Raw genomic sequence first — 111,593 nt, 5'->3', positions numbered from 1 at the left:
TGGGAGCTGGAGGGCCAGTTGGTCCGTCATTGGGGTGAGCAGCGCCACTATGAGTTCAATGCCCTCTGGGTCGCGCGCTGGCAGCGCTTTCCCTGGGACCGGTGGGTGGATACCCGTATTGCCGGCGGCCACGGGCTGTCCTATGCCACCGAGCGCCCGCCCCTCGAGCCCCGAGCCTCGAGGGAAGACCGTGATTCCATGCGGCTGCTCACCTACCTGATGGCGGAGATGGAGGTCACAGCACCGGGGGCGCAACACTGGAGCGGGTTCCTGCGCATCCACCACCGCTCCGGGGTTTTCGGGGTGCACTCGGGCGTGCGGGGCGGCTCCAACTTTGTCGGCCTGGGCATCCGTTACCGCTTCCCTGGGCCCTAAAGACGAGGTCCCAACAGCGGAAAGGTCGCCCTGGCCGTGGGTGCTGGCCAGGGCGACATCGAGAGAACCGCTCACTCAGTCCAGCGGCTGCAGTTCGATGATTTCGTAGTCGGTCTCCCCCACCTGCTCCAGGGTGAAACGCACGGCATCGCCAGCATGGAAGCCGCTCGCCATTTCCGCTTCCCGCAGGGGCAGGTCCATTTCCATGGCCGGCCAGCGTAGCTCGGGGATCGGCTCGTGGCTCAGCGTCACAGTGCGGGCCTCGGTGTTGATCGCCTGCAGCACTCCCTGGCCTTCAGCGGTCACGGCGCTGCTGCCATGATGGCTGTCATGCGCCAGTGCCGGCACGGCCGCCAGCATGAGGCCGAATGTCAGGAAAAGTACGTAAGTATTGGTCTTCAGGTTCATTTCAGTCTTTCCTCAATGGATTCAAAGGAAGTGCTGGGTGCGCGCTCAAGCGCCCGCCCCCTCCTGATGGGTCTCAGGAAGCCGGTGACGCTGCCAGAGCCAGTAGAGCACCGGGATCAGCAGCAGTGAGACCAGCGGGGCGGTGATCATCCCGCCGATCATGGGAGCGGCGATGCGTTGCATCGCCTCGGAGCCGGGGCCGCTGTCCATCAGCAACGGGGAGAGTCCCAGCACCACGGTCAACGAGGTCATCGCCTTGGGCCGGACGCGCATGACCGCGCCCTCGATAATCGCCTCCTTGAGCTCGCGGCGGTCCCGTGGCCGGTGTTGGTGCACAGCGTTGCGCACGTACATCAGCATCACCACCGCAAACTCCGTGGCCAGCCCGATGAGCAGGATGAAGCCTGCCGCCACCGCCACGGACACCTCATAGCCCAACCCGTAGAGCAGCCACACCCCACCCACGGCGGCGAAGGGCAGCGCCCCCATGAGCATCAGGGCCTCGGGACCGCTACGGAAACAGAGGTAAAGCAGCATGAAGATCAGCACCACGGTGACCGGCACCACGTAGGCAAGCCGCTCCTTTGCCCGCTCCATATGCTCATACTGGCCCGACCAGTGGATGGAGTAACCCGGCGGCAGGTCCACCTGCTCGGCCACCGCCTGGCGGGCATCCGCCACATAGGAGCCGAGATCCCGGCCGCGGATGTCCACCACCACCCAGCCGTTGAGGCGCGCGTTTTCCGTGCGGATCATGGCCGGCCCGTCGACTATCTCCACCGACGCCAGCGATTCCAGCGGAAGATGGGCGCCGTTGGGAGTGACCACCGGCAGTTCGCGCAGTCGCTCCAGGGAATCGCGCCAGTCCTGGGGATAGCGCAGGTTCACCGGATAGCGTTCCAGCCCTTCGACGGTGTCAGTGACCTTCATGCCGCCCACTGCCGCCTGGATGACCGTTTGGAGTTCCGTCACGCTGACCCCGTGGCGCGCCGCGCGCGCGCGGTGGATGTCCACCTCCACGTAACGACCGGTGGCGGTCCGATCGGCGTAGGCCGATGCCGTACCCGGGACGTGCTCCAGTGCCGCTTCCACCTGCTGGCCGATGCGTTCGATCTCGCCCAAATCGGGCCCGGCAATCTTGACCCCCACAGGGGAGCGGATGCCGGTGGCCAGCATGTCGATGCGGGTCTTGATGGGCGGCACCCAGACGTTGGCCACGCCCGGGAACTGCACCGCCTGGTCCAGTTCGCGGATAATGTCCTGCTTGGTCATCCCCTCGCGCCACTCCTCCTGCGGCTTGAAGCGAATGACGGTCTCCAGCATCCCCAGGGGCGCCGGATCGGTGGCGGTATCGGCACGGCCGGCCTTGCCGAACACTTGCTCCACCTCCGGCACCGAGGCGATCAGCCGGTCGGTCTGCTGCAGGAACGCCCGCACCTTGTCGATGGAGGCCCCGGGCTCCAGTGAGGGCATGTACATCAGATCGCCCTCGTCCAGTTCGGGCATGAACTCAGTGCCCAGCTTGGAGGCCGGAATGACCATGGTGGCGGCCACCAGCACCGCGCCCCCCACGGTCGCCCAGGGATAGCGCAGCAGCCCCCGTAACACCGGCCGGTAGCCGGCAATCAGCAGGCGGCTGATCGGATGGCGGGCCTCCGGTCGGATCCGTCCGCGCACCAGGTAGCCCATCAGCACCGGCACCAAGGTGATGCCCAGACCGGCGGCAGCCGCCATGGCGTAGGTGCCAGTAAAGGCCAGAGGCTTGAACATCCGCCCCTCCTGCCCCTCCAGCGCAAAGAGCGGCAGGAAGCTCACGGTGATGATCAGCAGTGCAAAGAAGAGCGGCCGGCCGGTCTCCTTGGCGGCCAGGGCTACCGTCTCCCAGCGGTCGGCATTGGGCGGTGCCCGCTCCAGCCGTTTGTGCAGGTTCTCCACCATGACGATGGCCGCGTCCACCATGGCCCCGATGGTGACGGCGATACCGCCCAGGGACATGATGTTGGCGTTGATCCCCTGCTGCTGCATGATCAGCAGTGCAGCCAGGATGCCGATGGGCAGACTGACAATGGCCACCAGCGCCGAGCGCAGGTGCAGCAGGAACACCAGGGAGACCGCCGCGATGATCAGGAACTCCTGGACCAGCTTCACGGAGAGGTTCTGCACCGACGCCTCGATGAGCGTGGAGCGGTCGTAGGTTTCCACGATCTCCACACCCTCGGGCAGGCTGCCCCTGAGTTCGTCCACCCGCTCCTTGACCCGCTCGATTGTGGCCAGGGCATTCTCACCGTGGCGCATGACCACCAGGGCGCCAACCACCTCGCCCTCGCCGTCCAGCTCGGCCAGCCCGCGCCGGGCCTCGGGGCCGTTGCGGATCTCCGCCACGTCCTCCAGTAGCACCGGGGTGCCCTCTTCGCTGGCCCCCACGGGGATGTGTCCCAGGTCGTTCAAGCCGGTGAGGTAGCCGCGGGAGCGCACCATGTACTCGGCCTCGGCCATCTCCACCACTGAACCGCCCGCCTCGCGGTTGCCGTCCTGAATGGCCTGTCGGATTTGGCCCAGAGTCAGGCCATAGGCGCGCGCCCGGTTAGGGTCCAGCACCACCTGGTACTGGTTGACCATGCCGCCCAGGGTGGCCACCTCGGAGACACCGGTGACAGACTGGAGCTCGAACTTCAGAAACCAGTCCTGAAGGGAGCGCAATTGGGCCAGATCATGCGTCCCAGTGCGGTCGACCAGGGCATATTGGTACACCCAACCCACCCCCGTGGCGTCCGGCCCCAGCGCCGGACGGGCCTCGTCGGGCAGGTCGGGCGCCACCTGGCTGAGGTACTCCAGCACCCGTGAGCGCGCCCAGTAGGGATCGGTGCCATCCTCGAACAGGACATAGACGTAGGAGTCGCCGAACATGGAGAACCCGCGCACGTCCCGCGCCCCCGGCACGGCCAGCATGGCGGTGGAGAGCGGATAGGTGACTTGGTCCTCCACCACCTGGGGCGCCTGCCCGGCATACTCGGTGTGTACGATCACCTGCACATCCGACAAATCGGGAATGGCGTCCAACGGCGTTTGTCGGGCGGAGAACACCCCCCAGGCCACGAAGACGCCGGTGAGCAGCAGCACCAGCAGGCGGTTGTCCAGCGACCACTGAATGATCCGTTCAATCATGCCGGCCCTCCTCAGTGGTCATGGCCCGTGTGGGCGTCGTGATCGGGGGCGTCATCGGTCTCGCCGGTCGGATCGGCCAGCCGCTCGATGTGGGTCAGCTCGTAGACATACTCTTCGTCCTCACGCTCGCGGATGTGGATGATCACCGGATCACCGGGCTCAAGATCCGTCAGCGCCACGTCCTCGGCCACCTCGAAATCCATGGTCATCGCCGGCCAACCCAGTTCCGCGATCGGCTCATGGTCCAGATTGACCTGGCGGGCCTCCGGATCCACGTGGTTGATGCGGCCCTCGGCGGCGACGCTGCCATCATCGGCTTCCGCCGCGGCCTGCAGGCGCGCCAGGCTGACCGTCACCGAGGACTCGGAGTCGATCAGGAACTGGCCGGAGGTGACGATGCGCGCCCCGACCTGCAGCCCCTCGAGGATCTCCAACCGGTCGCCGGCGCGCCGCCCTACCCGCACCTCGTGCACGCGGAAGCGGCCTTCCTCCTCCATCGTCACCACGCGGTCCTGACGGCCTGTGCGGATCACGGCCTCCGCGGGCACATGCAACACCGGTTCGGTGGATTCGCCGTCGATATGCACATCGGTCCACATGCCAGGCTTGAGTCGCCCGTCCGGGTTATCCAGGGTGATCCGGGCCCGGATGGTACGGGTCGGTGAGGCCAGGGTCGGGTAGATGTAGCCCACGCTGCCGACCAACGTCTCGCCGGGCCGGAAAGGGAAGTGGACCTCGGCATCCAGGCCCTCGCGCACCGCGTCCGATTGGTGCTCGAACAGATCGGCGATGACCCAGATGCGCGACAGATCGGCGATGCTCATCACCTCGGTGCCCGGCTGCACGAACATCCCCTCGGCCACATTGAGTGCCTGGACGACGCCGTCCTGGGGCGCCTTCACGGGCACCAGGTTCAGGGCCCGGCCCTGCTGTTCGACCTGACGGATCGCATCGGCGGGCATACCCAGCGCCCGCAGCCGCTCCCGGGCCGGACCGGCGTTACCGTTGCGACGCAGGGTCTGCAGCAACTCATCCTGGGCGCTGACCAGCGCCGGCGAATAGAGCCGGAAAAGCACCTCACCGGCGGTCACCCGCTCGCCGGTGGTGCGTACGCGCAGGTCCTCAATCCAGCCTTCGGTGCGCAGGTGGACATGGGATTGTGCCGCCTCGTCTACCTCGACGAAGCCCACGGTGCTGATTTGCCGGTGGAGCGCACCGCGCTCCACTTCGGCCGTGCGCACCCCCATGTTCTGGACGACCACCGGGCTGATTCTCAGCACGTCCGGGTCATCGTCCCGGCCCTCGTCACCGGCGTAGATGGGGATGTAGTCCATGCCCATCTCATCCTTGCGCGGCTCGTCCGAGCGGATCGTGGGGTTGTGCGGATGCTGGTAGTAAAGGACCTCCCGTTCGCTGCTGCCGCCTCCCTGCCCCGCGGTGCCCCCCTGGTGGAACCACAATGCGCCCGCGCCAAGGCCGAAACCGATCAATAACGCAATGAATAGGCTCACAAACTTCATCGCCGGGTCGCTCCTGAGAGATAGAGGAGTTCCGCCTGGGCCATCCGGCGGTCGGTGGCCACTTGAACGGCATCCAGGTGGGTTTCCAGATAGGTGATGCGGGCCTGCATCAGTGCGGTGAACGCCAGGGTGCCCGCCCGGTAGGCCTGTTCCGCTGCCTCCACATTGTCGGCGGCGTGGATCAGCAGCCGCTCCTCGAAGCGCCGCTCTCGCTCCCGCAGGCGCTGCCAGCGGGCCGCCTGGCTGGCCAGGGCTTGAGTAAGGGTGCGGTGCTGCACCTCGCGGTCGTGCTTGGCGGCATACACCTCGCGCCGGCTGGCGGCCACATCCCGGTCCTGGCGATTGCGGGTGAACAGCGGCAGGTCCAGCACCACCATGGCGGACAGGCGATCCGGGGCATCCATGTCATTGCCGGTGGCCATCCCGTAGGTCAGCTCCACCGACCACTCGGGCCGGTAGCCCTGCCGGGCCAGATCCACTCCCCGGCGCTGGTCGGCCACGGCCAAGTCCTGGGCCTGCAACAGGGGGTGATGGTCAATGCCGTTGTCATCCGGTAGCGCTAGCTCCGGCAGCGCATCCGGCAACGGCCGCCGCGCGGCCTGGGGACCAATCCAGCGGGCTAAGGCCGACTCGGCGTCGGCCTCTGCCGCCCGGGCGGCGCTCAGGCGGTCCTCCAGCCGCTCCAGCTCCAGCTCGGCGCGGATCACATCCTGGCGGGAGACACGACCCGCGGCCAGCGCCCGCTCCGTGATTTCCAGCAATTCTTCGAAGTGACTGCGGTTGCCCTCCAGCAATGCCACGGCCCGGCGCTGGTTGTAGAGCCGCAAGTAGGCTTGACGCACCGCGTTGAGCGCCGCCCGTTCGGCGTCGTCGCCCCGGGCATGGGCCTGGCTCGCCCGCAGACCCCCTCGCTCCTGGCGGAGAGTGCGGGTCTGGCCCCGCGGGAAGGCCTGCCGCAGCCCCACCTTGAACTGGGTCATCTCGTCCCCGTCCAGCCGCGGCCGGTCCGCGGGCACGTCCATCAGCTCGGTGATCAGCAGGGGGTCCGGCAGGGCGCCCGCCGCCACAGCGGCCTCCTCCCGGGCAGCGGCCCGCTCCCGGTAACGGGCGATGGTCGGTTCCTCCTGAAGGGCCATGTTCTCGGCCGCTTCCAGGGTCAGGGCGGGCTGGGCCGGTGCCAGGACGGGCACGGCGGCCAGCAGCACACCAAACAGCAGGCCTTTTGGCCTGCCCGGACTCAAGAAATGCATACGGGTATCCCTCGCCTCAGGGCCCTTCCCGGGCCCGCCTTTATCGGGTGGGTTCGTAGGCGTCCTGCCACCGCCACGGGGTTCGGCAGGACAAGGCGGCGCATGGGCTGGGCACGGTGCACTGATGCACCGCGCTCAAACGGCGTGGCGCCGCCCTACGTTCAGGCGAGAGGCAGTCTGGGAGGTCGGGGCTCTGGGGCAGGAGCCCGGGATGGCGACTGCCCGATGGACAGCGCGGTCAACAGCGGCAGGGGTGGGATGGGCTCGGCCGAGTCGGCGGCCAGTACCGATACACAGGTGGCACAGAAGACACAGTCACCCGCCTGGCCGTTCGGTGCTGCCTGCCCACAGCCGTCGTCCGCCGCACTGGATGCCATAGGCACGGCATCGGCATACGCGGTATCGGCCCCGCCATGGTCATGGTGTGCTGCGCCCCAGGCATGGTGCAGGGGTAGCAGCAGAAACGCCACGGCGAGCAGCGGAACAAGAATGTGGGCAAAGGTGGATCGAGCCATGATCGGGAGTCTTACACGGCACAGCCGGCGAAAACTTGATTGAGATCAAAACAACAAGCAGCACCCCCAGGAAAGGCGCAGGGAGGGGGTGACCATGGTGCCCACCCGGCGGGCCACCAAGTGCTTGCCCCGTTTCGCTGCTATGGTAGGTGTAGGGCCGACGGATATCCATCATGCAAGTGCAGCAACCCACTGAAACGGTCGCGGGAGGAGCGCCAGCCAGGCCCTTCGGGCGGCTGGTGTTGCTGATCCTGCTGGCCTTGCTGCCGATGGGCCTGGCTTTGGCATGCCCTGAGCCAGCCCCCTTCGTTGCCCCCGAAACGGCCGAACACGACCCGAGCGTGCGTGCCCACGGTCCTTTCGAGATACCGCTCTGCCATCATGAAGGGCCGCTTGCGAAGGGACCGGCCCTGCTAGGTGACCCACGTGAAGCGGCGTCGGTGGAACCCGCCGATAATGGCGTTGCCATCCCGCGGCTGGGCCCGGCACATGCCCGCTTGCCAGACCCTGGTGCAAAACGCCACGGGTCGCCTGCCACCTCCGCACTACCCGCTGTCCCGGTCTATCTATTGACCCAGCGCCTACGCGTCTGATTTTCCCGCATTCCGGCCAGTGCGTACCTGTTGCTGTCAGCACTCCCCGGCCGCCGACAGTATTGCCACTCAACCAGGACGTAACGACGCCCTTCGGCGTCCACACCACCCGTTGAAGCGCACGCTTCAGGAGAGCTCAAAATGACGATGAATCGCGGTTACAAGGCAGCACTCGGTCTGGTCCTGCTCGTTGGGGCAGGCGTTGTCGGCATCGCCGGCGCTCAGGGCATGCAAGGCATGATGGGCGGCGGCCACGGCGCTCAAGGCATACAGGGCGGTGGCATGGGCATGATGCAGGACTGCCCGATGATGGGCGGCGCGTCCGGCGGCATGCAGGGCACGATGAGTCGCGGTATGCATGGCGGTGGCCAGGGTGGTATGGGCATGCACGGCGGTGTGGGCATGATGCGCGGGTTGGATCTGGATGAAGACCAGCAAGCTCAACTGCGCGAGCGCCGCAGCGAGCACCGTCACAAGCAGTTCCGCCGCATGGCCGAGATGATGGACCTGCGCGAAGAGATGCAGGCCCTCCTGGGTGCAGAGCGCCCTGACCCCGATGCCGTCCGTGAACTGCACGACCGCATGGCGGACCTCCACGGCGACATGATGGTCGACCGCATCCGCCTGCGGAACGACATGCAGGACATACTCACCGACGAGCAGCGAGAGCGGATGCGTGAAGGCATGGGCGAACGGCGGGGCGACATGTACCGCCACGGAGGCCATGGTGGGAGGCAACACTAAGGACCACCGGCTGAACGCCACTGGCCTGGCGGACCGCATCACGCGGCAGCCGGAGTTGAATGTGCTGCTGTTCGCCTTTCTGCTGAACTACCCATGGGAGTTTCTGCAGGTTCCATTTTTCCAATCGATGGCGGAGGCGAATCACTGGGATGCGATCCTCTTCTGCACGCGAGCGACTGGCGGCGACGCGCTGATCGCGTTGTCCAGCTTCTGGCTGGTCGCAGCAGTATGGCGCAACCGCTGGTGGGTTTGCCGCCCGGCAGCACGACAACTCACTGTGTTCATCGCTGCGGGGCTGCTCGTTACCTTTGTATTGGAATGGCACGCCACGGAGATCGCACAGCGGTGGGCTTATGCTGACCACATGCCTGTGTTGCCGATACTGGGGACCGGAGTCCTGCCGGTGATGCAATGGATCCTGCTCCCGCCGCTGATTGTATGGCTGGTCCGCCGGCAAATTGCTCACTGACAGGAGGAAGTGGGATGAAACACCGCATGATCGCACTCATCGCATTTCTGGCGACCGCGCCGATGGCATCCCCCGCGCTCGCTCAACGATTCGTGGACCACCCTGGCTTCTGGCATCCCGCATCGGGCTGGGGTCACATGCTGTTCGGCGGTCTGATGATGATCATCTTCTGGGGTGGGGTTATCGCCCTAATCGTGCTGCTGATCCGCTGGCTGGGCGGCCCTGGCGACTCGCGGTCGGACAAGCCGCAGGCGTCTGATGCCCCGGACATCCTCAAGCAACGTTACGCGCGCGGCGAGATCGACAGAGAGGAGTACCTGCAGCGAAAGCAGGATCTGGGGGAATGAGCGCGGTCTACCCGAACACCGTTGAACAGGCGATTACACCATGGATAACAGCGAGCTTCGAGTGACGGTCCCCGGCATGGGCAGCGACCACTGCGCAGGAATCATTGCCACGTCCCTGCGGAAGCTCGACGGGGTGGTGGACGTCACCACCAACATCGCCGCGCACCGTGTGCAGGTCCGCTACGAGACCGACAAGCTGGACAGCAGCCGCATCCGCCGGGCAGTAGAGGACGCCGGCTACGACGTCGCCTCGGTCAGCGAGGAGGGCAGCAGCGATGCCGCGGACGATGCGGAAATCGAGGAAGCCTACCTGAGCCAGGCATGGAAGCGACTGTGGATTGCCGCCGTACCCACCACCCTCATCATGACTCTGATGATGCCCCACATGTTCTGGCAACCCATCCCGGGGTATCTCGTCCTCATCGCGGTGCTGGCTTTCCCCGTGGTTTTTCTGGCCGGCGGGGCGGCCACCCACCGCTCGGCGTGGCGGTCGCTGAAGTCCGGGCAACTGAACATGGACGTGCTCATCTCCATGGGCAGTCTGCCGCCCTACTTCATCGGTCTGGTGGGGTTTGTCTACCCGATGACCTCGTTCATCGAGATGGCGGCCACGATCATGGCCTTCCACATGCTGGGGCGCTATCTGGAGTACCGCGCCAAGGGGCAGGCCTCCTCGGCCATACGGAAGTTGCTGGACATGGGCGCGAAGACCGCCCGCGTGGAGCGCGATGGCGAGGAAGTGGAGGTGCCGGTCAAGCAGCTCAATGCGGGCGATGTGATGATTGTGCGCCCTGGCGAGAAAGTACCCACAGACGGTGTGGTGCTCGAGGGTGAGAGCACCGTGGACGAGTCCATTGCCACCGGCGAATCCGTGCCGGTGGAGAAGGCGGCCGGGGCCACCGTGCTCGGTGCCACCATCAACCAGCAGGGGTTGCTCAAGGTGCGTGCCACCCGGGTGGGCAAGGACACCTTCCTGGCGCAAGTCATCCGGCTCGTGGAAGAGGCCCAGGGCTCGCGGGTACCGGTGCAGGAACTGGCCGACCGCATCACCGCCCGCTTCGTGCCGGCAGTGCTGGTGATCGCGGGGGGCGCGTTCATCGCCTGGCTGTTTTTCAGCGGCCCGCTCTCCCCCATTCTCGTCTGGGGCGAGGGCTTCCTGCCCTGGGTGGATTCGGGCCAACCGCCGATCATCCTGGCCATGCTCGCCGCCATTGCGGTGCTGGTCATCGCCTGCCCCTGCGCCCTGGGCTTGGCGACCCCCACGGCGCTGATGGTGGGCTCGGGGATGGGGGCCGAAAGGGGGGTGTTGATCCGCTCCGGCTCGGCGATCCAGAGCCTCAAGGACATCAAGGCCATTGTCTTGGACAAGACCGGCACCATCACCAAAGGCGAGCCGGCCCTGACCGATGCCCTGCCGGCGCAGGGGTTCACTGAGAAACAGGTGCTCGTTGCGGCGGCGGCCGTGGAAGCGGGCTCCGCCCACCCGCTGGCGGACGCAATCGTCCAGGGCGCGAAGGCGCGCGGGCTGTCCATTGGCAGCGCTACCGGCTTCAATTCCCACACCGCCCGCGGTGTGGAGGCGCAGCTTGACGGCGAGCGGGTGCTGGTCGGCAGCCGCCGCCTGCTCACCGAGCACGGCGTGGCGATCAGCGCGTTAGAGGAGCCGCTCACCGCACTCGAGGGCGCGGGCAAGACCGCAATGCTGGTGGCCATCGGCGATCGGCCGGCCGGCGTCGTGGCGGTGGCCGACACCATCAAGGACGACTCAGCCGCAGCGATTGAGGCCCTGCATGGGCTCGGCATTGTCTGCGTCATGGTCACCGGCGACAACGAGCGCACGGCCCAAGCGGTCGCCGAGCAGGTGGGGCTGGACGAGGTGCAGGCCGGTGTGCTGCCCGAGGGCAAGGTGGATGCCATCCGGCAACTCCAGGCACGCTACGGCGAACACGTGGCCATGGTGGGCGACGGCATCAACGACGCCCCGGCGCTCAAGCAGGCCAACGTGGGCATCGCCATCGGCGCCGGGGCGGATGTCGCCATCGAAGCGGCCGACGTTACGCTGGTCAGCGGCGAACTCACCAAGGTGGTCGAGGCCGTGGAACTCTCCCGGCTGACCTTCCGCAAGATCGTGCAGAACCTATTCTGGGCCTGGGGTTACAACCTCGCCGCCATCCCTATCGCCGCCATCGGCCTGCTCCACCCGATGATCGGCGTCATTGCCATGACGGCGAGTTCACTCTCGGTGATCGGTAACTCGGTGCTGCTCAAGCGGAGCAGACCCGCGGGAAAATCGGCTGCAGGATCTCGGGCCTGACCCCCACCTCAAGCGCCTTGCGGAGGTTCCGTTCGCTTGTACGAACCGGGTGCTGTCCCAAGACTGACACCCGCGTTAGAGTTCTGTAATCTGCCCGAAACCCGGCGCCGGGCCGCAAGATGACGCCCGCGTACCCGCCACGCTGGCCTGAAGGGGGCCGGCCTTTGTATGATGGCCCGCTATGACTGGAGCCGAGCGCCCGTTCTGGGAGCATCTCCCTTTGGAGGAAATGAGCCAGGCACAGTGGGAAGCGCTGTGCGATGGCTGCGGGCGTTGCTGCCTGCACAGTTTCGAGGACGAGGACACCGGGGCAGTCATCGCCACCCCCGTGGCCTGTAAGCTGCTGGACACCCAAAGCTGCCGCTGTACCCGTTACCCGGATCGTCGACAGTTCGTTCCGGACTGCACCCAGCTGACGCCGGAGGGGGCGCGAAGCTGGAAATGGTTGCCAGAGACCTGTGCGTACCGGCGCCTGGCCGAGGGGCGGGGCCTGGCCGACTGGCATCCGCTGGTCTCCGGCGATCCGGAGAGCGTCCACCGCGCGGGGATTTCCGTGCGTGGCCGGGTGGTCTCCGAACAGGACCCGCGGGCCGCCCGGCAGATCCACCAGGTATTCGCCCGACTACACCCGGGAAATAACGACAAATGAGCGTTTCCATAGACGACTACCCGCTGCTGGCCCAGGTACCCGACCCTGAGGCCCTGCGCACCCTGCCGGCCCACCGCCTGCCGGCGCTGGCCAAAGAGTTGCGCCACTACCTGCTGCACAGCGTGGCCCGTAGCGGCGGGCACTTGGCGGCCGGACTCGGTGCCGTGGAGCTGACCCTGGCCCTGCACTACGTCTTCAATACCCCCGAGGACCGTCTGGTCTGGGATGTGGGCCACCAGTGCTACCCGCACAAGATCCTCACCGGGCGCCGCGAGCGCCTGGGCACCATCCGCAAATACGGCGGCCTGGCGGGTTTCCCCAAGCGCGCCGAGAGCCCCTACGACACCTTCGGGGTCGGCCACTCCAGCACCTCGATCAGCGCCGCCCTGGGCATGGCGCTGGCCGCGCGGCAGGCCGGGGAGCAGCGCAAGGCGGTGGCCATCATCGGTGACGGCGGGATGACCGCCGGCGAGGCCTTCGAGGCGATGAACCACGCCGGCGATGCGGGCGCGGACCTGCTAGTGGTGCTCAACGACAACGAGATGTCCATTTCCGAGAACGTGGGCGCCCTCTCCCAGCACCTGACTCGGATCCTGTCGGGCCGCTGGTACCACCAGTTGCGCTCCGGCAGTAAGGAGGTGCTGCGCCGCCTGCCGCCGCCGGTCCATGAACTGGCCCGGCGCACCGAGGAGCACCTCAAAGGGATGGTGGTCCCCGGCACGCTGTTCGAGGAGTTAGGGTTTCAGTATTTCGGGCCGGTGGACGGCCACAACGTGGACGCCCTGGTGGAGGTGCTCGGCAACCTGGCCCATCAACGGGGGCCGCGCCTGTTGCATGTGGTCACCTGCAAGGGCAAGGGTTACCGGCCGGCGGAGCAGGACCCCATCGCCTACCACGGGGTCGGGCAGTTCGATCCCGAGCAGGGGCTGCCGAAGAAATCCGGGGGCTCGCTGGCCTACAACCAGGTCTTCGGACGTTGGCTCTGCGCCATGGCGGAACAGGACCCGCGGCTGGTGGCCATCACCCCCGCCATGCGCGAGGGCTCCGGCATGGTCGAGTACGCCCGGCGCTTTCCCGAGCGCTACCACGACGTGGGCATCGCCGAGCAGCACGCGGTCACGCTGGCGGCAGGCCTGGCCTGCGAGTCGGTGAAACCGGTGTTGGCGATCTACTCCACCTTCCTGCAGCGGGGTTACGACCAGTTGGTCCACGACGTGGCCCTGCAGAACCTGCCGGTGCTGTTCGCGGTGGACCGGGCCGGCCTGGTGGGCGCCGACGGCCCCACCCACCACGGCAGCTTCGACCTCTCTTACCTGCGCTGCGTGCCCAATATGACCATTGCCGCCCCCTCCGACGAGGCGGAGTGCTGGCGGTTGCTGAGCACCGGCTACCACCACGACGGTCCCTTCGCGGTGCGCTACCCCCGCGGGTCCGGCCCCGGCGCGGCACTCCCGGAAGCGGACCTGGACCCGCTGGCCATTGGCAAGGGTGTTTGTCGTCGCCGCGGGCGGCGGATCGCGGTGCTGGCCTTCGGCACCCTCGTGGTACCGGCATTGGCGGTGGCCGAGGCCCTGGACCTCACCGTGGCCGATATGCGCTTCGTACGGCCCCTTGACGAGGCCCTGATCCGTGAGCTGGCGGACACCCACGACCTGCTGGTGACCGTGGAGGAGAACGCGGTGGCGGGTGGTGCCGGCAGCGGGGTGAGCGAGTACCTGGCCCGGGCCGGTCTGGACGTCCCGGTGCGCCACCTCGGCCTGCCGGACCGTTTCGTTGACCACGGCACTCCGGCGGAACTGCTCGCCGAGGTGGGCCTGGACGAGGCCGGCCTTCAGCGCAGTCTACAGGGGTGGCTCGACACCCTCCCGGGCGCGTCACGCTGACGCCCGCGCAACCGGGAGCATCCTGATGGACGTTGGCTACATCTATTGGCTGGACCTGTTCGGCACGGCCGTGTTTGCCATCTCCGGCGCCTTGGCGGCGGGTCGCAAGAACCTGGACCTGTTCGGGGTCATCGTCCTCGGACTGGTCACCGCCGTGGGCGGCGGCACCCTACGTGACGCCACCCTGGGTGCCACCCCGGTGTTCTGGGTGGTCGACCCGGTCTACATCATCGTCGCCAGCACCGCCGCGCTGATCACCGTGGTCTTGGCACGGCTGGAGCGGATCCCCCATGGGCTGTTGGTGAAGGCCGATGCCCTGGGTCTGGCCACGTTCACCGTGATCGGCGCCGAAAAGGCCCTCAGCCTCGGCTTCTCACCGGTGATCGCCCTGGTCACCGGGGTGATGACCGGCTGTTTCGGCGGCATGATCCGCGACCTGCTGTGCGGCGAGATACCGCTGATCCTGCAAAAGGAGATCTATGCCACCGCCGCACTGTTTGGCGCCGGGGTCTATGTCGGGGTGGGGCTGACGCCCGCGCCAACCGCCCTGGCCATCTGGTCCGGCCTGCTCGCGGCCCTGCTGCTGCGCCTGGCGGCCATCCGCTGGCACCTGCAACTGCCGGTGTTCACCCACCAATAAGACGATACCGCACCAGCCTATGAGAGCGATTCACACGCGCTACAGGGCGCCGTTTCGGGGCACCGTCGCCGCCGGCCTGCTGGCCGCGGCCCTGATCTTTGTCAGCGGAGACGCCACCGCCCAGACGGCCGATCCCGGGGAACTGGGTGTGCGCGCGGGTGGCGGGCTTGGGGGGGCATCCGGCGCCCGCTATTTCGGCCTGCACTGGCGACCCTGGCAACGGTCGTTGATGGAGACGGCCTCCGGGTGGACCGTTCTGGCTTACGGCGGGGTGCAGTTGGCCAGGGTCAGTTACCAGGGCGACCGCCTTTACAAGCTCAGTGCCGGACCCGGCCTCTGGATCGGCCACCGGGACCTGCCGCTGGCCCTGGGGCTGGGCACTGCACCCACGCTGATCTCCGGGCGCCGGCTCGGCTCGCGGGCCCTCGGCGGCCCCTTCCAGTTCACCTCCCACTTGGCACTGAGGTGGCAGGCCAGCCCCGGCTTCAGTCTCACCTACCGTCTCCAGCACACCTCCAACGCCGGTCTACATAGCGACAACGACGGCTTTGACATCCAGATGCTAGAGGCGGCCTACGCCTACTGAGCCGGTGCCGGCGATCCCCGCAACGATCAGGCGCTCGGTCCTCACCCTTCGTCGTCGAGTTCCGCAAACAGCGCCCCACCACGCATCATGCTGGCAACCCGTACCGGCTCCCGGCCCAGTTGCCAGGAGAAGATACTGGTCCAGGCCAGCACATCCTTGACGTAGCCGCGGGTCTCCCGGAAGGTGATCCGCTCCACCCAGACATCGGGACTGGCGTCCGGTGCAGCCTCGAACCAGCGGTCCACGTGGCGCGGACCGGCGTTGTAAGCCGCCGCCGCCAGCACCGGGTTGCCGTCATAACGCGCCAGCATCTCTGCCAGATAGGCGGTACCCACCCTCAGGCTCACCTCCGGGTCGAGCAGGCTATAGGTGGACGGCAAGGCCCGCCCCTGGCGCCGGGATACGGCGCGCCCGGTGGCCGGCATCACCTGCATCAGGCCCAGGGCGCCGGCGTGCGACCGGGCATCCTGCATGAAGGCGCTCTCCTTGCGGATGATGGCGAAGACAAAGGCGGGGTCGAGGCCGGCCTCGCGCGCGTGGTACTCGACCCGATCCCGGAACGGGGTGGGGAAACGCAGGTCGACCGCATCGTGCAGCCCGGCCTGGTGGGCGGTGAAAATGGCCCGGTCGTGCCACCCCCAGCGGTGGGCCAGCTCGGCAGCCGCCTCCTGCTCCGGGGGCGGGAGCCGGGTCAGCGCCTCGCGCCACTCCCGGCGCGCCTCCGGCCACATACCCAGCCGGAAGAACTCGTGGGCACGCTTCAGGCCCGGGTGGTCGGCCAGCGCCTCAATGGCCGCCAGGCTGGCCGCCGGCTGCCTCGTGCCCCGGCGCGGTAGGGGGTAGTCGTGCAGGCCGTGGTCAGCGGCGAGAAAACCGTAATAGCTGCGACGTTCGGCAAGTTCAGCGAGGGCCTGTTGGCCTTCCTGCAGCCGTCCCAGGGCGAGGTCCGCCCGCGCATCCCAGTAGCGCCACGTGTCCCGCGCCCCTTCCTCGGCGGGGAGATCGGCGATCGCCCGTTGCAGGCCCCGCCAATCCTCCCGGCCCAAGGCCACCCGCGCCCGCCAGAGGCGGACCTCATCGTCGACGGCGGCCGCTGGCAAGCGATCCAGGTAGTCGGCAGCGGAGTCCCGGTGGCCGTAGGCGGCGCGCAGCGCGATATGCCGGGCCAGCTCATGCACCCGCTCCTGGCTCAGGGGGCCCTCCTCCGCCACCTGCTGCAGCGCCGCCCAACCCTCGTCGGGGTCACGGATCCCCAGGCGGGTCAGGGCATGGGCGAGGATGGTCCGGCCGCGTTCGCCGCCCGATGGGATCGTCGGGTCGTCGAGCAGCCGTTCCGGCTGCTCGTGAAGCCGCGCCCAGGCGTCGAACAGGGCCCGCTCATCGCCCGACAATAGCCGTCGGGCGATGAAGCGGGCGAGCCCGAGCTCGCCATTCTCCATGGCTTTGTCGATCCGCGCCCAGGCGTCGTCCGAGCGCAGCACGCCCCGCTCGTAGAGGCGGTCAAAGACCGGGTCACAGGTATCGGGCTGGGAATGGCCCACGGTCCATAATGCCCGGGCCTCGTCCAGCCAATGGGTGTCCAGGCCGATGGTTCGGGCCTGGGCCTCGAGATAGTGGCATTCGAGGGCGGTATCGGTCTGGCCGGGGTCGTAGGCGGCAATAAAGCCCTGCCAGTCACCGGCGTCGGCACGCTGATGGAGCCAGGCCCGGCGCAGGAAGCCGTTGACCGGGAGATCGTAACGGTCCAGGTACGCCTGTACCTCCGCCGCCCGGGCGTTGTCGAGCCGATTACGCAAATCGCGGTAATGCAGGTAGGGTACCAGCGGGTAGTCACCCAGCCGGGATGTCACCGCCGCCAGGTCCACCTCCCGGCCGCTGACCAAACGCTTCCAGGCCTCCTGGAAGCGTTCGCGCTGCTCCCTATACTCCGCCTCGTCGTCCGCGGCAGCCGGCGCCGGCCCCGCGATGACGGCGCCTATCGCCAGCAACAGACTGCACAGTAGCCCTTTATACCAGGTGGCGGCCATTCCCTCTCCCCGATGAGCCAGCGCCTTACGCCGAGCATACACCCGGTGCGAAACACTGCAAACGGCTTTAATCCCCGGTCTCCAGCCGCCGGTACAGGGTGCGGCGACCGATGTCCAGGATGGCCGCGGCACGCCGTTTATTGCCATCCACCTGCGCCAGGACGTAGTCGATGTACCGGCGCTCCAACTCCTGCAGCGTGGGCAGGACCGGTCCTCCTGAAACCAGTTGCTGCAGGATGTGCTCCCCGGTGACGCCCGGCGCGCCATCACCCTCGCCGGTCCGCACGCCGGCGGGCCCCGCCGCCCGCATCCGGGCGGGCAGGTGCTCGGTGCGGATTTCACTGCCGTCGCAGAAGGTGACGGCACGCTCCACGGCGTTTTCCAGCTCCCGGATGTTGCCCGGATAATCGTAGGCGCGCAGTCGCTGGAGCGCCTCGCCGCTGAAACCGGTGATCTCCTCGCGCCCCAAACGGGCAGCGAAGCGGCTGAGAAAGCGCATGGCCAACAACTCCGCATCGCCTTCACGGTCGCGCAACGGGGGCACTTGAAGGGTAAAGGTCTCCAGGCGGTAAAAGAGGTCCTCGCGGAAGCTGCCCTCCGCCACCCGCTCCTCGATATCCCGGTGGGTGGCGCAGACCACCCGCACGTCCACCGCATAGTCCCTTTGCCCCCCAACCGGCCGGATCACCCCATCCTGCAGCACCCGGAGGAGCTTGGCCTGCAACGCCAGGGGCATCTCGCCGATCTCATCCAGGAACAGGGTGCCGCCGTCCGCCTGTCGGAACAGCCCCTTGTGTGCCCGCTGGGCACCGGTGAAGGCACCGGCCTCGTGGCCGAAGAACTCGCTCTCGAGCAACTCCGAGGGGATACCCGCACAGTTTACGGCCTGGAAGGGGGCGGCTGCGCGCTCGCTCTCCTGATGGATCGCCCGCGCGACCAATTCCTTGCCGGAGCCGCTCTCGCCCAGGATGAGCACCGGTCCCGTGCCCCGGGCCAGCCGCTTGATCTGGTCACAGAGCACCCGCATTGCGCGACTGTTCCCAACCATGCCGTGGAACTCCGGCTCATCCAGAAGCTTCCGGAAGCGCTGCACTTCGCCCCGTAGCCGCCGGGTGTCCAGGAGTCGGTTGACACAGAGCATCAGGTGCTCCAGGTCGAGGGGTTTGGTGAGAAACTCGTCGGCCCCCGCCTTTAGCGCCTCCACCGCCTGGTCGATGCTGCCAAACGCGGTAATGATCAGGAACGCCGGCGGCACGTGCAGCTCGCGTGCCTGAGCCAGCAGTGCCATGCCATCCGCACCGGGCAGGCGCAGGTCGCTGACCACCAGATCCGGTTCCCAAGCAAGCAGCAGGGGTGCGGCCTGCTCAGCGGCGGCGACCGCCTGCACCTGCGCCCCGCTGTCTTCGAACTCCTCGTGCAGCAGATCCCGAAGCCCCTGGTCATCCTCGACTAACAGGATCCTCTGGGAGGCAATATCCGTTCGACTCATGATGACCCTTCATCCTTCTGTTGCTCATCTGCCGCTGGCAGGGACAGACGGAAACAGGCCCCTCCCAGCTCACTGTCGGGGAGCAGCCTCACGTCGCCACCGTGCTCCTGTGCAATACCATGGACCACCGCCAAACCCAGCCCCGTCCCCTCGCCAACCGGCTTGGTGGTGAAAAAAGGCTCGAACAGCCGCGCCCGATCCCCCTCGGGTACGCCCGGCCCGTCGTCCTCGACCCACAGGGCCACCCGGTCTCCGACCCGCCCCCAACGGATGCGCACGCAGCCCCCATTGGCCGCGTGAATCGCGTTCTGAACCAAGTTGGTCAGGGCCTGCTCCAGGCGCATCGGGTGCCCGCGGACCATCAACCCGTCCTCGGCCGGCGGGACCCAATCGATGCGGGCCCCGCGCGCCCGATCCGACTCCATCTGGGTGTGCGCGACGCGTTGGACCAGATCGCGCACGGTCAGCATCCGCCACTCGCCGTTCGATGGCCGGCCAAAGTCCAGGAGCTGCTGCACGATTTGACTCATGCGATCCACTTCGCTGCGAATGCGGCGGAAGGCCTTGGACGCTGGCGGCGATAGATCAGGATCCCGCAAACCGCGCTGGCTCTGACCGTCGATCACACTCAGGGGCGTGCCCAGCTCGTGGGCCACACCGGCTGATAACCGCCCCAGCGCTGCCAGCCGCTTCGAGCTTGCCAGCGCCCGCTCAAGCTCCGCCTCCCGCCGTTGCCGCTCCAGCAATTCCTGTTCGGCTCTTTGGATGCTGTCGAGCATTTGATTGTAAGCCCCGGAGAGTTGGCGCAGTTCCCGGGGGCCCTGCTCCCGGGCCCGGTGGCCTCGATTGCCGGCCTCCACTTGCGCCATGCTGTGGCTGAGCTGCGCCATATGGCGCCCTATGGCGGTACGGTGCCCCACGAGCACCAGGGCGCCGATGATCAGGGTGGTCAGTAGTGCGGCCAGACCGGCCTGGCGCTGGATGCCACTGACGTAATCGGCAAAGTCGCTCTGCCGCCGCGTGACCTGCAGCAGCCCGCTGATTCGGCCGCCGGTATCCACCAGGGGGATGAAGTAGGAGTAAACCTGGCGGCCCTCAATCAACTCGTACTCCCCGGTATCCCGCCCCTCCTCGGCCAGGGCCTGAAGCCGATTGCGTTCGGCCGCTGAGGGCTTCACGGCGCCGACCGCCGCCACCTGCTCACCTCGTCGGTCATAGACGTAGGCCCCATAGACACGGCCGATGGTGAAGACCGATTCCAGCGCCTGGCGCACGGCTTCCTCCTCCTCCCGCTCGAGGCTATGACTCACCGGCAGCCGTATTGCCCGTGCGATCAGCTGGACGTCCTCCTCCAAGCGTTCCTCCAGGCTCGACTCCAATGCCTTCATGCCCACCCAGGTGGCAGCCGCCAGCAGGAGCGCCAGGGGCACCAGAACCTGGAGGATGAGCGCCAGTCGCAAGCTGTAGGCCCGTCTGACGAACCGGGTCAGCGTCATGGGTGCTGTCCTTTCTGACACATGTGCCTATACGACACACCCTCCCCGTTCTGGGTTCCTAGCCGCCAGGGCGGCGCCCCGACGAGACCCTGAAAACGCGTCCCTTTATGTTCAGTCACTTACCCTCCCGTTCCGTTTTCATCACCTGGTTGGCAGGAAGCTTGCAAAACTCAGGCCGAATTCATTGTCAATCGCAAGCCTCAGGAGGCCCACATGACGATTCGTAAGCTCGCACCGACGTTGACCCTCTTCTCCTCCCTGCTGCTCGCCTCCGGCATGGCCATCGGCCAAACCGGCATGCAGGACGATCCCCAAGGCATGGACCGGCAGCAAGGGATGGAGCAGCAGCAACAGCAACAGGGCGGGATGGATCAGCAGCGCCAGGGCGGCATGGATCAGCAGCAGCAAGGCGGCATGCAGGAGCAGCCTGGCATGGGCGCAGGTGCCCCCCAGCACGACTTCGATGACCAGAGCCTGGAACAGTTCGCCGATGCCTACATCGACATTACGGAGATCCAGGAGGACTACACGCAACGCCTGGAGGGCACCGAGGACCCAGACCAGGCCCGGGACCTGCAACAGCAGGCCAACGATGAGATGGTCGAAGCGATCGAGAACCGCGGCCTGAGCGTACCGGAGTATTCCGAGATCGCCACCGCGCTCGACACCGACCCGGAGCTGCGGGATGAACTGGCGGCCATGATCCAGGAACGCCGCTGATAACCACCCGCCGCCGAGCGGCCAGCCGTGTTCCCCCCTCAGGGGGGGACACGGTTTTTTTGTACGTGTAGTATGGCTTTCTTGCCCGATGACGTACGATATGCACCCAGCCGCCACATGACCACAGGTAGGGAGAATGACGAGGCAAGAAAGCTATAATTTCGATGAACTGCTGTTGAGTGGCCACGGGAGGCTTTTTGGCCCCGGCAACCCACAGCTGCCCGCCCCGCAGATGCTGATGTTTCATCGCATCACCCAAATGAGTGAGGAAGGCGGGGCGTATGATAAGGGGCAAGTGATCGCGGAGTTGGACCTCGACCCGGATCTCTGGTTCTTCCGCTGCCACTTCCCCGGCGATCCCGTCATGCCCGGATGCCTGGGTCTGGATGCCCTCTGGCAACTGGTGGGCTTCTACCTGGGCTGGATCGGCGGCTCCGGTAAGGGCCGGGCGCTGGGCTGCGGCGAGGTTAAGTTCTCTGGGCAGATCCTGCCCGAGCATAAAAAGGTGACTTACGAGATCGCATTTAAACGGGTGATCAACCGTCGGCTGGTGATGGGCATCGCCGATGGCTGGGTGTCCGTGGACGGCGAGCAGATCTACACGGCGAAGGACCTGAAGGTGGGGCTTTTCCAGGATCCGGGTGACCTCAGCAGAAGCCAGGGGTAACCCGCCGCCGGTTTTCGATTTCAATCACCACTGATTCAGTTCGAGGAGTCTACCGTGCGTCGAGTAGTCGTCACTGGAATGGGAGTCGTCTCCTGCATCGGCAACGACCGGGAGACGGTCACCGAGGCCCTGCGGGCCGGTCGGTCGGGCATCAAGTATAAACCCGAATATGAAGAGGTGGGCCTGCGCAGCCAGGTCGCGGGGTCCGTGGACATCGATCTTTCCGATCACATTCCGCGTAAATCCCTGCGGTTCATGGGTGATGCGGCCGCCTTTTCCTACATCGCCATGGAGCAGGCCATGCGCGACGCTGGCCTGAGCGCCGATGAGATATCAAACCCCCGGGTGGGGCTCATTGCCGGCTCCGGCGGAGCCTCCACCGCCAATGTGGTGCAGGCGGCAGAAACCCTGAAAAACCGGGGCGTGCGCAAGATCGGGCCTTATGGGGTCACCCGCACCATGGGCAGCACCGTCTCCGCCTGCCTGGCCACGCCTTTCCGGATCAAGGGCCTGAACTACTCCATCACCTCCGCCTGCGCCACCAGTGCCCATTGCATCGGCTCGGCGATGGAGCAGATCCAGCTGGGCAAGCAGGATCTGATCTTTGCCGGCGGTGGCGAGGAGGAGCACTGGTCGCTGAGCATGCTCTTCGACGGCATGGGGGCGCTGTCCACCAAGTACAACGAGACGCCGGAGAAGGCCTCGCGAACCTACGATGCCGACCGCGACGGCTTTGTGATCGCCGGCGGCGGCGGCATGCTGGTCATTGAGGCGCTGGACCACGCCCTGGCACGCGGCGCAAAGATCTATGCCGAGCTGGTCGGTTACGGCGCCACCTCCGATGGCCACGACATGGTGGCGCCCTCCGGCGAGGGGGCGGCCCGGTGCATGCGCCAAGCCCTGGAGACGGTGGAGGGGCCGGTGGATTACGTCAATGCCCACGGCACCAGCACCCCGGTGGGGGACCTGGCCGAACTCAAGGCCATGCGTGAGGTCTTCGGCGAGCAGGTGCCCCCGGTGAGTGCCACCAAGTCGCTGACCGGCCACTCGCTTGGGGCGGCCGGAGTGCAGGAGGCCATCTACTCGCTGGCGATGCTCGAGGAGGGCTTCATTGCCCCCTCCATCAACATCGAGACCATGGACCCGGAGGCCGAAGGCATGCCGATCGTTACCGAGCCGCGCGAAGGCGTTGAGCTGAACACGGTCATGTCCAACAGCTTCGGCTTCGGCGGCACCAACTCCACGTTGGTCTTCCGCCGGTACGACGGCTGAGCGCCGCCACCCCGTGGGGTGGTGGATCTTGATCGACGGCAGGTATGCCCCCTGGCATACCTGCCGACTTTCGTTTTCGGGCCGTCTCATGACCTGAATCAAGACAAGCCCATGACCGGTCGCTTATTTTGAGCCTAATTTACTAGCACTGGCCCGGCCACCGGATCGGACGTGCCCGTGCCACACATCCCCAATCTCGGCATTGTGCGATTTGTCATGGACCAAACACTGCAATTCGACCCGGCCATCCTGGCCAAGTATGACGTCAGCGGCCCCCGGTACACCTCTTACCCCACGGCTCCGCAGTTCCACGAGGGCTTCGACGACAAGGCCTATGCCGAGGTGGCCGCGCTCAGCAACGAGGATCCCATCCCGCGGCCGCTTTCGCTGTACGTGCACGTCCCCTTCTGCGACACCGTCTGCTTCTACTGTGCGTGCAACAAGATCATCACCGGTAACTACTCCCGCGCCGGTACCTACCTGGACTACCTCGAGAAAGAGGTTGCCCTGCAGAGCCAGCTGTTCGACGCCGACCGGCGGGTGGAGCAACTGCACTTCGGGGGCGGCACCCCGACCTACCTCAGTGACGAGGATCTCATCCGGGTAATGGACATGCTCTCCCGCTATTTCACCCTCGAGCGGGGGCCGCAACGGGAGTTCTCTATCGAGATCGACCCGCGGGCCGTGCGGGAGACCACGATCGAGCTGCTGGCCAAGCTGGGCTTCAACCGCATGAGCGTGGGGGTGCAGGACTTCGATCCCGCGGTGCAAAAGGCCGTGAACCGGATCCAGCCCTACGAGACCACCGCCCGGGTGATCGCAAAGGCGCGTAGCTGCGGATTCCGTTCCACCAACCTCGACCTGATTTATGGGCTGCCGCTGCAGAGCGTAGAGACCTACTCCCGGACCCTGGATCAGACCCTGGAACTGCGCCCCGAGCGCCTGGCGGTCTACAATTACGCCCATCTACCCCACCTGTTCAAAGTCCAGCGCCAGATCCGCGAGGAGCAGCTCCCGGGGCCCGACGAAAAGCTGGCCATCCTGGAGCTGACCATCCGCCGGCTAACCGAGGCCGGCTATGTCTACATCGGCATGGACCACTTCGCCCTGCCGGAGGACGAGCTCGCCCAGGCCCAGCGCGCCGGGACGCTGCACCGCAATTTCCAGGGCTACTCTACCCGTGCGGAGTGCGACTTGGTGGGCCTGGGGGTCACCTCCATTGGCAAGGTGGGCGAGAGCTACAGTCAGAACCTGCGTGATATGGAGGCCTACTACGCCCGCCTGGATGAAGGCCGGTTGCCGGTCTTCCGGGGCGTGGAGCTCAGCGCCGACGATCAACTGCGCCGCGACGTGATCACTGAGATCATGTGCCACTCCCGGGTGGACTTCCGGGAGATGGAGGAGCGTTACCAGATCCACTTCCGGGACTACTTCCGCGACGCCCTGGAACGGCTGCAGGGGATGGAGTCGGATGGTTTGGTCCGAATCGAGAGCGACCGGTTACAGGTCCTCCCCCGAGGGCGTTTGCTGCTGCGCCACGTGGCCATGGCCTTCGACGCCTACCTGAATGCCGACAACGGCAAAACCCGCTACAGTAAGGTCATATAGTGTCCTGAAGCAGGGCTGGGCGGTACGCGGGGGCTCACACAGCGTGCGCGTGACCCCGCGACGCAGCCGATCCGGCAGAGGGGATCCGCAATGGCCACCCGCCACGGGCAATGCTCGCAACGCCGGGGGCGCCGGTGAACCCGCGGGTCTTTCTGCCGGCGGCGGCCGTGGTTCTGGCCCTGGTGATGGGGGGCGCGCTCTGGACCGAGCCCTTGGGCCGGGGCTTCGAATCGTTGCACCAGATGCTGATCCAGCACTTCGGCTGGGTCTACACCACGGTGGTGGCCCTGCTGCTCGGCTTCGTGCTGGCGGTGCTACTGCATCCCCGGTTCCGGCGCCTGCGCCTGGGGCCGCCGGACTCCCGGCCTGAATACACCTACCTGTCCTGGTTCGCCATGCTCTTTTCGGCAGGCATGGGCATCGGACTGCTCTTCTACGGCGTTGCCGAACCGCTGCTGCACTACCTGGAGCCCCCCCACGGCGAGGGCGGGACGGCGGCCGCCGCCGACGAGGCGCTACGGCTGACCTTCTTTCACTGGGGCCTGCACCCCTGGGCCATTTACATCATCGTGGCCCTGGCGCTCGCCTTTTTCTCCTATCGCCACGACCTCCCCCTGTCGATGCGCGCCGCCCTCTACCCGCTGATCGGCCATAGGATCAACGGTCCGGCCGGCGATCTCATGGACAGCCTGGCGGTGGTCGGCACCGTGCTCGGCGTGGCCACCTCGCTGGGTCTGGGCGTGATGCAGGTCAACGCCGGTCTGGCTCACGTAGGGCTCATGGCGGTCTCCGTCCACAATCAGATCCTGCTGATTGTCTTTATCATGGCGATTGCCACCCTCTCCGTGCTCAGTGGCCTCAACAACGGCATCCGGATCATTTCGCGGGCCAACCTCTTTCTCGGCAGCCTGTTGCTATTGTTCGTGTTCGCCGCGGGCCCGACGGTGATGATGCTCTACGGCCTGTTGCAGGCCGTGGGCCACTACGTGCAGGGGCTGGTGGCCCTCACCCTGCGCACCGATGTGTTCCATGGCCAGGGCTGGCAGGCGAGCTGGACCCTGTTCTATTGGGCCTGGTGGATCTCCTGGTGTCCCTTCGTCGGCATGTTCATTGCGCGGGTATCCCGGGGGCGCACGGTGGGCGAGTTCATCCTCGGTACCCTACTGGTGCCCACGGGCTTTACCTTCCTCTGGATGACGGTGTTCGGCGTCTCGGCCCTGGAACAGGAAATGCGGGCCGGCGAGTTGGGCAGCATCGTTCAGGCCGATGTCGCCCAGGCCCTGTTCGCCATGCTCGAGGCCATGCCACTGGCCACCCTGACCGTCCCGCTGGCGACGCTGGTGATCATCGGCTATTTCGTGACCTCCGCCGACTCCGGGGCATTGGTAATGAATATCCTCTCCTCCGGGGGCAATCCGAACCCCCCGCTGCTGCTGAAACTCTTCTGGAGCCTGCTCACCGGCGCGGCGGCGGCGGTGCTGCTGCTGGCCGGCGGCCTGCAGGCCCTGCAAACGGCCACGCTCACCGCTGCCCTGCCCCTGTCCCTGGTCCTGCTCCTGATGGCCTGGGGCCTATGGACCGCGTTCCGAGCCGATGCCGCCCAGGTCGAGGAGATTGGCACCATGCCGGAGCCGGGGCTGGACCGCTTATCCCGCTACCTGCGCGAGCGCCGGGCCCGGGCGCTGCCGCCCGGCGAGGCCGCGGGCTTGCACGCCCCGGGGCGGTGGTTACAGCTCTGGCCGCGCCGGGTCCAGCATTGGCTCCTGCGCCGGGAACGGTTCAAGGACCGTCAACGGGCGGCGGAGGTCCTGGATGAGGCCGAGGAGGCGGTCCGCCGCTGTTTGGACGAGACGGTCTACCCGGCGCTCCAGGCCGTCGCAGAAGAGCTGAATCGGGAGGGGCACCCGATCCACGCCGAGCGTACGCGGGACGGGGCGCAGCTCTGTGTCACCGGCGAGCACGGTATGCACCCGATCTATGTGGCCCAGGGGCGGGTCTACCAACGTCCCCAATTCGCCTTCCCCGCCCTGCACGGCCGGCCGGAACGGCCCCGCCTTGCCACCGTGCATGTCACCAGCGATGGCTTGTCCCGGGAGTGGAGCGTGGACCATTGTGAGCGCGACACGCTCTATGCCGATGCCCTGCGCGAGTGCCGGAAATGGCTCGACTGGTGGCGCTGACTGCGCCTTACCCCACAGGCTGTGCAGCCCCTGGAGACCCTCCATCCGGGTCACTGCCGAACTGCAGGGCCGCCAGGTGCGCGTACAGCGGGCTGTCGCGCAGCAACTGACGGTGGCTGCCCTCCGCCTGGATCCGGCCGGACTGCATCACCACGATACGGTCCGCCGACTGTACCGTGGCCAGGCGGTGGGCAATCACCAGGCTGGTCCGCTCGCGCATCAGATCCTCGAGCGCCGACTGGATGCGCGCCTCGCTGTCGGCGTCCAGGTTACTGGTGGCCTCATCCAGCAGCAGTAACGCCGGGTCGCGCAGGATGGCCCGGGCAATGGCGATGCGCTGGCGCTGACCGCCGGAGAGCTGAACCCCGCCCGGTCCCAGGGGGGTATCGAACCCCTCGGGCAGTTGCTGCAGGAACTCAGTGCAATGGGCCGCCTCCGCGGCCCGGCGGACGTCAGCATCGTCCGCATCCTCCCGGCCATAGCGGATGTTCTCCCACGCCGTCCCGGTAAAGAGGGTGGGCTCCTGGGCCACCAGCCCGATCGCAGCGCGCACTGCCTTCGGATCCATCGCCTTCAGGTCCACGCCATCCAGGCACACCCGGCCCTCAATCGGGTCGTAGAAACGCAGCAGCAACGCGAACACCGTGCTTTTGCCGGCGCCGGAGGGCCCCACCAGGGCGACCCGCTCACCCGCGGCCACCCTCAGGTCCACCCGGTCCAGCACCCGCTGTTGCGGCCGCCCCGGGTAGGCGAAAGCGACACCCTCCAGGCTGATGGCACCGCGCAGCGGTTGTGGCGGCGGCACCGGCCGTGCCGGGGCGCGGATGCGCGGCTGGTTGCGCAACAGTTCCGTCAGCCGTTCCGTCGCCCCGGCGGCCCGGTAAAGCTCCCCGACCACCTCGGAGACCGCACCGGTGGCCCCGGCCGCCAACACGGCATAGAACACGAAGGCGGCCAGTTCACCGGCGCTCATACGCCCGGCGAGAACGTCGTGGCCACCCTGCCAGAGAATGATGCCCACGGCGGTGAAGGCGAGCATCATGGCCATGCCCACCAGCCAGGCCCGCTGGCGCACCCGGCGCACGGCGGTGGCGAAGGCCGCATCCACATGGCGGCGGAAACGCCTGCGGTCGGCAGCCTCATGGCCGAAGGCCTGCACCGTGCGGATGGCGTGCAGGGTCTCACCGGCATAGCTGCCCACATCGGCCACCCGGTCCTGACTCGCGCGGGAGAGCCGCCGCACCCGCCGGCCGAAGTAGAGGATGGGAATCAGGACCAGGGGGAGACTCAACAGCACGAAGGCGGTCAAGCGAGGGCTGGTGATGAAGAGCATGACCACGGCCCCCGCGAGTAGCAGGAGGTTGCGCACCGCGATCGAAAAGGACGAGCCCAGGATGGTCTGCAGCACGCTGGTGTCGGTGGTCAGGCGGGACTGAATCTCGCCCACCCCGTTCAACTCGAAAAAGGCGGGCTCCAGGTGGGTGACGTGATCAAACACGGCCGTGCGTAGGTCCGCCGCCACCCGTTCACCGATCCAGGAGACCAAGTAGTACCGCAGCGCCGAGGCCAGGGCCATGATCAGGATAACGGTCATGGCCAGCAGTAGCAGGCGATTCAGCTCCGCAGGGTCCTCGCCGAGGAAGCCCCGGTCCACCACCAACCGCAGGGCCTGGCCCAAGGTCAGCACGCTGCCGGCAGCCACCAGCAGCGCGGCCACCGCCGCCGTCACCCGGAGCCGGTAGCGGCGCAGGAAGGCCAGCAACGGCCGAAGGGCCTCCAGGCGTTTTGGCCCGGCGACTGTCAATGGCCCTCCTCACAGAACCACCACCTGGTCCCGTCCTGCCAGCTTGGCGGCATATAAGGCCTCATCAACCCGTTTGAGCAGCCCCCATACCGATTCCCCGTTCCGATAACCGGTGACGCCGAGGCTGACGGTCACCTGCCCCGGAACCGGCATCCGGCAGCCGTTGACCGCCACCCGGATCGCCTCGGCCAGGGCCCGGGCACCGGCGATGTCGGTACCGGGTAGCAGCAGCATGAACTCCTCCCCACCCCAGCGCGCCAGCGTATCCGCGGCGCGGATCTTGCCGGTCAGCTCTTCGGCAAACCGCCGCAACACCTTATCACCTTCCAGGTGGCCGTAGGTGTCATTCACCGCCTTGAAGTGGTCAATGTCAAGCATGATCAGCGCGAAGCCGCCACCATAGCGCTGGCCACGCTCGATCTCCCGCGCGAGCAGTTCCTCGAAATGGTAGCGGTTGACCAGCCCGGTCAGTGGATCGTGGTTGGCCTGATGGTGCAGCTGCGCCTCCAGCGCCTTACGCACGCTGAGATCAATCGCGGAGACCATCACCATCCGGGTACCGGCGACGTCCACCGGCACGAGCGCGATCTCCACCGGGATCACCTCACCGCTGCGGTGCAGGGCCTGCAACTCCCGGCCGGCCCCCATCGGCCGCTCCCGGGGCGCGGCCAGGTAAGTCTCCCGCAACTCACCGTGACGCTGGCGATCGCCCTCCGGTACCAGGGTTTCGATGGAGAGTCCCACCATCTCCTCGGCCCCGTAGCCGAACAGGGTGCCGGCCTTGGCATTCGCCTGCCGGATGGCACCGTCGCCGTCCACCAGCAGCACCGCGTAGGGGGAGATATCCCCCATCCAGCGCAATGTGGCCGTATCCGCGAAGCTCGGCACCCCGTCTCCTGAAGCACCCGCTTGTCCCATCGGAAATCGCATTAGTCATACCGATTTAGTCTCTCCCTTGGAGGATAGTCGGAGATTATGAGGCGGGCACAGCGGGCGGTAAGATCGGGGCATGGAGCCGAGGCCGGGAGTGTGATCATGTTCAAATCAGTGCTGGTGCTGGGGTACTACCGGGGCATCCGGCTGGAGGTGCACGTCAGCTGGCTGGTCATCTTTGCCCTGCTTCTGGTCACCATGAGTGCCGGGTTTCACCACCACTACGATCATTGGCCGCTGCCGGTAGCCATACTCACGGCGCTGTTCACGTCGCTCACCTTTTTCGCCTCCATCGTCGCCCACGAACTCGGCCACAGCCTGGTGGCCATCCGTCGTGGGGTCCCGGTCAAGGCCATCACCCTGTTCATCTTCGGCGGGGTGGCCCAGATGAGCCGCGATGCCGACAGCCCCGATGATGAGTTCTGGATCGCCATTGCCGGACCCGCGGTCAGTTTTGCCCTGGCGCTGCTTTTCGCCGCCCTGGCCCAGATCACGGCGGGGATTTTTGAGCCGCTGACCGTGGCCCTGGGCTGGTTGGCGGTGATCAACCTGGTGGTGGCCGTGTTCAACCTCATCCCCGGCTTCCCGCTGGATGGCGGACGGGTCTTCCGCGCCGCGGTCTGGAAGTTCACCGGCAGCGCGCGCAAGGGGATCGAGGCCGCCGTGGCGGGTGGCCGGCTGGTCGCCTACGGGCTGTTTGCCCTGGCCTTGTGGAACATCCTGGTGCTGGGCAACCTAATCGGGGGGTTGTGGATCACCCTGATCGCCTGGTTCCTGTTCAATATGGCCCAGGCCCAGGGGCGAATGTTCGACCTGCGCGAGCGCCTTTCCGGGGTGCGGGCCCGCGATCTGGCGCGGCCCGACATCCCCCAGGTCGAGCCCGGGACAGCCGTCAGTGACTGGGTCCATCACCAGGTGCTGCCGGGGGGGCAGCGCGCCCATATCGTTGGCAATCGCGAGCACGCCCATGGGCTGGTCTCTCTCTCCGATGCCCGGGCGGTGCCACAGGCGCAGTGGGCCACCACCCGCGTCGACGACATCATGACCCCGGCGGAGGCCCTGGTCAGTGCGACGCCGGAGACCGACGCGGCCCAGGTCCTACAACTGATCACCGAGCACAACCTCAATCAGCTCCCGGTGATGGAGGGGCGCCGCGTGTTGGGTTGGATCGACCGCCATCAACTGCTGCATACCATCGATCTGCACATGGAGCTGAGGCGGCCGGAGTGAGCGACCGCGGCGACAGGCGAAGCCACAGGGAGGAATCCATGGACGAGAACAGCGCGATACGGCCGAGCATTCTCATCACCGGCTGCTCCAGCGGCATCGGCCATGCCGCTGCCCACCGATTGGCCCGGCGGGGCTGGCAGGTGGTGGCGAGCGCCCGTCGCGCCGGGGACGTGGCGCGACTGCGCCGCGAGGGCCTGCAGGCGGAGCAACTGGACCTGGACGACGATGACTCAATCCGTAAGGGCCTGGCGGCGGCGCTCGAGCGTACCGGCGGCCGCCTGGATGCCCTGTTCAACAACGGCGCCTATGGCCAGCCGGGCGCCGTTGAGGACCTCAGCCGGGCGGCGCTGCGGGCACAGCTGGAGACCAACGTGCTGGGCACCCACGAGCTGACCCGCCGCGTCATCCCGGTAATGCGGGCCCAGGGCGGCGGACGCATCGTGCAGAACAGTTCCGTGCTGGGCTTTGCCGCCCTCCCCTTCCGGGGCGCCTATGTCTGCTCCAAGTTCGCGCTTGAGGGGCTCACCGACGCCCTGCGACAGGAGCTCCGGGGTAGCGGTATTCACGTCAGTCTGATCGAGCCTGGCCCCATCACCAGCCGCTTCCGCGACAACGCCTATCAGGCCTTCCTACGCCATATCGATACCGAACACAGCGCCCACGCCGAAACCTACCGGGCCGTGGCCGCCCGCCTGGCCGGAGAGGGGGCGGCCACGCCCTTCACCCGGCGGGCCGATGCCGTGGTGGACAAGCTGATCCACGCCCTGGAGGCACGCCGCCCCCGACCGCGCTATTACGTGACCGTGCCCACCCACCTGTTCGGGCTGCTCCGTCGCCTGCTCTCCACCCGCTGGATGGATGCCGTGCTGCTCCGGGCTACCCGTAGTGAACGCACCCCCCTCAGCCCACCAGACCGCTGTCCGCCAGACCGTCGAAAATAAACTGCACGGCCAGGGCGCATAGCAACACGCCGAAGACGCGGGTGACCACATGCGCCCCGGTGGTGCCCAAGAACCGCTGAATCTGCACCGCAACCAGCAGGCACACGAGCATCAGTGCCAGCACCACCAACAGGGCCGCCAGCACCACCCCCTGGGCCCACCAGTCGTCACCAGCGCGTCCGGCCATCAGCACCGCGGCACCCATGGCGCCCGGCCCGGCGATCAACGGGGTGGCCAGTGGAAAGACCGAGATATCGTCCCGGCCCTGGGCCTCACGGGTCTCCTCCTCCGTGGTCGAAATGCCACCGGACATGCGGGCAAAGACCATATCGATGCCAATCAGCAATAGCAGGATGCCGCCCGCGGTCTGCAGCGCCGGAAAGGAGATCCCCAGCCAGGCCAATGCGGCCTCACCAAAGAACAGGACGGGCAACAGGATCAGAGTGGCGATCAATGTGCCCCGCACGGCCATCCGTCGGCGCTGAGCCAGGCTCAGCCGGGTGGTGAGCGCGGCATAGACGAAGGCCACGTCCACCGGACCGATGGTAATGAAAAAGGTGGCGAAGGCGATGGTGGCCAGTTCCAGCACGTTTCCCTCCCCTGACGGCGGCTGCCGACCACCGGTCTCGCGGCCGCGGAAGCCTGGTAGTGCCCGGACGGAATGGGCATTGGGCGATAGCGCCCACGACGCTATGATGCCGGTATCTGCCACAGTATGTGCAATAGCCGCTGACACTTCCCGCCGGAGGCACGGGCACGGTCATGGTACTGGAGGGTGCAGGCATGCCGTCATCCACCATACCCGGGTGGCTGAAGTGGGGTTATCTGGGCTTCGTCGCGGTGCTGGTGCCAGCCTATTTCTGGTGGTACGGCCCTGCCAACTTCCTCTGGTTCTCGAACGCGGCGCTGCTCCTCGGACTGGCTGGGGTTTGGCTGGGGCACCGGCTGATCCTGAGCAGCCTGCTGATCGCCGTTCTGGTCCCGGAGCTGGGCTGGATTATGGGCTTCCTCAGCGGTCTTGTGCTGGGCGGTGAACCGCCGCTGGGCGTCACCGCCTATATGTTTGATCCGGACATCCCACCGTTCATCCGCGCACTCTCGCTCTACCATGCGGTGTTGCCCTTCCTGCTCCTATGGCTGGTGGTGCGCCTTGGCTACGACCGGCGCGCCGTCCTCTGCTGGCCACCGGTGGGCTGGACACTGCTGGTGGCCAGCTATCTGCTGTCCACGCCGGAGCAGAACATCAACTGGGTGTTCGGGATCAGCGAGCCTCAGCAACTAATGCCGCCCTGGCTTTGGTTGGCCGCACTGTTAACCGCCAGCACCCTGCTCTGGGGCGCGACCCACCTGCTGGTGACCTATCTTCTTCGGTGGTCCCATGCGGCCCGCTAGCCGGCCACACCTGCTGCTGGGGCTGTTACTGGCCGTCGGCGCCCTTGCGCTCCTCTGGTTCCTCCTGTCCCCGGGGGAGGGCTGGCACCCCGATCGGGTGCAGGCGCTGGGCCAGCGGTTTGCCGACACCGGCTGGTTCCCCTGGCTGGTCTTCGCCCTGATCGTTGTGGCGCAGCAGCTTGCCCTGCCGCACCTGGTGCTGGTCGCGCTCAGCGTTATCCTGCTCGGGGCCTGGCAGGGCTTCGTGGTCGCCTACACGGCCACGGTCTTCGGCGCATTGCTGGGTTACCTGGCCGGGCGGCTGTTCGGGGAGGGCCTGGTACAGCGCCATGCCGGCCCCCGTATTGAACGCCTGAACCGGGCGCTTGCCCGACACGGCGTCCGCAGCGTGATACTGGTCAATCTCTTCCCGCTGCTGCCCCATATCGTGATCAACCTGGTGGCTGGCACCACGCGTCTGCGTTTCCACGACTTCCTGCTCGGGACGGCGGCGGGGCTGCTGCCCTCCACGCTCGTCATCATGGTGATCACCCAGGTGTTGTTGCATTACGCGCGCATGCCAACCGCCGGCGAGGCCTTTTGGGCGTTACTGGTCACCGCCCTGATGCTACTGGGTGCCTGGGGGCTGGGGCGCTACCTCTGGCGACGCCTGGAGGATGATGGATGAGCGGGTACCGCGGTTGACCCCGGTCGGGGCAGCGGTTGCACGCAGGGGTGGACGGTGCGGGGAAAGGGCGTGGCTGGTGCCCGGAGCCGGACTTGAACCGGCACGGCTTAAAGCCGGGGGATTTTAAGTCCCCTGCGTCTACCAATTCCGCCATCCGGGCGGGATGGTCCTGCGGGAGTCGCCCCTGCCGGGGCAGCCGGGGCGTGGGAGATGGAGGCTAGGCCCGGAATCGAACCGAGGTACACGGCTTTGCAGGCCGCTGCATCACCACTCTGCCACCTAGCCATCGCGCGAGATCTTAACAGCCTGGGCGCAAAATTGCGAGGCCCGACCTGGCCCGGAGGCCGAGCGAGAGGCCCTCCACCCCGGCCGTAACGAGAGAAGCCCCGGACTGGCCGGGGCTTCTGGCTGTTTGGAGCGGGAAACGAGACTCGAACTCGCGACCCCAACCTTGGCAAGGTTGTGCTCTACCAACTGAGCTATTCCCGCTGCGTTGTGGGTGCGTATTTTACAGCCCTCTGAAGGTGTGTCAACCCCTGCTGCGCTGCCGCAGTGGCGGGGGCCGAACCCGGCGGGGCGCTACGCGAGCTGCTCCCAGGCCGCCCTCAGATACAGCGCCATGGAGTATACGGTCAGCACCGCCGCCACGTAAAGGAGCACCACGCCCAGCTCAAAGAGCGGGATCGGGCCCAGCGATTGACCGTATAACAGCATGATGATGGCCGCCATCTGGGCGGTCGTCTTGACCTTGCCGGCCATGCTCACCGCCACGCTGGCCCGGGCCCCGAGGTTCGCCATCCACTCACGCAGGGCGGACACGGCAATCTCACGGCCGATGATGATGCTGGCCGGCACGGCGAGCCAGGGCCCCGGATGCACCGCGACCAGCGCCACCAGGGCGACCGCGACCATTAGCTTGTCGGCCACTGGGTCCAGGAACGCCCCGAAGGCGGAGGTCTGCTGCAGCCGGCGCGCCAGGTAGCCGTCCAGCCAGTCGGTGACGGCCGCCGCGCTGAACACGATCACCGCCAGCACGTTCATCCAGGGTGCCGGGAGCAAGAAGCACAGCCCCAGCACCGGGATCAGCGCAATCCGGAACAGGGTCAGGGCGTTGGGCCAGTTCAACTGCATGGTTTAACCGCTATCTCCGTGGTAATGATCGTAGACCTTCTGCGCCAGGGCCCGACTGATGCCCGGGGTGCGGGCCAGGTCCTCCACCCCGGCCCGGGCGACCGCCTTCAGGCCTCCAAAGTGGCGCAACAGGGCCTGGCGTCGCTTGGGGCCCAGCCCGGGAATGTCCTCCAGCGCCGAGCGGGTCCGCGCCTTGCCCCGCTGTTGCCGGTGGCCGGCAATGGCAAAGCGGTGCGCCTCGTCCCGCACCTGCTGCAACAACTGCAACGCCGGGGCATCCGGTCCCAGGGTTTTCTCGCGTCCGTCCTCATCAGATAGTATCAGGGTCTCCTCGCCGGGGCGCCGCTCCGGGCCCTTGGCGATCCCCACCAGGTAGACATCGTCCACCTGCAACTCCTCCAGGACGGCCTCGGCCTGCGCCACCTGGCCCTTGCCCCCATCGATCAGCAGGATATCCGGCAGCACGCCCTCGCCCTTTTTCAAGCGCTGATAACGCCGACTGAGGGCCTGGCGCATGGCGGCGTAATCGTCCCCCGGGGTGATACCACGGATATTGAACCGGCGGTAGTCGGACTTCAGCGGGCCGTCCTGGTTGAACACCACACAGGCGGCCACGGTAGCCTCGCCCCGGGTGTGGCTGATATCGAAGCACTCAATGCGCTCCGGCAGTGCCGGGAGTTGCAGCGCATCCTGTAAGGCCTCCAGGCGGTGCAGGGCCATCGCCTGAGTGGAGGTACGCGCGGTCAGGGCGTGGCGGGCGTTGGTCAACGCCATCTCAAGCCAGCGGCGGCGCTCCTTGCGCACCGAGTGGGTCACTCTCACCCGATGACCGGATTCGCGGGAGAGCGCCTCCCCGAGGACCTTCTGCTCCGGGATGGTGTGGCTGATCACCAGCTCCGGGGGGGCCTTACGGCCGATGTAGTAGCGGGCCAGGAAGGCGGCAAGGACCTCCGCCTCATCGGCGCCCTCCGGGATGCGCGGATAGAAGACCTTGTTGCCCAGATTCCGGCCCTGGCGAAAGAAAAAGACCGTGACACAGGCCGTGACCCCGTCGGAGACGCAGGCGATGACGTCCAGGTCGCCCTTCTCCCCCACGATGTACTGGCGCTCCTGGACCGCCTGCAGGGCCTGAATCCGGTCCCGGTACTGCGCCGCCGCCTCGAACTCCAGCCGCTCCGACGCCGCCTCCATACGTGCGCCCAGCTCCTCAATCACCTGATTGGAGCGCCCCTCCAGGAAGAGCACGGCGTGGCGCACGTCCTCCTGGTAGGCCTCGCGGCTGATGTAGCCCACGCAGGGGGCCGTGCAGCGTTTGATCTGATGCTGCAGACAGGGGCGGGATCGGTTACTGAAAAAGCTGTCTTGGCACTGCCTTATGCGAAACACCTTCTGCAGGGTGTTAAGCGTTTCCCGCACCGCATGACCGCTGGGAAACGGCCCGAACCAGCGCCCGGGCCCCTTGCGGGCACCGCGGTGAAAGCTCAGCCGCGGGAAGTCCTGGTGCGATGAGAGGTAGATCCAGGGGTAGGACTTATCGTCGCGCAACAGCACATTGTAGCGCGGCCGCAGTTCCTTGATGAGGGTGTTCTCCAGGATCAGCGCCTCCGCCTCGGTATGCGTGACGGTGACCTGGATGTCCTGGACCTGGGTGAGCATCAGCTCGATGCGCGCCGACTTCCGCGAGCGCGTGAAATAGCTGGCGACCCGCTTCTTCAGATTGCGGGCCTTGCCGACATAAAGCACCTCACCGCGCCCATCCACCATCCGGTAGACGCCGGGGCGTTGGGTGAGGCTGCGGACGAAGGCCTTGGGGTCGAAGGGGCTCGGCACGTCGGTCATGAGCGGCTGAGCAGATGGCGCGCGTGCTGGAAAACGGCGGAGAACATTGCCGGGGTCAGGCGCCGGGTCTGGGTGTTGTACCGGCTGCAGTGGTAGCTGTCCAACAGGATGCGCCCGCCCGCGAGGGGGTGCTCCGCGCCATGGGCGAAGGGATGGTGGCTGAGGCGCTCGTCCTCTGCCAGCAGCACCGCCTCATGGGCCACACGCCCCAGCGCCAGCACCACGCCCCCCGGCCCCAGGCTCGACAACTCGTATCGCAGGTAGGGCAGGCAGTTGCGCACCTCCTGGCGGTTGGGCTTGTTGCCCGGTGGCAGGCAGCGCACGGCGTTGGTGATGCGGCAGTCGTGCAGCACCAGCCCGTCCTCCGGGTGGTCGCCATTGGGCTGATTGGCGAAGCCACACGCGTGAAGGGTACGGTAGAGCAGGATGCCGGCATGATCCCCGGTGAAGGGCCGACCGCTGGCGTTGGCGCCGTGCATCCCCGGAGCCAGGCCGACCACCAGCAGGCGCGCCGCCGGGTCACCGAAAGAGGGTACCGGGCGCGCGTGATAAGCCGGATGATCCGCCGCCACCTGGTCCAGGAACGCCGCCAGACGCGGGCAGCGACGGCAATGCAGGTCAAAGGGCGCGATGCAGCTCAAAATAGTTACACGTCTAGGGTTACATTAACCGTGGGTCTGAGAGGCGCCCAGTATACGCTGGATTTCCCGCCGGTATCAGGCCATCATCCCATCACCAACCAGGCCCGTTGCTCACTATGACGCCACCGCTGATCCCCCTGCACCCGCCGGGCAACCACGACCCCATCCCCCTGACCAACCTGTATCGCGACCTGCCGCTGCCGCGCGGGGACGACCGGCTCTACGTCTACGGCAACTTCGTCACCAGCCTGGACGGACGCATCGCCCTGGGCGACGGCTTGCCGGCGCAGACGGTACCGGGCAGCATCGCCAACCGGCGGGACTGGCGGCTGTTCCAGGAGCTGGCCGCGCGGGCGGACATCCTCCTCAGCAGCGGACGCTACTTCCGTGACCTGCAGGCGGGCCGGGCACAGGATATTCTTCCGCTCGGAACGGATTACGGCGACCTGGTTGCCTGGCGGCAGGACCAGGGCCTCCCCGGTCAACCGGACGTGGTGGTGTTGAGTGCGACCCTGGACTTCCCACTTCCCGAGTTGTTGTTCCGTCAGGGTCGGCGGGTCTGGGTGGCCACCGTCACCGGGGCCTCCCCCCGGGCCCGTGATCGCCTGGAACGCCAGGGCGCCACGGTGATCGACTGCGGTGCCGGCCCGCGGGTGGACGCGGCACGGCTAACCCGGCACCTGGCCGCCGAAGGCTACCGGCGGGCCTACTCAGTGACCGGACCGTGGGTCATGCACGAACTGCTGCGCGCCGGGGTCCTGGAGAGCCTGTTCCTGACCCACCGCCTGCGCATCGTCGCCGGTGCCGATTACGCCACCATCACCGAGGGCCCGGTGCTGGCCCCGCCCGCGGATTTCGACCTGGTGCACCTCTATCTGGACCGGGAGGGCGACGGCCGCGCCGGGCAGCTTTTCGCCCGCTACGACCGCCGCAGCGGCCCCGGCCCAGTCACTTCTGAATCCCGCCCCGGGTGAGCGCGGCCGGGTCCAGCAGACGCTGCAGCGCCTCCTCGGACAGATCCGTGTGCTCACGGGCCACCTCCATGATCGGACGGCCCTCTTTGTAGGCGGTCTTGGCGATCTCGGCGCCCTTTTCGTAACCGATCACCGCGTTCAGGGCCGTGACCAGGATGGGGTTGCGGTCCAGGGCCTCGCCGATGCGCCCCTCGTTCACCGTGAAACCGGCGATGGCCTTGTCCCCCAGCAGCCGGCTGGCGTTGGCCAGCAGACCGATGCTCTGCAACAGGTTGTAACCCACCACGGGCAGCATGACATTGAGCTGGAAATTGCCCGACTGGCCGGCGACCGCCAGGGTGGTGTCGTTGCCCATGACCTGGGCGCTGACCATGGCCACCGACTCCGGGATCACCGGGTTGACCTTGCCCGGCATGATCGAGCTGCCCGGTTGCAGGGCCGGGAGTGCGATCTCGCCCAGACCGGCCAGCGGCCCGCTGTTCATCCAGCGCAGATCATTGGCGATCTTCATCAGGCTGACCGCCACGGTGCGGAGCTGACCGTGCATCTCCACCGCCGCATCCTGGCTGGAGAGCGCCTCGAAGCGGTCCGCGCAGGGCGTAAAGGGCACTCCGGTACGCTCCGCGATCAGGCCAGCCACCCGGGCGCCGAAGGAGGGCGGGGCGTTGATCCCGGTGCCGACGGCGGTCCCGCCCTGGGCCAACGCCTCCAGGCGCGGCAGACTGGCGCGGATGCGCTCCGCGCCGTGGCCCACCTGGGTGGCCCACCCCCCAAGCTCTTGGGCAAAGCTCACCGGCATGGCGTCCATCAAATGGGTCCGCCCGGTCTTGACCCGCCCCTCCAACGCCGCGGCCTTGTCGCGGATCTGTTGTTCCAGCCCCTCCAAGGCGGGCAGGAGTTGCTCGTGCAGGGCCAGACAGGCGCTGACATGAATGGCGGTGGGGATCACGTCATTGCTGCTCTGTCCCATGTTGACGTGATCGTTGGGGTGTACGGCCTTGCCCAACCGGTCGCTGGCCAGGCGGGCAATCACCTCGTTGGCATTCATGTTGCTGCTGGTGCCGGAGCCGGTCTGGAAGACGTCCACCGGAAACTGGTCGTCATGGTCGCCCTGCTCCACCTCGCGGGCGGCCTCGGCGATGGCCTCGGCAATCTCCGGGGCGAGGAGCTCCAGCTCATAGTTGGCCCGCGCCGCCGCGCCCTTGATCAGCCCCAGGGCGCGGATGAAGCTGCGCGGCATCCGCAGATCGCTGACCGGAAAATTCTCCACCGCACGCTGGGTCTGCGCCCCCCAGAGGGCGGTTTCCGGCACCTGCAGTTCGCCCATGCTGTCCCGCTCGATGCGGTATCCCTGTCCGTTCATCGTCGACCTCCCGGCCTGTCTCGGTGGTGAGGGGCGGCCACGCCGCCCAGACCCGTCATCCCGTCATTGTAGGCCTCCGGCAACGGCTGTGGACGGGTGCAGCCCGGCGGTTGGCGCAGTACAATCGACCGCTTAATCCCGAGACCACCCAACCGAAGAGGGCACCATGGAGCTGACCCGCCTGACCGCCATTTCCCCCGTTGACGGCCGCTACGGCAACAAGACCAGCGCGTTGCAACCCCTGTTCAGCGAGTTTGGCCTCATCCGGCACCGGGTCATTGTGGAGGTCCGCTGGCTGGAGGCCCTCGCCGCCCACCCGGATATCCGCGAGGTGCCCGCCCTTTCGCCCCAGGCGCGCACCTTCCTGCAGGAGCTGATCGATAATTTCGGCCCCAAGGACGGCGAGCGGATCAAGCGTTACGAGGCCACCACCAATCACGATGTGAAGGCGGTGGAGTACTACCTCAAGGAGCGCCTGGCCGAGCTGCCGGAACTGGCGGCGATCAGCGAGTTCGTCCATTTCGCCTGCACCTCCGAGGACATCAACAACCTGGCCTACGCCCTGATGCTGAAGGCCGGGCGGGACGAGGTGTTGCTGCCGCTGCTGGACGAGGTCATCGAGCAGCTGCGGGGCTTGGCGCACACCCACGCCGATCAACCCATGCTCTCGCGCACCCACGGCCAGACCGCCTCGCCCACCACCCTGGGCAAGGAGATCGCCAACGTGGTCCACCGCCTGCGCCGGCAGCGCGAACAGCTGGCAGCGGTGAGCGTCCTGGGCAAGATCAACGGTGCGGTGGGCAACTTCAACGCCCACCTGTGCACCTATCCGCGGGTGGACTGGCCGGGGCTCGCGCAGCGCTACGTCGAGGGCATGGGCCTGGAGTGGAACCCCTACACGACACAGATCGAACCCCACGACTACATCGCGGAGGCCTTCGATGCCCTGGCCCGGGTCAACACGGTGCTGATCGATTTCAGCCGCGATATCTGGGGCTACATCTCGCTGGGCTACTTTAAGCAGCGCCTGGTGGAGGGCGAGGTGGGCTCCTCCACCATGCCGCACAAGGTCAACCCCATCGACTTCGAAAACGCCGAGGGCAATCTGGGGGTGGCCAATGCCCTGCTCGAGCACCTGGCCCGCAAGCTGCCGGTCTCGCGCTGGCAACGCGACCTGACCGATTCCACCGTGTTGCGCACCCTCGGCACGGGCATCGGCCATACCGTGATCGCGCTGCACAGCCTGCGCAAGGGGGTGGACAAGCTGGAGGCCAACCCCCAGCGCCTGGCCGAGGATCTCGACGCCGCCTGGGAGGTGCTGGCCGAGGCGGTGCAGACGGTGATGCGCCGGCACGGCCTGGAGAAGCCCTACGAACAGCTCAAGGCCTTCACCCGCGGGCGCGCCATCACCGGACCGGCGCTGCAGGCGTTCATCGCCGAGTTGGACATCCCCGCCAGCGCCCGCGCCGAGCTGCAACAGCTCACGCCGGCCGGCTATATTGGTAATGCCGCCGAGCAGGCGCGGCGCATCTGACCAGAACCCATGGCGAGCGGAGCAAGTCCCTATGGACATGGACGAGACGAGGCCGGGCTGGCACCCGCTGGAGACCGCCAGCGAGCACGCGGAGGCGGCGGTGCGGCTGGCACGCCTGGGCCGGCGGCGGGTGGATATTCTGTCCGCCGAGCTGGACCCCAGCGTCTATAATACCGCCGCCCTGGCCGAAGCGTTACGGCAGGTCGCAGTAACGGCGTCCAAACCGCGCATCCGCATCCTGCTGGAGAGCAGTAAGCCACTGGTCCGGCATAAACACCGACTGCTGGCGCTGGCACGCAAACTGCCCACGGCGATCGCCATCCGGGAGCTCGCCCCGGAGGCGGAGCTGCCGGAGACCGTCTGGATGATGGTGGACGGCCGGGGCGCCCTCTGGCGCCGCCGTTCCGAGGGCTACCGGGGGGGCTGGCACCCGGACAACGCCGGCCCCTGCCGCCTGTGGCTCCGCGAATTCAACGCCCTGTGGGATTATTCGGTGGAGTCGCCCGAGGTAAAGGTATTGCCGTTATGACCACCGTCCGGCCCGCGGCCAGGGCCCTACTGCCGGCCCTCCTGGCGTTCGCGATGCTTTGCGCCGGCCCGGTCGCCCTGGGGGCCACCCTGGAAACCCGGGTGATACAGCTTCAGCATCAGCCGGCGGAGGCCCTGATCCCCCTGCTGGAGCCCCAGTTGGACCAGACTCGGCTCAGCGGCCGCCATTTCCAGCTGCTGCTGCGCGGCCCCGGCGCGGAACTCGACGCCGCCGAGCGGATGCTGCGACAACTGGATCAACCGACCCGCGCCGTAACGCTCACCCTGCGCTTCGAGGAGGGACCGGTGCGCCGGGAGGAGCGGGAAGGCACGGTGATCCGCCGCCACGCCACCGGGCGGGTCAGCCGTGAGCAGCGGGTCCTGGCCCAAGAGGGCCGCGAGGTGGTGCTGCGCCTGGAGCAGGCCCTGCCCCGGGAGCAGCGGCGGATCTATCTCAGCCCGCACACCCTCCTGCTGGAGGAGCGGCCCTATTACCTCACCGTGGAGCAGAGCCTGGTGGCGCGACCACTGCTGCACGGCGACGACCGGGTGACCGTGGCGCTCTCCGCCCTCAGCCAGCGCCTGGACCCGCGGGATCCGGACTCGGTGCTCTCCCGAGAGTGGACCGGTCGGCTGACCGGCCGGGTGGGTGAGTGGATCCTATTGGGCGAGACCCGCGTTGACCGCGATCCGCCCCCGGAGGCGGTCCCGGGGACGCGGATCTTCCGCACCCGGCCGGCCGATGCCCGGGAGCTGCGGATCTGGCTCCGGGTGGATCCGGCGCCCTGACACCCGCGGGGGCGGCCTCAATAGCTCTGCCAGGCCTCCCGCAGGCGATCGCGGTGCAGCGCCAGCCACTGCAGGGCGATAATGGGCATGGCAGAATGGATGATACCGGTCTCGACCATGTCCATGGCCTCCTCGAAGGGCACCACGTGGACTTTGATGTCCTCGCCCTCGTGGTCGTGGCCATGGATACCGCCGTCCAGGCCCTCGCTGTCCATCCGCGCGCAATACAGGGCCACCGATTCCGAGGTGCCACCGGGGCTCACCAGGTATTCGCAGATCGGCTCGATCGCCTGCAACCGGCAGTCCGCCTCCTCCACCGCCTCCCGGCGCGCCACATCCGTCGGCCTTTCACCCGGCTCCACGATCCCCGCCACGATCTCCATCAGCCAGGCCCCGCGCGGATGGTCCAAGGCACCGATGCGGAACTGCTCAATGAGCAGCACCTCGTCGCGGTCGGCGTCATAGGGCAGCACGCCCACCGAATGCCCCCGCTCAAAGAGCTCCCGGGTCAGCGGCGCGCTCAGCCCGCCCTGGAACAGGCCGTGGCGCAGGCGGTAGCGGATCATTTTAAAGAACCCATCGTAAACGACGGACTTGTCGAGGATTTCGATACGGTGACTCATCTCAGTCCTGCGCCTCTCTTTGGAACACCGCCATGCTCTCGACATGGGCCGTGTGCGGGAACATGTCCATGACCCCGGCGGCGGTCAGCCGGTAGCCGTGCCGGTGCACCAGCTCGCCGGCATCGCGGGCCAGGGTGGCCGGGCCACAGGAGACGTAGACGATCCGCTTCGGCCCGAGGGCCGCCACCAACCCCAGCACCTCGAAGGCGCCAGACCGCGGCGGATCCAACAGCACCCGGTCGAAGCCGCCGGTCGCCCAGGGTTGATCGGCCGCAGCGAGGGTGAGGTCGGCCCCGTAAAAGCGGACGTTATCCAGGCCGTTGCGCAGGGCGTTCTCCCGGCCGCGTTCCACCAGCGCCTCGGCCCCCTCCACACCGACCACTTCGCTGGCCCGCCGGGCCAGCGGCAGGGTGAAATTACCCAAGCCGCAGAACAGGTCCAGGACCCGCTGCCCCGGCTCCACCGCCAGCAGATCCAGCGCCTGATCCACCATAGCCCGGTTGATCTCGGCATTGACCTGGGTGAAGTCGCCGGGCCGGAAGCCCAGGCGCACGCCATGCCCTGGCAGAGCGTAGTCCAATCGCCGGCCCACCGGGTCGTGCACCAGGGCCATGGTCGCCTCGTTACCCGGCTGCTGATAGACCGCCAGGCCACTGTCGCGGGCGAAACCGGCGAGGCGGTTGAGGTCCGCCGCGGTCAAGGGCGCCAGGTTTCGGAAGACCAGGGCACCGGTCTCGTCGCCCAGGGCCACCTCAATCTGCGGCACCCGGTCGGGGATGGAGAGCCCCTCGATCAGGCGCCCGAGCTCGGTGAGCCGTTCCCCCACCCGTGGGTCGAGCACCGGGCAGCGGTCCATCTCCGCGACAAAGGGGCTGTGCTTCTCCCGGAACCCCACCAGGACCCCCCCCTTGCGGGGCACGTGCTTGACCGCCAGGCGCGCCTTGCGTCGATACCCCCACGGTGCGCCGGTGAGCGGGGCCAGCACGCGCTCCGGTTGCACGCCCCCCATATGGTGGAACTGCTCCATCAGCACCGATTGCTTGAGCTCCACCTGCCGCTCCGGGGTGAGATGCTGCAGGCTGCAGCCGCCACAGACCCCGAAATGGGGACAATGGGGCGCGATGCGCTCCGGGGCGGGCGACACCACCTCCACCACCCGGGCCTCGGCGACGCTGCGCCGACGCTTGGTATAGACCGCCCGCACCCGCTCACCCGGCAGGGCACCGTGCACGAACAGCGTGCGTTCGTCGTGGTGGGCGATGCCGCGCCCCTCGTGGGACAGGCCGGTGATCGCTATCTCGAAGGGCTCCCGCGGGAGGCGCCGCCGCCTACGCCCCATGGTCGTCCCCCTCCCAGGCGGCGAGGAAGGCCTGCAGGTGGGGGCGGCCGTCGCCGCGCAGGGCCTCTTTGACCCGCCCCTCCTCGGCCTGCAGCCCTTCCGGGGTGAGCCGGCCGCGCATGAGCTGATAGCGCAGCCAGACCAGGTAGGTGTTGAGCACATCCGTCTCGCAGTAGTCGCGAACCGCGCCCAGCTCCCCGGCCTGCACCGCCTCCCAGACCTTGCCCCCGCTCATCCCCATCTTGCCCGGATAGCCCAGCAGGGTGGCGATCTCGTCCAGCGGCGCATTGGCCCGGGCCTGGTACCCGGCCAGCACGTCCATCAGGTCAGTATGGCGGTCGTGAAACCGGTTGAGGTAGTTGTTGAAGCGGAAATCGCGGTCCTCCTGGCCGCTGTCCCAGTAGCGGCGGGCGGTGATCCCATGCAGCAGCGCCCGGTAGTGCAGCACGGGCAGGTCGAAACCACCGCCGTTCCAGGAGACGAGCCGGGGCGCATAGCGTTCAACGCCGTCAAAGAAGCGGCGGATCAGCTCTGCCTCGTCATCCTCCGGGTCCCCCAGCGACCAGACCCGAAAGCCGTGCCGGTCCAGGTCGGCGGCGATGGAGATGGCAACGATCCGGTGCAGGTGCAGGCGCTGGAAGTCGGTCCCGGCACTCTGCCGCCGCAGGGCCATCATGGCCTCGGCCACCTCCTGGTCGGAAAGACTCGGGTCCAGCCCGAGGAGGCGACGGCCGCCCACCACATCGGGTACGGTTTCGATATCAAAGACGAGCACATTCATGATCAGCCTTCGAACAGCCCGGTGGAGAGGTAACGGTCGCCCCGGTCACAGATGATGACCACGATGGTGGCGTTCTCCACCTCCCGCTCCAGACGCAGGGCCGCGTGCAGGCAACCACCGGACGACATGCCCGCCATGATCCCCTCCTCCGCCGCCAGCCGGCGGGTGGTGGTGATGGCGTCGTCGCTGCTGACATCGAGGATGCGGTCCACGCGGGCCGGCTCGTAGATCTTCGGCAGGTAGGCCTCCGGCCAGCGCCGGATACCGGGGATGCTGGAGCCGTCCTCCGGCTGCACACCGACGATCTGCACCGCCTCCGACTGCTCCTTAAAGAACCGGGAGCAGCCCATGATGGTGCCGGTGGTCCCCATGGAGCTGACGAAGTGGGTGATCGTGCCCTCGGTGTCGCGCCAGATCTCCGGGCCGGTGCTCTCGTAGTGGGCGGCCGAGTTATCAGGGTTGGCGAACTGGTCCAGGACCAGCCCCCGGCCCTCTTCGGCCATGCGGGCGGCCAGATCCCGTGCGCCCTCCATGCCCTCCTCCTGGCTGACCAGCACCAGCTCCGCGCCGTAGGCGGCCATGGAGGCACGCCGCTCGGTGCTCATGTTCTCCGGCATGATCAGGACCATGCGGTAGCCCTTGATGGCGGCCGCCATGGCCAGCGCGATGCCGGTATTGCCACTGGTGGCTTCGATCAGGGTGTCGCCGGGCCGGATCCGGCCCCGTTCCTCGGCGCGACGGATCATGTGCACAGCTGGCCGGTCCTTCACCGAGCCGGCGGGGTTGTTGCCCTCCAGCTTGGCCAGGATCCGGTTGTTGCGCTCGGGTGGCACCATGCGCTGGAGGCGCACCAGCGGGGTGTTGCCTACAAAGGCCTCGACGGTGGGGTATGACATTTGGGTATCCAATCTGCTTGCCCGACCGGATGCGGCTTAATCGCTGGACTCCAGCACCACAAAGGCCAGGGCATGGGTTTGTTCGTCGCTGATACTCAGGTGATGGCCGGTCGCGCCCAGCGCCTGGGCGTGCTGGCGAGCCTCGCCGTGCAGGTTAAGCAGCGGGCGGCCCCGGTCGTCGTGGCTGACCTGCAGGTCGGCAAAGCGAATGCCGTTCGCGATACCGGTACCCAGGGCCTTGGCCGCGGCCTCCTTGGCCGCAAAGCGGCGGGCGAGGAAGCGGGCCGCCCGATCGGGCGCGCGCGGGCACTCGGCCCGCTCTTGGACATGGAGCAGGCGCGTCAGCGCCCGGTCGCCGTGGCGGGCCAGCAGGCGCTCCATCCGGGCGATCTCCACCAGATCGGTGCCCAGTCCCACGATCATAGCTGACGGGCCTCCCGCATCAGGCGTTTCATCTCCCGCACCGCATCGGGCAGACCGGAGAAGACCGCACGGGCGATGATGGCGTGGCCGATGTTGAGCTCCCGCACGCCGGTGATGGCCGCCACCGGCTGCACATTGTGATAGTGCAGTCCGTGCCCGCCATTCACCTGCAGGCCGCACTGGAGCCCGTGACCCACTGCGGTGCGCAGCCGCTCCAGTTCCACCCGGGCATCCCGCGGGTTGCCCGCCTCGGCCCAGGCGCCGGTGTGCAGCTCCACCACCGGCGCACCGACCCGGGCAGCCGCCTCCACCTGCTCGGGGTCGGGGTCGATAAACAGCGACACCCGTATCCCCGCCTCACCCAGCCGGGCGCAGGCCTCGGCGATCCGGTCCGGTTGGGCCTGGACGTCCAGGCCACCCTCGGTGGTGAGCTCCTCCCGCCGCTCCGGCACCAGGCAGCAGTCCGAGGGCCGCAGTTCGGTGGCGATGCGCAGCATCTCGTCGGTGACCGCCATCTCCAGGTTCATCCGCGTCTGGACGGTCTGCGCCAGCAGCGCCACATCCCGGTCCTGAATGTGGCGCCGGTCCTCGCGCAGATGGACCGTGATCAGATCGGCGCCGGCCTGCTCCGCCGCGAAGGCCGCCTGCACCGGGTCGGGATAGGCGGTGCCGCGGGCCTGGCGCAGCGTGGCCACGTGGTCGATGTTGACCCCCAATAACAGGGGGCGGTCCGCGGGATCGTCCTGGGGCACGATGGCTATGTCCTCCTGGTCAGTGATCATTGGGTGAGGCCGGGGTCGCGGCGCGGGGGGTGCGGGCCAACTGGCGGTACAGGGCACGGCTCTGCAGGGGCCGATCGCCCAGGTAGAGGGACAGCGCCGCACGCATCAGGCGGCGCGCCTCGGGCAGCGATGGGCCGGCCAGTGCCTCCCGGCCCGCCAGCGCCAGCAGGGTCCGCCCGCGAACCAGTAGGCCCTCCCCCGCCTCCGGCACCGCGGCCAGACGCTCCGGGCCATGCTCGAGATGATACCGGTAGTGGGCCTCGCCGTGCACCGGCTCACCCCCCATGTCCTCCAGCAAGAGCAGGCCGTAGCCCAGCGCCTCCAACAGCCGGCACTCGAAGCCCCGCAAGGCCGCCTCGTCGGGAAGACGGTTGAGGGTGTCGCCGTAAAGGGGGTGGAGTTCGGGGTGGGGATCGTCCCGGCGCAGCAGGCGCAGCAGCAGCTCATTGAGGTAAAAGCCGCTGGCCAGGGCCGCCCCGGCGAGCGCCGGGCGTGCCCCGTCGGGTTCCGCGGCCACCAGACTGCGGAGTTCACCGCGGCCCTGCCAACTGGCCAGTACGGGGCTGAAGGGCTCCAGCAAGCCGCGCCAGCGCCGGCTGTTGCGCCCGCCCCGCGCCACCGCACCGATCCGGCCGAAGTCGCGGCTGAACAGCTCCACGATCAGGCTGCTCTCGCTCCAGGGCCGGCGGTGCAGCACCCACGCCGGCTGAACCAGCACCCGGTCCCCGCTCATGGGCTCAGTCGCCCTCGTAACCGAGGCTCTGCAGGGCCCGTTCGTCGTCCGACCAGCCCTCGCGCACCTTGACCCACAATTGCAGGAAGACCCGGCCGCCCAGAAGCTGCTGAATCTCTTGGCGCGCCCGCGAACCGATCACCTTCAGCCGTTGGCCGCCGTCGCCGATGACAATGGCCTTCTGCCCCGGACGTTCCACCCAGATCAGCGCGCTGATGCGGGTCAGTTGCCCCTCCTGGTCCATGGCCTCGACCTCCACGGCGGTGGCATAGGGCAGCTCTTCGCCCAGGTGGCGCATGAGCTGCTCGCGGATCAACTCGGCGATGCGAAAACGCGGCCCGCGATCGGTGATGTAGTCCTCCGGGAACAGGGGCGGCGACTCCGGCAGCTGGCGTAGGATCGCCTCCTCCAGAGGCGCCAGGTTCTCGCCCTTGAGCGCGGACAGCGGTACCACCTCCACGAACGGGTGCTGCTCACTCAACCACTGAATATGTGGCAGCAATTGGGCCTTGTCGCGTAGTCGGTCGACCTTGTTGATGGCCAGGATCACCGGCACATCCCTTCGCTTCAGCCGCTCCAGGACCGCCTCATCCTCGGGCTTGAAGTGCAACCGGTCCACCAGGAAGACCACCAAGTCGACATCGGCCAGGGCATTGGCGGCCGTCCGGTTGAGATAGCGGTTGAGGGCCTTGTCGCGGCGCTGGTGCAGCCCCGGCGTGTCCACGTAGACAATCTGCGCGCCGTCCCGGTGACAGACACCGAGAATACGCTGCCGGGTGGTCTGCGGTTTCCGGGTGACGATGCTAATCTTCTGGCCCAGTAGCTGATTGAGCAGGGTGGATTTGCCCACGTTGGGCCGCCCAACCAGGGCCACGTGCCCGCACCGGATCAAGGGCAGTTCGTCGCTCAGCCCGGCCGGCTGCCCCTCGGCAGGCCTGGGTTCATCGCTCATGCTTGTCCTCCAACCGCTTCAGCATCTGCTCCGCGGCCTGTTGTTCCGCCTTGCGCCGGCTGCCGGCCTCGCCTTCGGCGGTGACCGCCGCGTCCTGCAGTCGGCAGGCCACGCGGAAGGTCTGATCATGGGATTGGCCACTGACCTCCAGCACCTCATAGCGCGGGAGGGGCCGGCGCCCCGCCTGCAGATGCTCCTGCAGACGGGTCTTGGGGTCCTTGAGTTCCGCCTCCGTGGGCAGGGATGCCAGGCGGTCCCGGTAGAGCCGCAGAATGGTCTCCCGGCTCGGGTCGAAACCCCCGTCCAGGTAGATGGCCCCGAACAGCGCCTCCACCGCATCCGCCAGGATGGACTTCCGGCGTTGCCCTCCGCTCTTCATCTCGCCGCCGCCCAGGCGCAGGGCCGTGCCCACGTCCAAGCCCTTGCCGATCTCCGCCAGGGTCCGGCCGTTGACCAGGGTGGCACGCAGCCGGCTCAACACCCCCTCGGTGGCGTCGGGGCGACGGTGGTACAGCTCATCGGCGATGACAAAGTTGAGGATGCCGTCGCCGAGGAACTCCAGCCGTTCGTTGTCGGGGCCGGTGACACTGCGGTGGGTGAGCGCCTCGTCCAACAACTCCGGCCGGCGAAAGCGGTACCCCAACCGGTCCTGCAGGGCGTCCTTGGGCGTTGGCATCAGTCTCCGGGCACCACGGCCGAGGTCTCGAAAGCCGCAACCCCGTCGAGGTTGGCAATGACCGGGAAGCGCACCTCGTAACGGAGCTGTACCGAGGTACCCCCGGCCATCCGCTCGAAGACCAGGTCTTCATCCAGGTCCGGCCCGCTCACGTTGTTGACTTGGAACTGGCGCGCCAGGCGCTGGCGGATCTCCCGGTGGGAGGCCCCCCGCATGGCCGGGTCGTCCTGCATACCCTGGACGATGCCGCGCACGGTATTCGCCTCCAGGTAGATGGGCACCATTCGCACCCCCAGCAGGCCAATGAAACCGACCACGGCCAGCACGGCGATGATGCCGAGGAACCCCATGCCCTCTTGCCGACGGAGACTGCTCGTCATACTTGCGCTCCCTGGTGATGGATGCAGGCGCACCGGGCGCTTATTGGATGCGCTCGCCAATCCGGCCCCAATCAACCCGGTTATTATGCACATCCCAGCTCATCCAGATAAGGAAGGCCCGCCCCACCAGGTAGTCGTCGGGCACGAAACCCCACATCCGACTATCGGCACTCCGATCACGGTTGTCGCCCAGGGTAAAGTACATGTCGTCAGGCACGGTGACCTCGTGGAGTTCCCCGGAGGGCGAGCGCTCGTGCAGCAGCACATGGTACTCCCCGGCATCCAGGCTCTCCTGGTAAAGGGTTGCCAGGCTATCGGCGTGCAGGCTGTCATACTGCCCCAGCGCCTCACGGGCCACCGGCTCGCCGTTCACATACAGCGTCTTGTCCTGGTAGGCGACGGTGTCCCCCGGCAGCCCGACCACCCGTTTGATGTAGTCCTGGCCCGGGTCCACCGGGTACTTGAACACCGCCACCTCGCCCCGCTCCGGCGCCCCGTTGCCCATGATGCGAGTACCGAGCACCGGCCAGCGCAGGCCGTAGGAGGACTTGTTGACCAGGATGAAGTCGCCGGTAAGCAAGGTGGGCACCATGGACCCGGAGGGAATCCGGAAGGGTTCGGCGACGAACCCACGGATCAGCAGGACCGCCAGGATCACCGGGAACAGCGACTTGGGGAAGTCGATATACCAGGGCGGCGGCTGGTCGCGCTCGGCCTCCGGCAGCCGTCGGCGCCGGTAGAACCGGTCCCAGGCCCAGATCACGCCGGTGACCAGGGTCAGCAGCACGAGCAGGAGTTCAAAATCCAGATTCACGGGCGTCTTCCCTATGACTTTTTGTTGTCCACCTGCAGTACGGCCAGGAACGCCTCCTGCGGGATCTCGACCTTACCGACTTGCTTCATGCGCTTCTTGCCCGCCTTCTGTTTCTCCAGCAACTTGCGTTTACGACTGATATCGCCACCGTAGCACTTGGCGGTTACGTTCTTGCGCAGCGCCTTGACGGTGCTGCGGGCAATGACGTGGTTGCCGATGGCGGCCTGGATCGCCACCTCGAACATCTGCCGCGGGATGATCTCCTTGAGCTTGTCGGTCAACTCCCGGCCGCGGCTCTGGGCCTGATCGCGGTGCACGATCACCGCCAGGGCGTCCACCTTGTCACCATTGATCAGCACGTCCACCTTCACCAGATCGGCGGACTGGAAGCGCTTGAATTCATAGTCAAAGGAGGCAAACCCCCGGGAGACCGACTTGAGCCGGTCGAAGAAATCGAGCACCACCTCGCCCATAGGCATCTCATACACCAGCGAGATCTGGTTGCCGACGTACTGCATCTCTTTCTGCACCCCGCGCTTCTCCACGCAGAGCTTGATGACATTGCCCACGTGCTCCTCGGGCACCAGGATGCTGGCCGCGATAATGGGCTCGCGGATGTCCTCGATCTTGTTCGGCGCCGGCAGCTCAGAAGGGTTGTGGATATAAAGCGTCTCGCCGTCGGTGGTGAGCACTTCATGGACCACGGTGGGGGCGGTGGTGATCAGGTCCAGGCCGTACTCGCGTTCCAGACGCTCCTGGACGATCTCCATGTGCAACATGCCGAGGAAGCCGCAACGGAAACCGAAGCCCAAGGCCTGCGAGGTCTCCGGCTCGAAATGCAGGGAGGCATCGTTCAGACGCAACTTCTCCAGTGCGGTCCGGAAGTTCTCGAAGTCGTCCGAGCTGGTGGGAAAGACGCCCGCGAACACCCTTGGCTGCACCTTCTTAAAACCGGGTACCGGGCTGTCCGCCGGCTTCTGCGCCGAAGTCAGGGTGTCGCCCACCGGCGCCCCGTCGATGTCCTTGATCCCGGCCACCACGAAGCCGACCTGGCCGGTGTCCAGCCGGTCACGCAGCACCCGCTTGGGGGTAAAAAAGCCCAGCTCGTCCACCTGGAACTCCCGGCCCGTGGACATGACGCGGATCCGATCGCCCTTTTTCAGCGCGCCGTCGAAGACCCGGACCAAAGCCACCACCCCCAGGTAGTTGTCAAACCAGGAGTCGATGATCAGCGCCTTCAGCGCTGCCTCCGGGTCCCCCTTGGGGGCTGGCACCCGCTGCACCAGCGCCTCCAGCAGCTCTTCGATCCCCTCGCCGGTCTTGGCACTGATCTTCAGCGCCTCCTCGCCGTCTAGCCCGATGATCTCCTCGATCTGCTGGATCACCCGCTGCGGATCCGAAGAGGGCAGATCGATCTTGTTCAGCACCGGGATGATCTCCAGGCCCTGGTCCACCGCCGTGTAGCAGTTGGCCACACTCTGCGCCTCCACCCCCTGGGAGGCATCCACCACCAGCAGCGCGCCCTCACAGGCGAACAGCGAGCGCGACACTTCGTAGGAGAAGTCCACGTGGCCGGGGGTGTCGATAAAGTTAAGCTCGTAGGTCTGCCCGTCCTTTGCCCGGTACTCCAGGGAGACGCTCTGGGCCTTGATGGTGATGCCGCGCTCGCGCTCCAAATCCATGGAGTCGAGCACCTGTTCGGCCATCTCCCGGTTGCTCAACGCGCCACTGTGTTGGATGAAGCGGTCGGCCAAGGTGGATTTGCCGTGGTCGATGTGGGCGATGATCGAGAAGTTGCGAATGCGGTTCATGTACACCCTGCTATGACTGGATGGGCTCCGAAAGCGCGGCCCGGTAACGAGTTTGGGCGCGCCTCCTGACGGAAGCGCGCCCATTCTACCTGTTCCCGAGCCGGTTTTCTGCCGGCTGTGCGGTCAGGGGATACGCAGGGCGAAGAAACGCGCCCCCCCCTCCCGCAGCACCAGCACCGGGACACTGCGCCCGGAGGCCAGGCCTTCGACCAACTCTGCGAATTGCTCCACGCCTTCCACGGACTGCTGATCGATGGAGGTGATCACATCACCGGGGCGGATGCCGGCCTCCCGCGCCGGGCCGCTCTCCACGCGCCGGACCAGCACACCACTGTCGACGCGCAGCTCCTCCAGGCGCTCGGCGGGCACCGGCTCCACCCGCAGCCCCAGTCGCTCCGCGGCGGTATCCGGCGCACGCTCCGGCTCACCCCGGGGCGGGCGCTGGGCCCGCGCCTGCTCCTCGGGCAGCTCGCCGATGGTGACATCAACCATCACCTCGCGGCCCTCGCGCAGCACCTTTACCTGCACCTCCGCACCCACCGGCGTAGCCCCCACCATCGGCGGCAGGCTGCCGGAGGTCTCCACCGCCTCGCCGTCGAACTCGACGATGATATCGCCGGGTTGCAGATCCGCCTCAAGGGCCGGGCTGTCCGAAAGCACCTGGGCCACCAGGGCGCCACGCGGCCGGTCCATATCGAACGACTCGGCCAGGTCCCGGGTGACGTCCTGGATGATCACCCCGAGCCAGCCCCGAGCCACACGCCCGGTCTCCCGCAGCTGGGTGGCCACGTCCATGGCCAGCTCGATGGGGATGGAGAAGGAGACCCCCATGAAACCGCCGGTGCGGCTATAGATCTGGGAGTTGATGCCGACCACCTCACCGTCCAGGTTGAACAGCGGGCCGCCGGAATTGCCGGGATTAATCGCCACATCGGTCTGCAGATAGGGCACATAGTTGCCGCTGGGCAGGCTGCGCCCCTTGGCGCTGACAATCCCGGCGGTGGCCGAGTGCTCAAAACCGAAGGGCGAGCCGATGGCCAACACCCATTCGCCGACGCGCAACGTGTCGGACTGGCCGATGCGCACCGTGGGCAGCCCCTCGGCATCGATCTTGAGCACCGCCACGTCACTGCGCTCATCGCTGCCGATGACCTCGGCCACGAACTCGCGCCGGTCACTCAGCCGGACGTTGACCTCATCCGCACCGTCGATGACGTGGTGATTGGTCAGGACATACCCGTCTTCGGAGATGATGAAACCTGACCCGAGAGAGCGCGGGCGGCGCTGGCCGTGCTCGGGTGGCCGCTCACCCCGCTCGCCAAAGAACCGCTCCATGAAATCACGCAGCGGGTGGTCCTCCGGGATATCGAAATGGTCCGGCAGACGCCCGCTCCCGCCCCGGCTCTCGGGGGTTTGGCGGGTGCTGATATTGACCACTGCCGGGCTGTTCTCCTCAACCAGTTCGGTGAAGTCCGGCAGATGCGACTTGGCGCCGGCGCTGGCGCCAAACGTCAGCAGGGCCAGCGCCAGCAGCGCAGCCAGGTATCCGTAGCTTGACGGTCTATTCATCCCCACACCTCGTCAATGTTCTGCTCGGCAAAGCCCGTGATTCGCCCCGACCGGAAGGCGGCCGGTAACCTCTCAGCACCGCCGCACCAGCACGGGCTGCATGCGGTGGCGGTGGCCCCTGTCGGCCCCGACGCGACGCGCCAGGGCGAACCCCAGTAACAACCCGGATACGCCGCCCATAAGGGCCAGGACATCACCGGTATGACTAAGCCATGCGCTCAGTTGTTCCCCGGCCAGCGCCCCGCCCAGTAGGCCCAGCAATGGCACCAGATAGACCATGACCGACCCACGCAGAACCGCCCCTTCCGCTACCGCGATGACCACCTGCTCGCCGGGCCGGACGCCCAGGGGGTCGGCCACCCGCAGGCGGGTCACCGCACCGGGAAGCCACCGCCCCAGTGCCCCGGTGCCACACCCCGACTGGGCCGCGCAGCCGCTGCAGGTCGATTGCCGGTGCGCCTCGACCCAGACGTGATCCCCATCGCGCGCCATCACTGTGGCCTGTTGTTCGATCACGGTCGAGCCCCCTCATCCCCGGTGGCCGCCAGCCGCTCGGCGAACAGGTGCAGCGTGGCACGCGGCACCTCGCCGACCACGGTGACGGTGAAACCGTCCCGGGGCACGCGCACCGCGCCCATCAACCCCATTCTGGCCGCCCGCTCCCGGACCTTGTCGGCCGCCTGCGGGGAGACATAGACCGATACCGAGGCCAGACCGTCACTGTAGTGGAGGTGCTCCACGGGGGGGTCGTGACCGGCGATCTGCCGTTGGCGGTGCGAGATTAGGCGAAAGCCGGGCGGCACCTCGGCGACCTGCCAACGGCGCTGCTCCGGGGCGGCATCCGCTCGGTCCGCCGGCCTCACCCAGGTGAAGCTCTCACCACTGATCCCCGGCTCCAGCCAGGCATCCGGCACCGCCTCCACCACGGTGACCTCGGTGAACATGACCTGCTCCAGCACCTGCTGGTGCTCGTCCAGCAGATCGGCGCGCAGCAACAGGCCGTAGGCCTCGTCAATCCAGAGCCGGTGGCCGTAGCGCAGGTCGTCGCGGGGCACGATCAGCACCTGTTGCGCATCCCGGTCCGCCACCCGACCCTCGCCGGCCAGGGTGACCTCATAGGCCTCCTGCAGCGCCTCGGTATACCGGGGCAGGGCCTGGGCAATCGGATTGCGCAGCTGTCGCCGGCCCACCACCACGGCTTCGGCGTCGGGCAGGATACAGATGACCTCGTCGGGCTTGCGAATGACCTCGCGGGGGATGCCGGTGAGGGTATAGAAACGCTCGCTGCGCTCGTGCTCAGCGCCGCCCCGGTGGATGATGCGGAGGGTCTCCATGTCGCCGCCATGGCGATAGACCAGGATACCGTGGTAATGCAGTTGAGGGGTTTGCTCGCCGATCCGTTCCAGCAGGCGCAGCCCGGGGTTGTCACCCTGGTCGGCCCAGGCCCCGACCGAGATCAGCGCCAGCATCAGCACCGCGAGTCCGCGGCACCAGTCGCGCGAACCGGGCAGGCTAGTCGCGGGCGCTTTCATTGCCAGTGATACGTACGTAATTCAGAACGCCTCCCATCCGCCCGGTGGAGGCATGCTCCGCATGGTTGATCATGTAACTGCGCAGCGGGTCCTGACTGCCCTCGAGGGTATCCCACTCGCCCTGGGTGATCGCACTGAAACCCTGCCGGGATGGCGCCGGGAGGTCACCATCGGCGGCCGGCGAGAGCAGTGGTCCACCCTGGAATGAACGCCCCGCCAGGGCGGCCTCACCACCACTGGCTGCGGCAGGCCGCTCGGCGGGGGGCGACGGCACGTCGCCGATCAGGTCCGGACTGACGTCGGGCAGTGCGGCCACCTGCGCACCGGCACCGTCCTGCGCCACCGGCACGCCGCCCTCGTCGACACCCGCACCCGGCCAGACCAGGACCCCCACCAGCGCGACCGACGCGGCCAGGGCGAGGCCCGCCGCCGGCCGCAGGTAATGGCTGCCGGGCAGGGGCCGCCGACTCGGCCGGTGCGCCGGCTCGTCGCGCAGGGCATCCCGGACCCGATCGGCAAGGCCCAGGTCGATGCCCTCGCCCGTGGCCCGCTGGAGGCCATCGCGTGCCAGATAGTAGCGGGCCAGACGGGCCCGGCGCTCGGGCGACTCGTCGAGCCGGGCCAGCAGGAGCGGCAGCTCTTCCCGGGAGAGTTCGCCGTCAGCAAGCGCGGAGAGCTGCTCTGAGAGCGGATCGTCTATCGGGTCGCGCATAGCCTTCCACCTTTGCCTTCAGTCAACCAATGGCCTGAGCCGTTTATCGATGGCCTCACGGGCCCGGAAGATACGGGAACGCACCGTACCCACTGGGCAGTCCATTGCCTGGGCAATCTCCTCGTACGTCAGGCCTTCCAGCTCGCGCAAAGTGATCGCGGTGCGCAGATCCTCTGGAAGACTCTCGATGGCATCCACCACCGTGCGTTCGATCTCGTCCCGCCGGGCGTAGCCCTCAGGGGTGTCATGGTCGCGCAGCCCCGAGTCGATGTCGTAGCGTTCTGCGTCTTCGGCATCGACGTCCGAGTCGGGCGGACGGCGACCCTGCGCGACCAGATGGTTCTTGGCGGTGTTGATGGCGATCCGGTACAGCCAGGTGTAGAAGCTGCTGTCGCCCCGGAAACGCGGCAGTGCCCGATAGGCCTTGATGAACGCCTCCTGGGCAATATCCAGCGCGTCACTGGGCTCGCGCACATAGCGCGAGACCAACTTCACCACCTTTTGCTGGTACTTGATCACCAGCGCGTCGAAGGCCCGCTTGTCTCCGGCCTGAGCGCGCTCCACCAGCTCCTGGTCGCCGACGCCCGAACTCACGAGACCTTCCCGTGAGCCTGGGGCGCCCTATGTCTCTTCCGGTAGACAGTGTGCAACATCGATAGTTCGCGCGGCCTGGGGTTACGGGTATAGTGGAAGCCATGATCTGCGGGAAACCCGGGTGTATTATCATCACCCGGCCAGGGACGGACAGGCCCCCCCGAGACGCCTGAGGTTAGCCGATTGGCAATCGGGCACGCAAGCAAGCCCGCCGCCCGGTGAGGGTCGGGGGTTGGTGACGTCCCGGCCTCATCGCCCACTGGAGCCACAAGATTCACACGCCATGCCCAAGTCGTACGACGTATTGATCATCGGCAGCGGCGTCGCCGGTCTGACTGCGGCGTTGCGCCTGCCCCGCCAGCTGCGTATCGCGGTGCTCTCCAAAGACGAACTCCATGAAGGCGCCACCCTGTATGCCCAGGGCGGCGTCTCGGCGGTGCTCGACGCGGCGGACTCGGTGGAGAACCACGTCCGGGACACCCTGGACGCCGGCGCCGGCCTCTCTGACCCCGAGGCGGCCCGCTTCGTGGCCACCCGCGCCGCCGATGCCATCGAGTGGCTACTTGAGCACCAGGTGCCCTTCTCCACCCAGCCGGGTGAGGATGGGGCCCCGGTGCTGCATCTGCACCGCGAGGGCGGGCACAGCCACCGCCGCATCGTGCACGCCGCCGACGCCACCGGCCGGGCCATCGAGACGACCCTGATCGATGCGGTGCGGGCCGCGCCCAATATCACCCTGCTGCCCCACCGGGTGGCGGTGGACCTGATCACCGGGCGCAAGCTGGCCCTGGACCACGACCGCTGCCTGGGCGCTTACGTGCTCTCCGAGGCCAGCGGCCGGGTCGAGGTGGTGCCGGCCCGCTGCGTGGTTCTGGCCACCGGCGGCGCGAGCAAGGCCTATCGGTTTACCACCAACCCGGACGGCTCCACCGGCGATGGCATCGCCATGGCCTGGCGCGCCGGCTGCCGGGTGACCAATATGGAGTTCAATCAGTTCCACCCCACCTGCCTGTACCACCCCAAGGCCAAGTCCTTCCTGATCAGCGAAGCGGTGCGCGGTGAGGGCGGACGGCTCCTTTTACCGGACGGCGAGCCCTTCATGCAGCGCTTTGACGAGCGCGGCGAGCTGGCGCCCCGGGATATCGTGGCCCGGGCGATAGACCACGAAATGAAACGGCTCGGCGCCCCCTGTGTCTATCTGGACATCAGCCACCGGCCGGCGGATTTCATCCGTGAGCACTTCCCCACCATCCACGCCCGCTGTCTCGACTACGGGCTCGACATCACTCGCGAGCCCATCCCGGTGGTGCCGGCCGCCCACTACACCTGCGGCGGTGTCCACGTGGACCACCGGGCGCGGACGGACGTGCCCGGCCTATATGCAGTGGGGGAGACCGCCTACACCGGGTTGCACGGCGCCAACCGCCTGGCCAGCAACTCCCTGCTGGAGTGCCTGGTTTACGCCCGCGCCGCCGCCGAGGACATTGCCGCGCAACTGCCTGAGCTGCCGTCGCCGCCGACCCTGCCCCCCTGGGATGACAGCCAGGTCACCGACTCCGACGAACAGGTCGTGGTCAGCCACAACTGGGCCGAGCTGCGGCGCTTCATGTGGGATTACGTGGGCATCGTGCGCAGCGACAAAAGGCTGGAGCGTGCCGCGCGCCGGGTGGAGCTGCTCAGCCATGAGATACAGGAGTACTACGGCAACTTCCGCGTCAACGCCGATCTCTTGGAGCTGCGCAATCTGGTGGTGGTCGCCGACCTGATCGTGCGCAGTGCCCGCGCCCGCAAGGAGAGCCGCGGCCTGCACTACACCATTGATCACCCGCGCCGGGCCATCGACCCGCCACCCACACCGACGGTGCTGACGCCCCGCCCCCCGGCCCCCTTTGGCCACCTCAAGGCCGGCGCCGTCTGACCAGCCCGCGTATCCGCTCGCCGGCCGATCCGGCAGGCGGCGCCGTCACCGCCCCCGCCCCCTGCCCGTGCTGCAGCCAGCAGCGCAGTCGGCGCCAGCTCCGGTCCGCCACGGCCCGGCGCCGCACGGGTACGAACAACGCCCCGCGCTCACTGTCCAGTGCCAGCAGGCAAGCACCCGGTAGTGTGGCGTCGCAGCGCACCCGCGCCGGCCGCCACGACCGATCGCTGAAGCGGACCTGGAGGCCGCCGTCCGGTCCCAGCGCCAGCGCCGTCACCCGGCGCGGTGCGCGCGGCCGCAGGTAGAGGTGGACGGCCCGCAGGGCCATCGCCGCCAGCCCCAACGCCACAGCGGCGCTGGTCCACCGAGGTAACAGCGTCAGCGCCGCAACGATGCCCACGGTGTAGGGCGCCAATAGCAAAAGGGCCGACCCCGGCGGGGTCGGCCCTTGCAGATCAACGCGGTATGTTCCGTATTCGCTGAACCAATGCATCCAGGGCCCCATCCGTGGGCCGGCGGTCGGTTAAAAGCCACGCCTGAAGCTGGTCATCCTCGCAGTCCAGCAGGCGCTCGAAGGTGACCCGCTCGCTGTCGGTCAGCGCCCCATAGCCCTTAGCAAGGAAACGCTCGAAGAGGATGTCCAGCTCCTTGGTGCCGCGCCGGCAGCGCCAGCGCAACCGTTTCAACTCAGCCGTCACGCCGGTTACCGCCGCATCACCAGCATCTTCTTGATCTCCGCGATGGCCTTACCCGGGTTAAGCCCCTTGGGACAGGTCTTCGCGCAGTTCATGATGGTGTGGCAGCGATAGAGCTTGAAGGGGTCCTCCAGCTCGTCCAGCCGTTCGCCGGTGGCCTCGTCGCGGCTGTCGACGATCCAGCGGTAGGCCTGCAGCAGGATGGCCGGGCCCAGATACCGATCGCTGTTCCACCAGTAGCTCGGGCAGCTGGTGGAGCAGCAGGCGCAGAGGATGCACTCATAGAGCCCGTCCAGCTTGGCCCGGTCCTCCTTGGACTGAAGGCGCTCCTGATCCGGCGGGGCCGGGGTCTGGGTGCGCATCCAGGGCTTGATGGAGGCGTACTGGGCGTAGAAGTGGGTCATGTCCGGCACCAGGTCCTTGACCACCGACATGTGTGGCAGCGGGTAGATCTTGACATCCCCCCGCACCTCGTCAATGGCCTTGGTGCAGGCCAGGGTGTTGGTGCCGTCGATGTTCATGGCACAGGAGCCGCAGATCCCCTCACGGCAGGAGCGCCGGAAGGTCAGCGTTGGGTCCACTTCGTTCTTGATCTTGATCAGGGCGTCCAGCACCATCGGCCCACAGTTATCCAGGTCCACCTCGTAGGTGTCCAGACGCGGGTTCTGACCGGCGTCCGGATCCCACCGGTAGATCTTGAACTGGCGGACGTTGCCGCCGGACTCGGCCTTCCAGGTCTTGCCCTCGCCCACCACGGAGTTGGCGGGAAGCTTGAATTCTGCCATTACCTGTTACCTCCTCGCCTAGTAGACACGCGCCTTGGGCGGAATGACTTCCATCTCATCGGTGAGCGTGTACATGTGCACCGGCCGGTAGTCCAGCTTGACCTTGCCGTCCTGGCCCACCCACGACAGGGTGTGCTTATGCCAGTTGTCGTCGTCACGCTCCGGGAAGTCCTCGCGGGCATGCGCGCCCCGGCTCTCTTCGCGGTTGCGGGCGGACTCAATGGTCGCCACCGCGTTGCCCAGCAGGTTCTCCAGCTCCAGCGTCTCCACCAGATCGGAGTTCCAGATCAGGCTGCGGTCACTCACCGCCACGTCCTCGAAGGAGGCATAGACGGCGGCCATGCGCTCACAGCCCTCCTGCAGGCTCTCGCCGGTGCGGAAGACCGCGGCGAAGTTCTGCATGGTCTCCTGCATGCCGTCGCGGATCTCCGCGGTGGGCTTGCTGCCCTTGGCGTTACGCAGCCGCTCGAGCCGCTCCAACGCCAGGTCGCCGGCGCCCGGCTGCAGCGCCCGCTGCACCGTGTCGCCCTCCTTGATGAGCTCAGCGGCGCGGATGGCTGCGGCGCGGCCGAACACCACCAGGTCGAGCAGCGAGTTGGAACCCAGGCGGTTGGCGCCGTGCACCGAGACGCAGGCCGCCTCACCGATGGCCATCAGCCCCGGCACCACCTGGTCCGGGTTGCCATCCTTCAGGGTGACCACCTCACCCTGATAATTGGTGGGGATCCCACCCATGTTGTAGTGCACCGTCGGGATAACCGGGATCGGCTCCTTGGTGACATCCACGCCGGCGAAGATCCGCGCCGTCTCGGCGATGCCGGGCAGCCGCTCGTGGATAACCTCGGCACCCAGGTGCTCCAGGTGCAGGTGGATATGGTCCTTCTTCGGACCCACGCCCCGGCCCTCGCGGATCTCCACCGTCATCGAGCGGCTGACCACGTCGCGGGAGGCCAGGTCCTTGGCGTTGGGCGCGTAACGCTCCATGAAACGCTCACCCTCGGAGTTGGTCAGGTAACCGCCCTCACCGCGCACGCCCTCGGTGATCAGGCAGCCGGAGCCGTAAACCCCGGTGGGGTGGAACTGCACGAACTCCATGTCCTGCAGCGGCAGGCCGGCCCGCAGCACCATGCCGCTGCCGTCGCCGGTGCAGGTATGGGCCGAGGTGCAGGAGAAGTAGGACCGGCCGTACCCCCCGGTGGCCAGCACAGTGATCTGACCGATAAAGCGGTGGATGGTCCCGTCCGCCAGGTTAAGGGCAACCACCCCGCGGCAACGGTCGTCCTCCATGATCAAATCGATGGCGAAGTACTCGATAAAGAACTCCGCCTGGTGGGCCAGCGCCTGCTGATACAGGGTGTGCAGAATGGCGTGGCCGGTCCGGTCGGCGGCGGCGCAGGTGCGCTGCGCCGTGCCCTCGCCGTAACGCACCGTCATACCGCCGAAGGGCCGCTGGTAGATCTTGCCCTCCTCGGTGCGGGAGAAGGGCACGCCGTAGTGCTCCAGCTCGATAATGGCCGGGATCGCCTCGCGGCACATGTACTCGATGGCGTCCTGGTCGCCCAGCCAGTCCGACCCCTTGATGGTGTCATAGGCGTGATAGCGCCAGTCGTCCTCGCCCATGTTGCCCAGCGCGGCGGACACGCCCCCCTGAGCCGCCACGGTATGGCTACGGGTGGGAAAGACCTTGGTGACGCAGGCCGTCTTCAGGCCCTTCTCGGCCATACCAAAGGTGGCGCGCAGACCGGCACCGCCGGCGCCCACCACCACCACATCGTAATGATGATCGATAATTTTGTAATCGCCCGCCATTGACTCAGCTCCCCAGCGCGACACGCAGCACCGCCAGGATGGCGATGGCGGCCAGCAGCACGGTGATGAATTTCATCGCGATCAGGCTCGCGAACTTGGCTCTCTCGTCGTGCACGTAGTCCTCAATGACCACCTGCAGGCCCAGCTTGATGTGCCAGAACAGCGCCGCCAGGGACAGCACCCAGAGCACCGTGGTCATCGGGTTGGCGACCCAGGCCACGGTGGCCTCATAGCCGGCCCCGCCGTGGCGGGCAAGCCCGAAGGCCAGCCAGAGCATGAGGGGAACCAGGGCCACGGCGGTGAGCCGTTGCAGCCACCAATGGCTGACCCCGTCCTTGGCAGAGCCCAGGCCCTGCGCCTCTTTGATATTCGTCCTCAGGTTCATCAGGCACCTCCCGTGCTCAGGGCGACGATCCAGACCACCACCGTCAGCACGACGCTGGCGATGACCACCAGATACCCGGACCGGTACACCGACTCAAGCTCGAAACCGCGCCCGGTATCCCAGACCAGGTGACGAATGCCGTTACACAGGTGGTAGAAAAGCGCCAGCGTGAACAGGAACAGGATCACCTTGCCGATGAAGCTGCCCACCACGCCGTTGACGGTGGCGAAGGCCTCCGGCCCGGCGGCCAGGGCCGACAGCCACCAGACGAGGATGATGCTGCCCAGCGCCAGGACGACGCCACTGCCCCGGTGGCAAATGGACAACACAGAAGTGAGCTGCGGCTTGTAAACCTGCAGGTGTGGAGAAAGCGGCCTGTTATCCGTCTGCATTATTGTGACACTCCGCTGTAGGGACGGGTGATTCTTTCCGGCGCATAAGCTAGCGCTATGGACCGGATAAAGCAACCTGATGGGTCAATCAGCGCCGGGAGCGTCAGGATGAACCCGGTTATTTATCAACTGATTACAGAAGGTACCGAAAGTGCCTTCCCATATGCCGCAGTGCAACGGCCGGGATCAGAAGTCCGAGCAACGGCCGTTACGCTCCCAATCGCCGTAGCGGGTCGGCTCCGGCCCCTTGGGCCCGCCGATCTCCTTCGGCCGCCCGTCACCGGCAGCGACGGCCCCCGTGGTATCATCCCGGGCATCGTTTTTGGAATCCGCAACAGGCTGTTGCTCGGCGTCGGGTTTGCGCATTTCCCTCTCCTGAGATTATTCGCTGTCAGGGCGACAGCCATTATGCCATAGGCCCGTTGGGTACTGAGGAGGTCTTGATGTCCGCGACCTGGACTGATATTCAGGATACCGCCCCGGTCAGCGGTGACACGCTGCCGGCCACGCTCTTGACCCCCTTGCCCGAGGCGGGGGTGATTGCCGTGGAGGGGCCGGACGCGACCACCTTTCTGCACAGTCAGTTGACCCACGATATCGAAGGCATGCCGGAGGGCAGCTGGCGCCTGGCCGGCTGGTGCAACCCCAAGGGCCGCCTGCTGGCCCTGTTCCGCGTGGTCCGCGACGGCGATCAGAGCTTCCGGCTGCTCTGCCCGGGCGAACTGGTCACGGGCGTGATGCGCCGGTTGCAGATGTTCATCCTCCGGGCCCGGGTCACGCTTGACGACCGCTCCGGGGAGCAGTTGCTGCTGGGGCTTTACGGTGAGGAGGCCCTGGACGCCGCCACCCGGGAGTTGAACACGACCCTCCCGGAGCCGAGCGGGACGACCCATACCCACGGGGCCACCCTGCTGGCGCTGGCCGCAGACCGCGCGCTGCTGATCGCCGGTCCGGACCGCATGAAGCGGCTCTGGCTGGCCCTGCATCACCTGCCGGTGGGCGACCCGCAACACTGGCGCCTGCTGCAGATCCGGGCCGGCGAGCCCGAGATCTTCCAGGACAGCCAGGACCTGTTCATCCCGCAGATGGCCAATCTCGACGTGATCGACGGCCTAAGCTTCCGCAAGGGCTGCTACCCCGGTCAGGAAGTGGTGGCGCGCATGCACTACCTGGGACGGCTGAAGAAACGGATGTTCCCGATCAGCGGGACAGGCCTGCCCCCACGGCCGGGCACCGAGGTGCGGGACCCGGCGGACAAGCGCCTCGGGCAGGTGGTGGTGGCGGAGAGCGATGGCGAGGACAGCTTTGCCGGGCTGGCCGTGCTCCCCCTCGACCACGCCGAGTACGGCGCGGCCCTGATAGAGGGCAAGCCCATCACCGTGGGGCCGTTACCGGAGGCGGCCCACCCGCCAAGCAAGGGTCGCGGATAGGGGGCTAGAGGCGCGGCACCACCCGTGCCAGCAAGGTCCGCACCCGACCCATGCCCTGGACCAGATTCGCCTCAATCTCGTCCATGGTGACGGTGCGCCCCCCGGTGCCTGCGGCCCAGTTCGCCACCACCGCGCAGGTGGCGTAGGCCAGCCCCGCCTCCCGGGCCAGGGCCGCCTCGGGCATCCCGGTCATGCCCACCAGGTGGCAGCCGTCCCGTGCCAGCCGGCGCACCTCGGCCGCCGTCTCCAGCCGCGGCCCCTGGGTGGCACCGTAGGTCCCCCAGGGCACCGCCCCCAGGTCGGCCTCCTCCGCCGCCGCGATCAGCACGTCCCGGAGCGCCTGGTCGTAGGGGTAGGTGAAATCGATATGCACCACATCGGTCAGGTCCTGCTCGAAGAAGGTGTGCCGGCGCCCGTACGTGTAATCGATGATCTGGTCCGGAAAGGCCAGTCGCGCCGGTTCCATCTCCTCGCTGATCCCGCCCACTGCGGCCACCGCGATCAGTTTGCGCACACCCAGGTGACGCATGGCCCAGATGTTGGCCCGGTAGTTGATCTGGTGCGGCGGGATGGTGTGGGCATAGCCATGGCGGGCGAGAAACATCACCTCCCGCCCCTGGAGCACGCCATGAATGACCGGCCCGGACGGCTCGCCAAAGGGGGTGCGAACCACCTCCCGACGGGTGATCTCCAACCCCTCCAGCGTGGTCAGGCCGGTGCCCCCGATGATTGCCAATGTCATTGCGTCGGCTCCTTTGCTTCAGCCCGGTCGCCGGTGGCCGGCGCCGGCTCGCGCACGGCGAAGATTCCCGGGGCGTTACGGCACAGCCCCTTGTAGTCCATACCCACCCCGAAGACGTAGCGGTCAGGCACTTCCAGGCCGACGAAGTCGGCGCGCAGCCCGGGATGCTTGCGTTGGTGGAGCTTGTTCACCAGAACCGCGGTGAGGACCTCCGCAGCGCCCTGCGCCTGCAGGGCCTCGACGATCCCGGCCAGGGTATGGCCCTCGTCCAGGATATCGTCCACCACCAGCACCACCCGGTCCCGTACCGGGGTACCCGGCTCCGCCCGCCACTGCAGGTCGTTCTGCCCACTCAGGCCACCGCGATAGCGGGTGGCATGGACGTAGTCCAGCTGCAGCGGAAACCCCAGGCGGGGCAGCAACATACCCGCTGGCACCATGCCACCGATCATCACCCCGAGAATCAGCGGGCGAGTGTGTTCGAGCCGTTCCGTGATCTGGCTCGCAAGGTCGTCCAGCGCCCGGTCCACGGCCTGTCCGTCGTGGATCAGGTCCGCCTCGCTGAGGATCCGCTCCGCCTCATCCCACGCCATCGGTCCGCCCCCTCCCATTGCTCATCCGCTCAAACCTCCAGTTCGCCTTCCGGAGAGGGATCCTGCCCTCTGACCCGCCGGACCGCCTCCTGCCAGCGCGTCAGACGGTGCAGCTTCCGCCAGTTGTCCACGACCGGTCGGCCATGCAACCGCACCAGGCGCATGTCGGACACCGGATCCGGGTCGGGAAGGTGACGCAGCACCGCCGGCACCGCCTCCGGGTGGTTGCACAGCAGCACCATATCGCAGCCCGCCTCCATGGCCGCCCGCGCGCGTCGGGGCAACGGCCCGGCCTCGGCGGCGGCGGCCATCCCCAGGTCGTCGCTGAACACGGCCCCTTCGTACCCCAGCTCGCCCCGCAACACCTCGCCGATCCAGTACCCGGAGAACGTGGCCGGCAGCGGGTCGATCGCCTGGTAGATCACGTGGGCGGTCATCATCCCGGGCAGACGATCACCCGCGAGCCGCCGGAAGGGCACCAGGTCCGCGCCCTCCAGGGCGCTGCGCGCGCGCGGGTCCCGGGGCAGCTCCAGGTGAGAGTCCGGCGCCACCGAGCCGTGGCCGGGGAAGTGCTTGCCCACCGCCGCCATACCCGCATCGCGCATGCCCGCGACCCAACCACGCGCCAGGTGCACCACCGCCTCCGGACGGGAATGGAAGGCCCTATCGCCGATCACCCGGCTGACCCCCCGACCCAGATCCAGCACCGGCGCAAAACTGAAATCGACCCCGCAGGCCAGCAGTTCCGAGGCCATGAGCCAGCCCATGTCGTGGGACAGTGCGCGCGCCTGGGCCGGATCGCGGTCGTACACCGCGGCGAGCACGCCGGGTGCCGGCAGCCGGGTAAACCCCTCGCGGAAGCGCTGCACCCGCCCACCCTCCTGGTCCACCGCGATCAGCAACGGCGGGCGGCGCAGGGCGTGGATGGCGTCGGTCAACGCCCGCAACTGCTCCGGCGACTGGAAATTGCGGCTGAACAGGATGACCCCGCCGACCCGGGGGTGGCACAACAGCGTCCGCTCCTCCGAGCTCAGCCGGGTCCCCTCAAGCCCCATCATGAGTGGTCCGAGCAGCATCACCCCACCTCCTTGCGGCCCGGTGGCGCCCCGACCCCAAGCCAGACCCGGGTCCCGGGCGTGATCCGGTCGAACAGGGCAATGACATCGGTGTTGCGCATGCGGATGCAGCCGTGGCTCAGAGGGATCCCCATAGGGCATTCGTCCGGACAGCCATGAATGTAAATGTAGCGGCGCTGGGTATCCACCCGGCCACCCCGGTTGACGCCCGGTTCCTCGCCACACAGCCAGAGGATACGGCTGAGGATCCAGTCGCGCTCGGGCTGGGCCCGGCCCAGTGCCGAGGTGTAGACCTCGCCCGTCGGCCGGCGGCCGACGAACACCGCCCCCGGCGGCTGTCCTGCGCCGATACAGGCCCGGATGCGATGCCAGCCGCGGGGCGTTCGGCCGCTGCCCTCGCCTTCCCCGATGCCCTGCCGCCCGGTGGATACCGGCCAGCGGTGCAGCGCCGTCGGTCCCTGAAACAGGGTCAGGACCTGAGCGGCCAGGTCCACGGCCAACCAGCGCGGCTTGGCGCTCCCCGACTCGCCCATCGTCTACTTCCAGTCCCGGTAGGGGTGCTTCACCAGGTTGATGTTGTAGTATTTGGGGTCGTGCGAGACCTCCTCGCCGGCCCAGTCGGGGCGCTCGAAGGGCTCGTCCGGATCGCTCAGTTCCACCTCGGCCACCACCAGCCCGGCGTTGTCTCCCTCGAAGACGTCCACCTCCCAGACGTGATCCCCCACCGGCACCTCGTAACGGGTCTTTTCCACAAAGGGCCGGTCACAGAGCTCCTCGAGCATCTCACGGGCCTCATCCACCGGGATGGGGTACTCGTACTCCATGCGTTCCACCCCCAGGGTCATGCTCTTGATATTGAGTCGGCCCTGATCACCGGTGATCCGCACCCGGATGGACGCCCGGCGGGTGCCGCCGAAGTACCCCTGCCGATACGCCCTTCCGGGCCCGGCATCGGCCCGCCAACGGTCGTCCCGAACCAGGAACTTGCGCTCGATCTCTGCCGGCATGCTGCCCCCTTTGCTGTCCCAGGCCCCATGCTAACCCAAGCTGGGCCCCCGGTGGTGCTAGAATCCGCAACGGGAGCCCAGGGAAAGAGGAAGGAGCGGCCGTGGCAGTAGACGACAACGACAAGCGTGCCCTGCAGGCGGAGCTGCACCGCCTGATTCCCCTATCGGCCCGGATGGCCATCCAGGTGGACGACCTGGGGCCAACCCATATCACCCTGAGCGCGCCACTGGGCCCGAATCACAACCACGCCGGGACCGGCTTCGCCGGCGCCATCTATTCGGTCTGTGTGCTGGCCGGCTGGGCCCTGCTCCGCCACGTGACCGAGGGGGCGGGCCAGCAGGCGGAGCTGGTGATCGCCGATGCGCGGATGCACTACCAGCGCCCGGTCACCGGCCCGATCGTCGCCCACACCACCCTCACCCCGGAGCAGCGCGAGGAGTTGCTCCAGAGGCTGCGCACCGGCCGGCGGGTGCGCCTGCCGCTGGTGATCCAGGTGGGCGAGCGCGACGATCCGGACGCCACCCTGCAGGGGCGCTACTTTGCCCGCCCGTGAGGCGCCGCAGCCGGTTCCGCACGGGCATGGGGTGGCCCCGGGGGCCGTCGGCGGATAAACTGCCCGGCCAATGATCGATACCAAGCCACTCCTAAGGATAGGCGTTTAAGGACAGGCGTAAGAAAAGGGCGCAGGCACATGAAAAAACTTGTTTTACTCCGCCACGGGCAAAGCATCTGGAACCAGGAAAACCGGTTCACCGGCTGGCACGACGTCGACCTGACCGAAAAGGGCCGGGAAGAGGCCCAGGCCGCCGGTCAGCTGATGAAACGGCACGGCCTGCGCTTCGACTACGCCTACACCTCCGTGCTCAAGCGCGCTATCCGCACGCTCTGGATCGGACTGGATGAGCTGGACCAGATGTGGATCCCCGTCACCAAGGCGTGGCAACTCAACGAGCGCCACTACGGTGCCCTTACTGGCCTGAACAAGGCGGAGACCGCCGAGGAATACGGCGCCGAACAGGTCCATATCTGGCGCCGCAGCTACGACACTCCTCCTCCTCCGCTGGACGAAACCAGCCCCTACCACCCCAGGCACGACCCGCGCTACGCCAGCCTCAAACCGGAGCAGCTCCCGGCGACCGAGTCCCTGGCCCTGACCCTGGAGCGGGTCCTGCCCTACTGGAACGAACGCATCGTGCCCACCCTGCGTGATTGCGACAACGTGCTGATCGCGGCCCACGGCAACAGCATCCGGGCCCTGATCAAACACCTGGACGGGCTGGACGACGAGGCCATCATGAAGGTGGAGATCGCCACCGGCGACCCCTTGGTCTACGAACTCGATGACGCCCTCGCGGTGGTGGACAAGCACTACCTCCGGGAGCGGGATTGACCCCGTCCCGCCGGCACCCGCCGGGGCCGTGCCTTGACCACGTTCCGGGGCGCGGCTAGGGTCGGCCCGTCGGCCTGCAGGGAGCCCGTCTATGGCAGCTGAAAAGATCGCTCTGGTCACCGGGGGCAGCCGCGGCATCGGGGTCGAGGTGGCCCGCCAGCTCGCCCGCAAGGATTACCGGGTGGTCATTACCAGCCGGGATGGGCTGGCCGGCAAGGCCGCTGCCGACAAGCTGCGCAGCGAGAACCTCGAGGTCTTCCACCAGCCGCTGGAGTTGACCCGCCAGGAGAGCGTGCGGAGGCTGGCCGGGTACCTTCAGGAGCAGTTCGGCCGCCTGGATGCACTGGTCAACAACGCCGGCCAGTTCATCGATCCGGATCCGGACGATCCCCGGCAGGCCAGCGTGCTTGAGGCGCCCCTGAGCCAGCTGCAGGCGAGCCTCGACGTCAACCTGCTGGGCACCGTCCGCGTCTGCCAGGCCGTGGTCCCGCTGATGCGCGGCCACGCCGGTTGCATCGTCAACGTGAGTTCCGGCTACGGCCAGCTCCAGGGCATGAAGGCCGCCTTCCCGGGCTACCGCATCTCCAAGACCGCCCTGAATGCCCTCACCCGCCTGCTGGCGGCGGAGCTGGAGGCCGACGGCATCCGCGTCAACAGCGTCGACCCGGGGTGGACCCGTACCCGCATGGGCGGCAGCCAGGCCCCGCGCAGCCCCGCTGAGGCCGCCAACGGCATCGTCTGGGCGGCGACCCTGCCGGCGGACGGGCCGAGTGGCGGGTTTTTCCGCGACGGCACCGCGATTCCCTGGTAGGATCCATTCGGTTTATGGCGGAATATCAGAGGGATCAGGCCGAATCATGACCATCCACATCTCCTCTTCCACCCTGCCGGCCATCCTGGCCATCCTGGCCGGCATTGGGGTGCTGGTGGCGCCCAGCCATCAGCGCTACATCCTGGGGGCCTTCCTGATCGCCTTTGGCGTGCTGGAGCTGTTCTTCTGACATGGCTAAGAGCGACGACCTGACCCACCTCAACCCCGAGGGCGAGGTCCATATCGTGAACGTCGGTGAAAAGGCGGGCACCCGGCGGGTGGCCGTGGCTGAGGGCTGGATCGAGATGGCCCCGGCTACCCTTGAGCGCCTGATCGCCGGCGACCTGAAGAAAGGCGATGCCCTGGGTGCGGCACGCATCGCCGGGCTGATGGCGTGCAAGCGCACCTGGGAGTTGATCCCCCTCTGCCATCCCATTGCCCTCACCCACGCCTCGTTGGAGCTTACCCCGGATCGTGACCGCCACGCCGTGCACTGTCAGGCGCGCACCGAGACCGTGGAGCGAACCGGGGTGGAGATGGAGGCCTTGACCGCGGTCCAGGTGGCACTGCTGACCGTCTACGACATGTGCAAGGCGATGGACCGGGGCATGCGCATCACCGGCGTGCAACTGCTGCACAAGAGCGGCGGCCGCTCCGGCACCTGGGATCGCGACCGCCCGGCGGGCTGAGGGTGGCGGCGCCGGCGCAGCGTGACCACCGACGCCGGCTTGCCGTCAGCGCCGGGCCTGATCCCAGGCCTGATTGATCTTGGCGGCCAGGATGAAGTCGTTTTCGTGCAGCCCGCCGATCTTGTGGGTGTAGAGTTCCACCTGGACGAAGCCCCAGCCAAGGGTGATCTGCGGGTGGTGGTCCTCCTGCTCCGCCAATTCGCCCACGGTCTGCGTGAACCCCAGTGCGGTGGCGAAATCGCCGGTCTTGAAATGCCGCTCGATCCGGGTGCCCGCATGGGTCAGCTCCCATCCCGGCACCTCGGCCAGGTACCGCTGGGCCGCCGCCTCGTCCATCGGTTCGACCCCACCCTGACAGGCCGTGCAGACTTTATCCGTCAATGACATAGCCGATACACCTCCGGTGTCGCTTCAAATGAGTGCGCCGTCACCGCGGCAGCACAAGGATGGCCCGAAAGTCGTTCACATTGGTCAGTGTAGGCCCCGTCACCAACAAGTCACCCAGGGCGGCGAAGAAGCCGTAGGCGTCGTTGTCCGTCAGGCAGGCCAGCGGATCGACGCCGGCCCGGCGGGCAGCGTCTAGGGTGTCCGGGCCGACCCAGGCACCGGCGTTATCCTCGGTACCGTCCACCCCGTCGGTGTCGGCGGCCAGCGCCCAAATCCCCGGGTGGCCCTCCAGGGCCAGCGCGGCGGCCAGGGCGAACTCCGCATTGGGGCCGCCCCGGCCCCGGCCACGGACGGTGACCGTCGTCTCGCCGCCGGAGAGCAGAACACAGGGCGGCTGCACCGGCCCCTCGCCGGCGGCGATCCGCCGCGCCAGGGTGGCCTGATCCCGGGCCACAACCCGGGATTCACCGGTGATCGCGTCCCCCAGCAACCAGGGGGTGACACCGGCCTCCCGCGCCCGCTCGGCGGCCGCCTCCAGTGCCTGCGCCGGGGTGGCCACCAGTCGGTTCTCCACCCCCGCCAGGCGCGGATCCTCCGGGCCCGGGGTCTCGCCCCGGCCGGTGCGCAGCACCTCGTCCACGGCGGTGGGCACCCGGAGTCGGTAGCGCTCCAGCACCGCGCGGGCATCGGCGCAGGTGGTGGCGTCGCCCACGGTGGGGCCGGAAGCGATCACCGCCGGGTCATCACCGGCTACATCCGAGACCAACAGCGCCACCACCCGCGCCGGATGGCAGGCCGCTGCCAGCCGGCCACCCTTGACCGCCGACAGATGCCGGCGCACGCAGTTGATCTCGGTGATGTCCGCACCGCTGCGCAGCAATGCCCGCGAGACCGCCTGTTTGGTGGCCAGATCCAGGCCGGGTGCCGGCTGCACCAGCAGGGCCGAACCGCCCCCGGAGATCAGGGCGATGACCAGGTCGTCGGCGCTCAGGTCGCTCACCCATTCGAGGATCCTGGCGGTTGCCTGCACCCCGCGCTCGTCCGGCACCGGGTGCCCGGCCTCCTCCACCAGTACCCGCTGGCAGGGCACCGCATGGCCGTAGCGGGTGACCACCAGCCCCTCCAGCGGCCCCGGCCACAGCCGCTCCAGGGCGCGCGCCATCGCCGCGGCCCCCTTCCCCGCACCAATGACCAGCGTGCGCCCCGTCGGGGGCTCAGGAACCTGGCCGGGCAGCGCCCGCTCCGGTGCGACCCGCTCCACGGCGGTCTGGAAAAGGGTGCGCAGAAAGGCCTCAGGTTGAATGTTCATGCTTTCAGTTTAGTTGCGGGCTCGTAGAATAGGCCAGGACGCCAACGACCAGAACGACAACACAAGGAGCGATTATGGCCAGGGCATCGGACACCGTTGAGGTCAGTGGCGGCACGGTCAAGTCGCTGCATCGGGGGCTGCGGCTGCTGCAGGCGCTCGCCCGGGTCGAAGCGGGGATGACGCTGACCGAGTTGGCCGACCACGTGGACCTGGCCCCCTCCACCACCCACCGGCTGCTCAACACCCTGTTGCACAGCGGCTTCGTCGAGGTGGAGGAATCCACCGGGGTGTGGCATATCGGGGTCCAGGCACTGGCGGTGGGCAACGCCTTCCTCAAGGGGCACGATTTCGTCAGCCTCTCCCGCCCCTTCCTCCGCCGGCTGACCGAGGCCTCCGGTGAGACCAGCAACCTGGCGGTGGAGAACGGCGGTCACGCGGTCTTCCTCTCGCAGGTGGAGTGCCGGGCCATCGTCCGCGCCATGGCCCGGCCGGGGGACCGCACGCCGCTCACCTGCAGCGGCGTGGGCCAGGCCCTGCTGGCGTGCATGAGCCAGGAGCGGGTGGAGGAACTGATCCGCCAGCACGGCCTGCCCTGTTACACCCCGAAGACGGTCACCACCCCCGACCAGTTGCACCAGACCCTGGCCCGGACCCGCCAGCGGGGCTGGGCCCTGGATGACGAGGCCCAGGCCCTGGGCATGCGCTGCGTGGCCGCGCCTTTCTTTAACGCCTATGGCGAGGCGGTGGCCGCCATCTCCATCTCCGGCCCGACGCCGCGGATCAGCGATGCCCGCATCCCTGTGCTGGGCGACCTGGTGGCCCGGACCGCCGCCGGGATCACCCACCGGATCGGCGGGCGGCCGGCCCGCGGCTTCCACTCCCCGCACGTTGGGGCCGGCTGAAGGGGCAGCTTGTGGCCGGCAGGTGGGGCGCGCCCGCGCCGGCACCCCTAGAAACGAGACCCCGGCAGCCAGATATCCGCGCGCTGCCAGGCTTGCTCGAAGGCCTCGGCCACCTGCCGCGCCTCAGCCGCCTTACCCTGGGCGGCAAGACTCTGCTGCAAGCCACGAAGTGCCCAGCCATTGTCCGGATGGACACTCAGGGCCTCCCGGTAGACGCTCTCAGCCTCTTCGGCGTCACCGATCTCCAGCAGCACCGCGCCCAGCACATGACGGGCCGGAATCGGCCAGGGCTCCGGTTCGCTGTAAGGCAACCCGTCCTCCAGGCGGACGGCCTCCCGCAAAGCGGCCTCGGCGTCCACATCGCGACCTTCGGCGAGAGCCACCTCCGCGGCCAGGATCTCCTCCGCGATGCCCAGCAGATCCTGTTTCGGGTGTCCGAAAAACTGGTAGGTGGCCTCTTCCGGCGTGTTATCCCGAATCCGACGCAGTGCCTGCAAATCGCCGCTGGCTGCCTCCGGGCCACGGCTCCGCAGCGCCGCAAGCCCCTGAGCGAAATGCCACATGCCGGCCTGAAAGGGCATCTCCGGGCGATCATCACGGTCCGCGAGCTGGTCCCAACGCCCGAAGCGTGCCAGCAACAGATCGTAATGGAATGCATCTCCAGGGGACTCTCGGGCCAGATCGCGGGCAGCCGACAGGGCCACACCACTCTGCCCGTCCATCCAGGCGGCAAAGGCCAGCATGGCGGTATTGTGCGTGGGATAAACGCTGACGCCTGCACCCCGGGCGGCGGCCTGGTCCATGATCCGCGCCTGCTGGTTCTGGTGCACCGCATCGCCAAAGCGTCCGACATGCATGTAGATGTGGGAGGGCATGTGCTGGATATGGCTCACTCCGGGGATGGCGTCGGCCAGCCGGTCGGCACAGGCCTCCGCCCGCTGCGGTTCCCAGGCCTCGACGGCGTGGATGTAGAGATGACAGGCGCCGGGATGCTGCGGATGGTCCGCCAACACCCCCTCCAACGCCTGAACAGCAGCCTGGGTCTCGGGGTAGGGCCCCTCTTCCTCGTCATGGAGGTCCCAGGGCCGGAACATCATCAGGGCCTCGGCATACAGCGTTTGGACATCGGGGTCGTCGGGATGGGCGACCGCCGCACGCTCCATAGCCTCCGCGTACGGGGCAGTGGCTGCGGCCTGGTCGCTGCCATCGGGGTAACGCTGCGCCATGGCTTCGACCAGCGCCTGCTCCCATGGGGCAACCGCTTCAGCTCGGCTCAGGGCGCGCAGGGCCGCCTGTGCGGCCGCTGCTGCCTCAGCCCGCTCCCCCACGCCGCCGGGGTTGTTCTGATAAGGCCCGAGCACCCAGGCCGCGCCCCAATGACATAGGGCGCAGTCTGGATCATGGCGTGTGGCCTGCAGAAAGGCGTCCGCCGCCGCCTGGCGGGCGAAGCCATAGGCCAAACGAAGGCCCTGGTCGAACCAGGCCTGCGCCGATTCCGAATCCGTGGTGACCGCCCGGCTGTAGTCGCCGAGGTTCTCGTAATAGAGGATCGGGCCCTCGTCGCCGGCCGGTACCAACCCCGGCGCAACCGCCAGCCCCCAGCCCAGGGCGATACCGGACCAGAAAGGTTTCTGTAGCCGCGATGCCATGGCACACACTCCCTCCGGGGAACCGCCCGGATACTGTTTGGATCTCTTTGAAGTGTGGGTCGCGCCGCCCAGCAGGGTAAGGGCGGGAGCCCGGCCAATTCACCCGTTTGTGGGCCGGTAAGCGGATTATCTCGCCGAAAGTGGCATTACCCTTACCTACTTGAACACGGACGGGCTGAGCGTGGCACGGTAATAGCCGCTGTGCTACGGTGACGGTTGACGACAGAGCGGGGGTGCCCCACGGGGCTGAGAGATACCCTTGGAACCTGACCCGGTTCGCACCGGCGTAGGGAAGCTTTGCCGACCCAGCCAGCCCATGGCGTGCGTCCGCCCTGTCCCGGCAGTTGCCCGTTTCGACAGGAGGAGAATGCCCAATGGGCCTGAATTCCAATGACAACGTCCAGGACGCCACCCGCGCCCTGAACGCAGACGCCACCCGCCCCTTCCCCGCCTCGCGCCGGATCTACCTTCAGGGCGAGCGCCCCGACGTGCGGGTGCCGATGCGTGAGATCAGCCTCTCACCCACGGTGGGCAGCGAGGGCACCGAGGCGAATCCCCCCTTCCCGGTCTATGACACCTCCGGCCCCTACGGCGATCCCGAGGTGGAGATCGACCTGGTGCGCGGGCTGCCCGCCCACCGCGAGGCCTGGATCGAGGAGCGCGGCGACACCGAGACCCTGGCCGGGCCCAGCTCCGAATATGGTCGCGCCCGCGCCGAGGACCCGGCGACCGCGGCACTGCGCTTTCAACGTCCGCGCAAGCCCCGCCAGGCCCGTGCCGGACAGTGCGTGACCCAGATGCATTACGCCCGCCGGGGCATCATCACCCCGGAGATGGAGTTCGTCGCCCTGCGTGAGAACCAGGCCCTGGATCAGCTGGCGGCGCAGGGCCTGCTCAAGGGCCGGCACCCCGGCCAGGCGTTCGGCGCCACCATCCCCGAGCGCTATACCCCGGAATTCGTACGCGACGAGGTGGCGGCCGGCCGGGCGATCATCCCCAACAACATCAACCACCCGGAGTCCGAGCCCATGATCATCGGGCGCAACTTCCGGGTGAAGATCAACGCCAATTTCGGCAATTCGGCGGTCACCTCCTCCATCGCCGAGGAGGTGGAGAAGCTCATCTGGTCCACCCGCTGGGGCGCTGACACGGTGATGGACCTCTCCACCGGCGACCACATCCACGAGACCCGCGAGTGGATCGTGCGCAACTCGCCGGTACCGGTGGGCACCGTGCCCCTGTACCAGGCGCTGGAGAAGGTCAACGGCGTGCCGGAGGACCTGACCTGGGAGGTGTTTCGCGACACCCTGATCGAGCAGGCGGAACAGGGGGTGGACTACTTCACCATCCACGCCGGTGTGCGCCTGCCCTTCATCCCCCTGACCACCGAGCGCACCACCGGCATCGTCTCCCGGGGCGGCTCCATCATGGCCGCCTGGTGCCTGGCCCACCACCGCGAGAGTTTCCTTTACGAGCACTTCGAAGACATCTGCGAGATCATGAAGGCCTACGATGTGGCCTTCTCGCTGGGCGACGGCCTGCGCCCCGGCTCCATCGCCGATGCCAACGACGAGGCCCAGTTCGCCGAGCTCAAGACCTTGGGCGAGCTAACCAAGATCGCCTGGGCGCACGACGTGCAGGTAATGATCGAGGGGCCCGGCCACGTGCCCATGCAGCTCATCAAGGAGAACATGGACAAGGAGCTGGAGGCCTGTTTCGACGCGCCCTTCTACACCTTGGGGCCGTTGACCACCGACATCGCCCCGGGTTACGACCACATCACCTCGGCCATCGGTGCCGCGCAGATCGCCTGGTACGGCACCGCCATGCTCTGCTACGTGACCCCCAAGGAGCACTTGGGCCTCCCGGACCGGGACGACGTGCGCGAAGGCATTGTCACCTACCGGCTCGCCGCCCACGCGGCGGACCTGGCCAAGGGGCACCCCGCCGCTCAGGCCCGGGACAACGCCCTGTCCAAGGCGCGCTTCGAGTTCCGCTGGGAGGACCAGTTCAACCTCGGGCTGGACCCCGAGCGGGCACGTGAGTACCACGACGCCACCCTGCCCAAGGAGGGCCACAAGCGGGCCCACTTCTGCTCCATGTGCGGGCCGAAGTTCTGCTCCATGAAGATCAGCCAGGATGTGCGCGAGTTCGCCCGCCGCAAGGGCCTGGACGACGCCGAGGCCCTGGAAGCCGGGATGCGCGAACAGGCGGAGGCGTTCCGCGCCCGCGGCAGCCGCGTCTACCTGGATGAGGAGGGCGAATAGGCGGCAGCCGCCGCCCCGACGTGGCCCCACCGTGGCCACGTCGGGGCCACGGTGGCACACTGAAGGCCTGACCCAGAGTCGCCTGCCCGGATGACGGGCAGGCCCCTTTGTGGAGGCTTTCGTCGTCATGCAGGCCATACTGGCCCTGGACCAGGGCACCACCAGCTCCCGCGCCATCGTCTATGACGCCCACGGCGGCGTGCTGGGCACCGCGCAGCAGGACTTCCCGCAATACTTCCCGCAACCCGGCTGGGTGGAGCACGACCCCGGAGAGATCTGGCAGAGCCAGTACCGGGTCATGATCCAGGCGGTGGAGCGCGCCGGCATCCCCTGGAGCGCCATCGCCGGACTGGGCCTGACCAACCAACGCGAGACCACCCTGCTCTGGGACCGGGCCACCGGCGAACCGCTGCACCGCGCCATCGTCTGGCAGGACCGCCGCACCGCCCGGCTCTGTGACGACCTGCGCCGGGACGGCCACGAGCGGCTGTTCCGGGAGCGCACCGGGCTGCTGCTGGACCCCTACTTCTCCGGCACCAAGCTGCGCTGGCTGCTCGACCACGTGCCCGGCGCCCGCCGGCGCGCCGAGGCCGGGGAACTGGCTTTCGGCACCGTGGACAGCTGGCTGATCTGGCAGCTCACCGGCGGCCGGTTGCACCTGACCGACGCCAGCAACGCCTCGCGCACCCTGTTATGCAACATCCACAGCGGTGACTGGGACCCGGACCTGCTCGCTGCCCTGGACATCCCCGCCGCCCTGCTACCGGAGATCATCGACTCCTCCGGCGTCTGTGGCACCACCTGCTGCGCCGGGGTGCCCGAGGGCATCCCCATCGCCGGGGTGGCCGGTGACCAGCAGGCGGCCCTTTACGGCCAGGGTTGCCACGAGGCCGGCCTGGCCAAGTGCACCTACGGCACCGGCGCCTTCCTGCTCATGCATACCGGGGAGCGGCCCATCGCCTCCGCCAACCGCCTGCTCACCACTGTCGCCTGGCGGATCGGCGGTCGGACGGCCTACGCCCTGGAGGGGAGTGTCTTCATCGCCGGCGCGGTGGTGCAGTGGCTGCGGGACGGACTGGGGCTGATCCGCTCCTCCGACGAGATCGAGGCCCTGGCCCGCCAGGTGCCGGACACCGGTGGCGTCTACCTGGTGCCGGCCTTCGCCGGTCTGGGCGCACCGCACTGGGATCCGGACGCCCGAGGCATCCTGGTGGGCATGACCCGCGGCACCGAGCGCCCCCACATCGCCCGGGCGGCGCTGGAGAGCATGGCCTTCCAGGCCACCGAGGTGATCGGGGCGATGGAGGTGGACGCCGGTCTGGCGGTGAAGGAGCTGCGGGTGGACGGCGGCGCCAGTGCCAACGACCTGTTGATGCAGTTCCAGGCGGATCTGCTCGGCGCACCGGTGCTGCGCCCGGCCGACACCGAGGCCACGGCGGCCGGTGCCGCCGCCCTGGCCGCCCGGGCGGTAGGGCTGAACGGCGCCAGGCCGTCGGCGGAGGCCGCATTCACCGCCTTTTCGCCCCGGCTCTCCCGCTATGAGGTGGAGCAGCGCATGGCCACCTGGCAACGGGCGGTCCGCCGGGCCGGGGGCTGGGCAAGGGACGACGACTAAGGGTGCCCCCACACCTCCGCGGTGTCCGCGCGTCAGATCAGGCGCGACCGCGGGAGAGCAGCACGTCGCAGCGCACCTGGTTGACCACCCGGCGGGCCACGCCCCCCAGCAGTACGTCCTGCCAGTGCTTGCGGCCGTGGGTGCCCATGACCAGCAGTTCGGCGTTCAGGGCGTTGGCGGCCTCTTCGATCACCAGCGGCGGGTAACCCACCCGGATGGTCGATTCCACCTTGTCCAGGTCCACCTCCGCCTGGGCGAGGAAGGCGGAGAGGTCCTGCTGGGTCTCCGCCATGGCCTGCTGGTGGATCCGGCGCACCGTCTCATCATCGGCACCGGTGCGGTAGATGCGGTCCAGTGGCGCGGTGTTGAACACGTGCAGCACCTGCACCGTGCCATCGTCCGCGACGGAGGAGACCGCCAGTTCCAGGGCATGCCGGGACCGCTCAGAGAAATCCACTGGCACCAGCACCTTGCGGTAACGGCCCTGAGGCTCGTTCTTCACCACCAGGATGGGCCGGTCGGTGTTGCGGACCAGGTTCTCCGCGGTCGTGCCCAGGAAGATGTCCCGCAGGTGGTGGTGGCCGTGGGCACCGATGACCAGGAGATCGGCACCGAAGGCCTTGGCCTCGCTGAGAATGGTCTTGTGCCCGTGCCCGAGCACGGCCCGGCTCTGCACGGTACCGCCCTCCACCACGCCCAACTTCTCCATATGCTCGGCCAGGGCCTTGTCGGTGCCCTCGACCAGCTGCCGGGCCACCTCCTCCGGGCTGCCCCGCATCAGCCGGACCAGGCTCTCCTCCTGGAGGTCGGCCTCGACCACGCTGAGGGCGAGCAGATCGGCCTGGTGGTCGCTGGCCAGTTGGAGTGCGCGGCGCCCGGCACGGTCCGCACGGCGGGAGAGGTCGGTGGCGTAGACGATTTTCTTGATGGTCATGTTCCGTTCGCTCTTGTCCGGATGCTGCGGGTGTCGGTTCGTCTCCCCGCTTATTGTTGCATAGATGCGTGTCAATATCCGGTCAACTCCGCGTAGCCCCAGCCGCTGACCTGGCGGCCGTCCTGTTCACCGGAGACCCGCAGTGCGCCCTCCCAGTAGCGGAACGCCCCGCCGCGCAACTCCTGGTCGGCCACCGTGGGCGTCAGGGTCAGTTGGAGCCCGGCGTCCGGCATCGCCAACTGCCAGCCGGCGGGATAGGTCGCCTGCCCGTCCGGGCTCTGCCAGTGGTCGGTGGCCCGCAGGGTCACATCATCCAGCCCCAGCCGCCGCGTGTTGCCCTCCGGATCCACCCACAGCCCCTTGCTGATCGGGTCCACCCGGCCATCCTCCAGGCGCAGGTGGTAGAACATCAGCTCATGGCCGTTATCCAGTTGCACGGAGAACCAGTCCCAGCCCGCGTGGGCCTCACTCAAAGCGCTGGTGCCCCACTCCCGATCCTTCCAGGCCTGTCCCCGCACGCGACGGGCCTCCCCGTTCAGGTGGATCTCGCCCTCAGCGCTCAACCGGGTCCAGGAGAAATAACGGGAGGCATTGCCGGCCTCGGGCCCCTTCTGGCTGTACCCCGCATCGCCTTGGAGCACCAGGGGCTTGTCGGCATCCAGGCGCAGGGTCACGGCATGATCGCCCTCGCGGAAGCTCACCCGCATAGGGAACGGCCCGGGGCTGTCGTCGGCGGCCTCCAGGACCCAGTCCTCCAGCCAGATGCGGAAGGGGGCAGCCTGTCCGCCGGCCAGGCCCAGCGCCCCCCGGGACAGCCGCTCGTAGTGATGGTAGTCGCCGGCAGCGCTGTCGGCGAGGGCGAAATGCCCCATCCAGAGCTGGTCAGTGGCCCAGGCGGAAGGCCGGTCCCCGGCGGCGCCGGGGGCGACGTTGAAGCGGAACAGCGTGACCTGGAAGCCGTGGTGGCGGGCCTGGTCGTCAAACAGGTGGCCGGTGACATACCACCACTCGTGCCGGTACGACGGATGCGGTCCGTGGTCGTACGGGAAGACCAGGGGCTCCGGGCCCTCCACCCGGGCCAGGCCCGCGATCCCCTCCTCGCCGGCCAGGGCGCCGGTCACCGACAGGGTCTCGGGCACCTCGGGCTCGGGGGCGGGGTCGCAGGCGGCCAGGGCCCAGGCCAGCGGCATCAGAAAGACAGCGCTCCGCGGGTTCATTCCATCTCCTCACGCAGGGCATCACCCGGTGGCGTCGCCGCCATCCGGCGTGCGGGATACCAACCGGCCAGCAACGCTGCGAGCAGTGCGAGGCCGAGCGCCTGCAGCAGCAACGCCGGGTCCACGTGGACACTCAGGCTCCAGCCAAAGGCACGCTGGTTGATGGTCTGGGTAAGGGCCACCGCCAGCACCAGCCCCAACGGCAGGGCCAGCCCCCCCGCCAGCGCACCGGCGAAGAGCGACTGCCCCAACACCAGGCGCCGGACCTGGCGGACAGAGCAGCCCATGGCCCGCAACACCGCCATCTCCCGGGCACGCTCCAGCGCCAGGGCCAGCAGGGCCCCCAGCACACCAACCACCGCCACCCCGGTGGCCAGCATACGAAGCACATGGGTGATGGTGAAGGTGCGATCGAACACCTCCAGCGACAGCTCTCGGATTTCGGCACTGGGCCGGAAGCGCAGCAGGGCGCCGTCGCCAGCGGCAACGCGCAGGCGCTCCACCAGAGGTCCCACCGCCACCCCGGGCTCGGCGTGCACGGCGATGCTGTTGATGGTGTCATCGTCCCAATGGTGGCGGTACCGTTCCGCGGCCATGATCACGGCGCCGGCGCTAGTGGTGTAGTCGTACGTCACCCCCAGCACCCGGAACTCGCGCTCCCCCGCCGGCGTCGGCAACGCCAGGGTGTCGCCCTGCCCCACGCCATAGCGGGACTGGAAGGGTTCGGTCACCAGTACGGCATCCTCCGTGCGCAGCCGCGCCCAGACCGATTCATCGCCCGCCCGGAACAGGAACCCAACCGCGCGCTCACCGCCCAGGTCGTAGGCCCGCAGCCGCCAATCCGTCTCCGCTTGCGGGAGCCGGCGATAGCGCCCCGTGGTGATCCGCTCGACCCCGCCCACGGCCGCCAGCCGGTCGGCGAGCCCCGGCTCAAGGGGCGCCGCGGCGTCACCCGTGATCCCGGGCGGGCTAATATAGACATCCGCCTCCAGACTGGCGTCCAACCACTGGGCGAAGGTTGCGCGGAAGCTCTCCACCATCACGCCCACCCCGACCACCGTACTGATGGCGATCATCAGGGCCGCCACCGCCACGGCACTGCGGGAGAGCCCCGCCGACACGCCGCGGGCGGCCATCCGTCCCGGCAGGCCGAATAACGCGCCGGCCGGCCGCGCCAGGGCCCGGGAAGCGACCAGGACCAGCAATGGCACCGCCAGTGCGGTCCCCATCAGCAGCAGGAAGATACCGACAAACGCCAGCAACAGGGCCTGGCTGACCAGGAGAAGCCCCCCTCCGGCCAGCACCGCCAGGCCGCCGCCAAGCGCCAACCGGGGGGCCCGCCGGCGACTGCCGGCCTCCAGGTCGGCGCGGCTCAGGGTGGCCCGGGGCGGCGACCGTGCCGCCTCAGCGGCGGGCACCGCCGCGGCGACCAGCGTGGCGCCCACGCCGAGGGCCAGGCCCAGGGCGATATTGACGCCCGTGGGCTGTACCCCCCGTACCTGGACTACGAAGTAGAGGTCGTTGATGGTGCGGGTGACCAGCCCGACCAGACCCTGCGCCAGCACGATCCCCAGCACCAACCCAAGCACGCTGCCCACCAGCCCCAGCAGGGCGGCCTCCAGCAACACCAGGCGCAGTATCTGGCCACGCCCGACCCCCAGCGCCCGCAGGCGCCCGAACAGGGGCCGGCGCTGGACCACGGCGAAGGTCATGGCGTTGTAGATCAGGAAGGCGCCGACCAGCAGGGCGAGCAGGCTGAAGGCCGTGAGGTTCAACCGGAACGCACGGCTCATATCCAGCAGGGCATCGGCGCGCGCCTCCGCCGGCCGCAGGCGCACCTCGGCCGGCAGCGCCTGGCGCAGGGCGTCGGCGGCGGCCTCGTCCGCCAGGACCAGGTCGATGCGATCGAGCCGGCCGGGGCGACCGAGCAGGGCCTGAGCGGCCGCGATGTCCATCACCAGGACATCCTGCAGGCCCTGGCGGTCCACCGGACGTTGCGGCTCCAGCAGACCGTCCAGCACGACCCGGCGCACCCGCCCCCTGACCCGCAGCTCAAGCGCATCCCCCACCGCCAGATCCAGCTCCCGGGCCACCTCGCCCTGCATCAGTACACGGTCATCGCGGCCGAGAAAGCCGGACAGATCCCCTGCGGTGCCGATGCCGCCCAGAGCCGGCCGCACCGCCGCCTCGGCGAAGGGGTCCACGCCGAGGATGCGCCAGACCCGGCCCGCGCGCGCCTGATCCTCGGCATAGCCTTCCACCACCGGCGTCATGCGCCGCTGGCGCTGTTCGATCCGTAGCCAGGGGTAGAGGGCCTCAGCAAACCCTTCGCTACCGGCGGTGATACTGTGGGTGGCCTGACCGGTGAGCGCCTCCGCGGAGAGTTGGAAGGCCTGCAGCGCGCTACGGTTGGCCAAATCGACCGCGGTGACCACGGCGACACCGAGGGTGATCCCCAGCACCGCCAGGGCCACCTGCCAGCGGTGGCCCAGCAGATACCGCACACCGGATCGCTGTAACAGCCGCATCAGACCCCCGCCACGTCGAGCCGGTCCACCGCATGCAGTTGCCCTTCCGCCAGGCGGAAGACGCGATCGGCCGCGGCGGCCACCTCCCGGCTGTGGGTCACCGTGATCAGGGTCATCCCCCCGGCCCGGACCAAGTGCTGCAGGAGGGCCAACACCCGGTCCCCCGTCTCGGCGTCCAGGGTTCCGGTGGGTTCGTCGGCGAGCAGCAGCCGCGGCCGATGCACCAGGGCCCGGGCCAGCGCCACACGCTGCTGCTCGCCACCGGAGAGCCGGTCCGGGAAGGCCCGGGCGCGGTCCGACAACCCGACCGCCGCCAACAGCTCCCGGGCCCGCGGGGCATCGTCGAGGCGTCCCACCAGTTCCAACGGCAACAGCAGATTCTCCTCGATGGTGAGGGTGGGAATGAGGTTGAAGAACTGGAAGACGAAACCGATGTGGTGACGTCGGAAGCGGGTGCGCGCGCCCTCGTCCAGGCGGCTGAGCGGCGTCTCGCCCAGCCAGACCTCGCCCGCATCCGGCCGGTCCATGCCGCTGATGAGGTTGAGCAGGGTGCTCTTACCCGAACCGCTGCGCCCCATCAGCGCCACGTGCTCACCGCTGGCCACCTGCAGGCCGGTCCCGTCGAGCACCACCCGCCGGTGTTCCCCCTCCCGGTACGCCTTCCGAAGTGCCTCCAGCGTCACACGCATGCGCCGCCTCCTGCCGCACCGGTCGCATCGCGGGGGCGGCATGCTGCCCCACCCGGATGACCGGCAAAGATTGTAAGATAGGGCCCAGGGATGATCCGGCGCTCAGGGCGGTCCGATACCCGATCCGCCCGTTCATCGCTCAACTCCGGGAGCTGCCTTTGGAATATCCACCACTCATTATTGCGTTTCTGGTCGGACTGTTCAGTACCGTACATTGTCTGGGTATGTGCGGGGGCATCGTCGGGGCCCTCACCTTCAGCCTGGCACCGGAGGTGCGCAACCGGAGCGGACGGCTGCCGTGGTACAGCACGGCCTACAGCCTGGGGCGAATCACCAGTTATTCCGTCGCCGGCGCGATCACCGGGGCGCTGGGCGGCACCCTCCTGGTGGCCTTGGGTGGCCATGGCCAGTTCCTGGTCCAGCTCGTGGCGGCGACGCTGCTGGTGGGCATTGGCCTGTATATTGCCGGCTGGTTCCCCAGTCTGGCCCGCATCGAGCGCGTTGGCCTGCCCCTCTGGCGGCGGCTGGAACCGCTGGGGCGGCGGATGCTGCCGGTTCGTGGCCTGCACCAGGCCTACCTGTTTGGGCTGGTCTGGGGCTGGCTGCCCTGCGGGCTGGTCTACTCCGCCCTGATATTCAGCCTTTCCGCCGGCGGCGCCCTGGAAGGCGCGGCCTTCATGTTCTTCTTCGGGCTGGGCACCATGCCTGCCATGGTCACCGCCGGCGTCATGGCCGGCACCCTGGCCCGTTTTGTCCGTCGGCCAATGATTCGCCGGGTCGTCGGCGTTACAGTTATCCTCATGGCGGTGGCCACCCTCACCGTACCGGGACAGTTTTACGGCACCGAGGCCCTTGGGGGCTCGTGACGCAACAGGAGCAGGGAGACATGGGCAAGCTATTAGGTCATTCACCGGAACTGCAATCGGTGCTGCGAGCGGCTCGATTGGTCGCCAGCACCGAGGTCACCACCCTGATCCTGGGTGAAAGCGGCACCGGCAAGGAGTTGCTGGCCCGCACGGTCCACGCGGAGAGCCCGCGGGCCAACGGCCCTTTCGTGGCCGTCAACTGTGCGGCGCTGCCGGAAGGCCTGGCCGAGTCCGAGTTGTTCGGTCACCGGCGCGGCGCCTTTACCGGCGCCGTCGATCCCCACGACGGCCGGATCGCCGCCGCAGCCAATGGTACCCTGTTTCTGGACGAGGTCGGCGAACTGCCTGCCGCCGTGCAGGCCAAACTGTTGCGCTTTTTGGAGTCCGGGGAATGTCAACCGCTGGGCGCCACTCGCCCGCAATCGGTCAATACCCGCGTCGTGGCCGCCACCCACCGCGATCTGTACCAGGACGTGGAGGCAGGCCGCTTCCGCGCCGACCTCTACTACCGGCTACAGGTCATCCCCTTGGAGCTGCCGGCGTTGCGTGAGCGCCCGGCGGATATCCCGGTCCTGCTTGACCACTTCCTGCAGGCCCTGGCCAGACACCACGACCTGCCCGCTCCGCGGCTCCAGCCCGATGCCCTTCGCTGCCTGCAGCGCTACCCCTGGCCGGGCAATGTCCGGGAGTTGCGCAACACCTGCGAGCGCCTGGTGGTGCTGCACGCCGGGCGCACCCTCACGGCCGGGGCCTTACCCCCGGAGATCCAGCAGGCCCCCGCGGCGGCACCGCGGGCCAATGGCTTCCGGCTGCCGGCGGGGGGCATCCAAATGGATGAGCTCGAGGCGGACCTGATCCGCCAGGCGTTGGAACGGACCGGCGGCAACCGCAGTCAGGCCGCCCGCCTGCTCGGTCTGACCCGCGACACACTGTTGTACCGGATGAAGAAATACGACCTTACCGAGGCCCCCGTCGCGGCGTCCGCATCGGCCGTACCCGCATGACCGGGGAAGGCGCCACCACTGAGCGGGCCACCCTGGGTGGTGGCTGTTTCTGGTGCCTGGAGGCGGTCTTCCAGCGCCTGCGCGGCGTCCGCAGCGTGGTTTCAGGCTACGCGGGGGGACGGCGTGCCCACCCGAGCTACGCTCAGGTCTGCAGCGGCGCCACCGGTCACGCAGAGGTGGTGCAAATAGAGTACGACCCCGGGACCATCAGCTATCGGGAACTACTCCAGGTCTTTTTCACCATTCACGACCCAACCACGCCCAACCGACAGGGCGCGGATGTGGGCAGTCAGTATCGCTCGGTGATCTTCTACCATGACGACCAGCAGGCCGCGGTCGCCCGGGAGGTGATGTCGCGGGAGGCGGGCCGCCGGGCGGACCCCATCGTGACCGAGTTGACGCCGCTACCGGCCTTCTACCCGGCCGAGGCCGACCACCAGGATTACTACCGGCGCCACGGCGGCCAGCCCTACTGTCAGATGGTCATTGCGCCCAAGCTTGAAAAGGCGGCACGCCACTTCGGCCGACTGACGGGCGACGACCGCCCCTGAGCCCGGCCGTTCAGGTGGGCACCACCCACCGGCGCCGCGGCCCCAGCGCCTTCATGGCCTCGTGCGTGCTGAGGAAGACGCGCCCGCCGCGCAGGTGACGGGTGAAGCCGGCCTGTTCCAGCCCGTCCATCACCGGGCCCTTGACCTCGGCCAGATGCAGGGTCACCCCGCTGTCCGCGAACTGCCCGGCCAACTCCTCCAACGACTCAAGGGCACTGGCGTCGATGAAATTGACGGCGCTGCAGATCAGTACCACGTGCTCGACCCCGTCCCGCCCCCAGACCAGCTCCTGCAGGCGGTCTTCCAGGTAGCGGGTGTTGGGAAAGTAGAGGCTTTCGTCCACCCGGACCAACAGCACCCGCGGATCGGTCTCCACCTTGTGCCGCTCGACATTGCGGTAGTGCTCCGTACCGGGCACACGCCCCACCACCGCCATATGCGGCCGGCTGGTACGCCAAAGGTAAAGCCCCAGCGAGAGCAGCACGCCGACCACGATCCCGGCCTCCACGCCGACGACCAGGACCACCGCCGCGGTGGTCAGCAGCGTCACCGCCTCGCTACGGCTATACTGCCAGATCCGCCGCGGGGTGTGCAGATCCACCAGACCGACCACGGCGACCAGGATGATTGCGGCAAGGCTGGCGTGCGGCAACCAGGCCAGCCAGGGAGTCAGGAACAGCAGCACCAACACGATCAGCAGGGCGGAGAGCACGCCCGCCATGGGCGTGCGGGCCCCGGCGCTGTAGTTGACGACCGAGCGGGAGATCCCGCCGGTCACCGGATACCCGCCGGAGAGCGAGGCGCCGATGTTGGCCAGGCCCAGGCCCTTGAGTTCGCGATCCGGGTCAATGCGCTCGCGATCCCGCGCCGCCAGTGATTTCGCCACCGACGCACTCTCCAGAAAGCCGACCAGCGCGATCAGCACCGCACCCCAAACCAGTTCCCGCCAGAGCGGCAGGTCCACCGCCGGCAGGGCGAAATCGGGCAGCCCCTCGGGGACCCGCCCCACCACACTGACCCCAAAGTGCTCGTCCAGCCCGGGCAGTGCCACGGCCAGTGAGCCCAATACCACCACCACCAAGGGGGCGGTCTTCACCGCAATCCCCGCCACTGGCGCGGAGAGTCCGCTGCGGACCAGCAGGCCCTTGAGGGGGCCCTGCATCCAGAGCAGCAGGCCGATACTGGTCAGACCGATGGCCAGGGTGACGCCGTTGACCTGGCCGAGGGACTGCCAGAGCGCGACCACCATCGCAGGGAGATTGTCACCGCCGCCTTCCACGCCGAGGACGTGGCGTAGCTGACTGAAGCCGATGAGGACGGCCGCTGCGGTGATAAAGCCCGAGAGTACCGGATGGCTCAGGAACTGAGTGACGAAACCGAGCCGGGCCATGCCCATAACCAGCAGCACGATCCCCGAGAGCAGGGCCAGGACCACGGCAGCACCCAGGTGCTCCGCGCTGCCCGGGGCCGCCACGGCCCCGGCGACGCTGGCGACCATCAACGAGACGATCGCCACCGGGCCCACGGCCAGAGCCCGGCTGCTGGCAAACAGGGCGTAGGCCACCGGCGGGATGATGCTCGCGTACAGGCCCACGTGCGGCGGCAGGTTCGCCAGCATGGCGTAGGCCATCGCCTGCGGCACCAACATGACCGCCACCACCGCGCCGGCGATCAGGTCCCCGGCCAGGTACTCGGGCCGATAGGCCCGCAACCACCCTAGCAGCGGTAACCAGTGCGCGGCCCCGCCGTTGTGCTTTGCCTGCACCGCCATCACTTCCTCGGGAGAACGCCTCCGGGCCCGCGGACGGGGCATCGGAGAGGAGAATGCTGAACAGTCCACCGGCCCCGATCGGGCGCCGACCCGATCCGAGCGACCGGGAATCAGGCAATGCGACTCCAAAGGCCCGCCGGACGACAGGGCCGCGGGCCGAACACCCTGGGCCGGCCGCTAACCGGCCTCTGCGTCCGAGGCGGCGCCGCAGAAGAGTTCGTGCAGCTTGCCCAACACCGCCAGGGCCTCATCGCTGGCCATCCGGTAGTAGATGGTGCGGGACTCCCTGCGGGTCGCCACCAGCTTTTCCTCCCTGAGCTTGGTGAGCTGCTGCGAGAGGGCCGGCTGGCGCATCTGCAGCAGTCGTTCCAACTCGCCGACCGATTTCTCCCCCTCCACCAGGTGGCACAGGATCATCAACCGTCGCTCGTTGGCCAAGGTCTTCAGGAAACGGCTGGCATAGGCCGCATTCCGGGTCATCTGTTCGATGTCTAGAGTATCATTCATATTCAATATATTCTAGTTCAGGCATTTAAGGGCCGCTACCCACCGGCCTCCCGGCCGTGCCCCGACCGCCGACGCGGCCGTCGCGAATCCGTCACGCCTCGCGTTGAGGTGTCAAGGCCACGGGGCTCGAGTTCGGTTCATACGAAACCCTCCGCTTATGAGGAAGCATGCTAAGGGATTTCCCCCACGGTTGCAGCTGTTTCATTCACCGGCAGCACGGTAAGGCGAACTTGATCACTGCGCAGCCAGGAGGCATTCTGCACCGCCTACACCCCATGGGCTAAATAAAACCCTATTCGATACATATTCCTTTACTGTGAATCAGGAGGGCGCGTGCAAGTGGGGCTGATCGATGCCTTAGCGGCCGATGAAGGCGTGGTGTGTCTGATCGGGGCCGGTGGCAAGAAGACCACCATGGCCCGGTTGGCCTGGCTGCAGCGGGACCGGGCTGTGGGGTTGAGCAGCACCGTGTTCTGCGCCCCCCTGCCCGACTGGCTGCCCCACCCTGTGCTCACTGGCGACGCGGACCAACTGGCGGCCCGCGCCCCGGCGACGGCGCGCGCTTACCCGGCCTCGCCGGTGGCCTTCTACGGCGCCCCGGAACGCGCCGACCGCCACACGGGGCTGGCCCCGGAGCTGATCGACCGGCTGCACCATGGGCTCCATCGCCGGGTCACACTGGTCAAGGCGGATGGCGCCCGGATGCGGCGCATCAAGGCCCCCGGCGACAATGAGCCACTGCTGACACCGGGCTGCCAGCGGGTGATCGCCGTGCTCTCGATCAAGGCGGTGGGTCGCCCCCTGGACCATCGGGTCGCCCATCGCCCGGAACGGGTCAGCGAGGCGGTGGACCTGGAGCCGGGCGGAATCATCGGGCCCGAACACCTGGCCCGGCTGCTGACCGGAAGGGGTGGCCTGATGCGTGGGCTGGGCGGGCGCCGCGTGACCCCGCTGATCAATATGGTGGATTCCGACACGGATCGCGCCCGCGCCCGCCGCGTGGCGGAGCGGGTCCTGGAAAACACCGAGCGCTTTGACCGGGTGGTCTTGGCGAGCATGCGCCGGGAGCAGGCGCTGGTCGAGCTCATCCGCGCCTGAGACAATCCCATCCGTCGCTTATCACAGAGGAGCACCCCCTGCTATGCCGGATACCGCATCATCGTCCCAGGCCAGACCGGCGCGCCAACCGGGCATCACCGGGGTGGTGTTATCCGGGGGCCGGGCCCGCCGGATGGGGGGGCAGGACAAGGGGCTGTTACCCCTGGCCGGCCAGCCGATGATCCACTGGGTGCTGCGCGCCCTCTGCCCCCAGGTGCAGCGGGTGCTCATCAATGCCAACCGCCACCTGTACCGTTACCGTGCCCTCGGCCACCCGGTGGTGGAGGACAGCCTGCCGGATTATCCCGGCCCCTTGGCCGGGATGCTGAGCGGCATGGAGGCGGCCGCCACCGAGTTCATCGCGATCGTCCCCTGCGACGCCCCACTGCTCCCGCACGACCTGGTCAAACGGCTGGCGGATGCGCGGACACGGGAGCGGGCGGACATCGCCACCGCCTATGGCGCCGGCCGCCTGCAGCCCACCTTCGCGCTGATCCGGTGCGATCTCGCCGGGGACCTGCGGGCCTACCTCACCGCCGGCGAGGGCAAAATCGACCGCTGGTACCGGCGCCACCGCCTGGCGGTGGTGGACCTGGAGGCCCCGCCTGAGGCTTTCCTGAACGTCAATACACCGAACGAGCTGGCAATACTCGATCAACGACTGAGAGAGGAGTAGAGCAGATGGCAGAGGACTGGGCGAAGCTCGCCGAACTGATGAGCGGCCGCATGAAGGAGGTGGCCAAGGGCGTCCCGGAGACGGCCAGGGGTTTCAATCAACTCAAGCAGGTCAGTGGCCGGGAGGGGGCGCTGGATCCCGCCACCAAATCGCTCATCGCGCTGGCACTGGGTATCGCCGCCCACTGCGAGGGCTGCCTGGCCTTTCATGCCCAGGCCGCGGCCAAGCACGGTGCGACCCGGGAACAGGTGCAGGAGATGATCGCGGTGGCGGTGCAGATGGGGGGCGGCCCGGCCTTCGTCTATGGCGGCATGGCGCTTGAGGCCTTCGACGAGTTCGCCGGCTGAGCCGCCCGGGCGTGCCGACCGACGACTAAGCCGTCCGGACACAAAAAAAGCCGGGCATTGCCCGGCTTTTTTCTTCTCTGGTGGAGCCAGGCGGGATCGAACCGCCGACCTCCTGCATGCCATGCAGGCGCTCTCCCAGCTGAGCTATGGCCCCGTAACTGGCGCTGTATGTTACGTTCCCCCGCCGGTTGCGTCAAGCCAGCGGAAGGAGCGGCTGCCTTGACACCGCGCCTTCGGGCAACCGCTTCCGGGGTGGCGGTGGCCCGCCCACCCCGGTGGATCTGGTGGAGCCAGGCGGGATCGAACCGCCGACCTCCTGCATGCCATGCAGGCGCTCTCCCAGCTGAGCTATGGCCCCGTGCAATGAGGCGCGTATGTTAGGCCGCTACGGCGCGCCGGTCAACCCCGACAGCGGGCCTCAACCCGCCGCCTGCCGGTCGATCCAGTCGATAGCGGCCTGGATCCGGCGCAGGGTCGCCTCTTTACCCAACAGCGCCAGGGTTTGGTCGATGGGCGGCGACACGGGGCCGCCGGAGACGGCCACCCGGACCGGTTGCGCCACCTTGCCCAGCTTGAGCTCCAGGACCTCCGCCGCCTTCAGCACACACTCGTGGATGGCTTCCGGGCGCCAGTCCTCGAGTTCACTCAGCAGATCCCGCACCCGGACCAGCGCCGCCTCGGTCTCCGGTTTGAGGTTCTTGCGTGCCGCCTTCGGCTCATAGTCCGCCGGGTCACGGTAGAAGAAGAGGCTGTTCTCGGCCATCTCAACCAGCGTCTTGGCACGTTCCTGCTGCGCCGCCACCACCGCTTCCAGGGGCGGCCCGTCGGCGGGATCGATATCCCGCTCGCCGAGATGATGGGCCAGGTAGCGGGCCACATGCGCGGGCTCGGCGCGCATGATGTGTTGCTGGTTCAACCACAGGAGCTTCTGCGGGTTGAAGGTGGAGGCGGAGTGGTTGATATCCTCCAGGTCGAAGAGGCTCACCATCTCGTCCAGGGTGAAGACCTCCTGATCGCCATGGGACCAACCCAGGCGCACCAGGTAATTGAGGACGGCCTCCGGCAGGTAGCCCTGATCGCGGTACTGCAGCACGCTCACCGCCCCATGGCGTTTGGACAGCCGCTTGCCATCCTCGCCCAGGATCATGGGCACGTGGGCGAAGACCGGCGGTTCCACCCCCAGGGCCCGGTAGAGATTGACCTGGCGGGGCGTGTTGTTGAGGTGGTCATCACCGCGCACCACATGGGTGATCCCCATGTCCATGTCGTCCACCACCACGGTGAAGTTGTAGGTGGGGGTGCCGTCCGCGCGCGCAATGATCAGGTCGTCCAGCTCGCTGTTCCGGAACACCACCCGCCCCCGCACCCGGTCCTCGACCACCACCTCCCCGTCCAGGGGGTTGCGGAAGCGGATCACGGGCTCACCGGCCCCTTCCGGCGGCTCGGTCAGATCCCGGCAGCGACCGTCATAGCGCGGTTTCTGCTTGTTGGCCATCTGTTCCTGGCGCAACGCGTCCAGGCGCTCCTTGGAGCAGTAACAGCGGTAGGCCAGGCCCTCGTCCAGCAGGCGTTGGGTGAGTTCGCGGTAGCGGTCGAAGCGCTCGGTCTGGTAAAAGGGCCCCTCATCGTAGTCCAGGCCCAACCAGCTCATCCCCTCAAGGATGACATTGACCGACTCCTGGGTGGAGCGCTCCCGGTCGGTGTCCTCGATCCTCAGTACGAAATGACCGCCGTGCCGGCGCGCATAAAGCCAGGAATAGAGCGCCGTGCGGGCCCCGCCGATGTGCAGGTAACCGGTGGGGCTGGGAGCGAAGCGTGTTTTTATCTTGGCCATGGTCTGCTTTCCCGCTGATGAACTCCGAATGGCGCGCATGTTACCAGATGCGGCCCGCCGCGCCCGCCCTTCCCGCCGGGACTGCACCCCGCTTCGCCAAACCAGTACGATGCGACTATTGCCTTCATACTGAGCGTGGGAATGGCGACGGGAAACACCACCGGAAACCGAGGATACCGAAGAGACCGGCCTTTGGCGGCGTGGCTCATCGCCCTGTTCCTGGCTCTGCCCGGCCTGGCCGGTGCCGAGCTACAGCTGAAACGGCTCGACCACCACGACCCCCACCCCCCGCCGGTCCATCTGCTGCCTGCCGGTCAGGTGTTGGACGCCAGCCGGCCCATTAACCTGGGGCTTTCATCGCGCCCGGTCTGGCTGCACCTGGAGATCTCGGCACCGCCCCCCCGGGTCCTGCACCTGGACAATCCACTGCTGCACGATGTGCGCCTGTTGCGGGTGGATAGTGCGGGGGATCTCCATTGGGCCCCGGTGCCCCGGCGGACCATGGCCCGGCTCGGCGGTGGCAGCAGCGAGGCCTGGCGCCCCATCTTCGATGTCACCCCGGGGCAGTACCTGTTGCGAATCGAGAGCACCCAGGCACTGCGCTTCGATCTCCGCCTGCAGTCCCCGGAGGCGCTGGTGGGCGACTGGCGTGCCTTTACCCTGGCGCAGGGCCTCTTCCTGGGGCTGGTCCTGGCCCTGGCGGCCTACAACACCATCCTGCTATTCCGGCTCAGGGATGCGAGCTACCTCTGGTACGTCGGCTTCATTCTCGGCCTCGCCGGCTACTTCGTGTTTCAGAAGGGGCTCACCCACGAGTTCTGGCCCGGCCTGGGGATAGCGCTCAACGAGGCGCTGATGTTCACCGCCCTTTCGCTGGGCTGCGCCAGCGCTATGTGGTTCTGCCGCCGTTTCCTGATGACCGAGCAACGCGACCCGGCAATGGATCGCCTGTTGCCGATAGCCGCCCTCTGCAGCCTCGCCCTGGCCCCGCTGGCTTGGGGCCTTCCCGGCCATGCCACACTGCTTTACGCCAGCGCCATCGGACTGCTGGCCATGGCCAGCTACCTCTTCGCCACCGCGCGCGCAATCCGCGACCATGACTTCCCACCCGCACGCTGGCTGCTATTGGCCTGGCTCGTCATGGTGGTGGGGGCCCTGCTCTTCACACTGGCCGGCCTGGGGCTGGTCCCTCATCACTTCGTAACGTACTACGGCTTCCAGATCGGCGTAAGCCTGCAGGCGGTGCTCCTGTCATTGGCCCTGGCCGACCGCATCGGCCTGCTCCAGGCGGAGCGGGAGGCGCTGCTGAATGAGCAGGCGCAGCTGCGCCTGACGGCCTACACCGATGGTCTCACCGGGTTGTACAACCGACGCTACCTGGACGAATTCCTGGCCCGTGCCGTGGAGGACGCCGAACGCCGGCAGCGGGAGCTGGCCGTAGTGATGCTGGATCTGGACGACTTCAAGCCGTTCAACGACCGCTGGGGCCACCAAGTGGGGGATCGCGCCCTGCAACACCTGGCCTACCTGATGCAAGAGGTGGTACGCGGCATCGATCCGGTGTGCCGCTATGGGGGGGAGGAGTTCCTGCTCATCCTGCCCGACCGCGGGCTCAAGGAGGCGGAGATTGTGGGGCGCCGGCTGCTCACCAACCTGGCCTCCCGGCCGATGACCGGGCCGTGCCACCCGCCCCTGACCCTCACGGCTACCGCCGGCGCCACCGCACATCGGCCAGGGGACAATGCCGCGCGGCTGCTGGAACGGGCGGATGCCGCCCTTTATGAGGGCAAACGGGCCGGCAAGAACCGCCTGGTCACGGCCGCGTGACCGGGCGGGCGGTCAAGCCACGCCGGCACCCGCGGTGTCGCGCCGGGCGGTCATGCGCAGGGCCACCGAATCCGCAAAACGCAGGGCGTGGGGCTTATCCACCTCCACGGCGACCTCCTGCACCAATGGGTGGGCCAGCGCCAATTGCAACAGATCGTGGACCAGCTTCTCCAGCAGCAGAAACCGATGCCCCTCCACATGGGCGATGATCTCCTTGGTGAGCCGCTTGTAATCCAGCGCCTTGTCCACGCTGTCGCTCACCGCCGCCGCCAGGGCGTCGTATCGGATCTCCAGGTTGATCACCACGTCCTGCAGCTTCTCCTGCTCCTCCGGTTTGAAGCCGATATAGGTCCTCAGGCGCAGGTTCTTGATCCGGATAAGGGCCGGTTCCTTCTCGACCATCAGGTGACTCCTTGGCGATCGCCTCAGGGGGTGCGGATGAGTTGCAGGAATTCGTTGCGGGTCTTGGGGTTCTCGCGGAAATCACCGAGCATCACCGAGGTGCTCATCTCGGAATTCTGCTTCTCCACCCCACGCATCATCATGCACAGATGCCGGGCATTGATATAGACCGCCACCCCCTTGCCGCCGGTGACCTGCTGCACCGCCAGTGCGATCTGGCGGGTGAGGTTCTCCTGGATCTGCAGGCGCCGGGCGTACATGTCCACGATGCGGGCCACCTTGGACAGGCCGATCACCTTGCCATCCGGCAGGTAGGCCACGTGCGCCCGGCCAATGAAGGGAAGCAGGTGATGCTCGCACAGGGAGTACAGCTCGATGTTGCGGACAATCACCATCTCGTCATTGTCGGAGCTGAACACGGCACCGTTCAGCACCTGGTCCAGGTCTTCCTGATAGCCCTTGGTCAGGAATCGCATGGCCTTCGCCGCCCGGGCCGGGGTGTCTTTCAGACCCTCCCGGTCGGGATCCTCGCCCAGGTCCTGCAGGATTCGCCGGTAGGCCGCTTCAATTCGCTCGCTCATTTCGTCCTCGCCCCGGAAGCCGGAGGGGCAGTCGAGTGCCCAGCCCCTTGTACAGTATCTGTACAGCATAAGGATGGGAGCCAAACTGTCAAGCGACCGCGGATTGCAGATCGCGTCCGCACCGCACTCGGGCGGTGCGCGGCGTGCTGCCTTGACTTCCCCGGCCTCTATTCCATTCTTCAGATTAAGATGCGGTTCAGTCGTGCGGCGTTGATGCTGCGCCCCGGAAAACAAGCACCGTCACCCGCCTGATACGCAGTGGACGAGGGGATCAGAAATGCAGCATGTCCTGAAACTGGAGCCGGCCCTGTGCACCGGCTGCCTGCAGTGTGAGATGGCCTGTTCCTATGAGAACACCGGCGCATTCAATCCGGCCCGTTCCCGGGTCAAGGTGTTCACCTTTCATGAGGAGGGGAGCTTCGCGCCCTATACCTGTACCCAGTGTGACGAGGCCTGGTGCATGCACAGCTGCCCGGTGGAGGCCATCACGGTGGACCTGGATACGGGGGCCAAGGTGGTGGACGAGGATGTCTGTGTCGGCTGCAAGGTCTGCACCATCGCTTGCCCCTTCGGCACGGTGAACTACGAGGAGGCGAGCGGCAAGGTGGCCAAATGCGACCTGTGCGGCGGCGACCCCTGGTGCGCCAAGGCCTGCCCCACCGGCGCCATCACCTGGGTGCCGGCGGATACCGCCGGGCTGGAGCGCATGCGGGCCTGGGCCTATCAGGCCCCGCGGCCGCAACCGACCCACACCAAGGCACCGCGTGAAAAATCCGTGGAAACCTTCCACCCCGGCAACGCGGGAGGGCAGTGACATGGCTTGGGCAGGCAAGATCCTCCGGGTCAATCTCACCGCCGGCGAGATCAGCCCGGAACCCCTAAACATGGACTGGGCCCGGGACTACCTCGGGCAGCGCGGCCTGGCGAGCAAGTATCTCTATGAGGAGATTGACCCCGCCTGCGATGCCCTGGGCCCGGAGAACAAGCTGATCATGGCCACCGGTCCGCTCACCGGCACCATGGCCTCCACCGGCGGGCGCTACTCCGTCGTCACCAAGAGCCCGCTCACCGGCGCCATCGCCTGTTCCAACTCGGGGGGCTTCATCGGTGCCGAGATCAAGATGGCCGGCTGGGACATGATCATCTTCGAGGGCGCCTCCGCTACCCCGGTCTACCTCTACCTGGAGGACGACAGGGCCGAGTTGCGACCGGCGGAGACCTTATGGGGCAAATCGGTATGGGACACCGACGCCGAGCTCCACCGCATGCACCAGGACCCGGAGCTGCGCATCGCCTGTGTGGGTCGATCCGCCGAGGCCGGCTGCCTCTATGCGGGCGTCATCAATGACCTGCACCGCGCTGCCGGCCGCTCCGGCGTGGGCACGGTGATGGCGGCCAAGGGGCTGAAGGCGGTGGCGGTACGCGGCACCCGGGGGGTGGGCAATATCCACGACCCGATGCGCTTCCTGCAGGCCACCGAACAGGGCAAGAAGATCCTCGCCGACAACGAGGTCACCGGCCAGGGGTTGCCCACCTACGGCACCCAGGTGCTGATGAACGTCATCAACGAGATGGGGGCCATGCCCACCCGCAACATGCGGGAGGTGCAGTTCGAGGGCGCCCACAAGATCTCCGGAGAGGCCATGCATGAGCCCCGGCCCACGGACCAGCGCCCGAACCTCACCACCAATGCCGCCTGCTTTGGGTGCACCATCGCCTGCGGGCGCATCAGCCGCATCGACAACGGCCACTTCACCGTCGAGCACAAGCCCAAGTACTGGGGTAACTCCGGCGGGCTGGAGTACGAGGCGGCCTGGGCCCTGGGCTCGGACACCGGTGTGGACGACCTGGAGGCGCTGACCTACGCCAATTTCCTCTGCAATGAGGATGGCTTCGATCCCATCTCCTTCGGCGCCACCGTCGCCGCCGCCATGGAGCTCTACGAGAACGGGGCCATCACCGATGCCCACACGGACGGGCTGCAATTGAGGTTTGGCTCGGCCGAGGCGCTGAGCCGCTGTGCCGAGCTGGTGGCCGCCGGGGAGGGCTTTGGCAAGGACCTGGGCCTGGGCTCGAAACGGCTCTGCGAGAAGTACGGCCAACCGGAACTGTCGATGACGGTAAAGGGCCAAGAGTTTCCGGCCTACGACCCGCGCGGCATTCAGGGCATGGGGCTGGCCTACGCCACCTCCAACCGGGGTGCCTGCCACCTCCGCGGCTATACCGTCTCCTCCGAGGTGCTGGGTATCCCCGAGAAGACCGATCCGCTCACCACCGAGGGCAAACCGAAGCTGGTGAAGGCCTTCCAGGACGCGGCCGCCATGGTGGACTCCTCCGGGCTGTGCCTGTTCACCACCTTCGCCTGGACCCCCGACGACATTGCCCCGCAGATCGACGCCGCCTGCGGCGGCGGCTGGGACACCGAGCGGTTGCTGGAGATGGGCGAACGGATCTGGAACCTGGAGCGTGACTTCAACAACCGCGCCGGTCTGACCGGGGCGGACGACACCCTGCCCAAACGCCTGCTCAAGGAGGCGGCGAAAGTCGGGCCGGCCAAGGGCCGGGCCAACGACCTGGGCGAGATGCTGCCCCGCTATTACGAGATCCGCGGCTGGACACCGGACGGCCAGGTTAGCGAGACCACCCGTCAGCGACTGCGCCTGTAGGTCGGGGAGAGGAACCATGGAACACGTGATCGTAGGCGCCGGTCCGGCGGGCGTGGTGGCCGCAGAGCGGCTGCGCAAGCTGGACCCGCAGGCCGACATCCGGCTGCTCACCGGCGAACCGGAGCCGCCCTACTCGCGGATGGCGATCCCCTACTACCTGGTGGATCAGATACCGGAGTCCGGTACCTGGCTGCGCAAGCAACAGGACCATTTTGAGCGCCAGCGCATCGAGGTGCGCCAGGCCATGGTGACCGGACTCGACCCGGACCAGCGCCGCCTGAGCCTGGCCGACGGCCAGTCGCTGGGTTTTGACCGCCTGTTGCTAGCCACCGGCTCGTCGCCCGTCATCCCTCCGCTGCCCGGCATGGAACGCGAGGGGGTCCATACCTGCTGGACACTGGCGGACGCCCGCGCGATCCTCCAGCGGGCGCGCCAGGACGCCCGGGTGGTGTTGATCGGCGCCGGCTTCATCGGCTCGATCATCCTGGAGGCGCTGGTCAAGCGCGGCACGCAGCTCACGGTGGTGGAACAGGGCGACCGGATGGTCCCGCGGATGATGGACGCGGAGGCCGGCGACCTCATCCGCCGCTGGTGCGAGCAACGGGGCGTCAGCGTACGCACCAGCACCACCGTGACCGGTGTCGATGACGGCCCCGGCGATCACCCGCTGGCGGTGGTCCTGGACGGCGGTGAACAGCTCCCGGCAGACCTGGTTATCGTGTCGGCCGGCGTCCGCAGCAACACCGCCTTTCTGGAAGGCTCAGGACTGGAGATAGACCAGGGCATCCGGGTGGACCACCGCTTGTGCACCAACCGGGCGGGCATCTATGCCGCCGGGGACGTCGCTCAGGGGCCGGACTTCTCCACCGGCGGCTGGTCGGTGCACGCCGTGCAGCCCACCTCGGTGGACCACGGCCAGGTCGCGGCCAGCAACATGGCCGGCCGCGACCGCCGCTACCACGGCAGCCTGCTGATGAACGTGCTCGACACCCTGGGGCTGATCTCCACCTCCTTCGGTCAATGGGAGGGCGTGGACGGCGGTGACAGTGTCGCCCTGCTCGATCGGGAGCGGTACCGCTACCTGCGGCTGCAATTCCAGGACGACCTCCTCGTCGGCGCCAACAGTCTCGGCCTGACCGAGCACGTGGGCGTCCTGCGCGGGCTGATCGAAGGACAGGTCCGGCTGGGCCCCTGGAAGAAGCGCCTGCAAACCGACCCCACCCGGCTGATGGAGGCCTATCTGGGCAGCACCCAGGCCATCGGCCGGCCCAACCCACGGCGGGCGCCGGCATGATGAGTACACTGCTGATGAAGATCCAGGTCAAGCTTTACGCCAGTCTCTCCGAGCACATGCCGGACGGCCGGCCGCCCCATGAGGGCGCGGTGCTGGACCTGCCGGACGGGACCAGCCCCCATACCCTCATCGACCACCTGGACATACCCCGCGAGCTGGCCCACCTGATCCTGCTGAACGGGGTCTATATCGACCCGGAGGACCGGGATCGGCCGGTGCTGAAGGATGGGGACGTGTTCGCGGTCTGGCCGCCGATCGCCGGTGGCTAACGCGTCGCCCCCGGTAGTGGTTCACAAGCAGATGGGCCTGCGCCCCCAGGCCCTGATCGAGGGCCTGGATGGACTACCCGCACCCGGCCCCTGGCACCGGACGAGGCCCGGCTGCTACAGCGCCGGCGCCGGCAGTCGGCGTATTGAGATCGAGGTGAGCGCGTTACCGGACCGGCACCTGGGTCAACTCCACCTGCCGGTCTCCGCCGTCACGCTGTCCTTTCATGGGCTGGACGCGGAGGCACGATGCGCCTTTCAACAGGCCTTCAACCGGCGGTTTCAACGGGGCGGGGGTTGATCAGGGCACAGCGAGGGGTTGGGAAATGGCGGAGAGGGAGGGATTCGAACCCTCGGTACCCGGTTAGGGTACACACGCTTTCCAGGCGTGCTCCTTCGACCGCTCGGACACCTCTCCGTAAACTGCGCTGCCGCCCTCCGGGCGACAGGGCGCAAAGAGTAAACCAGTTACCGGCCGGTTGCAATGCCCGGGGCCCGGGGGCGGCCCCGGCCGGCCCCGCCCTGCCCTGCGCTAATCGACCCCCTGCACACTCACCGTCACTTGGCGCCGGTGGCCCTGATAGCGGTGCTCCCACAGGTAGACCCCCTGCCAGGTCCCCAGGGCCAGACGGCCGTTGCGCACGGGCAGGGTCAGGTCGTTGTGGGTCAACACCGAGCGGATGTGCGCGGCCATATCGTCATCCCCCTCCAGCCGATGCTCGAACAGCGGGTCTCCGTCGGTGACCAGGCGACTGAAATAGCGCTCCAGGTCCCGGCGCACGGAGGGATCGGCATTCTCGCACAGCATCAACGAGGCGCTGGTGTGGTGCAGGAAGACATGGCAAAGGCCGTTACGGACCCCTGCGCGGCGCACTTCGCCGGCCACCGTCTCGGTGATCTCCAGGGTACCGCGGCCGTCGGTGGAAAAGCTGTGCTGGGCCTGATGAAACCGCATCGTCCTCCGCTCCTGTTCCCACTAACTCCGGAAGCATGCCCGCCCGCTACCGGCCCGGACCACCGCGCCGCCTGTCACCAGAGGGTCATCCGCTGATAAAACGCCACCCCACCCACGGTGACCAAGGTCGTCGCCAGGGTCCAGACCACCAGGCTGCCCACCATCCAGGCCGCAGTGGCGCGGGTGCTGGAGCGCAGCGCCAGCGCCGCCACCGTGGCCAAATGAATCCCAGTGACCAGTGGCCCCAGCAAGGCCAGGCCCGGCAGGCCCCAGCGGTTCCAGACCCGCTGCACGCGGGGCTTCAACGCCCGCCGGGGCTGGCCACGCCAGCGCTGCCAGGTGCGCCAGCCAACGGCAATGAGGACCACCGGAAGGGCGTTGCCCAGCAGCGCCACCAGGGCCACGCCGTAGGGTGAGAGCCCCATCGCCACCCCCAAGGGGATAACCACCAACAGCTCGACCCACGGCGTGGCCGCCATGAGAAAGACCAGCAGGTAGGACCACAGCGGCTCGACCACCGCGCTCACCGCCCGCGCCCCATCCCTTCCGGCGCCTCGCCGGTCAGCACCCAGGCCGCCAGGGCCGCATAAAGATGGCCCACCAGCTCTGCCGCATCGTGCAGGGCGCGCTGATCACTGGCCAACGGCTGATCCCCCTGCGGCAGGGCATCACGGGCACGATCCAGCAAGCGGCCCACCTCCACGGCCCGGGCCCGATAGAAGGCCTCCGCCTCCTCCTGCGAGCCCCGCAGCACCCGGTCGAGCTCGTCCGCCATTCGTTGCAGCGCGGCGGTTGTGTCGGACATCCCGCTACCCTTCCATTTACCCTGGAACAGCCCCGCTGCGGTAACCCGGGGCGATAGCTTAAAGAATCGGCACCAGCGGAACCCGCCCGCACCCCGTCAACAGCAGGGCCAGCGCCGCGATCAGGATCAGCTTCCCTGTGGCTATGCTACGCATACCGTAAATGCTCCTTTTCCGCCTTGAATCCCTCAGCGCCTACTCTTTGCGTTTCCCGGTTGGTTGTCAAATCCGGCAAGGTTGCGGTGGGCGCCGGGGCGCTGGGGCGGGCGCCCCGGGCGGCGCCCAAGGGGCTGGGGCAGACGGTGCCTCACCGGCTACGAGGGATCGGTGGGGACCGGTTTCCAGATCCGCACGCCCTCGCCCTCCCAGTTGGCCTGCTCACGCAGCGTCCGGTAGTTCTCCTGGATACCGTCCGGCGAGGACTCCCGCTGCACCGCGAGCACGGTATTCACCGGATGCTCACACAGGCTCGCGGCATAGGCCACCTCCTCCCGGGCATAGGGCAGCGCAGCCTCCAGGCCCGGCGCGCCATAGACCGCGACCAGGTAATGCGCCAGACGCTCAATGACGGTCTTGTAGCCCGCCTCGTCAATCTCCGCCACCACCACCAGCGTGGACCAGCCAAAGGTCTCGGTGCCGAGAAAGCCGGTGAGGAAGGCCTGCCGATGGCCACCGGTCCAGGTGGCGGGGTCCTGCTCGGCGAAACGGAACACGAAGGCGCCGGGTACCGCCCATTCGCCCACGCGAGCGGCCACGGGGTAGACATGGTCGTCGGTATCATCGACCCGGAAGGTTCTGATCAGCTTGCGCATCATTTAAGGATGTTGCTCAGTGGCATTGCGGCACCCGGAAGAAACAGGCACGACGCCGGAACCGGCTCACACGGCCGATTCCGGCGCCTTCCCAGGCCTTCCATGGCCCGCTTCCCGAGAGCCATCAACTGGTGGGTTTCTGCCCGGCGGCGGGCTCGGGCGACGGGGCGGTTGCGCCCGCCTCCTCCGCCGGCTCAGGCTTCACCCCTTGCTGGATCAGCTCGTCATACCACAGATCGTGGTGTTGCTTGGCCCAGTTGGTGTCCACCCGGCCTTTGGCCATGCCCTCAAAGGCCCCCTCGGTGCCCAGCGTACCGATATAGATGTGGCCGAAGGCGAAGGCGATCCAGAACATGGCCACCACCGCATGCAGCACCTGCGACCAGGCCATGATTTCACGGCTTTGCCCCCAGTTGGGGAAGTCCAGGATGAACCCGGTCACCACCACGATGGAGCCCATGATCACCACACCGAGCCAGTACCAGACCTTCTCGCCGCCGTTGAGCTTGCCGGCGGAGGGATGCCCCTTGCCAATCAGACCGCCACCGGTGGCAAACCATTTAAGATCGGTACCCGTCGGTATATTGTTGCGGATCCACATGAGGATCATCACCAGCAGCGCCACCCCGAACGCCGGCCCCAGAAAGTTGTGCACGTACATCGCCGCCTGGGCGTAACCGGCGAAGCCGGCGTTGCCCATGAGCGGAATGAGCACGTGCCGCCCGAACAGCAGGGACAACCCGGTGATGGACAGGATGATGAAGCTGATGGCGACGAACCAGTGGACCGAACGCTCAAAGACCGTCCATCGCGGCACGGTCATCCCGGATCGTCCCCCGTCCAGCCGGATCCGCCCCCGGACCAGAAAGAACAGAGCAACGGCCGCCAGGGAGAGCCCCATCACCCAACTGCCGACCGCCTTGACGGGGCCGTTGCGCATCTGACGCCAGTTCTCGCCAATGTTGGAGATCAACTGGTTGGTGACATAGGGACCGCTGGCCGTGGTGAAGCCCTCGCCGTCGGCCCGGGCGTGGCGCCAAGTGTCAGACCGCGGATTGGTGGCGTGCTCCTCCGAGAAGCGCTCCCCGGCGGGCTGCGCCACGGCCCCCGGCGTCGTGACCAGGTACGCCCCGAGCGGGAGTGCCATGGACAGCACCAACACCAGGCAGAAGGTCCAGGCCATGGACTTCTTGCGCCGCGCGAGTCTCTCCCGGGCGGTGCGTGTACTTGTGGACATAATCAACCCTCCACGCCTCAGCGGTCGGTGTGCGCCTGCAGGGCCCGTTCACGCAGGGCCTCGGCACGCTCCTCGGCGCTCTCTTTAAGCTCATCCTCGCCGCCCTTGTAGACCCCGGGCTCGTAGTAGGTGACCTCCCCCGAGCAGGCGGTCAGCAGACCGCCGCTCAGGACGAGGGCCCCTGCCAGCAGCAGGGGCCGTCCGGGGACAGATCGTCGGGACTGTTCCGTACCACGCTGCATCATCGGCCTCATGCCTCCTGTCCGTATGCCGCCTGCCAACCCCAGGTCTGCGGTCGGCCACCGCGCTTGATCAAACGCTTGCGGTAGATGTCCGACAGCACGTTGCCGTCACCGGCAATCAGTGCCTTGGTGGCGCACATCTCGGCGCACAGGGGCAGCTTACCCTCGGCCAGACGGTTGGTACCGTACTTGACCTGCTCGGCCTCCGAGTGGGCCGGCTCCGGCCCCCCGGCGCAGAAGGTGCACTTGTCCATCTTGCCGCGGACCCCGAAGGCGGTCTGCTGCGGGAACTGCGGCGCACCAAAGGGACAGGCGTAGAAGCAGTAACCGCAGCCGATGCACAGGTCCTTGTCGTGCAGCACCACGCCATCGTCGGTGGTGTAGAAGCAGTCCACCGGGCAGACCGCGGCGCAGGGGGCATCGGTGCAGTGCATGCACGCCACCGATACCGCCTTCTCGCCCGGCACCCCGTCATCCATCACGATCACCCGCCGGCGGTTCACACCCCACGGGACCTCGTGCTCGTTCTTGCACGCCGTGACGCAGGCCTGACACTCGATGCAGCGCTCGGCGTCACAAAGGAATTTCATTCTCGCCATGACGGCACTCTCCTCTCGTTATCCTTTGGCTCAGGCCGGAACCACACGGCACAGGGTGGTCTTGGTCTCCTGCATCATCGTGACCGAGTCGTACCCATAGGTGGTGGCGGTATTGTTGGACTCGCCACGCACGTAGGGGGAGGCCCCCTCCGGGTACTTGGCCAGCAGGTCCTCACCCTGGAAGTGGCCGCCGAAGTGGAAGGGCGTGAACACCGTGCCCGCCGCCACCCGACGGGTGACCAGGGCCTTGATGCGGATGCGCCCGCCCTCGGGGCCCTCCAGCCAGACCCACTCGTTATTCCGCACCCCGGCGTTGTTGGCGTCGCGCGGGTTGATCTCCACGAACATCTCCTGCTTGAGCTCCGCCAGCCAGGGGTTGGAACGGGTCTCCTCACCGCCGCCCTCGTACTCCACCAGGCGGCCGCTGGTGTGGATCAGCGGGTAGTCGCCGGAGTAGTCCTGGGCCTGAACGGAGGCCCAGCGGGTGGGCAGCCGATAGAAAGCCTTGCGGTCCTCGTAGGTCGGGTAGTCGGACACCAGGTCATACCGCGGGGTGTACAGCGGCTCGCGGTGAACCGGCACGGGGTCCGGGAAGTTCCAGACGTAGCAGCGGGCCTTGGCGTTACCGAAGGGGGCCAGACCGTGCTTGATGGCCACCCGCTGCAGCCCGCCGGAGAGATCGGTCTTCCAGTCCCGGCCCTCGGCCTGCGCCTTCTCCTCGTCAGTGAGATCATCCCACCAGCCGAGCTGCTTGATCATGTCGGCGGTGATCTCCGGGTAACCGTCCCGGATGGCCGAGCCCTTGGAGTAGGAGCCCTCAGCCAACAGGTTCTCGCCCTCGTACTCGGTGCCAAAACGGGCGCGGAAGGTGAGTCCGCCCTCGGCCACATGCTTGCTGGTGTCATACAGGTTGGGGGTACCCGGGTGACCCATCTCCGCCGTGCCCCAGCAGGGCCACGGCAGGCCGTAGTACTCTCCGTCACAGGGACCGCCCTCCGCTTTCAGCGAGACGACATCGAAGGTGGCCTGGTTCTCCATGTGCTTCTTGAGCCGCTCCGGGCTCTGGCCGGTGTAGCCGATGGTCCAGGTTCCCCGGTTGATCTCCCGCAGCACATCCTCCACCACCGGCTCGGTGCCCTCGATGCGGATGTTCTTGAACATCTCGTCGGCAAACCCGAGCTTGCGGGCGAGCAGATAGGCGATCTCGTGATCCGGCTTGCCCTCGAACAGCGGCTCGATGACCTTGTCGCGCCACTGCAGGGAGCGGTTGGAGGCGGTGGCCGAGCCCCGGGTCTCGAACTGGGTGCAGGCGGGCAGCAGGTAGGTGTCGTTCTGCCGGTCATGCAGCACAGCGGAGACCGTGGGATAGGGGTCCGCGATGACCAGGAGATCCAGCTTCTCCATGGCCTCCTTCATCTCCGGCAGCCGGGTCTGACTGTTGGGCGCGTGGCCCCAGAACATCACGGCGCGGATGTTGTCTTTTTGCGAGAGGTTGTCCGCATCCTCGAGCACCCCGTCGATCCAGCGCGATACCGGGATGCCCGGCATGTGCATGGGCTTCGCCTGGCCACCGGAGCCGTCGTCGTACTCCGCCGGGTCAAACCGGCCCTGCAGGTACTCGTAGTCCACGTCCCAGACCCGGGCCCAGTGCCGCCAGCCCCCCTCGGAGTGGGGGAAGTAGCCGGGCAGGATGTGGGCGTTGGGGCCGACGTCGGTGGCCCCCTGGACGTTGTCGTGACCGCGGAAGATATTGGCCCCGCCGCCGGAGACCCCGACGTTGCCGGTGGCCAGCAGCAGGTGATTGTAGGCGCGCACGTAGTTGTTACCGATCGTGTGCTGGGTGCCGCCCATACACCAAATAAAGGTCATCGGGCTGTTGTCGACGATGGTCTTGGCCACATCGCGCAGCGCCTCCTCGCCGACGCCGGCCACCCGCTCCACCTCTTCGGGGGTCCAGTGGGCCACCTCCTCGCGCACCCGATCCATGCCCCAGACCCGCTGGCGGATGTAGGTGCTGTCCTCCCAGCCGTTCTCGAAGATATGCCACAGGATGCCGTAGATCAGCGCCACGTCGGTGCCCGACCGGGGCCGCACGAAGATATCGGAGTGGGCGGCGGTGCGGGTGAAACGCGGATCCATAACAATCAGTTTGGCGCCATTCTCCTTTCCCCGCAGGATCATCTGCATGGCGACCGGGTGGGCCTCGGCCGCATTGGAGCCGCACATCACGATGCAGTTGGACTTCGTGATGTCGTTGTAGGAGTTGGTCATGGCACCATAACCCCAGGTGTTCGCCACCCCCGCCACCGTGGTGGAGTGGCAGATACGCGCCTGGTGGTCACAGTTGTTCGAGCCCCAGAAGGCCGCGAACTTGCGCTGCAGGTAGGCCCCCTCGTTGCTGGCCTTGGACGAGCCGGCGAACCAGAGTGCGTCCGGACCCGACTCCTCGCGGATCTGCAGCAGCTTGTCGCCGATCTCCTCGATGGCCTGCTCCCAGCCGATACGCTCCCAGCGGCCATTGACCAGCTTCATCGGGTACTTGGTGCGCCGCCCCGAGTGGCCGTGGTTACGTAACGAGGCGCCCTTGGCACAGTGCGCCCCGAGGTTGATCGGGCTGTCGAAATTGGGCTCCTGCCCCACCCAGACACCGTTCTGCACTTCGGCGATCACACCGCACCCCACGGAGCAGTGGGTGCAGACCGTCTTCACCTCCTTGATGTCGGCATTGGGGTCAAACCGGGCGCGCTCCGACGCCTTCGCCTTGCGCATCATCCGCGGCTCGAGCATGGCGGCGGCCGCCGCCGTGCCCCCGACAGCGAGGCCGGAACCCCTCAAGAAGGTGCGCCGGTCCACGGCCCGTCCGAGAAAGCCGCCCACGGCAGTGGCTGCCGAGCTGCCCTTTCTTTTCTCGAGTTTCATGATCAGTCTCCTCCAGTCGCGGGGCTCGCCCGCTTCCTCGAAATGCAACAACCGTTGACCGGGCCGCGTCAGAAATCGGCCTTGCTGTAATAAGTGCTGACGTGCTCGGTGACCCGGTAACCCGGCTTGGTCCCGGCCGGGGCCTGCACGGACGCTTCCGCCGGCTCCAGGGCAAAGGCCCCGGCCGCGGTGCTGCCCAGCCCCACCGTGGCACCACCCAGCGCCACCGTCTTCATGAACCGCCGCCGATCCTTGCGTACGTTCTGTTCCGCGCTCTGCGACTTCATGGCTATCACCCTCCCGACTTCAACGATGACCATTAGGGTCAGACCAACTCGACGGCCGCCCCACTTAGGCGAGCATCTTCAGATAACGATCCTCGAGCGCCAGATAGCGCTCGCCGAAAACCCCCACGGCGCGGTAGCCGCGGGCGCTGTTCGCCGTCTGAAGGTCCTCCATCAGACGGCCCATCCAAGGTTCAATATGGGTCTGGAAAAAGCGCTTCTCCTCGGCCAGGGGCGTGTCCGGATCGCTGACCAGGAACGCCATGATCTCGCACAGGGCCCCGGCATGGTCCTCCGGCTCCGTGACCCCGTCCTGGCGCACGATGCCCAGCGCCTGCAGGTCCGCGCGCAGCCGGACCAGCGGGCGTTCCATCAGCGAGCCGGTGAGGTACCAGGAGGCATAGGGCACCAGCTCCCCCTCCGGCGCGCCGATGAACAGATCCTGATACTCGGTCGCGAGGCTGGCCGGGGTATACCCCTCGGCCATCTCGTTCAGGGCGCGCCAGCCTTCGTTCATCAATGTCCGGTCCGCATGCTCCGGCGCCGACTCCGGTCGGATCTGACGCAGTTCCTTCAGGAGCGACTCTTCCGGTGGCGCCGCCAGCAACGTTCCCAGCAACTGCCAGGTGGCCGCCCGCAGCGTCTGGTCCGAATCCCGGGCCTCCGTCGGCATTTGCGCAGCCCCCTTCATTGCACACCTCCCTGGTCGCCGAAGACCTCGCCCTGTTGCTCTTTGCGGAACATGTCCCTGACCCGGCAGTCGCCGCACATCTGCAACCGCCGCTGCTGCTCCTCCGACTGGAACATGCGGTGCCCGCTCAACTGGTCGAGCATCCGGGTGATGACACTGGCGGTGGCGAAGGGCGCCCCGCAACTGACGCAGTGGAATGGCGCCTCTTCATTCAATACCCGCGCCTGCCGGCGCTCGGGGCCGTCATACAGCAGCCGCGGCCGCAGGCTGACCGCCTCCTCCGGGCAGGCGGTCTGACACAGCCCGCACTGGACACAGTTGTCCTCGATGAAGCGCAGTTGCACCGATTCCGGGTTGTCGGTCAGCGCACTGCTGGGACAGACCTGCGCACAGGCCATGCACAGGGTGCAGGCGTCGGTATTCACCAACACCTCGCCAAAGGGGGCCCCCGGGGCCAGCGCCACCTCGCGGGCGGGCGCCGGGGCGTTACGGAACAGGTGGTCGAGGGCCAGGCCGAGGGTGTTGCGTTTGGCGTTGAAGGTCAGGAACGAGGCCGGCGGCCAGTCCGCGGCCGGCTGGCGGGCCGCGGCGAAGGGATCGTCACCGGCCCCGTCGTCCAGAAGCACCCGACTCAACCGCCCGGGCGCGTGCCCCATTCCGGTCAGGATGCTGCGGGCGTAGTCGAGCTGGCGATCCAGCTCCCGGGTGACCCGCTGGGGGACGGCGGGGGTGGTGTACAGGATCACCCCGGCGGCACCGTACGCCAGGGCCGCCAGCCAGACGTCCATCCCCACCGAAGCGGTCTCCTCGACCTGCACCGGGATGAGGTTCTCCGGCGCCTGGGCCATACGCTCACCCAGGTAGCGCGCGCCCAGCTGCTCATCGTGCAGGGCGATCACCGGCCGTTTGCCGCCGGCCTCGAAGTAGGCGGCCAAGGCCGCCTTGATCGCCTTGAGCAGATCACGCGGCTGGGGGAAGGCGTAGCTCAAGGCCCCCGAGGGGCAGGCGCTGACGCACACCCCCACCCCCTGGCAGAGGTAGGGGTTCACCTCGATCATATCGCCCAGCGAGGTGATGGCGCCGGTGGTACAGCCATCCAGGCAGCGTGTGCAGCCGGTCAGGCCGCTGGCGCCGTGGGCGCAGATGTCGGTGTCCAGGTTGAAAAACTTGGGTTTGTCGAACTGGCCGGCCATCTCCGGCAACAGCGCCAGGGCCTCGGCCAGCTCCGCGTCCGACTCCGGCCGGAAATAACCCAGCGGCGGCGTTTCCACCCCGAACAGCGGATCGGCGGCCAGATCCAGCACCAGATCGAAGTGCGGTTGCTCCAGGCCGGCCAGTTCGGCCAGATTCACCGCCGCGCCACCGGGCCCGCTCAGGAACGCGTCGAAACGACCCAGATAGCCCGTCAGGTGCGACAGTTTGCCGCAAATGATCCGTTGACCCCGCGCCCCCTTTTCCGGGCCGGGGACATCCGTGGCCAACAGCACCGACGGGACCTCAACCGGCAGCCGGTCGGCCACGTCGCGCACCCGCTCCAGCGTCCCGACCACCAGCACAAGGCCGCGGGAGCGGAACTCCACCAGTGACGTAGGAACCTGTTCCACTTCGTAAAATGCGGTAATCGCCGCGCTCCTGGGCGGGTCCGTGACCCGCCGGGCCGGGGCCTCGACGGCTTCAGTCCAATACGCTGTGTTCATACGGTCTCTCTGTCGGCCAGCCTGAGTAGTGACGTATAGGTTGGGCTTGGCTCTGCCCGGGTTATTGCAACCCCCGTGCCAGTTTCGGGGTACGGCGGCCCGATGCCGGGGCCACCGCTCCTCAGCCGTGGTCGTGATCGCGGGCCGGGGGCGACGGCACCCGGTCCGCTTGCCGCTGCGCTGCCTCTGCGCCGTCCACGTGCTCCGCCACCGGCGTCTCGCCGGCCTCCGCGGCCGGCCCTGGCGCCCGCTCTTCACTGTCGGCAACGGCCTCCTCGGCCCCTGCCGGCGCCTCTGCCTCCTCCGCTCTCGCCCGCTCCCGTTCGCGCTCACGCTCGGCAAGGCGGGCGATCTGACGTTTCATATCGTGGGTGACCACCTCCCCCAGCGGCTCGTAGCGGGTGTAATCCCCCGAGTACTCGCAGAGGGTGTCCACCACGTTATACTTCGGCGAGCGGAATACCTGGCGCAGGGCCGCATGGCGCAGGGCCTCACTGACGCCCCGCGACCAGAAACAGCTCAGGTCACTGCTTGCGCCCAAGGTCTCCAGCGGCGGCATGTCGTCATCGGTCAGCTCATCGATCCGTTTGCCCGTACGCGGGTCAATCCGGTCACCCACGGGCACCGGATCCGGCGCGGCAGCCTCCATGCCCTCCCGCGCCTCCGGGGCCCGCCCGGGTGCCGTGCCCTCCTCGCCCCGCTGCACCTGGTGCTTGCGCCGAGACCAGCGCCGGAGCAGCCCCGAAGGATCGTCGGTGAGGTCGTTGCGGTAACGCTCTTCGCTCATCTGTGCTCGCTCTGATTCTGGTTTGGATCCGAAGGTCAGCGTGGCGCGCGGTCCGCGCGCTGTTCCACATCGTCGTACTCGGCGTTGCGCCGGCGCCGCTTGCCCTTGCGCCGGCGGGGCTGGTAGTGATCCAACACGAAGTGCTCGACCCAGTGGTACACCTCGCCGGGCATCGCCACCCGATACACCTGCTCTGAGTGGTCCCGCAGCTCCGGTGCGTCGAGATCCTGCGCCTCGGCCAGGCTGACGGTGGTGCTGAGCGGGCGCAGTTCGCCGTCCGCGACGCGCTTGCAGACCACGAAGACCGTGGGCCGGTCGCTGCCCAGATTGAGGGCGTAATCCCCGGCATCCTGAGGC

The 111,593-nt window shown here is 67.7% G+C and carries 111 protein-coding genes, 6 tRNA genes, 1 pseudogene and 1 riboswitch (2 of these 119 only partly in view); of the genes and pseudogenes, 44 read left to right on the top strand and 74 right to left on the bottom strand.

The features are described 5' to 3' along the window. Positions 1-375, top strand: the 3' portion of a protein-coding gene (locus tag MLG_RS07110) for a hypothetical protein (RefSeq protein WP_049753538.1). It extends 99 nt beyond the left edge of the window; the window shows 375 of its 474 coding nt (coding positions 100-474); its start codon lies off the left edge, out of view; its stop codon occupies positions 373-375. A gap of 75 nt (positions 376-450) precedes the next feature. On the opposite strand, the gene MLG_RS07105 is transcribed toward MLG_RS07110, so the two are convergent. The 4 genes from MLG_RS07105 to MLG_RS07090 are packed head-to-tail and all read right to left on the bottom strand — an operon-like array spanning position 451 to position 6,718. Then, entirely contained in the window at positions 451-783 is a 333-nt protein-coding gene (locus MLG_RS07105; protein ID WP_011629135.1) for a copper-binding protein, read from the bottom strand. A 45-nt stretch (positions 784-828) separates the two neighbouring features. Beyond that, complete coding sequence (locus MLG_RS07100; protein WP_011629134.1) at positions 829-3,948, bottom strand: efflux RND transporter permease subunit; 3,120 nt, start codon at positions 3,946-3,948, stop codon at positions 829-831. A gap of 11 nt (positions 3,949-3,959) precedes the next feature. Further along, positions 3,960-5,468, bottom strand: coding sequence for an efflux RND transporter periplasmic adaptor subunit (locus MLG_RS07095; RefSeq protein ID WP_011629133.1), 1,509 nt, complete (start codon positions 5,466-5,468; stop codon positions 3,960-3,962). After that, positions 5,465-6,718 (bottom strand): TolC family protein, encoded by a 1,254-nt coding sequence (locus MLG_RS07090; protein WP_011629132.1) that lies wholly within the window; start codon positions 6,716-6,718, stop codon positions 5,465-5,467. Before MLG_RS07090 ends, MLG_RS07095 begins: the two co-directional genes overlap by 4 nt. A 1,249-nt stretch (positions 6,719-7,967) precedes the next feature. Here MLG_RS07090 and MLG_RS07085 point away from each other — a divergent pair. From MLG_RS07085 to MLG_RS14805, 8 genes and pseudogenes are all read left to right on the top strand, one after another. Further along, positions 7,968-8,570, top strand: coding sequence for a Spy/CpxP family protein refolding chaperone (locus MLG_RS07085; RefSeq protein WP_011629130.1), 603 nt, complete (start codon positions 7,968-7,970; stop codon positions 8,568-8,570). After that, on the top strand, positions 8,551-9,039 hold the full coding sequence (locus tag MLG_RS07080) for a hypothetical protein (RefSeq protein WP_011629129.1): 489 nt from the start codon (positions 8,551-8,553) through the stop codon (positions 9,037-9,039). Before MLG_RS07085 ends, MLG_RS07080 begins: the two co-directional genes overlap by 20 nt. 14 nt (positions 9,040-9,053) lie before the next feature. After that, positions 9,054-9,386, top strand: a complete 333-nt coding sequence (locus MLG_RS07075) for an SHOCT domain-containing protein (RefSeq protein ID WP_232209295.1) — start codon at positions 9,054-9,056, stop codon at positions 9,384-9,386. A 58-nt stretch (positions 9,387-9,444) separates the two neighbouring features. Beyond that, a pseudogene (locus MLG_RS07070) lies at positions 9,445-11,700 on the top strand (heavy metal translocating P-type ATPase); the annotation flags it as partial. A gap of 181 nt (positions 11,701-11,881) precedes the next feature. Next, on the top strand, positions 11,882-12,349 hold the full coding sequence (locus MLG_RS07065) for a YcgN family cysteine cluster protein (RefSeq protein ID WP_011629126.1): 468 nt from the start codon (positions 11,882-11,884) through the stop codon (positions 12,347-12,349). Continuing rightward, positions 12,346-14,232, top strand: coding sequence for a 1-deoxy-D-xylulose-5-phosphate synthase (gene dxs / locus MLG_RS07060; protein WP_011629125.1), 1,887 nt, complete (start codon positions 12,346-12,348; stop codon positions 14,230-14,232). Before MLG_RS07065 ends, dxs begins: the two co-directional genes overlap by 4 nt. Before the next feature lie 25 nt (positions 14,233-14,257). Further along, entirely contained in the window at positions 14,258-14,872 is a 615-nt protein-coding gene (locus tag MLG_RS07055) for a trimeric intracellular cation channel family protein (protein WP_011629124.1), read from the top strand. A gap of 19 nt (positions 14,873-14,891) precedes the next feature. Beyond that, complete coding sequence (locus MLG_RS14805) at positions 14,892-15,458, top strand: acyloxyacyl hydrolase (RefSeq protein WP_011629123.1); 567 nt, start codon at positions 14,892-14,894, stop codon at positions 15,456-15,458. 41 nt (positions 15,459-15,499) lie between these two features. On the opposite strand, the gene MLG_RS07045 is transcribed toward MLG_RS14805, so the two are convergent. The 3 genes from MLG_RS07045 to MLG_RS07035 form a co-directional block, all read right to left on the bottom strand. After that, complete coding sequence (locus MLG_RS07045) at positions 15,500-17,485, bottom strand: transglycosylase SLT domain-containing protein (protein ID WP_011629122.1); 1,986 nt, start codon at positions 17,483-17,485, stop codon at positions 15,500-15,502. Between the two features lie 67 nt (positions 17,486-17,552). After that, the gene (locus MLG_RS07040) at positions 17,553-18,974 is read right to left on the bottom strand and encodes a sigma-54-dependent transcriptional regulator (RefSeq protein ID WP_011629121.1); all 1,422 of its coding nucleotides are present in this window, start codon (positions 18,972-18,974) and stop codon (positions 17,553-17,555) included. Beyond that, on the bottom strand, positions 18,971-20,470 hold the full coding sequence (locus tag MLG_RS07035) for a sensor histidine kinase (RefSeq protein WP_011629120.1): 1,500 nt from the start codon (positions 20,468-20,470) through the stop codon (positions 18,971-18,973). Before MLG_RS07035 ends, MLG_RS07040 begins: the two co-directional genes overlap by 4 nt. Before the next feature lie 213 nt (positions 20,471-20,683). On the opposite strand from MLG_RS07035, the gene MLG_RS14800 reads away from it, so the two are divergent. From MLG_RS14800 to MLG_RS07010, 5 genes are all read left to right on the top strand, one after another. Further along, on the top strand, positions 20,684-21,190 hold the full coding sequence (locus tag MLG_RS14800) for a DUF4168 domain-containing protein (RefSeq protein ID WP_011629119.1): 507 nt from the start codon (positions 20,684-20,686) through the stop codon (positions 21,188-21,190). Between the two features lie 136 nt (positions 21,191-21,326). Continuing rightward, complete coding sequence (gene fabA / locus MLG_RS07025) at positions 21,327-21,857, top strand: bifunctional 3-hydroxydecanoyl-ACP dehydratase/trans-2-decenoyl-ACP isomerase (protein WP_011629118.1); 531 nt, start codon at positions 21,327-21,329, stop codon at positions 21,855-21,857. Between the two features lie 54 nt (positions 21,858-21,911). Beyond that, positions 21,912-23,129: a beta-ketoacyl-ACP synthase I gene (fabB, locus tag MLG_RS07020; RefSeq protein ID WP_011629117.1), complete on the top strand. Its 1,218-nt coding sequence runs from the start codon at positions 21,912-21,914 to the stop codon at positions 23,127-23,129. A gap of 216 nt (positions 23,130-23,345) precedes the next feature. Further along, positions 23,346-24,737: an oxygen-independent coproporphyrinogen III oxidase gene (hemN, locus tag MLG_RS07015; RefSeq protein WP_041718404.1), complete on the top strand. Its 1,392-nt coding sequence runs from the start codon at positions 23,346-23,348 to the stop codon at positions 24,735-24,737. Positions 24,738-24,871: 134 nt separating this feature from the next. Beyond that, positions 24,872-26,917: a BCCT family transporter gene (locus tag MLG_RS07010; protein WP_232209294.1), complete on the top strand. Its 2,046-nt coding sequence runs from the start codon at positions 24,872-24,874 to the stop codon at positions 26,915-26,917. A 7-nt stretch (positions 26,918-26,924) separates the two neighbouring features. On the opposite strand, the gene MLG_RS07005 is transcribed toward MLG_RS07010, so the two are convergent. Together MLG_RS07005 and MLG_RS07000 are read right to left on the bottom strand one after the other, a co-directional pair. After that, entirely contained in the window at positions 26,925-28,721 is a 1,797-nt protein-coding gene (locus tag MLG_RS07005; RefSeq protein WP_011629114.1) for an ABC transporter transmembrane domain-containing protein, read from the bottom strand. A 9-nt stretch (positions 28,722-28,730) separates the two neighbouring features. Continuing rightward, positions 28,731-29,609 carry a GGDEF domain-containing protein gene (locus tag MLG_RS07000; protein ID WP_049753535.1) on the bottom strand — a complete coding sequence of 293 codons (879 nt, stop codon included), beginning with the start codon at positions 29,607-29,609 and terminating at the stop codon, positions 28,731-28,733. 147 nt (positions 29,610-29,756) lie between these two features. Between MLG_RS07000 and MLG_RS06995 the strand changes: the two genes are divergently transcribed. Continuing rightward, positions 29,757-30,884, top strand: a complete 1,128-nt coding sequence (locus MLG_RS06995; protein WP_041717956.1) for a site-2 protease family protein — start codon at positions 29,757-29,759, stop codon at positions 30,882-30,884. Positions 30,885-30,922: 38 nt separating this feature from the next. Further along, the gene (locus MLG_RS06990; RefSeq protein ID WP_011629111.1) at positions 30,923-31,825 is read left to right on the top strand and encodes an SDR family oxidoreductase; all 903 of its coding nucleotides are present in this window, start codon (positions 30,923-30,925) and stop codon (positions 31,823-31,825) included. Here the strand turns inward: MLG_RS06990 and MLG_RS06985 are convergent. Next, positions 31,785-32,414 (bottom strand): MarC family protein, encoded by a 630-nt coding sequence (locus MLG_RS06985; RefSeq protein WP_011629110.1) that lies wholly within the window; start codon positions 32,412-32,414, stop codon positions 31,785-31,787. The two genes, MLG_RS06990 and MLG_RS06985, sit on opposite strands and share 41 nt — an antisense overlap. A gap of 194 nt (positions 32,415-32,608) precedes the next feature. Here MLG_RS06985 and MLG_RS06980 point away from each other — a divergent pair, with 194 nt between their 5' ends. Both MLG_RS06980 and MLG_RS06975 read left to right on the top strand, forming a co-directional pair. Next, positions 32,609-33,217, top strand: a complete 609-nt coding sequence (locus tag MLG_RS06980) for a hypothetical protein (RefSeq protein ID WP_011629109.1) — start codon at positions 32,609-32,611, stop codon at positions 33,215-33,217. Beyond that, positions 33,204-33,884, top strand: coding sequence for a TVP38/TMEM64 family protein (locus MLG_RS06975; protein WP_011629108.1), 681 nt, complete (start codon positions 33,204-33,206; stop codon positions 33,882-33,884). Before MLG_RS06980 ends, MLG_RS06975 begins: the two co-directional genes overlap by 14 nt. A gap of 74 nt (positions 33,885-33,958) precedes the next feature. Here the strand turns inward: MLG_RS06975 and MLG_RS06970 are convergent. The 6 genes from MLG_RS06970 to MLG_RS06945 form a co-directional block, all read right to left on the bottom strand. Further along, a tRNA-Leu gene (locus tag MLG_RS06970) sits at positions 33,959-34,044 on the bottom strand. A gap of 51 nt (positions 34,045-34,095) precedes the next feature. After that, a tRNA-Cys gene (locus MLG_RS06965) sits at positions 34,096-34,169 on the bottom strand. A 128-nt stretch (positions 34,170-34,297) separates the two neighbouring features. Continuing rightward, a tRNA-Gly gene (locus tag MLG_RS06960) sits at positions 34,298-34,373 on the bottom strand. A 90-nt stretch (positions 34,374-34,463) separates the two neighbouring features. Next, on the bottom strand, positions 34,464-35,015 hold the full coding sequence (gene pgsA, locus MLG_RS06955) for a CDP-diacylglycerol--glycerol-3-phosphate 3-phosphatidyltransferase (protein WP_011629107.1): 552 nt from the start codon (positions 35,013-35,015) through the stop codon (positions 34,464-34,466). Positions 35,016-35,018: 3 nt separating this feature from the next. Next, positions 35,019-36,854 carry an excinuclease ABC subunit UvrC gene (uvrC, locus tag MLG_RS06950; protein WP_011629106.1) on the bottom strand — a complete coding sequence of 612 codons (1,836 nt, stop codon included), beginning with the start codon at positions 36,852-36,854 and terminating at the stop codon, positions 35,019-35,021. Further along, positions 36,851-37,495, bottom strand: coding sequence for a uracil-DNA glycosylase (locus MLG_RS06945; protein WP_011629105.1), 645 nt, complete (start codon positions 37,493-37,495; stop codon positions 36,851-36,853). The genes uvrC and MLG_RS06945 overlap by 4 nt, the downstream gene beginning before the upstream one ends. A 116-nt stretch (positions 37,496-37,611) precedes the next feature. On the opposite strand from MLG_RS06945, the gene MLG_RS06940 reads away from it, so the two are divergent. Further along, entirely contained in the window at positions 37,612-38,469 is an 858-nt protein-coding gene (locus MLG_RS06940; protein ID WP_011629104.1) for a RibD family protein, read from the top strand. On the opposite strand, the gene MLG_RS06935 is transcribed toward MLG_RS06940, so the two are convergent. Then, positions 38,444-39,832 carry a class II fumarate hydratase gene (locus MLG_RS06935; protein WP_011629103.1) on the bottom strand — a complete coding sequence of 463 codons (1,389 nt, stop codon included), beginning with the start codon at positions 39,830-39,832 and terminating at the stop codon, positions 38,444-38,446. The genes MLG_RS06940 and MLG_RS06935 overlap by 26 nt on opposite strands. A gap of 166 nt (positions 39,833-39,998) precedes the next feature. Between MLG_RS06935 and purB the strand changes: the two genes are divergently transcribed. The 3 genes from purB to MLG_RS06920 are packed head-to-tail and all read left to right on the top strand — an operon-like array spanning position 39,999 to position 42,683. Beyond that, positions 39,999-41,366 (top strand): adenylosuccinate lyase, encoded by a 1,368-nt coding sequence (purB, locus tag MLG_RS06930; protein ID WP_011629102.1) that lies wholly within the window; start codon positions 39,999-40,001, stop codon positions 41,364-41,366. 31 nt (positions 41,367-41,397) lie between these two features. Beyond that, the gene (locus tag MLG_RS06925; protein ID WP_011629101.1) at positions 41,398-41,895 is read left to right on the top strand and encodes a DUF7931 domain-containing protein; all 498 of its coding nucleotides are present in this window, start codon (positions 41,398-41,400) and stop codon (positions 41,893-41,895) included. Then, a complete protein-coding gene (locus MLG_RS06920) occupies positions 41,892-42,683 on the top strand; it encodes a hypothetical protein (RefSeq protein WP_011629100.1) in 792 nt (263 codons plus the stop codon). Before MLG_RS06925 ends, MLG_RS06920 begins: the two co-directional genes overlap by 4 nt. A gap of 17 nt (positions 42,684-42,700) precedes the next feature. On the opposite strand, the gene MLG_RS06915 is transcribed toward MLG_RS06920, so the two are convergent. From MLG_RS06915 to rpoE, 17 genes are all read right to left on the bottom strand, one after another. Beyond that, a complete protein-coding gene (locus tag MLG_RS06915) occupies positions 42,701-43,306 on the bottom strand; it encodes an NUDIX domain-containing protein (RefSeq protein WP_011629099.1) in 606 nt (201 codons plus the stop codon). A 1-nt stretch (position 43,307) separates the two neighbouring features. Continuing rightward, positions 43,308-44,645 carry a 23S rRNA (uracil(1939)-C(5))-methyltransferase RlmD gene (gene rlmD / locus MLG_RS06910; RefSeq protein ID WP_011629098.1) on the bottom strand — a complete coding sequence of 446 codons (1,338 nt, stop codon included), beginning with the start codon at positions 44,643-44,645 and terminating at the stop codon, positions 43,308-43,310. Next, positions 44,635-45,426 carry a 3'-5' exonuclease gene (locus tag MLG_RS06905; protein WP_011629097.1) on the bottom strand — a complete coding sequence of 264 codons (792 nt, stop codon included), beginning with the start codon at positions 45,424-45,426 and terminating at the stop codon, positions 44,635-44,637. Before MLG_RS06905 ends, rlmD begins: the two co-directional genes overlap by 11 nt. Before the next feature lie 2 nt (positions 45,427-45,428). Continuing rightward, entirely contained in the window at positions 45,429-46,322 is an 894-nt protein-coding gene (gene cysM, locus MLG_RS06900; RefSeq protein ID WP_011629096.1) for a cysteine synthase CysM, read from the bottom strand. Positions 46,323-46,358: 36 nt separating this feature from the next. Continuing rightward, a complete protein-coding gene (gene acpS / locus MLG_RS06895) occupies positions 46,359-46,745 on the bottom strand; it encodes a holo-ACP synthase (RefSeq protein WP_011629095.1) in 387 nt (128 codons plus the stop codon). Continuing rightward, entirely contained in the window at positions 46,742-47,527 is a 786-nt protein-coding gene (gene pdxJ, locus MLG_RS06890; protein WP_011629094.1) for a pyridoxine 5'-phosphate synthase, read from the bottom strand. The genes acpS and pdxJ overlap by 4 nt, the downstream gene beginning before the upstream one ends. Further along, positions 47,517-48,260 carry a DNA repair protein RecO gene (gene recO, locus MLG_RS06885; protein WP_011629093.1) on the bottom strand — a complete coding sequence of 248 codons (744 nt, stop codon included), beginning with the start codon at positions 48,258-48,260 and terminating at the stop codon, positions 47,517-47,519. The genes pdxJ and recO overlap by 11 nt, the downstream gene beginning before the upstream one ends. 4 nt (positions 48,261-48,264) lie before the next feature. Next, complete coding sequence (gene era / locus MLG_RS06880) at positions 48,265-49,212, bottom strand: GTPase Era (protein WP_011629092.1); 948 nt, start codon at positions 49,210-49,212, stop codon at positions 48,265-48,267. Next, positions 49,202-49,888: a ribonuclease III gene (gene rnc / locus MLG_RS06875; protein ID WP_011629091.1), complete on the bottom strand. Its 687-nt coding sequence runs from the start codon at positions 49,886-49,888 to the stop codon at positions 49,202-49,204. The genes era and rnc overlap by 11 nt, the downstream gene beginning before the upstream one ends. Beyond that, positions 49,888-50,268 (bottom strand): DUF4845 domain-containing protein, encoded by a 381-nt coding sequence (locus tag MLG_RS06870; protein ID WP_011629090.1) that lies wholly within the window; start codon positions 50,266-50,268, stop codon positions 49,888-49,890. The genes rnc and MLG_RS06870 overlap by 1 nt, the downstream gene beginning before the upstream one ends. A 40-nt stretch (positions 50,269-50,308) precedes the next feature. Further along, complete coding sequence (gene lepB / locus MLG_RS06865; protein ID WP_011629089.1) at positions 50,309-51,082, bottom strand: signal peptidase I; 774 nt, start codon at positions 51,080-51,082, stop codon at positions 50,309-50,311. A gap of 11 nt (positions 51,083-51,093) precedes the next feature. Further along, a complete protein-coding gene (gene lepA / locus MLG_RS06860; protein WP_041717953.1) occupies positions 51,094-52,893 on the bottom strand; it encodes a translation elongation factor 4 in 1,800 nt (599 codons plus the stop codon). Positions 52,894-53,016: 123 nt separating this feature from the next. Then, entirely contained in the window at positions 53,017-54,462 is a 1,446-nt protein-coding gene (locus tag MLG_RS06855; RefSeq protein WP_011629087.1) for a DegQ family serine endoprotease, read from the bottom strand. Positions 54,463-54,534: 72 nt separating this feature from the next. Continuing rightward, positions 54,535-54,978 (bottom strand): SoxR reducing system RseC family protein, encoded by a 444-nt coding sequence (locus MLG_RS06850; RefSeq protein ID WP_011629086.1) that lies wholly within the window; start codon positions 54,976-54,978, stop codon positions 54,535-54,537. Beyond that, positions 54,975-55,994 carry a MucB/RseB C-terminal domain-containing protein gene (locus MLG_RS06845; RefSeq protein WP_011629085.1) on the bottom strand — a complete coding sequence of 340 codons (1,020 nt, stop codon included), beginning with the start codon at positions 55,992-55,994 and terminating at the stop codon, positions 54,975-54,977. The genes MLG_RS06850 and MLG_RS06845 overlap by 4 nt, the downstream gene beginning before the upstream one ends. After that, positions 55,975-56,706, bottom strand: coding sequence for a sigma-E factor negative regulatory protein (locus tag MLG_RS14795; RefSeq protein WP_011629084.1), 732 nt, complete (start codon positions 56,704-56,706; stop codon positions 55,975-55,977). The genes MLG_RS06845 and MLG_RS14795 overlap by 20 nt, the downstream gene beginning before the upstream one ends. An 18-nt stretch (positions 56,707-56,724) precedes the next feature. Then, the gene (rpoE, locus tag MLG_RS06835; RefSeq protein WP_011629083.1) at positions 56,725-57,300 is read right to left on the bottom strand and encodes an RNA polymerase sigma factor RpoE; all 576 of its coding nucleotides are present in this window, start codon (positions 57,298-57,300) and stop codon (positions 56,725-56,727) included. A 283-nt stretch (positions 57,301-57,583) separates the two neighbouring features. Here rpoE and nadB point away from each other — a divergent pair, with 283 nt between their 5' ends. Beyond that, positions 57,584-59,218, top strand: coding sequence for an L-aspartate oxidase (gene nadB / locus MLG_RS06830; RefSeq protein WP_011629082.1), 1,635 nt, complete (start codon positions 57,584-57,586; stop codon positions 59,216-59,218). Here the strand turns inward: nadB and MLG_RS06825 are convergent. The 7 genes from MLG_RS06825 to MLG_RS06795 all read right to left on the bottom strand — a co-directional run bounded on the left by MLG_RS06825 (position 59,199) and on the right by MLG_RS06795 (position 63,650). Continuing rightward, positions 59,199-59,639 carry a hypothetical protein gene (locus tag MLG_RS06825; RefSeq protein ID WP_232209293.1) on the bottom strand — a complete coding sequence of 147 codons (441 nt, stop codon included), beginning with the start codon at positions 59,637-59,639 and terminating at the stop codon, positions 59,199-59,201. The two genes, nadB and MLG_RS06825, sit on opposite strands and share 20 nt — an antisense overlap. A gap of 34 nt (positions 59,640-59,673) precedes the next feature. Next, positions 59,674-59,916, bottom strand: coding sequence for an FAD assembly factor SdhE (locus MLG_RS06820; RefSeq protein WP_041717950.1), 243 nt, complete (start codon positions 59,914-59,916; stop codon positions 59,674-59,676). Positions 59,917-59,921: 5 nt separating this feature from the next. Next, entirely contained in the window at positions 59,922-60,698 is a 777-nt protein-coding gene (locus MLG_RS06815) for a succinate dehydrogenase iron-sulfur subunit (RefSeq protein ID WP_011629079.1), read from the bottom strand. A gap of 18 nt (positions 60,699-60,716) precedes the next feature. Next, positions 60,717-62,507, bottom strand: a complete 1,791-nt coding sequence (gene sdhA, locus MLG_RS06810; protein WP_011629078.1) for a succinate dehydrogenase flavoprotein subunit — start codon at positions 62,505-62,507, stop codon at positions 60,717-60,719. A 4-nt stretch (positions 62,508-62,511) separates the two neighbouring features. Then, entirely contained in the window at positions 62,512-62,892 is a 381-nt protein-coding gene (gene sdhD, locus MLG_RS06805) for a succinate dehydrogenase, hydrophobic membrane anchor protein (RefSeq protein ID WP_011629077.1), read from the bottom strand. After that, complete coding sequence (gene sdhC, locus MLG_RS06800; protein WP_011629076.1) at positions 62,892-63,284, bottom strand: succinate dehydrogenase, cytochrome b556 subunit; 393 nt, start codon at positions 63,282-63,284, stop codon at positions 62,892-62,894. Before sdhC ends, sdhD begins: the two co-directional genes overlap by 1 nt. 186 nt (positions 63,285-63,470) lie before the next feature. Beyond that, positions 63,471-63,650, bottom strand: a complete 180-nt coding sequence (locus MLG_RS06795; RefSeq protein WP_011629075.1) for a DUF1674 domain-containing protein — start codon at positions 63,648-63,650, stop codon at positions 63,471-63,473. Positions 63,651-63,727: 77 nt separating this feature from the next. On the opposite strand from MLG_RS06795, the gene ygfZ reads away from it, so the two are divergent. Further along, on the top strand, positions 63,728-64,714 hold the full coding sequence (gene ygfZ, locus MLG_RS06790) for a CAF17-like 4Fe-4S cluster assembly/insertion protein YgfZ (protein WP_011629074.1): 987 nt from the start codon (positions 63,728-63,730) through the stop codon (positions 64,712-64,714). A gap of 4 nt (positions 64,715-64,718) precedes the next feature. Here the strand turns inward: ygfZ and MLG_RS06785 are convergent, their stop codons facing one another. Genes MLG_RS06785 through MLG_RS06765 form a run of 5 tightly spaced genes read right to left on the bottom strand, consistent with a single transcriptional unit; the run spans position 64,719 to position 68,132 of the window. After that, positions 64,719-65,456: an S-methyl-5'-thioinosine phosphorylase gene (locus tag MLG_RS06785; RefSeq protein WP_011629073.1), complete on the bottom strand. Its 738-nt coding sequence runs from the start codon at positions 65,454-65,456 to the stop codon at positions 64,719-64,721. Beyond that, entirely contained in the window at positions 65,453-66,049 is a 597-nt protein-coding gene (locus tag MLG_RS06780) for a hypoxanthine-guanine phosphoribosyltransferase (protein ID WP_011629072.1), read from the bottom strand. Before MLG_RS06780 ends, MLG_RS06785 begins: the two co-directional genes overlap by 4 nt. A gap of 29 nt (positions 66,050-66,078) precedes the next feature. Continuing rightward, entirely contained in the window at positions 66,079-67,125 is a 1,047-nt protein-coding gene (gene nagZ, locus MLG_RS06775) for a beta-N-acetylhexosaminidase (RefSeq protein ID WP_011629071.1), read from the bottom strand. Next, a complete protein-coding gene (locus tag MLG_RS06770; RefSeq protein WP_011629070.1) occupies positions 67,125-67,658 on the bottom strand; it encodes a L,D-transpeptidase in 534 nt (177 codons plus the stop codon). Before MLG_RS06770 ends, nagZ begins: the two co-directional genes overlap by 1 nt. 3 nt (positions 67,659-67,661) lie before the next feature. Further along, on the bottom strand, positions 67,662-68,132 hold the full coding sequence (locus MLG_RS06765) for a CYTH domain-containing protein (protein WP_011629069.1): 471 nt from the start codon (positions 68,130-68,132) through the stop codon (positions 67,662-67,664). Between the two features lie 101 nt (positions 68,133-68,233). On the opposite strand from MLG_RS06765, the gene MLG_RS14790 reads away from it, so the two are divergent. From MLG_RS14790 to moaC, 5 genes are all read left to right on the top strand, one after another. Beyond that, positions 68,234-68,686: a YiiD C-terminal domain-containing protein gene (locus MLG_RS14790; protein WP_011629068.1), complete on the top strand. Its 453-nt coding sequence runs from the start codon at positions 68,234-68,236 to the stop codon at positions 68,684-68,686. Positions 68,687-68,824: 138 nt separating this feature from the next. Continuing rightward, complete coding sequence (gpmA, locus tag MLG_RS06755) at positions 68,825-69,523, top strand: 2,3-diphosphoglycerate-dependent phosphoglycerate mutase (protein ID WP_011629067.1); 699 nt, start codon at positions 68,825-68,827, stop codon at positions 69,521-69,523. Between the two features lie 91 nt (positions 69,524-69,614). Continuing rightward, positions 69,615-70,334, top strand: a complete 720-nt coding sequence (locus tag MLG_RS06750) for an SDR family NAD(P)-dependent oxidoreductase (RefSeq protein ID WP_011629066.1) — start codon at positions 69,615-69,617, stop codon at positions 70,332-70,334. Positions 70,335-70,380: 46 nt separating this feature from the next. Further along, positions 70,381-70,524, top strand: a complete 144-nt coding sequence (locus tag MLG_RS15405) for a DUF3096 domain-containing protein (RefSeq protein ID WP_156774647.1) — start codon at positions 70,381-70,383, stop codon at positions 70,522-70,524. Between the two features lies 1 nt (position 70,525). Next, positions 70,526-71,023, top strand: coding sequence for a cyclic pyranopterin monophosphate synthase MoaC (moaC, locus tag MLG_RS06745; protein WP_011629065.1), 498 nt, complete (start codon positions 70,526-70,528; stop codon positions 71,021-71,023). Between the two features lie 45 nt (positions 71,024-71,068). Here moaC and MLG_RS06740 read toward each other — a convergent pair whose 3' ends face one another. Continuing rightward, entirely contained in the window at positions 71,069-71,410 is a 342-nt protein-coding gene (locus tag MLG_RS06740) for a 4a-hydroxytetrahydrobiopterin dehydratase (RefSeq protein WP_011629064.1), read from the bottom strand. Between the two features lie 40 nt (positions 71,411-71,450). After that, positions 71,451-72,719, bottom strand: a complete 1,269-nt coding sequence (locus tag MLG_RS06735) for a glycerate kinase type-2 family protein (protein WP_011629063.1) — start codon at positions 72,717-72,719, stop codon at positions 71,451-71,453. Between the two features lie 74 nt (positions 72,720-72,793). On the opposite strand from MLG_RS06735, the gene MLG_RS06730 reads away from it, so the two are divergent. Next, the gene (locus tag MLG_RS06730) at positions 72,794-73,621 is read left to right on the top strand and encodes an IclR family transcriptional regulator (protein ID WP_011629062.1); all 828 of its coding nucleotides are present in this window, start codon (positions 72,794-72,796) and stop codon (positions 73,619-73,621) included. Positions 73,622-73,668: 47 nt separating this feature from the next. On the opposite strand, the gene MLG_RS06725 is transcribed toward MLG_RS06730, so the two are convergent. Beyond that, positions 73,669-75,270, bottom strand: a complete 1,602-nt coding sequence (locus MLG_RS06725; RefSeq protein ID WP_011629061.1) for a tetratricopeptide repeat protein — start codon at positions 75,268-75,270, stop codon at positions 73,669-73,671. 219 nt (positions 75,271-75,489) lie between these two features. Then, a riboswitch (TPP riboswitch) is annotated at positions 75,490-75,581 on the top strand. Between the two features lie 63 nt (positions 75,582-75,644). Here MLG_RS06725 and thiC point away from each other — a divergent pair. Together thiC and glpK are read left to right on the top strand one after the other, a co-directional pair. Further along, entirely contained in the window at positions 75,645-77,537 is a 1,893-nt protein-coding gene (gene thiC, locus MLG_RS06720; RefSeq protein ID WP_011629060.1) for a phosphomethylpyrimidine synthase ThiC, read from the top strand. A gap of 127 nt (positions 77,538-77,664) precedes the next feature. Further along, positions 77,665-79,152 (top strand): glycerol kinase GlpK, encoded by a 1,488-nt coding sequence (glpK, locus tag MLG_RS06715; RefSeq protein WP_011629059.1) that lies wholly within the window; start codon positions 77,665-77,667, stop codon positions 79,150-79,152. A gap of 37 nt (positions 79,153-79,189) precedes the next feature. Here the strand turns inward: glpK and MLG_RS06710 are convergent, their stop codons facing one another. The 4 genes from MLG_RS06710 to MLG_RS06695 all read right to left on the bottom strand — a co-directional run bounded on the left by MLG_RS06710 (position 79,190) and on the right by MLG_RS06695 (position 84,520). After that, positions 79,190-80,086 carry a universal stress protein gene (locus tag MLG_RS06710; protein WP_156774646.1) on the bottom strand — a complete coding sequence of 299 codons (897 nt, stop codon included), beginning with the start codon at positions 80,084-80,086 and terminating at the stop codon, positions 79,190-79,192. A gap of 71 nt (positions 80,087-80,157) precedes the next feature. Next, positions 80,158-81,303, bottom strand: a complete 1,146-nt coding sequence (locus MLG_RS06705; RefSeq protein WP_011629057.1) for a lipocalin-like domain-containing protein — start codon at positions 81,301-81,303, stop codon at positions 80,158-80,160. Continuing rightward, complete coding sequence (locus MLG_RS06700; RefSeq protein WP_011629056.1) at positions 81,300-83,831, bottom strand: ABC transporter permease; 2,532 nt, start codon at positions 83,829-83,831, stop codon at positions 81,300-81,302. The genes MLG_RS06705 and MLG_RS06700 overlap by 4 nt, the downstream gene beginning before the upstream one ends. Continuing rightward, positions 83,831-84,520: an ABC transporter ATP-binding protein gene (locus MLG_RS06695; protein WP_041717948.1), complete on the bottom strand. Its 690-nt coding sequence runs from the start codon at positions 84,518-84,520 to the stop codon at positions 83,831-83,833. The genes MLG_RS06700 and MLG_RS06695 overlap by 1 nt, the downstream gene beginning before the upstream one ends. Positions 84,521-84,678: 158 nt before the next feature. On the opposite strand from MLG_RS06695, the gene MLG_RS06690 reads away from it, so the two are divergent. From MLG_RS06690 to msrA, 3 genes are read left to right on the top strand one after another with little or no spacing between them, the layout of a single operon-like run. Beyond that, the gene (locus MLG_RS06690) at positions 84,679-85,386 is read left to right on the top strand and encodes a sulfite exporter TauE/SafE family protein (RefSeq protein WP_011629054.1); all 708 of its coding nucleotides are present in this window, start codon (positions 84,679-84,681) and stop codon (positions 85,384-85,386) included. A gap of 20 nt (positions 85,387-85,406) precedes the next feature. Then, a complete protein-coding gene (locus MLG_RS06685; protein WP_011629053.1) occupies positions 85,407-86,390 on the top strand; it encodes a sigma-54 interaction domain-containing protein in 984 nt (327 codons plus the stop codon). After that, entirely contained in the window at positions 86,387-86,941 is a 555-nt protein-coding gene (gene msrA / locus MLG_RS06680; protein WP_011629052.1) for a peptide-methionine (S)-S-oxide reductase MsrA, read from the top strand. Before MLG_RS06685 ends, msrA begins: the two co-directional genes overlap by 4 nt. A gap of 10 nt (positions 86,942-86,951) precedes the next feature. Here msrA and MLG_RS06675 read toward each other — a convergent pair whose 3' ends face one another. Beyond that, on the bottom strand, positions 86,952-88,712 hold the full coding sequence (locus MLG_RS06675) for a SulP family inorganic anion transporter (protein WP_011629051.1): 1,761 nt from the start codon (positions 88,710-88,712) through the stop codon (positions 86,952-86,954). A 177-nt stretch (positions 88,713-88,889) separates the two neighbouring features. Continuing rightward, complete coding sequence (locus MLG_RS06670; RefSeq protein WP_011629050.1) at positions 88,890-89,219, bottom strand: ArsR/SmtB family transcription factor; 330 nt, start codon at positions 89,217-89,219, stop codon at positions 88,890-88,892. A gap of 333 nt (positions 89,220-89,552) precedes the next feature. Between MLG_RS06670 and yqeC the strand changes: the two genes are divergently transcribed. The 3 genes from yqeC to MLG_RS06655 are packed head-to-tail and all read left to right on the top strand — an operon-like array spanning position 89,553 to position 91,340. Beyond that, a complete protein-coding gene (yqeC, locus tag MLG_RS06665) occupies positions 89,553-90,317 on the top strand; it encodes a selenium cofactor biosynthesis protein YqeC (RefSeq protein WP_011629049.1) in 765 nt (254 codons plus the stop codon). A 43-nt stretch (positions 90,318-90,360) separates the two neighbouring features. Next, positions 90,361-90,993 carry a molybdenum cofactor guanylyltransferase MobA gene (mobA, locus tag MLG_RS06660; RefSeq protein ID WP_011629048.1) on the top strand — a complete coding sequence of 211 codons (633 nt, stop codon included), beginning with the start codon at positions 90,361-90,363 and terminating at the stop codon, positions 90,991-90,993. Between the two features lie 5 nt (positions 90,994-90,998). Next, positions 90,999-91,340: a carboxymuconolactone decarboxylase family protein gene (locus tag MLG_RS06655; RefSeq protein ID WP_011629047.1), complete on the top strand. Its 342-nt coding sequence runs from the start codon at positions 90,999-91,001 to the stop codon at positions 91,338-91,340. Positions 91,341-91,418: 78 nt separating this feature from the next. On the opposite strand, the gene MLG_RS06650 is transcribed toward MLG_RS06655, so the two are convergent. The 3 genes from MLG_RS06650 to gltX form a co-directional block, all read right to left on the bottom strand. Then, positions 91,419-91,494, bottom strand: a tRNA-Ala gene (locus MLG_RS06650). A gap of 128 nt (positions 91,495-91,622) precedes the next feature. Then, positions 91,623-91,698 (bottom strand) — tRNA-Ala (locus tag MLG_RS06645). Between the two features lie 60 nt (positions 91,699-91,758). After that, positions 91,759-93,174, bottom strand: coding sequence for a glutamate--tRNA ligase (gene gltX, locus MLG_RS06640; protein ID WP_011629046.1), 1,416 nt, complete (start codon positions 93,172-93,174; stop codon positions 91,759-91,761). 192 nt (positions 93,175-93,366) lie between these two features. Between gltX and MLG_RS06635 the strand changes: the two genes are divergently transcribed. After that, positions 93,367-95,001, top strand: a complete 1,635-nt coding sequence (locus MLG_RS06635; protein WP_041717947.1) for a sensor domain-containing diguanylate cyclase — start codon at positions 93,367-93,369, stop codon at positions 94,999-95,001. Positions 95,002-95,013: 12 nt separating this feature from the next. Here the strand turns inward: MLG_RS06635 and folX are convergent, their stop codons facing one another. Both folX and folE read right to left on the bottom strand, forming a co-directional pair. Further along, positions 95,014-95,403, bottom strand: coding sequence for a dihydroneopterin triphosphate 2'-epimerase (gene folX, locus MLG_RS06630; protein ID WP_011629044.1), 390 nt, complete (start codon positions 95,401-95,403; stop codon positions 95,014-95,016). A 23-nt stretch (positions 95,404-95,426) separates the two neighbouring features. Further along, positions 95,427-95,984 carry a GTP cyclohydrolase I FolE gene (gene folE / locus MLG_RS06625; RefSeq protein WP_011629043.1) on the bottom strand — a complete coding sequence of 186 codons (558 nt, stop codon included), beginning with the start codon at positions 95,982-95,984 and terminating at the stop codon, positions 95,427-95,429. A 277-nt stretch (positions 95,985-96,261) separates the two neighbouring features. Between folE and MLG_RS06620 the strand changes: the two genes are divergently transcribed. From MLG_RS06620 to MLG_RS06600, 5 genes are read left to right on the top strand one after another with little or no spacing between them, the layout of a single operon-like run. Continuing rightward, the gene (locus tag MLG_RS06620; protein WP_011629042.1) at positions 96,262-96,798 is read left to right on the top strand and encodes a 4Fe-4S dicluster domain-containing protein; all 537 of its coding nucleotides are present in this window, start codon (positions 96,262-96,264) and stop codon (positions 96,796-96,798) included. Position 96,799: 1 nt separating this feature from the next. Beyond that, on the top strand, positions 96,800-98,650 hold the full coding sequence (locus MLG_RS06615) for an aldehyde ferredoxin oxidoreductase family protein (RefSeq protein ID WP_011629041.1): 1,851 nt from the start codon (positions 96,800-96,802) through the stop codon (positions 98,648-98,650). A 16-nt stretch (positions 98,651-98,666) separates the two neighbouring features. Further along, positions 98,667-99,944 (top strand): NAD(P)/FAD-dependent oxidoreductase, encoded by a 1,278-nt coding sequence (locus tag MLG_RS06610; RefSeq protein WP_011629040.1) that lies wholly within the window; start codon positions 98,667-98,669, stop codon positions 99,942-99,944. After that, a complete protein-coding gene (locus MLG_RS06605) occupies positions 99,941-100,213 on the top strand; it encodes a MoaD/ThiS family protein (protein ID WP_011629039.1) in 273 nt (90 codons plus the stop codon). Before MLG_RS06610 ends, MLG_RS06605 begins: the two co-directional genes overlap by 4 nt. Before the next feature lie 31 nt (positions 100,214-100,244). Then, positions 100,245-100,511 carry a hypothetical protein gene (locus tag MLG_RS06600; protein WP_041717945.1) on the top strand — a complete coding sequence of 89 codons (267 nt, stop codon included), beginning with the start codon at positions 100,245-100,247 and terminating at the stop codon, positions 100,509-100,511. A 26-nt stretch (positions 100,512-100,537) separates the two neighbouring features. On the opposite strand, the gene MLG_RS06595 is transcribed toward MLG_RS06600, so the two are convergent. From MLG_RS06595 to MLG_RS06530, 14 genes are all read right to left on the bottom strand, one after another. Further along, a tRNA-Ser gene (locus MLG_RS06595) sits at positions 100,538-100,628 on the bottom strand. A gap of 114 nt (positions 100,629-100,742) precedes the next feature. Beyond that, entirely contained in the window at positions 100,743-101,165 is a 423-nt protein-coding gene (locus tag MLG_RS06590) for a secondary thiamine-phosphate synthase enzyme YjbQ (RefSeq protein ID WP_011629037.1), read from the bottom strand. Between the two features lie 74 nt (positions 101,166-101,239). Next, positions 101,240-101,692, bottom strand: coding sequence for a small multi-drug export protein (locus MLG_RS06585; RefSeq protein ID WP_011629036.1), 453 nt, complete (start codon positions 101,690-101,692; stop codon positions 101,240-101,242). Next, positions 101,689-101,970 carry a hypothetical protein gene (locus tag MLG_RS06580; RefSeq protein ID WP_011629035.1) on the bottom strand — a complete coding sequence of 94 codons (282 nt, stop codon included), beginning with the start codon at positions 101,968-101,970 and terminating at the stop codon, positions 101,689-101,691. Before MLG_RS06580 ends, MLG_RS06585 begins: the two co-directional genes overlap by 4 nt. A 312-nt stretch (positions 101,971-102,282) precedes the next feature. Further along, positions 102,283-102,783 (bottom strand): DUF6505 family protein, encoded by a 501-nt coding sequence (locus MLG_RS06575; RefSeq protein WP_011629034.1) that lies wholly within the window; start codon positions 102,781-102,783, stop codon positions 102,283-102,285. Between the two features lie 121 nt (positions 102,784-102,904). Further along, complete coding sequence (locus MLG_RS06570) at positions 102,905-104,017, bottom strand: formate dehydrogenase subunit gamma (protein ID WP_011629033.1); 1,113 nt, start codon at positions 104,015-104,017, stop codon at positions 102,905-102,907. 17 nt (positions 104,018-104,034) lie between these two features. Beyond that, positions 104,035-104,262, bottom strand: coding sequence for a hypothetical protein (locus tag MLG_RS06565; RefSeq protein ID WP_011629032.1), 228 nt, complete (start codon positions 104,260-104,262; stop codon positions 104,035-104,037). 5 nt (positions 104,263-104,267) lie between these two features. After that, a complete protein-coding gene (gene fdh3B, locus MLG_RS06560; RefSeq protein WP_011629031.1) occupies positions 104,268-104,858 on the bottom strand; it encodes a formate dehydrogenase FDH3 subunit beta in 591 nt (196 codons plus the stop codon). Between the two features lie 30 nt (positions 104,859-104,888). After that, entirely contained in the window at positions 104,889-107,777 is a 2,889-nt protein-coding gene (locus tag MLG_RS06555) for a formate dehydrogenase subunit alpha (RefSeq protein WP_011629030.1), read from the bottom strand. Between the two features lie 68 nt (positions 107,778-107,845). After that, a complete protein-coding gene (locus MLG_RS06550; RefSeq protein ID WP_011629029.1) occupies positions 107,846-108,064 on the bottom strand; it encodes a twin-arginine translocation signal domain-containing protein in 219 nt (72 codons plus the stop codon). Positions 108,065-108,128: 64 nt separating this feature from the next. After that, entirely contained in the window at positions 108,129-108,734 is a 606-nt protein-coding gene (locus tag MLG_RS06545; RefSeq protein ID WP_041717944.1) for a TorD/DmsD family molecular chaperone, read from the bottom strand. Between the two features lie 14 nt (positions 108,735-108,748). After that, a complete protein-coding gene (locus tag MLG_RS06540; protein WP_011629027.1) occupies positions 108,749-110,449 on the bottom strand; it encodes a 4Fe-4S binding protein in 1,701 nt (566 codons plus the stop codon). A 121-nt stretch (positions 110,450-110,570) separates the two neighbouring features. Further along, positions 110,571-111,236 (bottom strand): DUF3306 domain-containing protein, encoded by a 666-nt coding sequence (locus tag MLG_RS06535; protein WP_011629026.1) that lies wholly within the window; start codon positions 111,234-111,236, stop codon positions 110,571-110,573. Positions 111,237-111,271: 35 nt separating this feature from the next. After that, positions 111,272-111,593: the 3' portion of a DUF3305 domain-containing protein gene (locus tag MLG_RS06530; protein WP_011629025.1), read on the bottom strand. 221 nt of this gene lie beyond the right edge of the window; 322 of the gene's 543 nt are visible here — the last part of the coding sequence; its start codon lies off the right edge, out of view; the stop codon is at positions 111,272-111,274.

This window comes from Alkalilimnicola ehrlichii MLHE-1, assembly GCF_000014785.1.
Taxonomy (GTDB): Bacteria; Pseudomonadota; Gammaproteobacteria; order Nitrococcales; family Halorhodospiraceae; genus Alkalilimnicola; species Alkalilimnicola ehrlichii.
This window is presented reverse-complemented; position numbering and strand designations above follow the sequence as displayed.

Bases quoted from the DNA above. Each gene is read 5' to 3' on its own strand.
- MLG_RS06765 (WP_011629069.1), bottom strand. From the start codon at position 68,132: ATGCCGGCAGAGATCGAGCGCAAGTTCCTGGTTCGGGACGACCGTTGG.
- MLG_RS06555 (WP_011629030.1), bottom strand. From the start codon at position 107,777: ATGAAACTCGAGAAAAGAAAGGGCAGCTCGGCAGCCACTGCCGTGGGC.
- MLG_RS06615 (WP_011629041.1), top strand. From the start codon at position 96,800: ATGGCTTGGGCAGGCAAGATCCTCCGGGTCAATCTCACCGCCGGCGAG.
- pdxJ (WP_011629094.1), bottom strand. From the start codon at position 47,527: ATGATCACTGACCAGGAGGACATAGCCATCGTGCCCCAGGACGATCCC.
- MLG_RS06700 (WP_011629056.1), bottom strand. From the start codon at position 83,831: ATGCGGCTGTTACAGCGATCCGGTGTGCGGTATCTGCTGGGCCACCGC.
- MLG_RS06575 (WP_011629034.1), bottom strand. From the start codon at position 102,783: ATGATGCGCAAGCTGATCAGAACCTTCCGGGTCGATGATACCGACGAC.
- pgsA (WP_011629107.1), bottom strand. From the start codon at position 35,015: ATGCAGTTGAACTGGCCCAACGCCCTGACCCTGTTCCGGATTGCGCTG.
- moaC (WP_011629065.1), top strand. From the start codon at position 70,526: ATGGCTAAGAGCGACGACCTGACCCACCTCAACCCCGAGGGCGAGGTC.
- MLG_RS07065 (WP_011629126.1), top strand. From the start codon at position 11,882: ATGACTGGAGCCGAGCGCCCGTTCTGGGAGCATCTCCCTTTGGAGGAA.
- MLG_RS06565 (WP_011629032.1), bottom strand. From the start codon at position 104,262: ATGATGCAGCGTGGTACGGAACAGTCCCGACGATCTGTCCCCGGACGG.
- MLG_RS06995 (WP_041717956.1), top strand. From the start codon at position 29,757: ATGTTCAAATCAGTGCTGGTGCTGGGGTACTACCGGGGCATCCGGCTG.
- MLG_RS06915 (WP_011629099.1), bottom strand. From the start codon at position 43,306: ATGAGTCACCGTATCGAAATCCTCGACAAGTCCGTCGTTTACGATGGG.
- MLG_RS07045 (WP_011629122.1), bottom strand. From the start codon at position 17,485: ATGGCCGCCACCTGGTATAAAGGGCTACTGTGCAGTCTGTTGCTGGCG.
- rnc (WP_011629091.1), bottom strand. From the start codon at position 49,888: ATGCCAACGCCCAAGGACGCCCTGCAGGACCGGTTGGGGTACCGCTTT.
- MLG_RS14800 (WP_011629119.1), top strand. From the start codon at position 20,684: ATGACGATTCGTAAGCTCGCACCGACGTTGACCCTCTTCTCCTCCCTG.
- MLG_RS06725 (WP_011629061.1), bottom strand. From the start codon at position 75,270: ATGGCATCGCGGCTACAGAAACCTTTCTGGTCCGGTATCGCCCTGGGC.
- MLG_RS14795 (WP_011629084.1), bottom strand. From the start codon at position 56,706: ATGCGCGACCCGATAGACGATCCGCTCTCAGAGCAGCTCTCCGCGCTT.
- folE (WP_011629043.1), bottom strand. From the start codon at position 95,984: ATGAGCGAGCGAATTGAAGCGGCCTACCGGCGAATCCTGCAGGACCTG.
- MLG_RS06920 (WP_011629100.1), top strand. From the start codon at position 41,892: ATGACCACCGTCCGGCCCGCGGCCAGGGCCCTACTGCCGGCCCTCCTG.
- recO (WP_011629093.1), bottom strand. From the start codon at position 48,260: ATGAGCGGGGACCGGGTGCTGGTTCAGCCGGCGTGGGTGCTGCACCGC.
- MLG_RS07075 (WP_232209295.1), top strand. From the start codon at position 9,054: ATGAAACACCGCATGATCGCACTCATCGCATTTCTGGCGACCGCGCCG.
- MLG_RS06610 (WP_011629040.1), top strand. From the start codon at position 98,667: ATGGAACACGTGATCGTAGGCGCCGGTCCGGCGGGCGTGGTGGCCGCA.
- MLG_RS06990 (WP_011629111.1), top strand. From the start codon at position 30,923: ATGGACGAGAACAGCGCGATACGGCCGAGCATTCTCATCACCGGCTGC.
- MLG_RS06545 (WP_041717944.1), bottom strand. From the start codon at position 108,734: ATGCCGACGGAGGCCCGGGATTCGGACCAGACGCTGCGGGCGGCCACC.
- MLG_RS06605 (WP_011629039.1), top strand. From the start codon at position 99,941: ATGATGAGTACACTGCTGATGAAGATCCAGGTCAAGCTTTACGCCAGT.
- mobA (WP_011629048.1), top strand. From the start codon at position 90,361: ATGCCGGATACCGCATCATCGTCCCAGGCCAGACCGGCGCGCCAACCG.
- MLG_RS07055 (WP_011629124.1), top strand. From the start codon at position 14,258: ATGGACGTTGGCTACATCTATTGGCTGGACCTGTTCGGCACGGCCGTG.
- MLG_RS06845 (WP_011629085.1), bottom strand. From the start codon at position 55,994: ATGAAAGCGCCCGCGACTAGCCTGCCCGGTTCGCGCGACTGGTGCCGC.
- fdh3B (WP_011629031.1), bottom strand. From the start codon at position 104,858: ATGGCGAGAATGAAATTCCTTTGTGACGCCGAGCGCTGCATCGAGTGT.
- MLG_RS07035 (WP_011629120.1), bottom strand. From the start codon at position 20,470: ATGACGCTGACCCGGTTCGTCAGACGGGCCTACAGCTTGCGACTGGCG.
- msrA (WP_011629052.1), top strand. From the start codon at position 86,387: ATGACCGGGGAAGGCGCCACCACTGAGCGGGCCACCCTGGGTGGTGGC.
- MLG_RS07085 (WP_011629130.1), top strand. From the start codon at position 7,968: ATGACGATGAATCGCGGTTACAAGGCAGCACTCGGTCTGGTCCTGCTC.
- gltX (WP_011629046.1), bottom strand. From the start codon at position 93,174: ATGGCCAAGATAAAAACACGCTTCGCTCCCAGCCCCACCGGTTACCTG.
- sdhC (WP_011629076.1), bottom strand. From the start codon at position 63,284: ATGCAGACGGATAACAGGCCGCTTTCTCCACACCTGCAGGTTTACAAG.
- MLG_RS06550 (WP_011629029.1), bottom strand. From the start codon at position 108,064: ATGAAGTCGCAGAGCGCGGAACAGAACGTACGCAAGGATCGGCGGCGG.
- glpK (WP_011629059.1), top strand. From the start codon at position 77,665: ATGCAGGCCATACTGGCCCTGGACCAGGGCACCACCAGCTCCCGCGCC.
- rlmD (WP_011629098.1), bottom strand. From the start codon at position 44,645: ATGGGGCGTAGGCGGCGGCGCCTCCCGCGGGAGCCCTTCGAGATAGCG.
- MLG_RS06540 (WP_011629027.1), bottom strand. From the start codon at position 110,449: ATGAACACAGCGTATTGGACTGAAGCCGTCGAGGCCCCGGCCCGGCGG.
- MLG_RS06815 (WP_011629079.1), bottom strand. From the start codon at position 60,698: ATGGCAGAATTCAAGCTTCCCGCCAACTCCGTGGTGGGCGAGGGCAAG.
- MLG_RS15405 (WP_156774647.1), top strand. From the start codon at position 70,381: ATGACCATCCACATCTCCTCTTCCACCCTGCCGGCCATCCTGGCCATC.
- MLG_RS06855 (WP_011629087.1), bottom strand. From the start codon at position 54,462: ATGAATAGACCGTCAAGCTACGGATACCTGGCTGCGCTGCTGGCGCTG.
- MLG_RS07080 (WP_011629129.1), top strand. From the start codon at position 8,551: ATGGTGGGAGGCAACACTAAGGACCACCGGCTGAACGCCACTGGCCTG.
- hemN (WP_041718404.1), top strand. From the start codon at position 23,346: ATGGACCAAACACTGCAATTCGACCCGGCCATCCTGGCCAAGTATGAC.
- MLG_RS06675 (WP_011629051.1), bottom strand. From the start codon at position 88,712: ATGGCGGTGCAGGCAAAGCACAACGGCGGGGCCGCGCACTGGTTACCG.
- MLG_RS06750 (WP_011629066.1), top strand. From the start codon at position 69,615: ATGGCAGCTGAAAAGATCGCTCTGGTCACCGGGGGCAGCCGCGGCATC.
- MLG_RS06535 (WP_011629026.1), bottom strand. From the start codon at position 111,236: ATGAGCGAAGAGCGTTACCGCAACGACCTCACCGACGATCCTTCGGGG.
- MLG_RS06735 (WP_011629063.1), bottom strand. From the start codon at position 72,719: ATGAACATTCAACCTGAGGCCTTTCTGCGCACCCTTTTCCAGACCGCC.
- MLG_RS14805 (WP_011629123.1), top strand. From the start codon at position 14,892: ATGAGAGCGATTCACACGCGCTACAGGGCGCCGTTTCGGGGCACCGTC.
- MLG_RS07090 (WP_011629132.1), bottom strand. From the start codon at position 6,718: ATGCATTTCTTGAGTCCGGGCAGGCCAAAAGGCCTGCTGTTTGGTGTG.
- MLG_RS07040 (WP_011629121.1), bottom strand. From the start codon at position 18,974: ATGAGTCGAACGGATATTGCCTCCCAGAGGATCCTGTTAGTCGAGGAT.
- acpS (WP_011629095.1), bottom strand. From the start codon at position 46,745: ATGATCGTGGGACTGGGCACCGATCTGGTGGAGATCGCCCGGATGGAG.
- MLG_RS06710 (WP_156774646.1), bottom strand. From the start codon at position 80,086: ATGACCATCAAGAAAATCGTCTACGCCACCGACCTCTCCCGCCGTGCG.
- MLG_RS06620 (WP_011629042.1), top strand. From the start codon at position 96,262: ATGCAGCATGTCCTGAAACTGGAGCCGGCCCTGTGCACCGGCTGCCTG.
- fabA (WP_011629118.1), top strand. From the start codon at position 21,327: ATGACGAGGCAAGAAAGCTATAATTTCGATGAACTGCTGTTGAGTGGC.
- MLG_RS06730 (WP_011629062.1), top strand. From the start codon at position 72,794: ATGGCCAGGGCATCGGACACCGTTGAGGTCAGTGGCGGCACGGTCAAG.
- MLG_RS06590 (WP_011629037.1), bottom strand. From the start codon at position 101,165: ATGCGGTTTCATCAGGCCCAGCACAGCTTTTCCACCGACGGCCGCGGT.
- MLG_RS06570 (WP_011629033.1), bottom strand. From the start codon at position 104,017: ATGTCCACAAGTACACGCACCGCCCGGGAGAGACTCGCGCGGCGCAAG.
- uvrC (WP_011629106.1), bottom strand. From the start codon at position 36,854: ATGACCGACGTGCCGAGCCCCTTCGACCCCAAGGCCTTCGTCCGCAGC.
- MLG_RS06695 (WP_041717948.1), bottom strand. From the start codon at position 84,520: ATGCGTGTGACGCTGGAGGCACTTCGGAAGGCGTACCGGGAGGGGGAA.
- MLG_RS07100 (WP_011629134.1), bottom strand. From the start codon at position 3,948: ATGATTGAACGGATCATTCAGTGGTCGCTGGACAACCGCCTGCTGGTG.
- sdhD (WP_011629077.1), bottom strand. From the start codon at position 62,892: ATGAACCTGAGGACGAATATCAAAGAGGCGCAGGGCCTGGGCTCTGCC.
- ygfZ (WP_011629074.1), top strand. From the start codon at position 63,728: ATGTCCGCGACCTGGACTGATATTCAGGATACCGCCCCGGTCAGCGGT.
- MLG_RS06940 (WP_011629104.1), top strand. From the start codon at position 37,612: ATGACGCCACCGCTGATCCCCCTGCACCCGCCGGGCAACCACGACCCC.
- nadB (WP_011629082.1), top strand. From the start codon at position 57,584: ATGCCCAAGTCGTACGACGTATTGATCATCGGCAGCGGCGTCGCCGGT.
- MLG_RS06705 (WP_011629057.1), bottom strand. From the start codon at position 81,303: ATGAACCCGCGGAGCGCTGTCTTTCTGATGCCGCTGGCCTGGGCCCTG.
- MLG_RS06740 (WP_011629064.1), bottom strand. From the start codon at position 71,410: ATGTCATTGACGGATAAAGTCTGCACGGCCTGTCAGGGTGGGGTCGAA.
- MLG_RS06770 (WP_011629070.1), bottom strand. From the start codon at position 67,658: ATGGGCGAGTCGGGGAGCGCCAAGCCGCGCTGGTTGGCCGTGGACCTG.
- thiC (WP_011629060.1), top strand. From the start codon at position 75,645: ATGGGCCTGAATTCCAATGACAACGTCCAGGACGCCACCCGCGCCCTG.
- era (WP_011629092.1), bottom strand. From the start codon at position 49,212: ATGAGCGATGAACCCAGGCCTGCCGAGGGGCAGCCGGCCGGGCTGAGC.
- MLG_RS06655 (WP_011629047.1), top strand. From the start codon at position 90,999: ATGGCAGAGGACTGGGCGAAGCTCGCCGAACTGATGAGCGGCCGCATG.
- MLG_RS06795 (WP_011629075.1), bottom strand. From the start codon at position 63,650: ATGCGCAAACCCGACGCCGAGCAACAGCCTGTTGCGGATTCCAAAAAC.
- MLG_RS07095 (WP_011629133.1), bottom strand. From the start codon at position 5,468: ATGAAGTTTGTGAGCCTATTCATTGCGTTATTGATCGGTTTCGGCCTT.
- nagZ (WP_011629071.1), bottom strand. From the start codon at position 67,125: ATGCTGCTCGGACCACTCATGATGGGGCTTGAGGGGACCCGGCTGAGC.
- MLG_RS06580 (WP_011629035.1), bottom strand. From the start codon at position 101,970: ATGTCCGACACAACCGCCGCGCTGCAACGAATGGCGGACGAGCTCGAC.
- cysM (WP_011629096.1), bottom strand. From the start codon at position 46,322: ATGTCATACCCCACCGTCGAGGCCTTTGTAGGCAACACCCCGCTGGTG.
- folX (WP_011629044.1), bottom strand. From the start codon at position 95,403: ATGGTCGAGAAGGAACCGGCCCTTATCCGGATCAAGAACCTGCGCCTG.
- MLG_RS06980 (WP_011629109.1), top strand. From the start codon at position 32,609: ATGCCGTCATCCACCATACCCGGGTGGCTGAAGTGGGGTTATCTGGGC.
- MLG_RS07105 (WP_011629135.1), bottom strand. From the start codon at position 783: ATGAACCTGAAGACCAATACTTACGTACTTTTCCTGACATTCGGCCTC.
- MLG_RS06905 (WP_011629097.1), bottom strand. From the start codon at position 45,426: ATGAATGTGCTCGTCTTTGATATCGAAACCGTACCCGATGTGGTGGGC.
- MLG_RS06670 (WP_011629050.1), bottom strand. From the start codon at position 89,219: ATGAATGATACTCTAGACATCGAACAGATGACCCGGAATGCGGCCTAT.
- MLG_RS06975 (WP_011629108.1), top strand. From the start codon at position 33,204: ATGCGGCCCGCTAGCCGGCCACACCTGCTGCTGGGGCTGTTACTGGCC.
- MLG_RS06780 (WP_011629072.1), bottom strand. From the start codon at position 66,049: ATGGCGTGGGATGAGGCGGAGCGGATCCTCAGCGAGGCGGACCTGATC.
- sdhA (WP_011629078.1), bottom strand. From the start codon at position 62,507: ATGGCGGGCGATTACAAAATTATCGATCATCATTACGATGTGGTGGTG.
- gpmA (WP_011629067.1), top strand. From the start codon at position 68,825: ATGAAAAAACTTGTTTTACTCCGCCACGGGCAAAGCATCTGGAACCAG.
- dxs (WP_011629125.1), top strand. From the start codon at position 12,346: ATGAGCGTTTCCATAGACGACTACCCGCTGCTGGCCCAGGTACCCGAC.
- lepA (WP_041717953.1), bottom strand. From the start codon at position 52,893: ATGAACCGCATTCGCAACTTCTCGATCATCGCCCACATCGACCACGGC.
- MLG_RS06935 (WP_011629103.1), bottom strand. From the start codon at position 39,832: ATGAACGGACAGGGATACCGCATCGAGCGGGACAGCATGGGCGAACTG.
- MLG_RS06785 (WP_011629073.1), bottom strand. From the start codon at position 65,456: ATGACATTGGCAATCATCGGGGGCACCGGCCTGACCACGCTGGAGGGG.
- MLG_RS06600 (WP_041717945.1), top strand. From the start codon at position 100,245: ATGGGCCTGCGCCCCCAGGCCCTGATCGAGGGCCTGGATGGACTACCC.
- MLG_RS06685 (WP_011629053.1), top strand. From the start codon at position 85,407: ATGGGCAAGCTATTAGGTCATTCACCGGAACTGCAATCGGTGCTGCGA.
- MLG_RS06870 (WP_011629090.1), bottom strand. From the start codon at position 50,268: ATGACGAGCAGTCTCCGTCGGCAAGAGGGCATGGGGTTCCTCGGCATC.
- purB (WP_011629102.1), top strand. From the start codon at position 39,999: ATGGAGCTGACCCGCCTGACCGCCATTTCCCCCGTTGACGGCCGCTAC.
- MLG_RS06925 (WP_011629101.1), top strand. From the start codon at position 41,398: ATGGACATGGACGAGACGAGGCCGGGCTGGCACCCGCTGGAGACCGCC.